The organism is Actinokineospora globicatena (genome assembly GCF_024171945.1).
In the GTDB taxonomy this organism is placed as follows: Bacteria; Actinomycetota; Actinomycetes; order Mycobacteriales; family Pseudonocardiaceae; genus Actinokineospora; species Actinokineospora globicatena.
Map to the genome: position 1 here is coordinate 746,085 of NZ_JAMTCR010000005.1, position 114,755 is coordinate 860,839.

A 114,755-nucleotide genomic window follows, 5' to 3' on the forward strand; every position below is an offset into this window, starting at 1 on the left:
CCGGATGTCGGCCCAGCGGACGCCGTCGAGCGTCGTGTCCACGCCGAGGCACGCCGAGTGCCCGGGCACCGCGGCCAGGTCGGCGGCGTGCACGAACATCTTGGTCGGGATGCAGCCGACGTTCAGGCAGGTCCCGCCGAACACCCCGCGTTCGACCATCGCCACCCGCCAGCCCGCGAAGCGGGGGTCGAGCAGGGAGTTCCCGGAGCCGGTCCCGATGATCACCAAGTCGTAGTGCGCCACGACCCCATCCAACCCCATGACCCCGGTCCCGCATTCCCGCGCGCCGGATCCGGGCGACCCCGGCGGGGCCGCCCGCGGCGGTGGTGGCTCAGTGCGCGTAGGTCGGCGTGATGATGGCCCTGGCCAGGGTGTGGAAGGCCAGGTTGAAGCTGACCACCGAGGCGCTGGAGTCCTGGTCGACGTCCAGCCGCTCGACGTCTACGGCGTGCACCACGAAGTAGTACCGGTGCACCTGGTCGCCCTGCGGCGGGGCGGCGCCGCCGTAGCCGCGGGTGCCGAAGTCGGACCGCACGTGGAACGCGGCACCGGGCAGGGCGTCGTCGTCGGCGCCCGCGCCCTCGGGGAGCCCGGTGGTGTCGGCCGGGAGGTTGACCGCGACCCAGTGCCAGAACCCGCCCGGGATGGGGGCGTCGGGGTCGAAGCAGGTGACCACGTAGCTCTTGGTGCCCTCGGGGGCACCGCTCCAGGTCAGCTGCGGGGACACGTTCTCCCCGCCCGCCGAGTCGTGCACGTGCCGCGCGGCCAGCGCCTCGCCGTCGCGCACGTCGGTGGAGGTGGCGGTGAACGAGCCGACCTGGGGCAGCAGCTCGTAGGGATCGGGTGCGACCGGGCGGTCCAGGCTCATCGGCATACCTCGCAGCCAGTGGGTGATCTTCCGGGGCCGAATCTAGTCCGGCCCGCCCACCGCCGCCTTCGCGCGACTGCGCCAAACGGACCGCGGACGGGCCTACTGTGGGGGTAGACACCCGGGGAGGAAGACCAGTGACCGACAATTCCGACGTCTCGCGCTCGACCAGCAGGGTTCGGTTCCCGCGGATCAGCCCACGCGCCTACGAGCACCCGGCCGACCGCGGCGCCATGGCGGGCCTGCGCGCGGTGCCCGGCCTGTCCGAGGTGCTCAAGTCCGTCGCGGGGCTGTTCAGCGAGCGCGGTGAGCGGCTGCTGGCCCTCGCCTCGGCCATCCGCGTCGGCGAGAAGCAGTACCCCAAGATCGACCAGCTGCGCCGCGAGACCGCTGAGGTGCTAGACCTGGACACGGTGCCCAACCTGTTCGTCCAGCGCGACCCGGTGGCCAACGCGATGGCCGTCGGCATCGACGAGCCGTTCATCGTGGTCACCACCGGCCTGGTCGAGGCGGTGGACTCCGAGAGCCTGCGCTTCGCCATCGGCCACGAGATGGGCCACATCCTGTCCGGGCACGCGGTGCTGCGCACCATCCTGCTGCGGCTGCGCACCCTGCAGCACTCGATGGCGCTGCTCCCGCCGGGCGCCCTCGCGCTGCGCGCGATCCTCGCCGCCCTCAACGAGTGGTACCGCAAGGCGGAGCTGACGGCGGACCGCGCGGGCCTGCTCGCGGGCCAGGACCCGGCCGCGGCGCTGCGCACACACCTCTACCTGGCGGGCGCCACCGACCTGACCCAGATCGACATCCCCTCGTTCCTGCAGCAGGCCAAGGAGTACGAGGAGGTCGACGACATCCGCGACTCCATCCACAAGCTGCGCAACGTCGAGGGCATGTCGCACCCGTTCGCCGTGGTCCGCGCCGCCCAGTTGCAGCGGTGGGCCGCCTCCGACGAGTACCGCGACATCCTCACCGGCCAGTACCTGCGCCGCGACGACGACGCCCCGACCAGCAACCTCGGCGACGACCTGCGCTCGGCGGCCAAGTCCTACAAGGAGTCCTTCGCCACCTCGGCCGACCCGCTGGTCAGCATCCTCAACACCGTCGGCTCCACCATCACCGACACCGCGGGCAAGGTCTTCAGCAAGTTCTCCACCCCGCGCGCGGACACCCCCAACTAGCGCTCCGGGGCGGCGGTCGGTCCCGCCGCCCCCGAGCCGCGAGTCAGGAGCGGGTGCGCCTGGGTCGGTGCTGCCACCAGCCGATCGCCGTGGCGGCCAGCACCATCAGCGTCGCGGCCCCGGTGGCCACCAGTGCGGCCACGCCCATGTGCTGCCAGGTCGGTGCCGGGTAGGGGAACCCGACCGCGAACCACAGCAGCCACACGGCGAGGAACAGCCATCGCCTGCCGGTATGCGGGGCTGTGTTCGTGCTCGTCACCACCGGTCCTCCTCCAGCGATCAGGTCGCTGTGCGTCACCATCGGTTTCGGCGTGCGGTGCCCGTCGCGACCTCGGCGCGGGGGTGGACACCGTTGGGGCGTCTGGTCGACAACCCCGCGTTCGGGTTGTGCGCGGTCCCCATCAGGGTCGCCTGTCCTGTGCGCAGCGTTACACGTCCCAGCGCTTGGTGATCACCCGCGTGGGGCCCACACGATCATCTGCGCGGCGCCGACGCGATCTTCGCCCCGGGATGGCCGCGGGGTGCAATGTGGCGACAAAGCCGGACGTGACCGGGAGCCGCGTCAGCCCCCGGTCGAGCTGAAGTGCTGTCGGTCGACCGGGGACGTCCACGTCCCGCCCCAGGTCCAGCCGATGCCCGCGAACGCGCGGACCACGGCGTCGCCCGGGTACAGCATCCCCGGTCGCTTCCGTCCTCTGTCCACATAGGACGAGGCAAGCTCGGGCAGCACCAGTTTCCCCTTGGTGTAAGGGTTGCAGAACGGGTTGACGTCGATCGCGAGGCCGTAGGCGTGGGCCGACCAGGTCGTGCCGGTGCGCACCGCGCGGCAGACGAACGCGCCGGTGTTGTTGCCGTCCCCGGTCGGCGCGAGGTCCAACTCGGGCAGCGCGGTCACCCGCATCTCCTCCAGCGGGAACCGGACGGCGAACAGCGTCGCGAACACCGTGGTCACGTCCTGCGCGACCCGGGCGTTGACGATCATCTCCCCGGTGTGCGCCTTGCCGTCGAACCCCCAGAACGACATCGTCAGGTAGCGCAGCTGCGCCCTGGTCACCGGGCACCCGGGCTGCCAGGTGCTGCGCCGCAACACCGCGTCCGGCACCTCTGACACCGTCGCGGCGTACCGGCCGTCGGTGGGCGGTGGGAGGACGTCGCGCGTCGGCAGCGACCGGTTCACCAGGACCGGGGGAGTGGGCAGCACCTTCCCGAACCCGTCCGGTCCCAGCGGCAGCGGGCTCGCGCCGACAACCCAGGTCTCCGGCGCCCGCGTCGTCGTCGGTTGGGCGGGCGGCGCGACCGGAGTGGTGGTCACCGGCGGCTCGGTCGTGGTCGGCGCGGTGCTGGTGCTGACCGAGGACTCGCTGGTCGGGGGCGTCGCCGTGGCGCTGGCCGCGCGCTGCTGTTCGGGGGTCACGCACCCGGCGGCGAGCAGCAGGCACAGGGCGGGCAGGAGGCGGCGCACGTCCCCAGCATGCCGTACCCGGAAAGTTCCACCCGTTCGAGCGACAGCGCAGAGTAACCGTTCGACCGCGATTTGACCTACCGTGTCGACCTGCCGATCCCCGCAACCCCACCCGACAGGAGACACCCATGGGGCGCTACGCCCGCCGCATCCTCGGTGCCCTGGCCGCCGTCGCGATCCTCGTCGCGCTGCTCGGCCAGATCTTCCGCGCCGACGCCAGCGAGCAGATCGTCGGCGGGCAGCGCGTCCCGATCGCCGACCACCCCTACGTCGTGTACCTGGCCACCACCAACGGGTTCCAGTTCTGCGGCGGCACCCTCACCGGCCGGGACAAGGTCGTCACCGCCGCGCACTGCGCCAAGGCCTACCCCCGCGAGCGCGTCGTCGTGGTCGCGGGCCGCGAGGACAAGCAGGGCGCCGAGGGGATGACCGTCGCGGTCAAGGACATCTGGGTGCACCCCGACTACCAGGACGTCACCCAGGGTGATGACGTGGCTGTTCTCACCCTGGCCGAGCGGGTGCCCTACCGGCCGCTGCCGCTGGCCGCCGACCGCGCGATCTACGCCCAGGACGCGCCCGCCGCGATCCTGGGCTGGGGTCGGGTGTCCGAGACCGGCCCGGCCTCGCGCTACCTGCTCGGCGCCGAGGTCCGGCTTGTCTCCGACGCCGAGTGCTCCGTCGACTACGACAGCTTCCTCGACGCCTCGATGGTCTGCGCGGGTCTTCCCGAGGGCGGTATCGACACCTGCCAGGGCGACTCCGGCGGCCCTCTAGTGGTTGACGGCCGACTCGTCGGCATCTCCTCTTGGGGCCAGGGCTGCGCGGAAGCGGGCAAGCCCGGTGTCTACACCCGCGTGGCCGCCTACGCGGACTTGATCGCCGACCACCTGTGATATCCAGGTCGGCGTGACGCTCCACGCCGTTCCCGGGCCCGAGATGACCGCGGCCGACCTCTATGCCGTGCTTGAGCTGCGGCACCTCGTGTTCGTGGTGGAACAGGTCTGCCCGTACCCCGAGTTGGACGGCCGCGACCTCCTACCCGACACGGTGCACCTGTGGTGGCAACCGGATTCGACGCCCTTGTCCTACCTGCGCGTGTTGGGCGCACCGGACTCTGAGCGCCGCGTCGGTCGCGTGTGCACGGCCGCGACCGCACGCGGCACCGGCTTGGGCAGCAAGCTCATGGCCGCCGCCATAGACCTCATCGGACCGGACGAGAGCGTCCTAGACGCGCAACTGCCCGCCCAAGCCCTCTATGCGCGTTTCGGCTACCTGCCCGAGGGTGAGCCGTTCGACGAGGACGGGATCCTGCACATCCGCATGCGCCGCCCCGGTCAGTCCCGTACGGCCACCAGCGTGTAGCTCGCCGCGAGCCGCTCCGGCGCCTCGGTGAGCCGCCACTCGCCGTCGGCGGACTCGGTCATCTGGCCGGGCAGCGCGTTCCACGGGACGCTGTCGTGCTCGTCGAGCCGCACCAGCCGCAGCCCCTCGGCCAGCAGCGCGGTCACGATCTCGCCGAGCCCGTGGTTCCAGGTGTGGCTGCCGCCGTGGGTGAACGTCGCGTCGGTGGCCACGTAGGTGTCGTACTCCTCGAACACCAGCGGCTCGGCGTGCTCGAAGTACGGGTAGCGCAGCACCGGCTCGGTGGCCTTCTCGTCGAGCGCCCACAGCAGCGGGTGCGTCTCCCGCAGGAACAGCCGCCCGCCCGGGCGCAGCAGCCCCGCCACCACCGCGGCCCACCGGGTGATCGACGGCAGCCAGCACAGCGCCCCGATGCCGGTGTAGACGAGGTCGTGGCCGCCGGGCTCCAGCACGTCGAGCGCGGCGTACACGTCGGACTCGTGGAAGTCGACGGCGTCACCGGCGAGCGCGCGGGCCTGGCGCAGCGACTCGGCGGAGAAGTCCAGGCCGCTCATCCGCGCCCCGAGCCGGGCGAGCGAGAGCGTGTCGGTGCCGATGTGGCACTGCAGGTGCACGCCGCGCAGCCCGGTCAGGTCGCCGAGCCGGGGCCGGTCGAAGCGGACCACGTCGCTCAGGTGGGTCGGGTCGGCGCGGAACCGCTCGACGCCGTAGTCGGCGGACGCGGCGTGGGCGGGGGCGCGTTCGTCCCACCTGGCCTTGTTGACCGCGATGGAGGCCAGCGGGTCCGGTGCGTTGTCCATCAGCCGCATGATCCGGCCCGCCCGGCCCGCCGTCGAGCCGGTTTACCGGGGCGCGCAGCGGGTGATCACGTCGACCGCCCGGTCGATGTCGCCCTCGGTGAGGTCCGCGCGCGCGGTGAGCCGGAGTCGGGAGATCGAGTCCGGGACCGACGGCGGCCGGAAGCAGCCCACCCACACACCAGCGGCGCGGCAGTCGTTCGACCACGCGAGTGCCGCGTCGGGGGAAGGCGCGCGCACCGAAACCACCGCGGCGGCAGGATCGCTCACCGACAACCCGGCGGCCTTAAGTCTCTCCGCGAGCGTTTGCGCTACCTCCAGCACACGGGTCGCACGGTCTGGTTCTTCCTTCAGCACGTTCAACGCGGATAGCGCTGCCGCCACGCTGCTCGGGGCCAAGCCGGTGTCGAAGATGAAGCTGCGCGCGTTCTCGACCAAGTGCTTGATGACCCGGCGCGGTCCCAGTACCGCGCCCCCTTGCGCGCCAAGGGCTTTCGACAGCGTCACCGTGGTCACCACGTCCGGCGCGCCCGCGAGCCCTGCCGCCGGTACCGCGCCGCGACCGCCCTCACCGAGCACACCGAGGCCATGCGCGTCATCGACGATCAGCGCTGCCTTGTTCTCCCGGCACAACTGCGCGAGTTCGGCCAACGGAGCCAGGTCACCGTCAACGCTGAACACGGAGTCGGTGACATAGATGGCGCGTTCGGTCCGACGCGTCGAGAGCGCGCGCCCTGCCGCGGCTGGGTCGCTGTGCCCGACCACCGCCACCTCGGCGCGCGACAACCGGCAACCGTCGATCAGCGAGGCGTGGATCGCGGAGTCCGTGACGATGGAGCAGTTCTTGCCCGATAGCGCTGTCACCGCGCCCAGGTTCGCGGCGAACCCGGAGGAGAACACCAGCGCGGACTGGGTGCCGCAGAACCGGGCGAGCTCGAACTCCAGCTCGCTGTGCAGCTCCGTCGTCCCGGTCACCAGCCGTGACCCGGTCGCCCCCGCGCCCCAGCGCAGCGTCGCCGCCGCTGCCGCCCCGGCCACCCGCTTGTCCCTGGCCAGCCCCAGGTAGTCGTTGCCCGCGAGGTCGAGCAGGTCGGAGTCGTACCCGCGCGGCCGCAGCTGCCTGCTCAACCCGGCCCTGCGGCGGTCGTCGGCGTGCGCGTCGAGCCAGTCGAAGACCTGCTCCACGGGGCTGGGTGCGTCGTTCACGCCGCGAGTCTGACACCGGCCGCCGCTCGGGGTGCCCAGGGGGCCGACCGGGCCGGACGATACGGTCGGGCCATGCGTGGCGCCGTGAGTTTCGTGGGAGCTGGACCGGGGGCGGCCGACCTCATCACCCTGCGCGGAGCGGCCAGGATCGCCGAGGCGGACCTGGTGCTCTACACCCCGAGCGCGGTCGACCCGCTGTGGCTGCGCGAGCACACCAGGGCCGACGCCGACCTCGTCGACCACGCCCGCCTCGGCGCCGACGAACTCGCCGAGCTCCTCCGCAGGCTCGCCAGCCGCCACCACCGCGCCGTCCGGCTCGTCGCCGGTGATCCCGCGCACTGCCCGGACCTGCGCGAACAGCGGGAGCTGTGCGCGCGGCTCGGCCTGGACACCGAGGTGGTGCCCGGGGTGTCGCCGGTGTCGGCAGCGGCGGCCGCGACCGGGAACGCGCTGGTCGAGACGGCGGGCGCCGACACCGTGGTGCTCACCGAGGCCGACTTCGAGCGGGTCCGCGAGCTCGCCGCCGACGGGCGCACGGTCGCCGTGCAGGCCCCGGCCGCGCGCGCCGCCGAACTCGTCGAGGCGCTGCTGTCCGCCGGGCTGGACCCGGAGGTGCCGGTGGTGGTCGCGCACAAGGTCAGCTGGGCCGACGAGACGCTGCTGCGCACGACGGTCGGCGAGCTCGTCGCGGAGGTCAAGCGCGCCAACCTGTGGCGGCACGCGCTGTTCCTCGTCGGCGACGCCCTGCGCCAGGCCAAGCCGAGGGCGGGCTACGCGCCGCGCGAGACCGAGACCGGCAAGCGGTGGACGTCGCGGTCGTGGCGCTCGACCGGCACGTGGTCGCGCCGGTCGTTCCCGGAGCCCGATCCGGTCGTCGCCGAGCCGGAGCCCGACGACGTGGACCTCGCCGCGGACGCCCCGGTCGAGCCGGTGGTGGACGCGGCCGAGCCCGTGCGGGTGGAGTCCGTGCCCGAGGTCCCGGTCGCGTCGCAGCCCGATCCGGTCGTCAAGCGGCCCGCGGTGACCAAGAAGCAGCCCGCGCGCACGGCGAGGAGTGGCGCACGGCGCGGCGCGAAGAAGTGAGTCCCGTTCACGGGCGTGGTCGAATACCGCTATGACGGTGACCGTGGTTGGCGGCCAGGCAGGACTCGAGCGCGGCGTGCTCGACGCGGCGGACCTGGTCGTCGGCCCGAGAGCGCTGCTCGGGGACTACGCGGGGTCGGCGCGGGTGATCGAGTCCGCTGGACCGCTGAGCGCCGAGGTGATCGACTCCCTCGCGGCCGCGTCCGCCGCGGTTCTCGTCGTCTCCGGCGATCCCGGGTTCTTCGGTGACCTGCGGGTGCTGCGCGAGCGCGGGATCCCGGTCGTGGTGCGGCCCGGCGTGACCGACGTGCAGCGCCTGGCCGCGCTGCTGCGCAGGCCGTGGGACGACATCACCGTCGTCAGCGCCGCAGGCCGCGACTTCCGGCACGCGGTGAACGTCTGCCGCGCCCGCAAGGCCGTCGCCGTGCTGACCGCCCCCGGTGCCGGACCCGCTGAACTGGCAAGGGAACTGCGCGGGTGGCGGCGTGCGATCGCGGTGCTCGAGGACGTCGGCGGCCCGGCGGAACAACTGTCCGTTGTGGACGTCACCGAGGCCGAGCGGCGGCGCTGGCGCGAGCCGAACCTGGTGCTGTGCCTGACCTCCATCGACGCCGTGGGCACGGCGAGGTGGATCGCCGGTGGTGAACCGGTGCCCCCGGCCGACGGGTGGGCGTTGCCCGAAAGCGCTTTCGCCACCCGTGCGGGAGTCGGCACGCCGTCGGAGGTCGCCGCGTTGGTGTTGGCCAGGCTCGCCCCGCGTCCGGGAACACTGGTGTGGGACGTGTGCGCGGGCTCCGGCGCCGTCGGCATCGAGGCGGCCCGCCTCGGCGCGGCCGTGATCGCCGTCGAGCGCGACGCGGGCCTGTGCGTGCGCATCGTCGCCAACGCCGCCGCGCACGACGTCGACATCCGGCTCGCCGACGGCGAGGCGCTGACCGACCTCCCCCGACCGGACTCGGTGTTCCTGGCCTCCTCCCGCCCGGACCTCCTGCGCACCTGCGCCGCCGTCGGCGCCGGTCGCGTCGTGGTCCTGGTGCCGGAACTCGACCGCGTCACCGAGACCCGCGACACCCTCGCGGGCGCGGGCTACGAGGTCGACGGCTGCCACCTCACCACCGCGCGCCTCACCCCCACCGCCGACGGCGCCACCTCGCTCACGCCGATCACCGCCACCACCCTCGTCTGGGCGGCCCGCTGACCCGTTGTCACGGTGTGTCTCCACTCGTACACGTTCAGTGGTCCGCTGTGCGAACTGGTCCACAGCGCGGGCACGGCGACGTGACCAGATCGATCCATTGACCGTCGGGACCCCGAGATCGGTCGCGGCGGTGGGCGGTTGGTGGATCGACGGGGCGCGTACGGACTCGTTGGCATTAGGCCGAACGCGTGAACGCCGTGCGGCGCCGCGCTGGTGGAATGCCTGTGGCGCTGGGGAAGTGCTGAGCCGGATGGCCGGGGTCGGGTGTCGGGGCGCGGGCTCATCCCAGTTGCCAGTTGGCCGTGGACGCGCAAGTGTTGCGCCGCTTGTGAAGGATCAATGACGGCTTGGGAGCGCTCTCCCGGCAACCGTTTCACTACGGGCGCCCACAGAGCGGTGGTAGACCAATAGGATCCGGCCCAGGGGTCCGTGAGGAGCGGAGAACTTGTGAACACTGCGCGAACTGTTCGGATGTCGCGGCGCTCGGTGCTGGTGGCCGGGGTCGGGCTGGGTGCCGGGCTGCTCGCCGGGTGCCAGCAGCAGCCGGGCCCGGGTGCGCAACCGGACCCCGTCGTGGGCGCCAAGACGTCCACGAGCGACATCCCGCCGGTGGTCACCGGGCGCAACCTGTCCGCGGGCCGCTACCGCGAGGTCGACATCGTCATCATCCGACCGGAGGGCGTGCCGCCGGAGCCGATCCCGGTGTGCATCGCGCTGCACGGCGGCTGGGGCGCGGCCAAGGTCTTCCTCGACTACGGGGTGCCGCAGATGCTGACCCAGATCGTGCGCGACGGGTCGCCGCCCTTCGCGGTGGTCGCGGTGGAGGGCGGCAACTGGATCGGCAACAAGGACGACGACCCGCAGCGCATGCTCAACGAGGACCTGCCCGGCTGGCTCGCCTACCACGACCTGGCCACCACGCCGTTCTCCGTCGTCGGCTTCGGCGAGGGCGGGTCGGCCGCGCTCAACCAGGGCCGCTCGCCCGGGTTCCAGGCCGTCGCCGCGATCAGCCCCACGCTGTTCCCCACCTGGGACGCCGCGCAGCGCGCCAAGATGTTCGTCGACCAAGCGCAGTGGGAGCGGGTGGAGCCGTTGCGGCACACCATGGAGCTGGGCAAGACCCCGATCGGCCTGTGGTGCGGCGCCGACGACCCCGAGCGGCTCGACCTCACCAAGCAGCTGGCGCAGCGGGCCAAGGCGGTCAAGACCGCGTTCGACCCCGGCGGCCACGACGACGCGTACTTCCGCCGGGCCATCCCCGAGGCGCTCAAGTTCGTCGCGGGCTACCTGTAGCCTGCGAGTCGGCGCGCCGTCCGCGCCGACAACGACCTGGGGACCACGCGAATGACCGATCGACCCGATCAGCCGGAGCAGCCGAGCGGACCGGAGCCGACCCCGGCGCCGCAGGCGCCGACCCGCACCGACCACACCGGTGCGATCCAGCTCGGCATCGTCCCGTTGCGGCCGTTGACGCTGCCGGACTTCGTCAGCGGCACGGTGGGGGCGCTGCGGCGCAACGCGCGCGCACTGCTCGGGGTGTCGCTGCTGGTCGCGGTGGCGGGCGAACTGCTGCGGCTGCTGGTGAGCACGCTGGTGCTCGGCGAGGTCCCCGTGCTGGAGGAGTTCAAGCCGGGTGCCACGGTCGACTGGGACGCGCTGTACCCGTACGCCACGGACCTGGCCATCAGCATGGTCAGCATCCTGCTGCTGAGCATCCCGCTCACCGCCGTGGTCAACGTCGTGGTCCCGCGCGCGGTGTTCGGCCACACCACCAGCGCCCGGCACGCGTTGCGCGAGGCCCTGCCGCACCTGGGTCGGTTGGCGCTCGTCACGCTGGTCACGGTGCTGATCTACGGCGGGCTCATCGCCCTCGCCGTGCTCGTCCTGACCGCCGGGGGCGGCGCGGGCGCGCTGATCGCGCTGCCGCTGCTCGTCGGAGCCCTCTACCTCGCCGTCGCCTTCACCTTCGTCGGATCCGTGGTCGTGGTCGAGGGCCTGGGCCCGATCGCCGCCCTGGACCGCTCGCGCACCCTCGTCCACACCACCGGCTGGTGGCGCCTGGCGGGCCTCTCCGTGCTGCTCAACGTCGTCCTCGGCCTCTTCGGCATGGTCGTCACCGCGCTGTTCACCCGCCTCAGCGGCGCCAGCCTCCTCGGCGACACCCTCGCCGTCATCCTCACCGGAACCCTCACCGGCGTCATCACCATGGTCTTCCAGTGCCTCTGGTACGTCGACTACCGCGCCAGGGCCGAGGGCATCGAGGGCCTCTGGGTGAAGGCGGGCTGAACACCGGACGACCGGCTCTCGCCCGTTCGGCCCAACCGCTTCCGCCCCGTTCCGACCTGTCCGAGGTGCACACCCGCGCGTTGACCGACTGGGGCGTGCCGAACATGCCCGACGACTTCCTCAGCCCCGCGGCGCTGACCGACCCGGCGTGGTCAACTCCTCCGTCGGCCAGTTCCTCGAGGTCGCGTGGCGGTGGTACTGGTTGACCGAGCTGCTCGACCACGAGAACTTCGACGAGTTCGTCGACGAGGACAGCGAGCTGGTGTTCTTCGACTTCCTCCGCTGCGCCGACCCGCTCTCGCTCGAGGACGAGCGGGGGACGTTGTGGGGGAACCAGCTGGAGGACGACTGAGCCGTTGGTCCCAGCGGGCGCGCCGGGCACCGGGGGACGCGCTGGCCACCGGCTGAGGCGGTCGTTCGCTCCGTCACACTGTCGGGCGGCGGTTGCGGGTTCGCGGCGGGGGAGCGGGCATGCTGTCCGGCATGGCAGTCGAGCAGCACTACCTCGCCGGGTTGGACCTGGCCGGGCGTCGCGTCGTCGTCGTCGGCGGTGGGACGGTGGCGCAACGGCGGTTGCCCCGCTTGGTGCGGTCCGGCGCGGTGATCGAGGTGGTGTCCCCGGAGGCGACGCCGTCGGTGGAGGCCATGGCCGACGCGGGTGAGGTCACCTGGCACCGGCGGGTCTACCAGGCCGGTGATCTCGCGGACTCCTGGTACGTCCTGTGCTGCACGTCCGACACCGCCGTCAACGCCGCAGTAGCCGAAGAGGCTGAGCGGACACGGGTTTTCTGCGTGCGCGCGGACGCCGGTAGCGCCGGTAGCGCTGTCACGCCCGCGACCGGTGATCACGACGGTCTGCTCGTCGGCGTACTCGCGGGTGGTGAGCACCAGAGGTCCGCTGCCATCCGCGACGGTCTGCTCGACGCGCTCCGGGAAGGCCGGATCGCGGACCAGGAACGGGAACCCGCCGGGGTGGCGTTGGTCGGTGGCGGCCCGGGTGACCCCGAGCTGATCACCGTGCGCGGCCGCCGGTTGTTGGCCCGCGCGGACGTCGTGATCGCCGACCGGCTCGGTCCCCGGGACCTGCTCGACGAACTCGCCCCCTCGGTCACGGTGATCGACGCCGCGAAGATCCCGTACGGGCGCTCCGCGAGTCAGGACGCCATCAACGATGCGTTGGTGGCGCACGCCAAGGCGGGCAAGTTCGTGGTGCGGCTCAAGGGCGGCGACCCGTACCTGTTCGGTCGTGGGTTCGAGGAGTTGATCGCGTGCGCTAAGGCAGGCGTGCCGATCACCGTGGTGCCGGGCGTGACCTCGGCGTTCGCGGTCCCGGCCGCCGCCGATGTCCCGGTGACGCACAGGGGTGTCGCGCACGAGGTCGTGGTCGTTTCAGGGCACATCGGCCCGGACGACCCGAACACGCTGACCGACTGGTCGGCGCTCGCGCGCCTCGGCGGGACCATCGTGGTGATGATGGGCGTGGACAAGCTCGCGGCCATCGCGAAGGTCCTGATCAGCGGCGGGCGCGACGCCACGACCCCGGTCGCGGTCATCCAGGAGGGCACCACCCGGTCGCAGCGCGTCCTGCGTTCCACATTGGACCGCGTGGCCGGTGACCTGGTGGAAGCGGGCATCCGGCCGCCCGCGGTGACCGTGATCGGCCCCGTCGCGGACCTACGTACCGCGCTCTCTTAGCAGAACAATCAGTACCCGTACTGCGACGACTACGGATTGTTCCGCGTATGTCCGGACGGTGATGGTGAGGGTCCGCAACTCAGAGGAGACCCTCACCGTGGCCTACGCGATCGACCCCTTCCTCAGCCCGAGCACGAGCCCGGGTGACTTCACCCTGTCCGTCGAGCCGCTGTCGATGCGCGTGGGTAGGCCCGGTAGCGCTACCGCCGTCGTCGTGACGAGGGCGGGCGCGGAGGGGCACACGCTGACGATGTCGGTCACCGGGCTGCCCTGCGGCGCGTTGGCGACCTTCGAGCCCAAGGTTGTCGAAGCGGGTGAAACGACCCACCTCACCATCGCGATATCAGAGAAGGCGAGCCCGGGCGTCTACCCCGTCACCGTGCACGCCACGGCGCCCAACGGCATGACGGCGCGCGGCTACGTGTCGCTGACCGTGGACGACGCCACGACCCACGACGGCATCCGGGTGCGGCTGGCGCCCGAGGAGTCGACGACGCAGCCGGGCTTCCTCACCCAGACGCGCGTCACCGTCTCCACGGACGAGCCCGTGGAGCTCAGCGTCGGCGGCGTCCCACCGGGGACCCGGGCCACGTTCAGCCCGGCGCGGTTGCCCGTCGGTGGTGGCGCCTGCACTCTGTGGATCTTCACCAGCCCGTCCGCCGCCCCCGGCGCCTACCCCGTCGTCGTGACGGCGACAGGAGCGCACGGGCGCGTCGGCGAGGCCATCTTCACCCTGACCATCACCGGGTGGGACCGGCCCTAGGGCCGGTCCCCCAGCGGTACTGCTAGGTCGAACTGCACTGCTGGGCCAAATCTGCACTGCTTGGTCGAACGCACGGCTGGGCCGGACTTGCTAGTCCGGCCACTCCCACCGCACGCAGAGGATCCCGGGACCGAAGTCCAGGGCCACCGCGTGCGCCTTGCCGTCCAGCGTGACGTCGAGCTTGCGCCGGTTGGTCACCTGGTCGTCCATGTCGACGGTGTACTGCTCCAGGTACGCCGGTAGCGCCCTGGGGTCGAAGCGCAGTTCGAGGACGAACTCGCGCACCGGCCCGGGGAACTTGCGGCAGTAGCTGTCGTCGCCGCGCGAGTAGGGCGGTCCCGGGTGCCGCAGCACGTAGTCGACGATCGTCGTCTCGCCGCGGTTGAGCGGCTGGTCGAGCAGGATCTCCGCGGCCACGAGGCCCGCGGTGGGGTCCTGCGCGACCCGGCCGATGCGGCAGGTGTCGCCCGCGACGATCTCGGGGAAGGGTCTGCCGGGCACCTCCAGGTCGTAGACCAGCAGCGTGCGATCGGCCCCGTCCCGCTCGGCGCGGAATACCTGGCGGATGTTGAGGGCCTTCTCGCCGCGGTCGACGGCGATCTCCATCTTGTCGTGCTGGCTGATCTTGGTCAGCGCGCTGTCTGTCGTGTAGTCGATGCGCTTGAGCAGGTGCGACACCGGTTCGCTGTTGCCCCACAACGCCTCGACGGTCAGCCGGGAGGACTCCCGGTTGACCCTGCCGCGCGGCCGCGGTGGGCCGAGCAGCGCGATCAGCGAGCCGGTGGGCACCCCGAGGACGTCCTCCAGATGGCCGAGCGCGGCCAACGACTCCGCGCGCTCGGGCCTGCGCCGACCGGACTGCCAGTAGCTCAGTGCGGTGACGCTGATCGACACGCCTCGCGCGCGCAGCCGGTACTGGATCCGGTCGAGGCTCAGACCGCTGGCCTGGATCGCCGACCGCAACGCCGTGGGGAACGCGTCGGCCGCCAGCGACTCGGGCTGCTCGGCCGTCAACGCATGGCGGACACTCCCGTTCTGGTGAAGCTCACGAACTGGCTCGCGGGTGATACCGCTACCCATGTTCACTCCCTGGGTTACCCCTTACGCCCTGACGGTCACATTACGTCTTAGGGGCCTCGCTGGGTAGCGCCAGTGTTAATTCATGGGTAACCGGATCACTCCTGGCGGTCACCGGATAGCCTGAACGGGGCCGGTGCTATACCCCTGAACGGTCCATGAGAGCCGTCCATAGGGTCCACCGGGACCGTTCCCATTCCCAGTCATCGCCGCACGTCGCGACCCCGCGGCGGGGCACGGCAAACCTGGTAGACGGGGACCCCGGCCGGTTGGCTAGCCTGACCTTCTGGCGCGGTACCGCGATGCCGGTGACCCGCGCCGTTCCCGAGATCTGGACTAGGAGAGGCACACCGTGATCCGCACGCACGAGGCCGGGACCCTCCGAGCCGAGAGCGCTGGGCAGACCGTCACCCTCACCGGGTGGGTGGCGCGCAGGCGCGACCACGGCGGCGTCATCTTCATCGATCTGCGCGATGCCTCGGGCGTGTCGCAGGTCGTCTTCCGCGAGGGCGAGATGGCCGAGCGCGCGCACCGGCTGCGCGCCGAGTTCTGCGTCAAGGTCGTCGGCGAGGTCGCCGCCCGCCCCGCGGGCAACGAGAACCCCGAGATCCCGACCGGCGCGATCGAGGTGCTGGCCGTCGAGCTGGAGGTGCTCAGCGAGTCCGCGCCGCTGCCCTTCCCGCTCGACGACCACCTGACCGTCGGCGACGAGGTCCGCCTCCGCTACCGCTACCTCGACCTGCGCCGCAGCGTCCCCGCCAAGGCCCTGCGGCTGCGCAGCGAGGTCAGCCGGGTGGCCCGCGACGTGCTCAACGCCGAGCGGTTCGTCGAGGTGGAGACCCCGACGCTGACCAGGTCGACCCCCGAGGGCGCCCGCGACTTCGTGGTGCCCGCGCGGTTGCGGCCCGGCTCCTGGTACGCGCTGCCCCAGTCCCCGCAGCTGTTCAAGCAGCTGCTCATGGTCGGCGGCCTGGAGCGGTACTACCAGATCGCCCGCTGCTACCGCGACGAGGACTTCCGCGCCGACCGGCAGCCGGAGTTCACCCAGCTCGACATCGAGATGAGCTTCGTCGACCAGGAGGACGTGATCGCGCTCGGCGAGCGCGTCATCGGCGCCATCTGGCGCGAGCTCGCCGACCACGACATCACCGCCCCGCTGCCCCGGCTGACCTACGCCGACGCGATGGCCCGCTACGGCTCCGACAAGCCCGACATCCGCTTCGCCGTCGAGCTGACCGAGCTGACCGAGTACTTCGCCGAGACCCCGTTCCGGGTGTTCCAGGCGCCCTACGTCGGCGCCGTGGTGATGCCCGGTGGCGCGTCCCAGCCGCGCAAGCAGCTCGACGCGTGGCAGGAGTTCGCCAAGCAGCGCGGCCACAAGGGCCTGGCCTACGTGCTCGTCGGCGAGGACGGCACGCTCGGCGGCCCGGTCGCCAAGAACCTGTCCGAGACCGAGCGCGAGGGCCTGGCCAAGGCCGCGGGCGCCGAGCCGGGCGACTGCGTGTTCTTCGCCGCGGGCAACCCCAACGACGCGCGCGCGCTGCTGGGCGCCGCCCGGCTGGAGATCGGCCGCCGCAGCGGCCTGATCGACGAGTCCGCGTGGGGCTTCGTGTGGGTCGTCGACGCCCCGATGTTCGAGGAGGCCGCCGCGGCCCAGTCCGCCGGTGACGTCGCCGTCGGCGGTGGTCGCTGGACCGCGCTGCACCACGCGTTCACCTCGCCGACCGCGGAGTGGATCGACCGGTTCGACCAGGACCCGGGCAACGCCCTGGCCTACGCCTACGACCTCGTGCTCAACGGCAACGAGATCGGCGGCGGCTCGATCCGTATCCACAACAAGGACGTCCAGGAGCGGGTCTTCTCGGTCATGGGGCTCGACCAGGCCGAGGCGCAGGAGAAGTTCGGCTTCCTGCTCGACGCCTTCGCCTTCGGCGCGCCCCCGCACGGCGGCATCGCCTTCGGCTGGGACCGGCTGGTCATGCTGCTGGCCGGGTTGGACTCGATCCGCGAGGTCATCGCCTTCCCGAAGACCGGCGGCGGCTTCGACCCGCTGACCGCCGCGCCCGCGCCGATCACCGCCGAGCAGCGCAAGGAGGCGGGGGTGGACTTCAAGCCCGCCAAGCCCGCCCCGCAGGCCGAGGCCGCGCCCACCCAGGCGTGACTTGCTGCACCTGAGGGTCCTGTGCCCCGCTGAGAGCACCGAGCGGGCGCTGGAGGTGCTGCGCGCGCACCCCGGCGCCACGCACCTCGTGCTGTTCCCCGGGGCCGCCGTGGACCCCGCGGGCGACGTCATCGAGGCCGACATCGCCCGCGAGGCCACCGACGAGGTCCTGGCCGCGCTGTGCGGCTTGGGCCTCGACCGCCACGGCGGCATCACCCTGGAGCAGATCGACACCGCGCTGTCGGACTCCGCCGACCGGGCCGAGGAGGCCGCGCCGGGGCAGGCCGCCGACGCGGTCGTGTGGGAGGAGCTGCTCGCCCGCACCGGCGAGGAGTCGCGGCTCAACGCGACCTTCGTGGCGTTCCTGACCATCGCCTGCCTGCTCGCCGCGGTCGGGGTGGTCACCGACTCCGCCGTGACCCTCGTCGGCGCCATGGTCGTCGGACCGGAGTTCGGGCCGCTGGCCGCGCTGGCGGTGGGACTGGTCCGCCGCCGCGCCGACCTGGCGCGCCGGGCCGCCACCGCGCTGCTGGTCGGCTTCCCGGTGGCGATCGCGGCCGCCGCGGTGCTGACCTGGCTCGGCAACCAGGCCGGGTGGCTCGACGCCCGCGCGATCAGCGGCGACCACGAGGTCGACTTCGTCTACCAGGTGGGACCCTGGTCACTGGTCGTCGCCGTCCTCGCGGGCGCCGCCGGGATGCTGTCGATGACCTCGGCGAAGTCGGCCGCCCTGGTCGGCGTGTTCATCTCGGTGACCACGGTGCCCGCCGCGGGCTACATCGGCGTCGCCGCGGTGCTCGGCCAGTGGGACAAGGTGCTCGCCTCGGCGGGGCAACTCGGGGTAAACCTGGTGGGGATCGTGATCGCGGCGGCCGTCGTGCTGCTCACCCGCAGGCGGGCGGCCGCGCGGACCAGGCCCCTGACCCGGGGGTGAACCTCCCACCCGGTGGGAACCCTGTCGTGGGGTACCCACCGGACACCGCGGGAGTGCTGTGATTTCTTGGCAGGTCGCTCGTCGCGGAGCCCGTTCGACCACTACGGTCTTCTCGGCGAGAGTGCTGACCGGGCCGCCACCGGCCCCCTACGATCGGGAGCAGGGTCAGAGGAGATGAGTGTGGAGATCGCCGCCGATCCGCCGGGCACCGGCGAACCGGACGGCCCAGGCGAATCCGAGCAACTCGCGAGCGCGGAGGTGCTGGCCACGGTCGTGGCCGCCGAGTCCGTGCTCAGCAAGCGCTTCGGCGCGCGCATCCACCTCGCCGAACCGGAGGACCTCGGCGGCAGTGAGCGCTCCATCGTGCTGCGGGTGAAGGTCGCCGCCAGCCCGTTCTCCCTCCCGCGCACCCTCGCGGTCAAGCGCTACGTCCGCCCGGCTGGCGGGGCCACCCGCGACAGCTGGGTCCGCGAGGCCGTCAGCTACCAGCTGTTCACCGCCCTGGCCGCCGAGGACCGGATGTGCCCGGAGCTGTTCGCCCACGACAGCGGCACCAACCTGCTGGTCATGGAGGACCTGGGGCGCGCGCCGACGCTGGCCGAGAAGCTGCACGGCGACGACGCCCGCGCCGCTGAGGGCGCCCTGCTGTCCTGGGCGCGGTCGCTGGGCCGGCTGCACGCGTCCACCGCGGGCCGCGAGGCCGACTTCGACGCGCTGCTGCGCAGGCTCAGCCCGCCCAAGTCCAAGGACCCGCTGACCGTCGACGGCCCGATCGCCGTGGAGGCGCTCCCGCTGCTGCTCGATGCCGAGTTCGGCGTGGCCACCCCGGCCACCGCGTGGGACGCCGCCCGGCGGACCCTGGGGCTGCTCGACACCGCGCGGCACCGGGCGTTCAGCCCGTCGGACTCCTGCCCGGACAACAACCTGATCACCAACCGCGGCGTCCGGTTCCTCGACTTCGAGGGCGGCTGCGTGCGGAACATGATGTTCGACGCGGCGTACCTGACCGTGCCGTTCCCGTCGTGCTGGTGCGCCTACGCGCTGCCACCGGGGATGACCGACGCGATGCTGGCCGCCTGGCGGGCCGAGGTGCGGGTCATGTGGCCCGACCTCGACGACGACGCCGTGCTCGGGCCCCGGCTGCTCGACGCGCAGCTGTTCTGGGTGTGGCTGACCACCTGGCAGTTCCTCACCGTGCCCGACCTCGAGCAGCTGGGCTCCGGCGGCTCGGTGCCCCGGCCGCACCAGGCCGACGTGCTGGTGGCCCGCTGGACCGGGTTGGCCGCGTCCGCGCGCCGCGCCAGGGTCGCCGCGGTCGCCGAGCACGCGGAGGCCGTCGTCGCGGGGCTGACGTCCCGGTTCGGCGAGCGTTCGCTGCCGCTCTACCCGGCGTTCGACTGACACCGAAGTCTTCGCCGGGCCGACCCCGCCAGGACACCGCGATCTCACCGCCGGTGAGCCAGCGGGTCGCATCGTTGTCCGCGTGACCGCGCTGGGGATCGAACGCAGCACACCACCGACCCTCGACCCGCCATCCCCCCTCCCGCCGACGTGGACCGCGAGAACGCTCGCCGTGCTCGGCGACTCGACCACCGTCGGCATCGGCGACCCGCTGCCCGGCGGCGGCTGGCGCGGGGTCGGCGTGCTGCTGGCCGCCGCGCTCGGCGCCGAGGTGCACAACGCGTCGGCTCCCGGTGCCCGCATCGGCGACGTGCGCGCCAAGCAGCTGCCGTTGGCGTTGGCCGCTGAGCCTGAGGCCGCGGTGGTCATCGCGGGCATGAACGACACGCTGCGGTCGGACTTCGACCCGGTCGCTATGCGCGCCGACCTCGCGCACGTCGTGACCTCGTTGCAGGCGCGCGGCGCCGTGGTGGTGCTGGTGCGCTTCCACGACCACGCCCGCGTGTTCCGGATGCCCGCCTCGCTGCGCCGGGCGCTGCGCACCCGGATCACCCGGCTCAACGCGGTGATCGACGCCGTCGTCGCCGACACCGGCGCGCCCCTGGTCGACCTGGACCTGGTGCCCGGCGCGTACGACCCGGTGACCTGGAGCGTGGACCGGCTGCACCCGTCCGAGCTCGGGCACCGCATGCTCGCCAAGGGGTTCGCCGAGCAGTTGGCCGGTCGCGGCTGCGCGGTGCCCACCCCGGTCAGCCTGGTCTGCGAGGGCGGGCTGCGCGCCGGTCCGCTCGCGCACGTCGCCTGGCTGCTGCTCAAGGGCATCCCGTGGCTGTGCAAGCGCGGCGGTGACCTGGTGCCCCACGCCCTGGGGATCATGCTGCGCGGCCGCCGCCACTCACCCTGTGGACAACTCGACGTGGACCCCCTCGCCCATCCGTAGAGTTCCGGGCATGGCACTGGTAGACCGCACCCTGCTCGGCCCGGGACCGTCCAACCCCTACCCGGAGGCGACGGCCGCGCTGGCCGCACCGCTGCTGGGGCACCTGGACCCGGAGTTCCTCCGCGTGCTCGACGAGACCTGCGACCGGCTGCGCCGCGTGTGGGGCACGCACAACGCGCGCACGCTCCCGTTGTCCGGCACGGGTTCCATCGGCATGGAGGCCGCGTTCGCGAACTTCGTCCGCCACGGTGACGTCGTCGTGGTCGCGGTGAACGGCCTGTTCGGCGAGCGGATGGTCGACGTCGCGAGCCGCTACGGCGCGAACGTGGTGCGCGTCGACCACGACTGGGGCACCCCGGTGGACGTGGAGCGGGTGCTGGCCGCGCACCCGGAGCCATCCCTGGTGGCCGCCGTCCACGCCGAGACCTCGACCGGCGTGCTCAGCGACATCCGGGCGCTGTCGCTGGCGGTCCACAAGCGCGACCAGCGCACCCTCGTCCTCGCCGACTGCGTGACCTCCCTGGCGGGCATCGAGGTCGCCATCGACGCCTGGGACGTCGACCTGGCCTACTCGGGCACCCAGAAGTGCCTCGGCGGCGCTCCCGGCCTCTCCCCGTTCACCGTCTCCCCCCGCGCCTGGGACCGCCGCGTCCAGCGACCCCCCACCTGGTACCTCGACCTCAACCTCATCGGCGCCTACGTCGACGGCTCCACCGGCGGCCGCACGTACCACCACACCGCCCCCGTCGCCATGATCGCCTCCCTGCACGCCGCCCTGGGCCGGGTGCTGGAGGAGGGCCTGGAGCAGGTGTGGGCCCGCCACCACGCCGCCGGAACCCTGCTGCAGCAAGGGTTGCAGGACCAGGGCCTAGAGCTCTTCGCCGCCGAAGGCCACCGCCTCCCCGAACTCACCACCGTCCGCGTCCCCGCGGGCGTCGACTCGGCCAAGGTCCGCCAAATCCTCCTCACCGAATACGGCATCGAGATCGGCGCGGGCGCAGGCGCCTTCGCCAGCTCCGTCTGGCGCATCGGCCTCATGGGCCACAACGCCCGCCCAGACCGCGTCGAACTGGTCCTCGGCGCCCTACGATCCGCCATCGCCAAGGTCTGACGCTCAGGGCTGGAGCGTGCGTTTGGCCGTCACGGCCGGACGTGGTTCGCGCCATCGGTCTCGCGCTGCCTCGGAACGTCAAGCGCGCCAGGGAAAGTCCAGATTTGTCTACTGTGGAGGGTTGAGTATGCGCGGGACTGTGTTGCACGGGGCTGGGGATGTGCGGTTGGCGGAGTTCCCCGATCCGGCGGTGCGGCTTCCGACTGACGCGGTGGTGCGGGTGGTCGCGTCCTGTGTGTGTGGTTCGGATCTGTGGGGGTACCGGGGGATCTCGCCGGTGGCGGAGCCGAAGCGGATGGGGCATGAGTTCGTCGGTGTGGTCGAGGAGGTCGGTGCCGAGGTCACGACGGTGCGGCCTGGTGACTTCGTCATCGCGCCGTTCGCGGTGAGTGATGGCACCTGTGTGCACTGTCGCAACGGTATCCACACCTCCTGCGAGCGCGGCGGTTACTGGGGCGGTCAAGCGCGGGTCGGGCACGACATCGACGGTGGTCAGGCCGAGTACGTGGTCTCCCCGTTCGCCGATGGCACGTTGGTCGCGACCCCGGAGGTCCCCGACGACGCCCTCGTGCCCAGCCTCCTGACCCTCTCCGACGTCATGGGCACCGGTCACCACGCCGCCGTCGCCGCCGGAGTGAGCCCCGGGGACAAGGTCGTGGTCGTCGGCGACGGTGCCGTTGGCCTCTGCGCTGTTCTCGCCGCCGCCCGGTTGGGTGCCGAGCGGGTCGTCGCCATGTCCCGGCATGCCGACCGCCAAGCCCTCGCCCGGACCTTCGGTGCCACCGACATCGTCGCGACCCGGGGTGACGAGGGTGTGGCCGAGGTCAGGGACCTGCTCGGCGGCGGCGCCGACGCGGTCCTGGAGTGCGTCGGTACCAAGGAGTCGATGGACCAGGCCCTGCACACCGTGCGCCCCGGTGGTCGTCTCGGCTACGTCGGCGTCCCCGCCGGTGGTCCCGAGTTCCCGGTCCGCCACCTGTTCAGCAACAACATCTCCGTCCGCGGCGGTGTTGCGCCTGTCCGCGCCTACCTGCCCGAACTCCTGGCCGCCGTCCTCGCGGGCGAGATCAACCCCGGCCCGGTCTTCGACGCCGAGTACGCCCTCGCCAGCGTCGCCGACGCCTACACCGACATGGACAACCGCAAGGTCATCAAGCCCCTCCTGCGCCCGTGAACCCAGGGGAGCGGCGCCCACCGAGACCGATGGGCGCCGCACCACCCCCTAGATGGCAGGCACCGGTAAGACCCGCGAGAACGTGTCGACCACCGACAGCAGCGGCGCCTCGGCGTCCGGGTGCAGCACCACGCCCGCGGAGGTGACGTCGATGTGCCGGTCCAGCACGAACCACCCCGGCACGATGTGGTGCGCCCCGAGGGACGACAGCACCGGCCGCAGCGCGTAGTCCAACGCCAGCACGTGCGCCGGGCTCCCACCGGTCAGCACCGGTAGCGCTGTCTTGCCCGCTAGCGCGAACTGCGGCAGCAGGTCCAGCAGTGTCTTGAGCAGCCCCGAGTACGCCGCCTTGTAGACCGGGGACGCGACCACCACCCCGTCCGCCGCCTCGATCGCCGCTGTGACGTCCGCGATCGCCGGGTCGGCGACGTCGGCGTGCAGCAGCGCGGCCGGTGGCAGGTCGCGCACCAGCACCAGGCGCACGTCGTGGCCGTGGGCGCGCAGGTGCTCGGCGAGGTGCGCGGTCAGCGCCGCGGTCCGGGAGGTGGCCGACGGGCTGCCGGAGAGGACGACGATCGAGGACAACGCAACCTCCAGGGTCAGGAGTACCAGGTGGGCTCGGGGATCTCGTCGCGCAGGACGAAGACCCCCACCTCGCGCCGCTTGTAGGCGACCGGGTCGTGCAGGGTGTGGGTGCGGACGTTGCGCCAGAAGCGGTCGAGGCCCTCGCGGGCGGCCGTGGCGCGGGCGCCGGTGACCTCGAAGACGCCGCTGGTGATCTCCAGCGCCACCTCGGTCGCGCGGGCCTTCACCGCCGCGACCCGCACCTCGTGCTCGCCGCGTTCGCGCTCGGTCACCACGTCCGGGTTCTGGTGGATGACCCAGCCCTCGGTGGCGACCTGGTCGGCGAACGCCTCGACCGCCCACAGCTTCGCGGTGAGGTCGCCGTACACGTCGAGCACGTAGGGCTCGTCGACCGAGCGCTCCTGCCCGCCGTGCAGCCACGCCCGCGACTTCTGCACGGTGTAGGCGCGGGCGGTCTCCAGCGCCCCGCGCGCGATGCCGAGGTAGAAGCTCACGAACACCAGTTGGATCGTGGGCACGTTGAGCGTGTTGTAGACGCGCGGCGTGAAGACCTTGTCCACGTACCCCGCCGCCGACGCCCAGTCGACCCGCACCCCGGAGATGGTGACGCTGCCCGACTCGGTCAGCCGCTGGCCGATGTTGTCCCAGTCGTCGTGGAAGGTCAGCCCCTCGGAGTCGGATGGCACGATCGCGAAGATGTGCTTGTCGGTGCCCTCGAGCACGCCCTCCAGCACCGTCAGGTCCGACACCTTGCTCCCGGTGGAGAACGACTTGCGACCGTTGTAGACGATCGTGTCGCCCTCGTCGGTGATGACGACGTCGTCGTCGCGCGGGTTGACGGCCCCGCCGAAGAACAGCCGGTTCTTGGTCGCCAACTCCTCTACCGCCAAGACCTGCTCGGGGGTGCCGACCAGCCGTGCGGCCCAGAACCACAGGTAGTGGTAACCGAGTAGTTGGCCGATAGAGCCATCGGACTTCGCGATCTCCCGCACGACCCGGTACGCGGTGGGCCAGTCCTGGCCGCCTCCGCCGTGCTCGACCGGCCCGAGCAGCGTCACCAGGCCGGATTCCTTGAGCAGCCGCACTTCCGCGTGCGGGGTCTTGCCTTCGCGGTCGCGCTGGACAGCGTCAACGGCCAGCAGCGCCGATACCTCTGCCGCGCGGGCCAGCCAGCCCGTGGCGGTGGTCGGGGTGGACTTGGCCCAGTCGGTCTCAGTGGTGGTCATGGTCCCTGCCTCTCAGCGGGTCACGGGTTCGGGGACACCGGCCCCGCGATCGGCGTCGGCCTCGAGGGCGCGCACGATCGGCAGGACGTGGGTGCCGAAGTACTGGACTTCCTCGTGGTAGTGCAGGAATCCGAGCAGGGCGAGGTCGACGCCGCGCCTGCGGTACTCGACCAGCCGGGTGGCGATCTGCTCGGGTGTGCCGATGAGCTTGGTGCGGAACCCGTCGTTGTACTGGACGAGGTCCTCGAACGACGAGTCCGCCCACATGCCTTTGCCGTCACCGGTAGAGCTACCGGCTTGCTTGACCGCGTCGCGGAACCCGGCGACGGCCTCGGGGTTGGCCTTGGCGACGATCTCGCGCAGCGTCTCGCGGGCCTCGGCCTCGGTGTCGCGGGCGATGAGGAACCCGTTGAGGCCGAAGCGCACCCGCCGCCCGTGCGCGGCTGCGGCGGCCCCGACCTCGGCGACCTGCTCGCTGACGCCGTCGAAGTCCTTGCCGTTGCTGAAGTACCAGTCCGAGACCCGCCCGGCCATCGCCCGCGCCGCGGTGGAGTTGCCGCCCTGGAAGATCTCCGGGTGTGGTCGGTCCGGCCCGGTCAGCGGCTTGGGCTTGAGGTCGAAGCCGCGCAGTCGGTAGAAGTCCCCGGCGAACTGGGCGTCGTCGGTGGTCCAGCTGGCCCGCAGCACCCGGATGAACTCCTCGGCGCGGCGGTAGCGCTCGTCGTGCTCCAGCCACGGTTCACCCAACGCGGTGAACTCGCCCTTGAACCAGCCGGAGACCACGTTCACCGCGGCCCGGCCACCGGAGATGTGGTCGGCGGTGGCGACGAGCTTGGCCAGCACGGCCGGGTGCCACAACCCGGGGTGCACCGCGGCGATGACCTTGAGCCGCTGGGTGGCCAGGAGTAACGCGAGGCTGAAGCTGGTGGACTCGTGCTGGTAGGCCGCGCCGTAGCTGGCCATGTAGCGGACCTGGGTCAGCGCGTAGTCGAAGCCGTTGTCCTCGGCGAGCACGGCGAGTCGCCGGTTGTAGTCGTACGACCAGTCGGTGCGCTGCTCGATGTCGCTGACGACGAGGCCGCCGCTGACGTTGGGCACCCAGTAGGCGAACTGGAGCGGGCTGAGCGGGGTGTCTGGCACGGTGGACTCCACGGGTCGGCCGGGCACGCTGGGCGGACCGGCCCGGCGGGCGCGGTCACGCGGGGTGAGCGGTGCCTAGCGACAGGCCTGGCTGCAGACCCGGGCGAAGTCGACGTGCCTGCGCCTGGTCAGGCGCCTGGCTGGCTTCGCGGTGGACACCCACCTATCCGAACACCGGACCCGCGCGTGGTCAACAGATGACCCTCCGCGTCCACCCGGTGGGACCGGGTGCGCTACGCGGTGGACGGCAGTAGCGCCGGGTCGGTCGCCACCGAGCGCAGCAACCGCAGGATCGCCGCGCGGGAGCGGTCGTAGACGGCCATGTCGTCGTTGAGCACGGAGCTGGCGTTGGCCGTCTCCATGAACGCGATCAGCTCGAACGCCAGCTGCCCGCCGTCGAGCTCGTCGGTCAGCTCACCGGCGGCGGCGGCCTCGGCGAGGGTGCGCTCGACCAGCTCGGCCCAGCGCCCCGACAGCCGCGCCAGGGTGTCGCGGACCCGGCCGGGCTGGGCGTCGAACTCGGCGGAGACGGCGAAGAAGAAGCAGCCGCCGGGGAAGACCCGGCCGCGCGAGTAGTCCTGCCAGCTCAGGCACAGCCGCCACACCTTGGCGACGCCGGGCGGCAGGTCGAGCACCGGCCTGATCACGGTGTCGACGTAGATCTTCAGCGCCGCGTCGATGGTCGCCAGCTGCAGCTCCTCCTTGGAGCCGAACAGGCCGAACACCCCGCTCTTGCTGATCTCCAGGTCGGTGGCCAGCCTGCCGAGCGACAGGCTCGTCAGGCCCTCGACGGAGGCGATCTCGACCGCGCGCGCGACGATCAGCCCGCGGGTGTGGTTGCCCCGCTGGACGCGACCGTCCACTCGAGCCTCGGTCATCGTTGCGCTCTCAGGGATCTAGGTCTCACAAGGGTCTAAGGGCTCTATGCGGAGCCGCTGATACCGGTGGTAGGTACCGGTATCGCACGATCTTACTCCCGTGGCTTCCCGTTCCTGTCATGGTAGCGCGCAGTTTCCGGTGCGGGCGGCGCGTGCGTCTGTCCGAAGGGGACCGCCGGTCCGCTGACGCGGTCTGGACCAGCCGGTACGCTGTACCGAAAATATCCGCACGACCGATCGCACTGTGTGTTAGGCTCGACCGGTCCGGCCGCCGGGCTGCGACGGGGGAGAGCAAGCCGAACCGGTATCCGAGGAGTGTCGTGTCCGCAGATCAAGCCACCGGCCAGTCGTTACCCGCCGAGCACCAGGAGCGCGGGGAGACCTTCGTCTTCCACGCCGCCGACATGCAGGACCCGCACGCGGTCTACGACAAGCTGCGCGCCGAGACCCCGGTGCGCGAGGTGCTGATGCCCAACGGGCTCAAGGTCTGGATGGTCACCAAGCACGCCGACGCCCGCGCGGTGATGGCCGACCGCCGCTTCTCCAGCGACCTGGTGCACGGCCGCAAGCTGGTCGAGACCGGCTCCGACGTCCGCCCCACGCAAGAGGACTACGGTTCGCAGTTCGGCAGGCACATGCTCAACGTCGACCCGCCGGACCACACCCGGCTGCGCCGGTTCATGGCCAAGGCGCTGACGCCGCGGCGGATGGAGGGCCTCAAGCCCAACGTCTCGACCCTGGTCGACGAGCTGCTCGACGCCATCGACCCGACCGGTGAGGTGGACCTGGTCGGCCAGTTCGGCAGCCCGCTGCCGCTGACGGTCATCTGCGACCTGTTCGGCGTGCCCGCCTCGGACCGCTCCGACTTCCACCGCTGGGCGCTGGCCATCGGCACCGACTCCGCCCCGGTCGCGCTGACCTCCGACAACCGCTCGGACGAGGCCAAGTCCTCCGCGGCGGCGATGGCCGGGTACCTGCTGGAGCTCATCGACCACAAGCAGCGCAACCCCGGCGACGACCTGCTGACCGCGCTGATCACCGCGCGCGACGAGGACCAGGCGCTGAGCAGCGTCGAGGTGGTCTCGATGGCCTTCCTCACCCTGTTCGCCGGGCACGAGACCGTGGTCCACCTGATCGGCAACGGGACCCTGTCGCTGCTGACCCACCCCGAGCAGTTGGCGCTGCTGCGCTCGGACCTGTCGCTGCTGCCCAACGCGGTCGAGGAGTTCCTGCGCTACGACGGCCCGGCCAACACCTCGATGATGCGCTACTCCACCGAGGACGTGGAGATCGGCGGCGCGGTCATCCCGGCAGGCTCGTTCGTGGCCACCATCCTGACCTCGGCCAACCGCGACGACGAGTTCTTCCCGCGCGCGGCGACCATGGACATCACCCGGCCGATGGGCGGGCACATGACCTTCGGCCACGGCATCCACTACTGCGTCGGCGCGCCGCTGGCCAGGATCGAGGGCAGGGTTGCCTTCGAGCGGCTGCTCACCCGCTTCCCCAAGCTGCGCCTCGCGGTGGAGCCGGAGGAGCTGGTGTGGCAGTCCAACACCCTCATCCGCGGGCTGAGCAGACTGCCCGTCCTGGTCGACTGACCGTCGACCCCACCCACACGAAGAAGCGGGTTCATGACACACGATGTGATCGTCGTCGGCGCGGGCGCGGCGGGCTCGGTCGTCGCCAGCAGGCTCTCGCAGGACCCGACCTGCTCGGTCCTGCTGCTGGAGGCCGGGCCGCACTACGCCACCGAGGCGCAGTGGCCCGCCGACCTGCTCGACGGGCTCGGCTTCCCGCGCGGCCACGACTGGGGCTTCGCCAGCGCCCCGCTGACCCACGGCGGCCACACCTTCCCCATCCCGCGGGGCAAGGTCGTCGGCGGGTCGACGGCGGTCAACTTCTGCGTCGCGCTGCGCAGCAGGCCGACGGATCACCGCGCCTGGGCGGCCAGGGGGCTGCCGCGCTGGGCGTGGGACGAGGTGCTGCCGGTGTACCAGGCGCTGGAGTCCGACCACGACACCGAGCCGCGCGCGCTGCCCGGTCGCACGCCGGTCCGCCGCTACGCGCGTGAGGAGCTGACCGACTCCCAGGAGCGCTTCCTCACCGCGTGCGAGAAGGCGGGCTTCGCCCTCGTCGACGACCACAACGCCGCCGACTCGCTCGGTGCCGGGCTCACCCCGCTCAACCAGGTCGGCGGCAGGCGCTACAACTCGGCGCTGGTCTACCTGGAGCACGCGGCCCAGCGGCCCAACCTCACCATCCGCCCGGACGCCGACGTCGACACGGTGCTGATCCGCGACGGCCGCGCGGTCGGCGTGCGGTTGGCCTCGGGGGAGGAGATCGCCGCCGAGCAGGTCGTGCTCAGCGCGGGCGCCTACGGCAGCCCGGCCATCCTGCTGCGCTCGGGCGTCGGTCCGGCCGAGCACCTGCGCGAGGTCGGGGTCGACCTCGTCGCGGACGTGCCCGGTGTGGGGTCGAACCTGCTCGAGCACCCGTCCACCCCGGCGCTGTTCGCCACCGCCGAGGAGCACCGCGAGTCCCGCCCCGCCCCGCTGCGCACCATGTTGTCGATCAAGACCAGCCGCGACGAGCCGGACGTGGACATCCACATCCACGCCATGGCGACCATGCCCACCCGCGCGCCAGCCGGTCACCCCACCGGCTTCGACCTGCTGATGACCTCCGCCCTGGTCGCCCCGCACTCCACCGGCTCGGTCCGGCTGCGCTCGCGCGACGCCGCCGACCTGCCCGTGGTGGACACCGGGATCTACCGCGACCCCCGTGACGCCGTCCGGGTCGCCGAGGGGCTGCGGGTGATCCGCAGGCTCGCCGAGCAGTCGCCGCTGGCCAGCCTGCTGGTGGGCGAGCGGGTGCCCGGCCCGGGGATCGCCGACGCCGATCTCGTGGACGCCGTGCACGCCACCGTCGGCACCTACAATCACCCGGTTGGCACCTGCCGGATGGGCCAGGCGGGTGACGCCGACTCCGTCCTCGACGAGACCTGCCGGGTGCGCGCCGTCGACGACCTGCTCGTCATCGACGCCTCCGCGTTCCCGGTGAGCCCCCGGGCGACTACGACCCTGCCGACGCTGATGCTCGCCGAGCGCGCCGTGGCGCTCAACTGGCCGAACCTGTGACTCTCCGCACCCGTGCGGTGACCGGTGGGGACGTCGAAGAGCGTCGCTAAACCGCCGCCAGCGGAGAAAAACGTACGAACGATCGGCCTTGTTGGGTACACTGACGCCCGAGGTCGATCGGCGGGACGACTCCCGGCCGGAGGGCATCGACCACCGGGCGTCAGCGGTTGGGGGACTTTCGTGGCGGAGAGTCAGGGCAACGGCGACATGCTGTCCCTGCTGGACTGGGAACGGGCCGCGCAGGCCCGATTACCCGGGCCCACCTGGGACTTCCTGCAGGGTGGCAGCGGCGCAGAGTTGACCGTCGGCGCCAACCGGACCGCCTTCGACCGCAGGGTGCTGCTCCCCAGGGTGCTCGTCGACGTCACCAAACCGGATCTGGGCACCACCCTGCTGGGTGACTCTGTCCGCGCCCCGATCGCCATCGCGCCGATGGCCTACCACCGGCTCGTCCACCCGGACGGCGAGGTCGCGACCGCTCGCGCCGCCGCCGGGTGCGGCCTGCCGTTCGTGGTCAGCATGTTCGCCAGCCGCACGCTGGCCGACATCGCCGCCGCGACCACCGCCCCGCTCTGGCTGCAGCTGTACTGGCTGCGCCGCCGCGACGCGCTCGCCGACCTCATCGGCCGTGCCGAGGCCGCCGGGGTCCGCGCGCTCGTGCTCACCGTCGACGCCCCCCGGGTGGCGACCAGGCCGCGCGACCTGCGCAGCGGGTTCACCCTCCCGCCCGGCGTCACCGCGGCCAATGTCGACCCGGCGGCCATGGCCGTAGCGCGAATGGGCGAATCCGGTTCCTCGATTCAGAGCCATTCCCGGGAGCAATTCGACGCCACCATCACGTGGGCGGATCTGGCCTGGTTGCGGGATACGACCCGATTGCCGCTTGTGCTGAAGGGAATCCTCACCGCCGCCGATGCCCGGCTCGCCGTCGACCACGGGGTCGACGGGATCGTGGTGTCCAATCACGGCGGTCGCCAACTCGATTCGGCCATACCGGCTATTGACGCGCTCGGCGAGATCGCCGCCGAGGTCGGCCGGGCGGTGCCGGTCTTTGTCGACGGTGGGGTTCGTAGGGGTACCGATGTCCTCAAGGCGCTCGCCATCGGCGCCGCCGCGGTGTTCGTCGGCAGGCCGGTCCTGCATGGACTCGCGGTGGCAGGCGACGTGGGCGTGACCGGCGTTCTGTCCACCCTGCGCGCGGAACTCGAGGAGGCGATGGTGCTCTCGGGCACCCCCGCGCTCACCGACATCGGACCGGCGCTGGTGCGTTAGCACGATCGTCCGCGGCAGACTGTCCATTTCCGACGGATACCACACGATTGGGCATTTCCGGTGTTCGGATCGTCTCATGTGTCTGCTCCGCCCGCGGGTCGGGTGGGCGTTGTACCCCTACTGTTCGCCGCCGTGTATCTACTAGTCGGTATCTGTCTCAAGAGGTCAATCGTTGCGCGTTCATCCATTCTTCCGCTGTTCATTCGATCATTGTCTGACCCTGTGACCGTGCCGACGAAAACCCGTTGCGCGAATCTCTTGCGTTCTCCGGATTGCCGGCAGTAACGTGGATCGCAAGGGGTGAGTTGCCGGGGTCGCTGCCGCGTGGGCGCCAAGGTTTTCACCGTCTGTTGTAGACGTAGCGGTTCGTCTGAGGACGTTGTGCACACCATGTCCGCTATTGGATCTTCATTCCCGATTCCGGTTCCGAATAGGGGGGAACACCATGTCGAGTGAGACCCACTTATCCCCGGTCGCGACCGGGGAGCCCTCGGCTCCGGACACCGGCGAGTGGGTCGGCGAGCTGCTGCTCGGCGGGCCGGAGCGCGAGCTGGCGCTGCACCTCGGCGCCCCGCTCGACCGGCGGGCGCTGCGCGAGCTGGTCGACCAGCGCGAACGCGAGCTGGTCGCGGCCGGGCTCGCTCCCGGTGGGAGCGTCTCGTTGCGACTCCCGCCGTCGCTGGGGTTCGTCACCGTGCTGCTCGCCGCCTGGCGGTTGGGCACCCAGGTGTCCCTCTTGGACTACCGGCTCACCCAGCACGAAGTGGACCAAGCGGTGGCCAGGCTGGCTCCGCAGCTGCTCGTGCAACCGGCGGGACCGGTGTCCGGTGCGCTGCGCGCGCTGTTCGACGTGGAGCCCGTCTACCTGCCCAACCCGGCCGGTGTCCCGGCGGCCACGCCGCACACGTTGATCCAGCTCAGCTCGGGCTCGACCGGGCCGTCGAAGATCATCGGGCGGACCGCCGCCGACGTCATCGCCGAGCTGGACCGCTACAACGCGATCGAGGGGATTCCTCAGCGCGGTGAGCGCGCGGTCGTGCTCGGCTCCATGGTCCACGTGCTCGGTCTGGTCGGTGGTCTGCTGCACGGCCTCAACGCCGGTGTCCCGATGGTCGTGCCGCCCAGGCTCACCATCGACGGCATCCTCAAGGCGCTGGCCGACGGCGACGCGCCGACCACCCTCATCGGGGTCCCGTCGCAGGCGGAGGTCCTGGCCGCCGTCGTGGACCCGCCCGCGCTGCCCGGGTTCCGCCGGATGATCACCGGGGGCGAGCTGGTGCGGCCGGAGCTGTGGCGCGCGCTGACCGAGGGCTACGGCATCACCCTGGGCAACATGTACGGGATGACCGAGCTCGGGGTCATCGCCACCGACATCGAGGGCGCGCACCGGCCCGAGCTGACCCCCGCCCCCGGCATCGCCGTGCGGGTCGTGGACGGCGAGGTCCTGCTCAGCCGCGAGCGCTCCCCCTACCTGGGTCTCGTCGACCCGACCCGCTGGGCCGACGGTTGGCTGCGCACCCGGGACGCGGGCGAGGTCGACGCGGTCACCGGCCGGGTCGTCATCAAGGGCAGGCTCGACTCCCAGGTCTCCATCGGCGGGCTCAAGGTCGACCTCACCGAGGTCGAGCAGACCCTCGCCGACGCGCCGGGCGTCGAGGCCGCGGTGGTGCTCTACGACGAGGGAATCAAGGCGTACGTGTCGGTTTCCGCCGACGCGGCCGGTGGCGCTGTCGACGCGTGGTTGCGGGAGCGGCTCGCCGCCTACAAGCGGCCACGCGCGGTGCACGTGCTCCCGGCCATGCCGCGCACGTCCAGCGGCAAGCTCCTGCGCGACCGAGCCGCGTTGCGCGCGGCCGCCCAACGGGTCGCCGACCAGAACTAGTCAGACCGGTCCCCACCAGGCGCCGCCCCACCCCGGGTCGGCGCACGGTCGGCCGCGCCCGCGTCCGGGTGCGGCCGAGTTCCGCCACGAGAGGAAGACCATGAGCACCAAGGAAGAAGTCCGCGCGTTCGTCATCGACGCGCTGGTCGGTCTGCAGTACGCGACCAAGGACGTCCCCGGCGACACCCAGCTCGGCCCGGCCGGGCTGGACCTCGAGTCGCTGTCGATGGCCGAGCTGACCGTGCAGCTGGAGGACCGGTTCGGCGTCAAGATCGACGAGGACGAGATCGAGCAGGTCTCGCTGATGACCATCGACGAGTTCGTCGCCGATGTCGCGGGCAGGCTGGAGCCGGTCGCCGAGGGCAGCGTTCGTGAGTGAGACGACCGCCGCGCCCACCCGCGAGGACGTGGTCGAGATGATCTCCGGCTACCGCGCCCAGGTGTCCAAGGGCGACACCGAGGAGCTCGACTCGCTGGAGCTCGCGTGGCTGCTGCACCAGGCCGAGCAGCGCTACGGGGTGGAGCTCGACCTCGACGACGCCGACCTGTCCCGGATGCACACCGTGGCCGGTGCCGCGCAGGTGCTCGCCGACCTGGTGGGTGGGCGCGGCGATGGCTGAGGCGCACGGGGCCGGTGGCGCGGACGTGGTGGTCACCGGGTTGGCCGCGATCGCGGGCACCGGGTGGGACCTGGCCGCGCTCGGCGAGCGGACCGCGGCGGGCGACCCCGCGTTCACGCCCGTCACCCGGTTCGACGCGGGTCGCTACCGCACCGACCTGGCCGCGCAGCTGCCCGGTGACCCGGTGCTGGCCGACGAGCTCGTCGCGATCCTCGACCGGGCCTGCGCGCAGGCCGGGTTGGGCGCCGACGAGCGCGTGGTCAGCCCGCTGCTGGTCGCCGTGCACGGTGACCCGGCGGTGGCGCGGCTGCCCGAGTCGGACCGCACCGGCCCCGGCGCCATCGCCGACGCCATCGCGCGCCGGGCCGGTCTCGGTCCCGCGCCGAGGGCGTACATGACCGCGTGCGTCGCGGCGAGCACGGCGGTCGCGGACGCGGCCACGATGATCTCGCACGGCCGCGCCCACCGGGTCGTCGTCGCGGCGGGGTACCTGGTGGAGCAGGACAACTTCGCGCTGTTCGACGCGGGCCGCTCGTTGGCCACCGACGGCCACGTCCGCCCGTTCTCCGCGGGCAGGCAGGGCATGCTGCTCGGCGACGGCGTGGCGGCGGTGGTGCTGGAGTCGGCCGAGGAGGCCGCGCGGCGCGGCGCGACCCCGGTCGCCAGGATCGCGGGGTGGGGCCGGGCGGGCGACGCCCACCACATCACCCAGCCCGACCCCGAGGGCGGCGGCATGACCAGGGCCGTCACCGCGGCGCTGCGCAAGGCGGGCCGGGTGCCCGCCGACATCGGCTACATCAACGCCCACGGCACCGGGACCGCGCAGAGCGACGCCGCCGAGGCGGCCGCGCTGCACCGCGCGCTCGGCACCGAGGCGGCCAGGATCCCGGTGAGCTCGTCGAAGTCGGTGCACGGCCACACGCTGCAGGCGGGTGGGTTGTTGGAGCTGGCGGTCACGGTGCACGCGCTGCGCACCGGGCGGCTGCCGGTCAACGCCGGGTACGCCGGTCCCGACGAGAGCCTGGGGCTGAACCTGGTGCTGGGGCGACCGTGGGAGCGCGAGGTCGACCACGCGCTCACCGTCAACTCCGCTTTCGGCGGCGCTAACACGGCATTGGTGGTGGCACGGGTATGACCACGACGACGGACACCGCACTGTCTGTTGTGGATTTGTCCACGGTGGACGGTCTGACGGTGCTCGCCGAGGCGCGTTTCCCCGGGGCGGACCCGTCCCGGCAACCGGCGCCGCTACCCGGGTTCGTCAGCTCGTCGTTCGCGCCGCTGATCGCCCAGGCCGCCGACGACTGCCTGCGCCAAGTGCACGGCGAGGCCCCCGCGCCCGCCGACCGCGGCGACCGCACCGCGGTCGTGGTGGTGAGCGTGCGGGGGGACCTGGGCACCGCGACGGCGGTGGCCGCCGCGATCGAGGCGGGCAAGCGGATGCCGCCCATCCTGTTCTTCCAGTCCGTGGCCAACTCCGCGGCGGGCCGGGTCGCGGTGACCTGGGGCCTGCGCGGGCCGGTCGTGTGCACCAGCCCGGTCGGCGACCCGCTCGCCGACGCGCTGGCCGTCGCCGACCTGCTCGTCGTCGACGAGGCCGCCGACGAGGTGCTGGTGGTGCTGGTCGAGCAGGGTGCCGAGCAGGCGACCGCGCTGCTGCTGGGACACCGCGCGCCCACCACCGAGTAAGACGCGCCCCCGAACCGACCAGAGGAGTACGCAGTGACCGTCAAGACAACCAGGGCGCAGCTGGCGGCCGATCCCGACCTGGGCATCGGCAACGTCCTGAGCACCCTCGTGCGCAGCGGCTACGGGCTCGACGAGCCGACGCTGAGCTTCGACACCGACGTCGAGGGCCACCCCGCCTGGGAGGCGCTGACCCTGCGGCAGCTGGAGTTCCTCGTCGCGGGCCGCGCCTCGGTGTTCCACGCCAAGGGGATCCGCCCGCGCGACCCGGTCGCCATCTACGTGACCGCCTCCGCGGACCTGGTGCTCAACTACCTCGCGTTGGCGCGCATCGGCGCGATCCCGGCGCTGGTCAACAAGAACCTGCCCGGCGCGACGGCGGCGGTCTACATCACCCGGGTCCGCCCGGTCGCGGTGCTCACTGACGCTGCGCACCGCAGCGCACTGGGCGACGGCGTCGAGGGCGTCGAGCTGTTCATCGACGTGACCGAGCTGGTCAACGGCGACCCCGCCGCCGCGCCCGAGCAGTACCGCCACCACGCCGACGACCCGGTGGTGATCACCCACTCCTCGGGCACCACCGGCATGCCCAAGGCGGTCGTCGCCTCGCACTCCAGCCTGTTCGCCTCGGTCCGCCACCGGCTGCGCCTGCCGCGCGCCCAGGGCGTCGACCGGATGCTGTCCGCGCTGCCCGCCAACCACGCCGCGATCGTCATCGCGACCAGCCTGGCGCTGAGCAACCGCTCGCAGCTGCTGTGCCTGTCCGAGCAGTCCGGCGCCAAGGTGCTCGCCGCGGTCGACCGCTGGAAGCCGACCTGCGTGCTCGGCTTCGCCGCGACCTGGCCCGAGCTGGTCTCCGAGGACCTGACCGCCTACGACGTGTCCTCGGTGCAGTTCTGGTGGAACACCGGTGACTGCGCGCACGAGGCGCACATCCGCAGGCTGATCTCGGTCGGCACCCGCACCGTGGTCAGCGCCCAGGGCGTGAGCCAGGTGACCGGGTCGGCGTTCATCGACGGCCTCGGCTCCACCGAGATGGGCCACTCGCAGTTCTTCATCACCCACACCCCCGACACCGACCGCTACGGCCGCTGCATCGGCAAGCCGCACGCGTTCGCCGACATCGCGGTGCTCGACGACAACGGCGACAAGCTGCCCGTCGGTGAGGTCGGTCAGCTCGGGGTGCGGTCGCCCACGCTGGCGCCGGGGTACTGGAACGACTCGGTGACCACCTACCGCAGCAGGCTCGCGGGGTACTTCCTCACCGGTGACCTCGCTTACCGCGACGCGGAAGGGTTCTACTACCACGTAGACCGCGCCGTTGACGCTATCGACCTCGGTGAGGGCAAGCGGCTCTACACCGCGCAGTCCGAGGAGCGCGTGCTCGCGACCAACCCGGACGTGCTCGACTGCACTGTCGTCGCGGTCAAGGACGACAGCGGCCAGGTGGTCTCCGCGGTGCTGCTGACCCTCAACGCGGGCGCGGACACCTCAGTCGACCGGACCGAAGCGGTGAAGGCGGCGCTACCTGAGTACGTCGCCGCGACCATCCGCGAGGTCGTCGTCGTGAACGAGGACGACATCCCGCGCGGAGCGACCGGCAAGGTCCGCAAGGTCGTCCTGCGCCAGCAGCACGTCGACAAGCTCCGCGCGGTGACCGCGTGAGCGCCCCCGGCCGCACGGCGGTCATGACCGGGATCGGCATGATCACCCCGGCGGGGCGCGGCGTCACCACCACCTTCGACGCGCAGAGCGAGGGCCGGTCCGGCATCGTCACCCCGCCGCGCGACCACGTGGTCGCGACCTGGATCGAGAACGCCGGTGTGGCACCGGACGTGGACCCGGCGACCATCTACGACCGCGCGGACCCGTGCCTGGACCGGTACGTGCTGCTCGCCTTGGCCGCCGCCGACGACGCGATCGCCGACGCGGGCATCGCGGTGGGCGACAACGCCGACCCGCACCGGATCGCGACCGTGGTCTCTAGCGGCGGCGGCGGGCTTCTCACCTACGAGGACCAGTCGGCCTCTAGGCGCGAGAAGGGCCGCACCGGGATCAGCCCGTACATGATCCCCGGCATCCTGCCCAACATGGCGGCCGCGCGGATCGCGCTGCGGTTCGGTCTACGCGGCTACAGCGCCGCTATCGCTACCGCGTGCGCCGCGGGTGCCCAGTCGATCGCGGAGGGCCTGCGGTTGATCCGCGCGGGCGAGGCGGACGTAGTGGTGTGCGGTGGCACTGACGCGCCGCTGCACCCGAGCATCGCCACCGGCTTCGTCAACGCTCGCGCTACCGCCAACGGTTGGGCTGACCCGACCCAGGCGAGCCGACCGTTCGACAAGGGCCGCAACGGCTTCGTGCTCAGTGAGGGCGCGTGCGTCGTAGTGCTGGAGAGCGTCGCCCACGCCGAGGCGCGGGGAGCGGCGGGATACGCGGACATCATCGGCTGGGGTGGCACTACCGACGCCCACCACCTCACCGCGCCGCGCGCCGACGGTGAGGGCGCGGCCGAGGCGATGCGCAAGGCCATCGCCGACGCCGGGCTCACCCCGTCCGATGTGGACTACATCAACGCGCACGGCACCAGCACCAAGCGCGGCGACGTCGCCGAGACCAAGGCCGTGCACGACGTGTTCGGCGCGGACAGCCCCGCGGTGAGCGCGACCAAGTCGGTCATCGGCCACTCGCTGGCCGCGGCGGGCGCGATCGAGGCGGCGGTGACCGCGCTGGCGATCGCCAAGGGCGCGCTGCCGCCCACGTTCAACCTGACCGACGTCGACCCGCGCTGCGACCTCGACCACGTGCTCGACAAGCCGCGGCAGGGCCCGGTCTCGGTCGCGCTGTCGAACTCGTTCGGGTTCGGCGGGCACAACATCAGCCTCGCGGTCGGCCCGACCAGCACCACGGCGAAGCGGTTCGGCTGAGCGTCGGCGCGAGCGGCGGAGGGAACGCGATGAGTGGGACGGAAATCGAGAACGGCCGGGTCGAGAGCGACACCGACGCCGATCCGGGGCCACCGCCGCTGCACGAGTTCTGGTGGCTGCACGACGCCCGGTGGTACCAGGGGGTGTTGCGCAGGTTCGGCCAGGAAGCGGCCAACGAGATCAACGCCGAGGCCATTCGGTTCGTGTTCCGCCGAATCGCCCGCTGGTACCGCCACCAACACGGTCTGGATTTCCGCACCATGTCGGTGGACGAGTTCGTGAAGTGGTTCGGCGAAATCCCCAAGATCTCCTGGAACCCGGCGATGATGGTCGCCGAACACGCGGTGACCGGGGACAACGAGTGGGAAAGCGTGATCACCAAGAACTACGCGCTGAAGATGTTGGCCGCCGCGCGGGCGCTGGAGGGGTACGACTGCCCCTGTCCGCAGATGCGCGAGGGCTGGTTCGAGGGAATGGGTGTGGCGGTCCGTGACAGCAGGGTGTCGTGCGTGCGCACCGGTGGTGAAGTGTGTCGATTCCATGCGGTAATGGACCAGGGGTCATGACGATTGTGGTAAACATGTTCTAGAGCCGGGTCGGCCTTCCCATCGACGAACACCGTGGTTGATCGCATCAACCAGGGGTGTTTCCGTCTGCCGCCCAAACCTGGTGTGGTCATCGGTAACCGAATCATTCCCGGAGGGGGATCAATGGATATCCAGGACATCGACCACGTCGAGCTCTACGTCGGTGACGTCCAGCAGTCGGCGTTCTACCTGTGCACCGCGCTCGGGTTCCGGGTGGCGGGGCAGGGCGGGCCGGAGACCAGCCTGCCCGACGACCGGTCGTTGCTGCTGCGGCACGGCCGAATACAGCTGCTGCTCACGTCGGGCCTCAACCCGCGCAGCGCCGCCGCCCAGTACGTGGCCCGCCACGGCGACGGGGTGTCCAGCCTCGCCTTCACCGTGGCCGACGCGAAGGCGGCCTTCGAGCAGGCCGTCAGCCGGGGCGCGACCGCGGTCGTCGAGCCGGTCACCCACACCGACGGCGAGACCAGCGTGACCATCGCCGAGGTCATCGGCTTCGGCGACGTGCGGCACCGGTTCATCGAGCGCCACGGCGAGCGCGACGAGTTCCTGCCCGGCGTGATCGGCATGCTGACCCAGGACGTCGAGGAGGGCGACACCCTGCTCGACATCGTCGACCACATCGCCGTCTGCCTGCCCGCGGGCACGCTGGCCAAGACCGTCCAGTTCTACCAGGACGTCTTCGAGTTCGACCAGATCTTCGAGGAGTACATCGAGATCGGCGACCAGGCGATGGACTCCAAGGTCGTGCAGAGCAAGTCGACCAAGGTGACCTTCACCCTGATCGAGCCGGACGCCAGCCGCCGCCCCGGCCAGATCGACGACTTCCTGGCCCGCCACGACGGCGCGGGCGTGCAGCACCTGGCGTTCCTCACCGACGACATCGTCGGCTCGGTGGAGACCTTCGCCGCGCGCGGCGTGCAGTTCCTGTCCACGCCCAGCGGCTACTACGACGCGCTGCAGGAGCGCCTGGGCCGGGTGGACCTCGGGGTGGAGGCGCTGCGCCGCACCAACGTGCTCGTCGACCGCGACCACTGGGGCGAGGTCTTCCAGATCTTCACCCGGTCCATCCACGCCAGGGGCACCTACTTCCTGGAGGTCATCGACCGCCACGGTGCCAAGACCTTCGGCAGCGGCAACATCCGCGCGCTCTACGAGGCCGTGCTGCGCGCCTCCGAGAGCCCCGCGACCGCGGGCTGAGCAAGCACACACAGGGGATAGAGGGGAACACCAGCGTGACCACGCAACTGCGGACGTTCGACCTTACCGACGAAGAGCTCGCGTTAGTGCCGACCGACGAAGAGGTCCAGTTCTACGCCGAGCACGGGTGGTACCTGAGCAAGAAGCTGTTCACCGACGAGGAGATCGACACCCTCGTCAGCGCGAGTGAGGCGTACTACGCCGGGCACCGCGACCGCACGCTCCCGTCGCACCCGGCGCGCCTGGCCTACTGGACGCCCGAGAAGGGCGACGTGCAGCGGCACAACGACTACGTCCACTACGAGGACGACACCCTCGGCGCGATCCTGCGCAAGCCGCTGCTCGGCGCGGTCGCCGCCCGGTTGGCCGAGGCCGAGGAGATCCGGGTCTTCCAGTCGACCCTGATCTACAAGCAGCCCAAGCCCGACGAGGTCACCAACATCGTCCCGTGGCACTTCGACAAGCACTACTGGTCGACCTCCACCTCGGAGAAGATGCTGACCGCGTTCATCCCCTTCCACGACTGCCCGGAGGAGATGGGCACGATCACCATGGTGGACGGCAGCCACCTGTGGAAGGAGATCGGCGACAACGACACCACCAACCGGCACTTCGCCGAGCGCGACCGCTCCGAGCTCGACCAGATGCTCGAGGACAACGCGGCGTTCAACAACGTCGAGGTGCGCAAGGTCCCGATGGAGATCCCCAAGGGGCACGTGAGCTTCCACCACTGCAAGACCTACCACGGCAGCGGCGCCAACGTCAGCGACCGCCCGCGCCGCGCGATCTCCCTGCACCTGCAGGACGGCGACAACGCCTACCGCGACTTCCGCACCTCGGACGGCTCGCCGGTCAACTACAACCACGACTTCCTGGTCCGCAAGACCGAGGCGGGGACGCCGGACTACGCCGACCCCGAGTACTGCCCGGTGACCTGGAAGTCCTGACCCCGTCGACCGATGGGGTGGCAGCGCCCCGGTGAGAGGAACGAGATGTCCCCGAGTGGTGACCTGTCGCGCACCGGCCGGATCGCCGTGTGCGTGGTCGGCATGGGCCCGCGCGGCCTGTCGGTGCTGGAGCGGATCTGCGCCAACGCCAGGGACGCCCCTCGGGTGGAGCTGACCGTGCACGTGGTCGACCCGCACCACCCCGGCGCGGGCGATGTGTGGCGCACCAGCCAGGACCGGCAGCTGCTGCTGAACACCGTCGCCTCCCAGGTGTCGATGTTCACCGACGAGAGCGTCGACCTGGCCGGGCGGCTGGAGGTCGGACCGAGCCTCTATGAGTGGGCGCGGTTCTTGGTCCTGATGGGCAACTCCGAGGGCTATCCCGAAGAGGTGCTGGCCCAGGCTCGTGAGCTCGGACCGGACTCTTACCCCTCTCGGTCGTTCTATGGGCACTACCTCAAGTGGGTGTTCCGTCGCGTAGTGCGGCAGGCTCCCGGCACGGTGCGGGTGGAGGTGCACCGCTCCAAGGCGGTGTCCCTCGAGGACGCCACCGGCACCGTTGACGGGCCGCAGACGGTCCTGCTGGAGGACGGCACCAGGCTCGATGACCTCGCCGCGGTCATCTTGGCGCAAGGGCACGTGCCGGTCCGGCCTAGCGCGTCGGAGCAAGCGTTGTCCGCTTACGCTGCCGAGCACGGCTTGACGTACGTCCTGCCGTCCAACCCGGCGGACGTGGACCTGTCGTCGATCCAGCCCGGTTCGGCTGTCGCGCTGCGCGGGCTCGGTTTGAACTTCTTCGACCACCTCGCCCTCTTCACTCTGGGGCGTGGGGGCCGGTTCGAGCGGGTCTATGGCCGGTTGGTCTACCGCCCGTCGGGTCGCGAACCTCGTCTGTACGCGGGTTCCCGCCGTGGTGTGCCGTACCACGCGCGGGGCGAGAACCAGAAGGGCCCGTCCGGTCGCCACGACCCGTTGGTGATCACGCCGGAGGTCATCGCGGGACTGCGGGCGCAGAACGGGATCGACTTCCGGACCCAGCTGTGGCCGTTGATCGCGAAGGAGACGGAGACGGTCTACTACGCCACGCTGCTCGCCGAGCGTGAGTGCGTGTGTGTGGCAGACCGGTTCCGTGAGCGCTACCTGAGCAAGGCGTGGGGTGACCCTGCCGAGGCTCTCTTGCTCGACGAGTTCGGGGTCCCCACCGGTGACCGTTGGGACTGGGAGCGCATCGCGACCCCTTATCGCGGTCAGGTGTTCGCCGACCACGACGCGTTCCAGCGGTGGTTGCTGAACTACCTCAGCGCCGATGCCGCCCAAGCGCAGCAGGGCAACCTCAACAACCCGCTGAAGGCCGCCTTGGATGTCATGCGCGACCTGCGCAACGAGATCCGGCTGGTCGTCGACCACAACGGCCTCAGCGGACAGTCGCACCGGGACCACCTCGACGGGCACTACACCCCGCTCAACGCGTTTCTGTCGATCGGCCCGCCCGCGGCCCGCATCGAGCAGACCGTCGCTCTTATCGAGGCGGGCGTACTGCACGTGATGGGGCCGGGCGTGCGTTTGCGCGTAGACCCTGACGATCCGGGATTCGTGCTGGAGTCCCCTGCGGTGCCTGGGTCCGTAGTGCGCGCGACCGTGCTCATCGAGGCCCGGCTGCAGGAGATCGACCTGCGGCGGACAGCGGACCCGTTGCTGGGCAAGCTCTTGGCGAGCGGTCAGTGTCGACTGCACAAGGTGGGGGAGTACGAGACCGGTGGCCTTGCCGTCACCGCTAGGCCCTACCGGATCATCGACGCCGACGACCGTCCACACCCGCGCCGGTTCGCCTTCGGTGTGCCGACCGAGTCCGTGCACTGGGTGACGGCGGCGGGCATCCGCCCGGGCGTGAACTCGGTGACCCTGGGTGACTCGGACGCGATCTCCCTGGCCTGCCTCGATCTCGCCGCCCCCGCGGTGGCCCCGGTCGTCCCGTGCGCGGCGGTGGGCGCGGGATGAAATCGGCAAACAATCCGCACGACCGTGCTAGATTAGCGCCATGACCGAGACACCGCTGCGCAGTGGTCTGTCCGCCGATGTCGAGCCCGGCACGTTCCGGCACGTCAGCCGGGTCTTCTTCGACGAGCTGGACCCGATGGGCGTGCTGCACAACGCCAGGTACGCCGTGCACGTCGAGCGCGCGACCGCCGCGTTCTTCGAGAGCAACGGCTTCACCTGGGAGGCCTCGATCGAGGACAACCCGGACAAGTTCCACGTGGTCCGCCGCTTCGAGGTCGACCTGGAACTGCCCTACCTGGGCACGGGTCCACTCAACGTGGACCTGTGGCTCGACCACCTGGGCACCACCAGCCTGCGCTACGGCTTCCGCTGCGCGGGACCCCAGGGCCAACCCCACGCGAGCGGCCTGCGGTCGGTCGTGAAGATCAACCCCAAGACGCTGCGGCCGGAGCCGTGGACCGACCGGTGGCGCGAGGCGCACCTGGCGGTCCTGGGCCCGGCCCGCGCCGCGGGCTGACCCGAGCCCAGCCGGGCTCGCCAGAACCACGGAGGACTGCCAGTGCCCGGACTGCTCGACGGCAAACGACTGCTGATCACCGGGGTCATCACCGACTCGTCGATCGCCTTCGAGGTGGCGCGCTACGCCGCCGAGCAGGGGGCCACGGTCATCCTCACCGGGTTCGGCCGGATGTCGCTGGTCGAACGGCTGGCCAAGCGGCTGGGCCCGGACGTCCCGGTCATCGAGCTCGACGTCACCGACGCCGACCAGCTCGCGGGCCTGGCCGACAAGGTCCGCGAGCACGTCGACGGCCTGGACGGGGTGCTGCACGCGATCGCGTACGCCCCGCCCACCTGCCTCGGCGGTGAGTTCAGCCAGGCGCCGTGGGACGACGTGCAGACCGCGGTGCACGTGTCGACGTACTCGTTCAACTCGCTCACGGCCGCCTGCCTGCCGCTGCTCGGCCCCGGCTCGTCGGTCGTCGGCCTCGGGTTCGACGGGCAGGTCGCCTGGCCCACCTACAACTGGATGGGTGTCGCCAAGGCCGGGCTGGAGGCCGTCACCCGGTACCTGGCGCGCGAGCTGGGACCGCGGGGCATCCGGGTCAACCTGGTCAACTCCGGTCCGCTGCGCACCAAGGCGGCGGTGTCCATCCCCGGGTTCGCCCAGCTCAAGGCCGACTGGGACAGCCACGCCCCGCTCGGCTGGGACCCGCACGACGCGCGCCCGGTCGCCACGTCCGTGTGCGCCCTATTCTCCGACCTGCTCCCCGCCACCACCGCCTCCGTGCTCATGGTCGATGGCGGCGTGCACGCCATGGGCCTGGCCATGGGCTCCTGAGAGGACCCCGACATGCCACTGGACCCGCAGGTCGCCGCGATGCGCGAGCGCAAGGTCGCGCAGGACACGCCGCCGCTCTACACGCTCTCGCTGGCCCAGGCCCGCGCCGACGACCTCGCCTCTATCCAGGCCGCCGGGGGGACGCCCGAGCAGGTGGGGTCGGTCGTCAACGACTCTTACCCCGGACCGGACGGGGAGATCCCGATCCGCGTCTACCGGCCGGATGTCGAAGGTCCGCTGCCGGTGCTGTTCTACTTCTTCGGCGGTGGTTGGACTCTTGGCACCATCGACACCTCTGACGCCATCTGCCGCCGCCTGACCAACGCCGTCGGGTGTGTGACCGTCGCCGTGGGGTACCGCTTGGCGCCGGAGCACCGATTCCCTGCCGCGCTAGAGGACTGCTACGGCGCCGTGGAGTGGTTCGCCGCCAACGGTTCCCGCTACGACGCGGACGTCAGCCGGATCGCGGTCGGCGGGGACAGCGCGGGCGGCAACCTCGCTGCGGTCGTCTCCCTGATGTCGCGCGACAGGGGCGGACCGCAGCTACGGGCCCAACTGCTCGTCTACCCGAACACGGACTACACGGCGTCTTCCGGCTCTATGGCCGAGAACGTGGACCCGGCGTTCTTCAACAACCGTTCCGTTGCGTGGTACTGGAGCCACTACCTGGCAGACCCGCCGTCGGAGGGCATGGACCCGCGCGTGTCGCCGTTGCGCGCTGCCGACCACACAGGCCTACCGCCCGCTCTTGTCATCACCGCCGAGTACGACCCGCTACGCGACCAGGGCGAGGCCTACGCGCGCAAGCTGTCCGCCGCAGGCGTTCCCGCTGAGGTGAGCCGCTACGACGGTATGGTGCACGGCTTCTTCGCGATGGCCGGTGACTTCGCGGCGGGGGAGCGGGCGCAAGAAGAGGCTGCTGCTTTTTTGCGGAAATTCCTGTAGTCAGATGCCGTAGTGGGTTGCCCGACAGCGAGGGGTGCAGGCGTGTCAGTAGAGACCATGTCGGGGGTGCTGCTGCGGGCGGCCGACCTCCACGGCAGCGTCACCGACCCGGGCATGGAGTCGATGAACTTCCTCAACGAGGTGGTCGGCCGGTTCCCGGACGCCATCTCGTTCGCCCCCGGGCGGCCGTACGAGGGGTTCTTCGAGACCAGCCAGGTGTTCGACTACCTCAAGGCGTACACGGACTACCTGGAGCGCGAGCGCGGGTTCACCCCGGCGCAGGTGCGGACGAACATCTTCCAGTACGGCCGCACCAACGGGCACATCCACGACCTCATCGCCCGCACTGTCTCGAACGACGAGGGGATCGAGGTCTCGCCCCAGTCGGTCGTGGTGACGGTCGGTTGCCAGGAGGGCATGCTGCTCACCCTGCGTGCCCTCTTCGCCGGCCCGGACGACGTGCTGCTGGTCAGTTCCCCCTGCTACGTCGGCATTACCGGCACCGCGACCGTCCTGGACATCCCGATCCACCCGGTGCCTGAAGGTCCGCACGGCGTTGACCCTGCCGCGGTAGCTGCAGCCGCGGCTGAGGTGCGTGCCCAGGGTAAGAGGCCGCGTGCGATGTACCTGGTGCCGGACTTCGCTAACCCGTCCGGTTCCAGCATGCCGGTAGAGGCACGCGAGGAGCTGCTGCGCGTCGCCGAGCAGGAAGACCTCTTGCTGCTAGAGGACAACCCGTACGGCTTCTTCCTCCGCGAAGGCAACCCGCGCCCGACACTTAAGGCCCTCGACCGCGCCAAGCGCGTCATCTACCTGGGCTCCTTCGCCAAGACCGGCTTCCCCGGCGCCCGCGTCGGCTACGTCCTGGCCGACCAACCCGTCGCCGCCCTCGACGGCACCGTGGGCGTCCTGGCCGACAGCCTCTCCAAGATCAAGAGCATGACCACCGTCAACACCGCCGCCCTGAGCCAGGCGGCCATCGGCGGCATGCTGGTCCTGGCCGACTGCAAGCTGCGCGACGCCAACGCCCAGGCGATCGACTTCTACCGCACCAACCTCCAAACGGTCCTCGACCAACTGGAACACCACTTCCCCGCCGACGTCCGCGCGTCCCTCGGCATCTCCTGGAACGCCCCAGAAGGCGGCTTCTTCCTGGTGGTCAAGGTCCCCTTCCCCGCCAACGACGCCGCCCTCCACCGAGCCGCCGGCGACTACGGCGTCCTCTGGACCCCCATGAGCTACTTCCACCACGACACCGCCGGAGACCACCAACTCCGCCTCTCCTGCAGCGCCCTGGACCCCGACACCATCGTCGAGGGCATGACCCGCCTGGCCCGCTTCATCAAGGACTCCAGCGCCGCGTGACCCCTGAACGCCCGGCCGCTCCCGGCCGGGCGTTCACCGCGGTTTCGTCCACGGTGGGTGGATCTGGTCAGCTGCTCGGCTGCATGCAGGTGGGCAACGGGATCGGTGGCTGGTGCCCACGTGGGTCGTACACCGAGGGGAGATTCTCCGGTATGTGTCCCATCCACTCGTTCTCGATGAACTTCCTGATCTTCAGGTTCAGCTCCTCGCACAGCTTGGGGCGGTTGTTGGGAATACCGATCCCATAGCGCTCCGGGCCGATCTCGAACCGGGACGGGGTGCCGTACCCCTCGATGTTGCGCGAGAGCTCCGACAGGATCGAGGCGTCGGTCGAGACTGCCTTGACGATGTCGTCGGGGTTCTTCATCCGGGTGACGCAGTCCATCAGGGACGCGCCCTCGACCGGCCGCCACCCCTTGTCGGTCAGTCGCTCGCTTGCCCGTGCCCCCTTGGTCACGCACACGGTGCCCTTGGGGATCTCGTCGAAGCTGTTCGCTTGCTCGTAGGTGAAGAAGCCCTCGGTGTCCTGGTAGTACGGTCCGGCGAAGTCGATCACCTTCTCCCGCGGCTCGGTGATGGAGAAGGTGGAGATCACCAGCTTGATGTCGTCGGGCTTGCCCAGGTACTCGGCGAGCCGGTCGACCCTGGCGTCGAGCGAGTCGAGTTCGACCAGGTCGAGTTCGAATCCGTATTCCTCGGCCAGGAACTTGATCAGTTCACGGTCGAACCCGATGCCGTGCTTGTCCTTGGTCGCGGTGTTCCACCCGGGGTACTTCTCGCTGGTGACACCGATCTTGACCCGTCCGGAGAGGTACTTGAGCGGGTCCTCCTCGCGGGAGAACCAGTACACCAACCCGGTGGTCAGCAGGATGGCGGCGGTCAACGCGGTGGCGATGGTCAGCTTGCGCCGTCGTCGGGGGTTGCGCTTGGCGACCGCGCGCGGGGTGCTCACCGTCAACAGCAGCGGGACGATCACCGCCGCGACGTTGACCGGGATGACGATGATCGCGGCGACGTCCCCGCCCCACTTGGGGTTGACCAGCAGCCATGTGGTCACCGACATCGTGGCCACCGCGATCGGCAGGATCCAGTAGAGCTGGCCGCGCATGGGCCTGCTCGCCTCGTCGTCCTCGGCCTGCGGCACTTCGGTGGTCACAGCGGAACCTCCCAGCTCTCTTGGCGCTCAGATCGTTCGCTGTACGGTTGCCGTTACCCGGCGGCGCGGGAACCTTGGAGGCGGGTGGGGCGTTGTGGTAGGGCTGTTCGACGCACTTCGGAGGTATTTGTGCCCTTCCCGCCGCTCGACAGGCAGATCCAGCGACTCGATGAGCTGGGTGTCCTCGAACTGGCCCAGCTTTCCGCGCGTGACCTTGACGTTCCCGACATCGACAACGCCCTGCTCGTGGTGCACCCCGATCGGCTCAAGACCTCGGTGTTGGCGCCGCACCTGCGGCACAAGGACAAGCCGGGGTTCGTGGTGTTGGACATGCCGGACCTGGACGACTTCACCCCAACGGTGGAACTTCCGGACAAGCCGGTCTACGTCATCACCGACATCGACCGGGGGGACGGCATGGCCAACTGGACTCCTGAGGACGCGCTGCCCGAGATCACCGGCGCCGGTCGCACGCCGTTGACGGTGGGGGAGGGCGTGCAGTGGCTCTTGCACCAGCCGGAGGCTCTAGAGCGAACGCGCTGCTTTATGACCATCGCGTCGCGGTTGCGCAAGCCGGATGGCAAGTACGACACCAGGACCCCGGCGATCTGGATCAGCAACGGCATGGGGCGTGACGGCAGGGGGCACAAGGACGCGCCCAAGGTCGGCTGGTGCTGGTGGGGTAACCGGCACACCTGGCTCGGGTTCGCGTCCGCCGCCAAGCGCACCGCCTGAGTTGTTGGACATCCGTACACGTACGCTCGTACATGTACGGATGTCCAATACCGGGGAGTGGTCATGCTCGCGTGGGTGTACCTGGGTTTCGCGATCCTGTTCGAAGTGGTCGCGACCAGCCTGATGAAGTCGACCCAGGGCTTCACCCAGCTGTGGCCGACGGTCGCGGTGGTCAGCGGCTACCTCATCGCGTTCTTCATGCTCGCGAAGTCGTTGCAGCAGGGCATGTCCATCGGCGTCGGCTACGCGATCTGGTCGGCGCTGGGCACGACGGTGATCGTGGTCGTCGGCGCCCTGTTCCTCAACGAGGCGCTCACCCCGGTGAAGATCATCGGTGTCGCCCTGGTCGTCGCGGGCGTGATCACCCTCAACCTCGGCGGTGCGCACTGAACCGCCGCCGCGATCCCCAGGCCCGGCGCCAGGAGATCGTCGACGCCGCCTGCGCGCTCATCCCGACCCTCGGTGTCGCGGGCCTGACCCACCGGGCCGTCGCCGCGCGCGCCGGTGTCCCCGTCGGCTCGACCACCTACTACTTCGCCACCCTGGACGATCTGACCACGGCGGCGCTCGAACAGGTCACCCAGTCCTGGACCGCCGACCTCGCCGAGCTCGAAGCCGAGATCAAGACCGCCGACGACCCGATCGCCGCGCTCGTCGCCCTGTCCCTGTCGTACCAGGGCGGCGAGCGCGCGGTGGTCGAAGCCGAGCTGTACCTCGCCGCGACCCGTAGACCCGAACTGCGCCCCCTCGCCGACTGCTGGCGCACCGCGCTGGTCGACGTGCTGACCCTCCGGTTCCCGCAGGACCGCTCGCGCGCCGCCGCGGTGTTCCTGGACGGCGTGCTGCTCGACGTCCTGAGCAACGCCACCCCGCTGGAGCCCGCTGCCGTCACCGCCGCCCTCCGCGCACTGCTGGGCACGCCGGTGACGGCTCACCCCGCGGCGGGGGCGAAGGGCCGGATTTCCTCCATTCCGTCATAAGTGGTCAGGTACGTCGACTCGGGTACCTCCCGCCAGGCTCCGCGCAGGCCGCCCAAGGGCTCGGAGACCACAAGACGCGCGTCGTCGGACAGCGAGTGCAGGTCCGGGTGGTCCGGGTGCTGCTCGCGCAGCGTCGAGATGTCGGTGCTGTGGAACAGAGAGCGGGAACGGCCTTCGCTGGAGTGGCGGAACGCCCAGGTCGTATCGCCGTTAGTGGTCGCGACCGTGAGCTGGATCGGGTAGGTGATGCCGTGGCGTTGCCCCACCCGCTCCACGAAACCGACCGCCCGGGCGACGGCGGCGGGCGGGTCGTGTTCCAGGCCCATGGTCAGCGCGAGGTGGAACAGCACCTCGGAGTCGGTCGACCCCTCGATGGCGGGGTAGAGCTCGGGGTCGACGGCGAGCACCAGGTCGCGCTTGATCGACTGGAAGCCCGCGATCGCCCCGTTGTGCATCCACAGCCAGCGACCGTGGCGGAAGGGGTGGCAGTTGGTCTGTTGTACCGCCGTGCCGGTGGTGGCGCGGACGTGGGCGAACACCCGGCGGGAGGTGGCGTGGGCGGCCAGCTCGCGCAGGTTGTCGTCCTGCCAGGCGGGTTGGGTGACTCGGTAGACCCCGGGTGCCGCCCGGTCCCCGTACCAGCCGATGCCGAAGCCGTCGCCGTTCGTGGTCTCCACGCCGAGCCGGGCCTGTTTGCTCTGCACGATGAGGGAGTTCTCGGGCTTGTAGAGCAGGTCCGCCAGCCGCACTGGCGAGCCGGAGTACGCGATCCACCGACACATGTCGACCTCCTTGCGCCCAAGCCCACCACCGCGATCGTGCCGGGGGCATCGCACGCGCTGGATGAGTCCACCCGGGGTTCCCGTCACCCCATCCGGCGGTTGCTGATAGTTTCCGCGTCAGCTCGCCGCCATCTCGGTCAGCGCCCGGGTCGCCAGCTCGACGAACTGGGTCAGGTTCGCCTGGCTCATCGTCATCGTGTACTCGCCGGACTGCCCGAACTGCAGGGTGGCCTGCCCGCCCTCCACCGAGTCCAGGGTGATCGGGACGTCGTGCGCGAGGTCGACCCAGGCCTCGACAGAGACGCCCGGTTGGGTGAAAAGTGCCATGGAGTGCCGCCTTCGGCTCTAGGGTGGATCTGGGCTCTAAGCCCGACTGTCGTGCTGAACGATAGGGCGACTGTCGGGCCGACAACAAGACCCACAATCGGGTGAACCGAAGGGACCGCCATGGGCCACGCTCGGCCTACATTCGAACGCAGGCAACTGGGCCTGGTGCTTCGCCGGTTGCGGGAACGCTCCGGCATGACACAGCAGGCAGGCGCCGAGGCGGTGGGCAAGGTCCGCTCCCGCATCGTGCAACTGGAGGACGGAACCGCCACGGCCAGCGAGGAAGACCTCCGAACCCTCCTCGATTGCTACACCGTCACCGGCGACGAACGCACCACCGTCCTCGAACTGGGCGCCCAAGCCCGCCGCCGCCAACAGCGGCGAGTGCATGTAGACAATTTGCCTGATGCGTATCGCCGTTTCGCCGACCTCGAGGCCAGCGCGTCCGAAATCAACGTCTACGACACGGGTGTCATCCCGGGGCTGCTTCAGTCGACCGGGTACCTCCAAGCTCTGTTCGCTGAGGCAGAGGGCGTGTGGTGGGCTGCGGACGACACTCAAGCTGAAGACCGCTGGGCCTATCGGATGGATCGCCAGGCGACGATGCTTCGCGAGGGTGATCTCCGCATCATGCGATTCGTCGTCACCGAGGATGCCTTGCGGGCCAACATGGGTGCCCCGGAGATCATGCGCGAGCAGCTGAACCACCTGCTTGGCCTGCTCGACAAGCTGCCTGACCTCAACATTCGGGTTCTTCGAGCGGATGCCTACGGCAATCCGTTGCGGGGCTACGGAATGACGATCCTCGGCTTCGGTGAGCGTGGGGCATCGATCGGCTACTCCTCACCCGTTCTTGGCCCGTCAACTTATTACGACGGCGAACCTGAGACGACGGCTATGATTCGAGCGTTCTACCGGGTGTGGGAAGCGGCTTTGAGTCGCGAAGAGTCCCGCCGGTTGATTCAGCACATCGCGAAGGAGTAACTCCCATGGTCTCCCAGGTCCGGGACACAGGTTGGTTCAAGAGCAGCTACAGCGGCGCCGCCAACGAGACCTGTGTCGAGGTGCGCCTGACCGACACCGCCGTGCGGGTTCGGGACACGAAGAACCGCACCGCTGGCACCCTCGCCATCACCCCGGCAACCTGGACCGCGTTGGTCACCGGCCTCAAGAACGCCTAGGAGGTCCCGTGGACACCGGTTGGTTCAAGAGCAGTCGCAGTGCCGCCGCCGAGGCCAACTGTGTGGAGGTCCGCCTAACCCCCACCACCATCGCCATCCGCGACACCAAGAACCGCACCGCGGGCACCCTCTCCCTCCACCCCACCACCTGGGCCGCCTTCCTCACCACCACCAAGAACGCCTAGGCCCGGTCCAGCCGCCAGCGGACGTAGTCCCGGGCCAGTCGCGCCCGCCGAGCCGATCCCTGGCCGTTGCTGACAGCGATGTGGGTCCAGAGCCCAGCCACATAGCCCGCCCACGCGGTGAGTCCCCGCTCATCAACACCGGCGAACGTGGAGCGGGCTCTGGCCCACCCCTCAGCCTCACTGGGCGTGTGCCCGGCTTCGATCAGTCGCAGCACCATGAACGCGGTGTCGACCCATCGGGCACCCGCACCGGGAACCCGCAGTCGACGACGCGGACGTCCTCGCCGGGCTCGATGCGGAACTGGTCCCCATGCAGGTCGGTGTGCGACAACCGATCCCCGTCGACCAACTCGGGCACCCGCTCGCCGAGCCGGTCCATCGCCCCCACGTCCACCTCCGCCACGACATCAGGCGCCAGCTCGGCGACCTTCGCCCACCAGTCCGTAGGCGCCCACCGCTCTCGCAGCGGCCGCACCCCACCCGCCTCGACCCGGGCGATCCGCTCCACCGCCTCCGCCACCAACGGCAGATCCGGTGACCCCGGAGCCAGGCTCGCCGCCCGTCCCGGCACGAACTCGAACCCCACGACCAGCCAGTCCGCCCCCACCTCAGCGGCCCCGAGGTCGGCGTGGAACAGCACCCCCGGCGCGATCCCCGCCGCCACCCGATTCCCCACGATCTCGTTGCGCAGCCACCGCATCCGCCGGCTGACTCCCGCGACCGCCTTCACAAACGCCCGCTTCCCACCCTCCGCTCGCACCACAACGGCAACGTCACTGGCGCTGCCCCCATCAGCCGGGCGAGCCTCGACCACCACGCCAACGTGCTGCTCAACGACTGCGCGCACCTGTTGTGGCAAGTCCTCCCACTTCAACCGGAGGCTCCTCTCAGTCGGCTCCTACAGAATCCACCCCGGCCAACACTCGGTGGCGGTTCGGCGACCTCCCGCACAGCCAGTGGACGCTCACCGCTTCCATGCCGACCGCACCCCACCTGGACGATCAGCTTCACCACCCCTCCAGATCCGGTGACCCCGGATCCGGAATGGCCGCCCGTCACTGCGCCTTCCTCACCACCACCAAGGACGACCGCAGCACCAGGTAGCGTCGACTCCTGTGGAACAGGAGTTCGACCTCTTCGGCGCCCCCGCCTCCGCTGATGCTGTCCGGAAAGCGCAGGCGAACACGCCTCTAGCGGTCAGGATGCGGCCCGCGACCCTTGACGAGGTCCTAGGCCAAGACCATCTCCTCGGCCCCGGCGCCCCCTTGCGTCGCCTCGTCGAGGGGGCAGCGCCCGCGTCGATCCTTCTCTATGGCCCACCTGGCACCGGTAAAACAACCCTCGCCACCCTGGTCTCCTCCGCCATCGGCCGACGCTTTGTTGCTCTGTCAGCTCTATCCGCGGGCGTTAAGGAAGTCCGAGCCGTCATCGATGAGGCTCGCAAGCGCCTGACGCACTCCGGTGAGTCCACCGTCCTGTTCATCGACGAGGTCCACCGCTTCTCGCGCACCCAGCAGGACGCCCTCCTCGGCGCCGTCGAAGACCGCATCGTCCTGCTCGTTGCCGCTACCACCGAGAACCCGTTCTTCTCCGTGGTCTCCCCCCTCCTGTCCCGCTCGCTGGTACTCCAACTCCAGCCTCTTACCGACACGGACGTCCAGAAGCTCGTCCGTCGCGCGGTCGCTGACGAGCGCGGCCTCAACGCCACCGTCACCCTCGATGACGACGCAGAGGCCCACATCGTCCGTCTAGCCGGTGGTGACGCGCGCAGGGCTCTTACCGCCCTCGAAGCCGCCGCCGACTCAGCTCTAGCTGCCAACGACGGCTCTATCGACCTCGCCACGGTTGAGGCCACCGTGGACAAAGCCGCGGTCCGGTACGACCGACAGGGCGACCAGCACTACGACGTCACCTCCGCGTTCATCAAGTCGATCCGCGGTTCCGACGTCGACGCCGCCTTGCACTACCTGGCCCGCATGGTCGAGGCAGGCGAAGACCCCCGGTTCATCGCCCGCCGCCTCGTCGTGCACGCCAGCGAGGACGTCGGTATGGCCGACCCGACCGCGCTCCAGGTCTGCGTCGCCGCCTCCCAGGCCGTCCAGCTCATCGGCATGCCCGAGGCCAGGCTCGCGCTGGCCCAGGCCACGATCCACCTGGCCACCGCGCCCAAGTCCAACGCCGTCATGGTCGCCTTCGACTCCGCGCTCGCCGACGTCCGCTCTGGCGCTACCGGGCAGATCCCGACCCACCTGCGCGACGGCCACTACGCGGGCGCCAAGAAGCTCGGCAACGCCACCGGCTACCGCTACCCCCACGACGTGCCGGAGGGGGTCCTCACCCAGCAGTACCCGCCGGACGACCTCCGCGGGCGCGACTACTACGAACCCACCCAGCGCGGCGCCGAGCGGCACCTCGCCGACCGGGTGCCCAAACTGCGCCGGGTCATCCGCGGTGAGTAACCGGTTCGCCCGACACCGCCACGCCCGCGCACACTGGTATGGCAACCGGCACGGTAGCCTGGCGCCGATCAAATCCGGGGTCAGGCCAATGAGGAGGGCTCGTGACAGCAGGGCAGATCGCCGCGCTGGTGGCCGCAGGCGCGTTCGTGCTGCTGGTTGTGCTGCTGGGCATCGTGCTGGCCAAGCTCGGCCGCACGCTCGACGAGGCCACCATCGCGATCCGCAAGGCGCACGAGAACAGCGACCCGCTGTTCCTCGGCGCCAACACCACGCTCAACCACGTCAACACCCAGCTCGAGCGGGTCGACGGGATCACCGCCAACGCCCAGGCCGTCACCGGCAACGTCTCGGCGCTGACCTCGGTGTTCACCGCCACGCTCGGCGGTCCGCTGGTCAAGGCCGCCGCGCTGTCCTACGGCGTCAGCAAGGCCATCCGCGCGCGCCGCAAGGCCAAGGGCGAGATCGAGGGCAAGCACTCCCGTTCCGGCCGCCGCCGCTCCGGGCGCAGGGGAGCCAGGTCATGATCCGGCGCGTCTTCTGGCTCGGCGTCGGTATCGCCGCTGGAGTCGCTCTCAACCGCAAGGTGAAGCAGACCGCGCACGCGGTCACCCCCGCGGGCATCGCGAACAACGTCGGCGACGCCATGCGTGAGCTCGCTGGCGCTATCGGCGCGTTCGGCGCCGACGTGCGCGCGGGCATGGTCGAGCGCGAGGATGAACTCGCCGACGCCGTCGAGCGCCGCTCTGGCGTCACCCCCGGCGCGCGAGCGCGTAGGGCGAACGGCTGACTCTTAGGCCGTTCGCCGCGCACCCGACCGCCGAACCCTGACAGCTAGAGGACACAGCCAGTGCAGACCCACGAGATCTCCAACCGCTTCCTGGACCACTTCAAGCGCAACGGCCACACCCAGGTGCCGAGCGCGTCGCTGATCTTCGAAGACCCCAACCTGCTGTTCGTCAACGCGGGCATGGTCCAGTTCAAGCCGTACTTCCTCGGGCAGGCCCCGGCGCCGTGGCCGCGCGCCACCAGTGTGCAGAAGTGCGTGCGCACCGGCGATATCGACGAGGTCGGCAAGACCACCCGGCACAACACGTTCTTCCAGATGGCGGGCAACTTCTCCTTCGGCGACTACTTCAAGGCCGGGGCCATCGAGCTCGCGTGGGAGCTGATCACCAAGAGCGTCGGCGACGGCGGCTACGGACTCGACCCGGACCGTCTCTGGGCGACTGTCTACAACGACGACGACGAGGCCCTCGAGCTCTGGCGCAAGATCGCCGGGCTGCCCGAGGAGCGCATCCAGCGCCGTGACGGCCTGGACAACTACTGGGACATGGGCGTGCCCGGTCCCGGTGGCCCCTGCTCGGAGATCTACTACGACCGCGGCCCCGAGCACGGCCGCGACGGTGGCCCCGTCGCCGACGAGGACCGCTACCTGGAGATCTGGAACCTCGTCTTCATGCAGGACGAGCGCGGCGAGCAGAGCCCCAAGCAGGGCCACAAGCCGATCGGGTCGCTGCCGACCAAGAACATCGACACCGGCATGGGCATCGAGCGCGTCGCGACCCTGCTGCAGGGCGTCGAGAACGTGTACGAGACCGACCTGGTGCGCCCGGTCATCGGTAAGGCCGAAGAGATGTCGGGCCGCCGCTACGGCGCCGGTAACGCTGTCGACGACGTTCGCTTCCGCGTCATCGCCGACCACGCGCGCAGCGGCATGATGCTCATCGCCGACGGCGTCACCCCCGGCAACGAGGCTCGCGGCTACGTCTTGCGCCGCCTGCTCCGCCGCATCGTTAGGTCTGTCCGCCTGCTCGGCGTGAACGAGCCTGTCTTGGGTGAGTTCGCGGCCGTCGTGCGCGACACCATGTCGCCCTCTTACCCCGATCTGGCCAACGACTTCCCGCGCATCGAGTCCGTGATGCGCAAGGAGGAAGAGGCCTTCCTGGCCACCCTCGTCAGCGGGTCGAAGATCTTCGACCTCGCCGCCGACCAGGTCAAGGCGGACGGTCGCGCGCAGCTGCCCGGCGACAAGGCCTTCCAGCTGCACGACACCTACGGCTTCCCGATCGACCTGACCCTGGAGATGGCCGCCGAGAAGGGCCTGTCGGTCGACGAGACGGGCTTCCGGGAGCTCATGGCCGAGCAGCGCGCCCGCGCCAAGGCCGACGCCGCGTCCCGCAAGACCGGCCACGGCAACCAGACCGTGTACCGCGACCTCTTGGCGCAGGGGCCGACCGAGTTCCTCGGATACGAGACCCTGTCCGCTGAGGCCACTGTGCGCGGCCTGGTCCGCGAGGGCGCCCGGGTTCGTAGTGCGTCCGAGGGCGAGATCGTCGAGGTAGTGCTCGACCGGACTCCCCTGTACGCCGAGTCCGGTGGCCAGGAGAGCGACGCGGGCACCATCACCGCTCCCGGGGTGGAGCTAGAGGTTCTCGACGTCCAGAAGGTCGCCCGCAAGCTCTGGGTGCACCAGGTGCGCGTGCGTAGCGGCGAGATCGTCGAGGGGCAGAACGTAGAGGCCCTCGTCGACGCTGAGTGGCGTATCGGCGCGCGGCAGGGCCACTCCGGCACGCACGTCGTGCACGCGGCCCTGCGTGAGGTCCTAGGCCCGACAGCGCTGCAGAGCGGCTCTTACAACAAGCCGGGCTACCTGCGTCTCGACTTCGCTTGGGGCAACGCCCTTTCGCCGGAGACCCGCAGCGAGATCGAAGAGGTCTCGAACCTCGCCGTGCGCAAGGACCTGCCCGTCCGCGTGGTCTACACCGACATGGGGGGCGCGCAGGACTTGGGCGCGGTCGCCCTCTTCGGTGAGACCTACGACGAGACCGTGCGCGTCATCGAGATCGGTGGCCCGTGGTCGCGCGAGCTGTGCGGTGGTACCCACGTCGAGCACTCGTCGCAGATCGGTCCGATCACCCTGCTCGGCGAGTCCTCGGTCGGCTCCGGTAGCCGCCGCCTTGAGGCCTACGTCGGCATGGACGCGATGCGCTTCCTGGCCAAGGAACGCGCTCTTGTGCAGAACCTCGCCTCGATGCTCAAGGTGCCCGACGCCGAGGTGCCCGGTCGCGTAGAGGCCCTGCTCGACCGCCTCCGCAACGCCGAGAAGGAGCTGGAGAAGCTCCGCGCTGGCCAGCTGCTGTCCTCCGCGGGCGACTTGGCCGACAAGGCCGAAGACATCAACGGGACCGCTCTTGTCGCGTTGAAGGCCCCCAACGGCGTTAGCGGTAACGACCTCCGCACGCTGGCGACCGAGGTGCGCAACCGGCTCGGTACGCGGCCTGGCGTCGTTGCCCTGTTCTCCGTCGATGGGGACAAGGTGAGCTTCGTCGTCGCCACCACCTCCACCGCGCGTGACGCGGGGATCGCTGCGGGCAAGCTCGTTCCGTCGTTCTCGTCGGCCATCGAGGCGCGCGGCGGCGGCAAGCCCGACATGGCGCAGGGTGGCGGGACCAACGCGAACGGTGTCGACGAGGCGGTGAACGCCCTGCGCAGGGCGTTGGGCGGCTCGTGAAACCCAAGCCGGACCGGCCCGGAGCCGACGACCCGGGGCGTGGCCGCAGGCTCGCCGTGGACGTCGGCTCCGTCCGCGTCGGCGTCGCCGTGAGCGATCCGACTCCCATTCTGGCCACTCCGCTCGTTACGCTGTCCCGCGACGAGCGGTCGGGCAGTGACCTCGACCGGCTCACCGAGCTCGTCGCCGAGCACGAGGTGGTCGAAGTGGTGGTCGGGTTGCCAAGGACGCTCGCCGCGCGGCACGGCGTTGCCGCGGAGGCCGCGCACGCCTACGCGGTCGCCCTCGCGGCCAAGGTCGCCCCGGTGCCCGTCCGGCTCGCGGACGAGCGGTTGACCACGGTCGCCGCCACCAGGATGCTCAGCGACCGCGGCGTCAAGGGCAAGCGGCAGCGCGCGGTGGTCGACCAGGCGGCCGCCGTGGAGATCCTGCAGTCGTGGCTCGACGCCCGCTCGACGGCGCTCGCACGATCTGCGGAGGCGGAATCATGACCGACGAACTCGGCTTCTTCGAGGAAGACGAGGAGCAGCCCGCCAAGCGCAAGCCGCGCCGCGACCGCAGGCGCGTCAAGCTCGCGGTGTTCGGCCTGGTCCTGCTCGCCATCATCGGCGGCGGCGTCTGGTACGGCATCCGCACCCTCTCCGGCATCGGCGGCTACGACGACTTCTCCGGCGCGGGCGAGTCCGACGTGGTCGTCGAGGTCAAGGGCGGCGACAGCACCGGCGTCATCGCCAACCGGCTCAAGGAGGAGGGCGTCGTCGCCAGCGCGCGCGCCTTCACCGAGGCCGCCGAGTCCGAGTCGAAGGTCCGCGCGATCCAGCCGGGCTTCTACGTCATGCGCACCAAGGTCTCCGGGACCGACGCGGTCGCCAAGATCGTCAACCCGGCCTCCCGGGTGGGGAACCTGCAGATCAAGGCCGGTACCCAGTTCGACGACGTGACCAGCGGCGCCACTGTGACACCGGGCGTGTACACACTGTTGTCCAAGGCTTCATGCGCCGAGCTCAACGGCAAGAGCACCTGCGTTCCCGTCGAGGAGTTGCGCAAGGTAGTGGAATCGGCCGATCTGACCACGCTCGGTGTTCCCGACTGGGCCGTGCCGGACGCGTCGAAGTCGCCCGAGCCCAAGCGCAAGCTCGAGGGCCTGATCATGCCGGACGTGTACGAGGTCCGGCCGGGGTCGACCGCCGAGGAGCTGTGGAAGAAGCTCATCGCCGACTCCTCCGCGCTGCTGCAGAGCGTCGGCATGCCCGCGCTGGCCGACGCCACCGGGTTCACCCCGTACCAGATGCTCGTCATGGGCTCCCTCATCCAGCGCGAGGCCATCGCGGGCGACTTCTCCAAGGTCTCCCGCGTCACCTACAACCGCCTCGCGAAGACGATGAAGCTCGAGTACGACTCCACGGTCAACTACGTCCTGGACCGCCCCGCGATCCGCACACGCCCCGAGGACCGCGCGAAGTCCGGCCCGTACAACACCTACGCGAACACCGGGTTGCCTCCTACCCCCATCGCAGCGGTGAGCCGAGAGGCCTTAGAGGCGGCGGCTAAGCCTGCCGAGGGGACCTGGGTGTTCTTCGTGCGCTGCCAGAAGGACGGCACGTCGTGCTTCGCGAACACGCTCGACGAGCACAACGCGAACATCGCCCTAGCGCAGCGCAATGAGGCCTACTGACGTTCGACGGGCAGCCGTCCTCGGCTCGCCTGTCGCACACTCGCTGTCGCCAGTCCTGCATGGGGCGGCTTTCGAGGCCTTGGGCCTGCCGTGGACCTACGACCGCGTCGAATGCGATGAGGCAGGTCTGCCTGCTCTGGTTTCCTCTTTGGGTGACGACTGGGTAGGGCTATCGGTCACCATGCCCGGTAAGCGTGCCGCGTTGTCTTACGCCTCAACGGCGACGCCGCGCGCGGTCGCTGTGGGTGCCGCCAACACTCTTGTCCGTGCCGACGGAGGTTGGCTTGCCGACTGCACGGATGTGGATGGGGTTACCGGCGCCCTTCGTGCCGCCGACTTCTCTGGCGGTTCGCTGGGTGTGGTTCTTGGGGCAGGCGGAACTGCCTGTGCGGCACTGGCGGCCTTTGCGGACTTGGGGATTACCTCGGCTGTTGTTGTCGTCCGCGAACCTTCTCGCGCTGGCGAGGCCGTTGACTGCGCTGCCCGCCTCGGGTTGCCGCTAGAGGTGTTTCGTTGGTCCGACACGGACTTCTCCGCTCTAGCAGCCTCTTGCGCTGTCTTGGTGAACACGGTCCCGCCTGCCGCCACTGAGCCCTTGGTCGCGTCGCTGGCTTCTACCCGCCACCTGCTGGACGTCATCTACCACCCGTGGCCGACTCCTCTCGCCACCGCGGTCTCTGAGGCGGGCGGAACTGTCACTACAGGCCTGGACATGTTGCTGCACCAGGCATTCGGGCAGGTCGTCCACTTCACCGGCCAGTCCGCGCCGCGCGCTGCAATGCGTTCTGCTCTGGTCGCGGCCACCGGTGGGGTCCACGCCCTGCCGATCTAGCTTTCGCTGGCATATCGGGGAAAGCCTGTCAACCGGTTGTCCCCACCGTATTGAGTGACTGCGGCCCGGACTTCTTTCTCGCTACCGTGGAACGAGAAAGGAGTTCACCCATGCCGATCCAGTCGTCATTCCCGTTTGTCGCCGCACCGTCGGGTTCCCCGCCAACACGCGTCCCCGCGCTGGCGGCCTTGCTCGCCATCACCGCGCTGTGCCTTCCGCTTCCCGCGCTGCTCCACGGAATCGCCCTGTCCACAGTGGCCTTCCCCGCTGGCTACGCCGCCGGTGCCGCAGTCCGCCTGCTCGTCCCCAGGTACCCGGCCCCCGCCCGGTGGTTCGAGCTACCCACCGCCGCCCTCTGGACCACCCTCGCCGCCACCTGGTTCGCGGACCTCATCCCCACGGCGTGGCTCCCCGCAATCGCTTTCCTCGCAACCCTCGCCGTCCCCCTGACCGTCCTGGACCTACTCCACCAACGCCTCCCCAACCGCCTAACCCTTCCCGCCTTCCCCCTCACCTTCGCCCTACTCATCCCACCCGCCCTATCCACCCCCGCCCCCCTACTCCAAGACGCCCTAACCGGCGCCGCAGCCCTATCCGCCTTCTTCCTCCTCACCAAAACAATCGCCCCCCACTCCCTAGGTGCGGGCGACGTAAAACTGGCCCCCACCCTAGGCCTCTACCTAGGCCCCGGCGGCCCCCTGCCGCTCCTCTTGGCCCCACTCCTAGCGTCCCTCCTAACCCTCTCCCTCCACCTCCTCCGCCACCCCACCTGGCGCACCCACATCCCTTACGCCCCAGCCCTCCTAGCCTCAACCTTCGCCCTCTCCCTCCCCACCACCCTCTTACCCACTCCTTGACTCTCGGTCGCCAAAGCTGTCGTTGCCGCCATGGGACCTCTGCCACCGCACTCGCGCTTCCCCTGGTTCCGCTTGCCTACTGCCCACCAGCCCTACGAGTACGTCCGCCGCCGAACCCAGTGATCCTGCGGCCACTGTGCTTGCCGGTCGGCCCCCATGCTCTTTCCGGCGTGGGCCCGACTCTGGTGTGCTAGCTGTGCCGCCACACCGATCCATTGGTCGGCGGCGGTCGTTGTTCGTGGGCGTGCGGGATGTACCCGGGCAGTGAAACTCGGGCAACTCGACGTCGCTGTCACTCGGCGAGCGAACTCCCGGCCCGTTCGACTTCCCACTCACCCACAGCCGCCCGATCAGTAACACCACTCGAACCATTCAGCCGCCACGCTGTTTCACAGCCCACACCAACGAAGCCGGGTGCAGACACGCCGCAGATAACGGAACCTGAGTGCCGTCGGGCCGCTCACCAAGGAAGGCGGGGTGTAAACACGCCGCAGTCCACCGACGCCGAATGCAGACACGCCGCGTGCCACTGGGAGTTGGGTTCTGCCGAACGGGTAGCTGGCCCCGGCGAAGAGTGCCGAGGCCAGCCAGGTTGATCACCGGACGGGTTGGGGGATTTCCGTCAGGCCTGCCAGGGCCTGGGGGAGTGGGCCCTGGTGCAGCACACCGAGGCGTTGGGTGGCGCGGGTGAGTGCTACGTACAGTTCGGCCGCGCCGCGGGGGCCGTCGGCCAGGATTTGGGTTGGTTCGACGACTAGGACCGCGTCGAACTCCAGGCCCTTGGTCTCGGAGGCGGGTACCACCCCGGGGATACCGGGGGGTCCGATCACGACGCTGGTGCCCTCTCGGCCTGCCTCGTCGCGGACGAACTCGGCGATGGCGTCGGCGACCTCGTCCGAGGTGACCTGGCGTGACCACGGTTGGACGCCGCAGGCGCGGACGGATTCCGGGGGGAGGACGTCCGGGGCGAACTCGGCGAGGACGGCGGCGGCGACGGCCATGATCTCGGCCGGGGTGCGGTAGTTGACCGTCAGCGACCGGTACTTCCAGCGGCCAGGGACGTACGGCTCCAGCATCGTCGCCCACGAGCGGGCGCCTGACTCGGTGCGGCGTTGTGCCAGGTCGCCGACGACGGTGAAGGAGCGGCCCGGGCAGCGGCGCATCAGCACCCGCCAGTCCATTTCGGACAGTTCCTGGGCCTCGTCGACCACCACGTGCCGGTAGGTCCAGTCGCGGTCGGCGGCGGCGCGCTCAGCCAGGTCGCGGGTGTCGCGCTCCTCGAAGCGCTCCGCGAGGTCCTCGGCGTAGAGGAGGTCCGTGGCGAACAGGTGGTCCTCGTCGTCCATCGAGTCCTGGCGGCCGTGCAGGCTGTCCAGGACGGCGGCGGCGTACTGGGCCTGGGCGGCGCGTTCCCGCTCGGCGGCCTCGTCCACCCGCGTGTCCCGGCCGACCAGGTCCACCAGCTCGTCGAGCAGCGGCACGTCCGACACCGTCCACGCCGAACCATCGGCGCGGGCCAGCACCGGGTCGCCGCCCGACGCGCGCAGCCGGTCCGGTGAGGAGTACAGCTCGGCCAGCACGTCCTCCGGGGTCAGCACCGGCCACAGGTCGTCGAGGGTGGCGGCGAACTTGTCGTCCTCCGCGAGTTCCTTGAGCAGCTCGGACCGCAGCTTCTCCCAGCCGTCCTTGTCCGCGCGGGTCAGCCAGCCCTTGCCGATCCGGCCGATCGCCCGCTCGGTGAGCACGTAGGTGATGATCTCGGTGAACACCGCTCGGGCCTCGTTGTGCGAGCGGTCGCTGGCCCTGGCCTCGTCGCGCGCCCACTCCGCCGTCGCGGCGTCGATGGTCAGCGTGACGCCGCCGAGTTCGATCGGCACCGGGGTCTCCGGCAGCCGCTGGCGCTCGGCGACCGTGGCGGCCAGCACGTCCAGGATCTTCAGCGACCCCTTGACCCGCGCGACCTCCGGCGCGTCCTCCGCGGTGACCCGCAGCCCCGGCACCAGGTCACCGGCGGTCATGAACACCACGTCGGACTCGCCGAGCGAGGGCAGCACCCGGCTGATGTGGCTGAGGAACGCCGGGTTCGGCCCGACCACCAGCACGCCGTGCCGCTCCATCCGCTCCCGCTGCGTGTAGAGCAGGTACGCCACGCGGTGCAGCGCCACCACCGTCTTCCCGGTGCCCGGCCCGCCCTCGATCACCAGCACGCCCGGGTGGTCGAGCCGGATGATCTCGTCCTGCTCGGCCTGGATGGTGGCGACGATGTCGCGCATCCCGGCCCCGCGCGGCGCGTTGACCGCCGCCAGCAGCGCCGCGTCCCCCCGCGCGTCGCTGTCCGGGCGCCCGAGTACCTCGTCGGTGAAGTCGACCACGACCCGCCCGCGCGAGTGGAACTGCCTGCGGCGCCGCATGTTCTCCGGTGTCGCCGCGGTCGCCACGTAGAACGCCCGCGACGCCGGTGCCCGCCAGTCCAGCAGCACCGGCTCGTAGTCGTTCTCCTCGTCGAAGAGCCCGATCCGGCCGATGTACGAGTGCTCACCCGAGAGCGTGTCCAGCCGCCCGAAGCACAGCCCGTTGTCGGCCACGTCGAGCCGCCGCATCTCCCTGGCCGCCGCCCGCACGTGGTCGTCGCGCTCCAGGTGCGTCCCACCGGTCCCGGCCAGCGCCGCGGTGTACCCCCGCCGCACCCGCGCCCGCTCGGCGTCCAGCCGCGCGTAGAGCCCGGCCACGTAGCCCTGTTCGGACCGCAATTCCTGTTCGTACCCCTGAGTTGACACAGGCCCCTCACAGTGCTTAAGCTGAGTGCAGATCCAGCGTGTTCTCCTTCTCAATCGGAGAACGCGCTAATTTTTTATTGTCCCCCAGGTGTCAAGCCAGGCCGCGGTTTCCCGTACCCGCCACCCAGTCTCCACGGCGCCGACGACCCGCGCCCCACCGGACGCCGCGCCACCGGGACCACTCGGCCTGGTAGGGCCGCAGGTCGCGAGAGTCGACGGCACTCAGTTGTTGCCCAGTTCCAGGTGGACGTCCCCGGTGCGCGCGGCCTGCTCGGAGAACTTGATCTTGCCCCGGTCCGACACCTCCACCTGCACGCTGCCGACACCGACCCGGATGCCCTTCGCGGTGAAGGCGAACTCGCATTCGCCGGTGCCGCGGTGGCCCTTGCCCAGGACGCTGGTGGCCAGCACCTTGGCCGCGTTGTCGTAGACCACGACCCGGGTCCCCGCGGCGATGTCGTCGTAGCCGCCATTGCCGACGCAGCCGCCGTCGCGGGCGTCGAAGTCGGTGTCGTACAGGGTGAAGGTGCCGCGCAGGTCGAACTGCTTGGGCGCGGGCGGTGTGTCGGCCACCGAGGTCGCCCAGGCGAGGCCGCCGCCGAGGGCCGCGCAGAGCAGGACGCTGACCGTCGCGATTACCCCGCGTCGCGACCAGCGCGGCCCGCCCGCCGTGGGATACGCCGCGGCGTTCACCAGAACGGGTGGCTGTTCCACCGACTGGGGGACGACCGGAGCGTCACCAGGCAGCCGCGCCACCTGGGTCGCGTCGAGGACGAAGCCCGGCCCGACCGCGGTGGGGTCGTGCGGTGCCGGGTGGTCGGGCATCGTCATGCCCGGGGCGTCGTGTCGACATTCCACCGTGTTACCGCGAATCCGGCAGGAATGGTTTCCCGCCCGTGCGGAAATCTCGACGGCCGCGCGATCGTTTCCGACAACCACCTGCCGGACACCGTGTTCCGATGAGCGAACGCCCAGGCCCGGCAGTGGTGGGACTCACGTGCCGGTTGGGCAATTGGCCGGACGCGGGGAAGTGGGGGAGCCATGACAGGATCTGCGTCGTGCTGCGTTGGATAACCGCTGGAGAGTCACACGGGCCCGCGCTGGTCGCCGTGCTGGAAGGCATGGTGGCGGGCGTCGAGGTCACCACGGCCGACCTCAACGGGCAGCTGGCCCGCCGCAGGTTGGGGTTCGGGCGGAGCCCCCGGATGGGCTTCGAGACCGACGACGTCGAGTTCCTCGGCGGGGTCCGGCACGGCCTGACCCAGGGCGGCCCGATCGCGGTGAAGATCGATAACGCCGAGTGGCCGAAGTGGGAGCAGGTCATGTCCGCCGACCCGGTGGACCCGGCCGAGCTGGCCGCCCTCGGCCGCAACGAGCCGCTGACCCGCCCCCGGCCCGGTCACGCCGACCTGCCCGGCATGCAGAAGTACGACTTCGACGAGGCCCGCCCGGTCCTGGAGCGCGCCAGCGCCCGCGAGACCGCCGGTCGCACCGCCCTGGGCACCGTGGCGCGCGCGTTCCTGCGCCAGCTGCTCGGTGTCGAGGTGGTCAGCCACGTCGTGTCCATCGGCAAGGCCGTCGCCCCCGACGGCCCCGCGCCCGGCCCCGGCGACCTCGACGCGGTCGACGAGAGCCCGGTGCGCGCGTTCAGCCAGGCCGGGACCGACGCGATGGTCGCCGAGGTGGAGGCCGTCAAGAAGGCGGGCGACACCGTCGGCGGCGTCATCGAGGTCATCGCCTACGGCCTGCCGCCGGGCCTGGGCTCGCACGTGCACTGGGACCGCAGGCTCGACTCGCGGCTGGCGGGCGCGCTGATGGGCGTGCAGGCCATGAAGGGCGTCGAGATCGGCGACGGCTTCACCACCGCCCAGCGCTGGGGCAGCGAGGCGCACGACGAGATCGACCGCGCCGAGGGCACCGTCGCCGGGGTCACCCGGCGCAGCAACCGCGCGGGCGGCCTGGAGGGCGGCATCACCAACGGCGAGCCGCTGCGCGCCAGGGTCGCCATGAAGCCGATCTCCACCGTGCCCCGCGCGCTGTCCACAGTGGACGTCGTGACCGGCGAGCCCGCCGTCGCCATCCACCAGCGCTCCGACGTCTGCGCGGTGCCCAGGGCGGGCGTCGTGCTGGAGTCCGTGGTGGCCCTGGTGCTGGCCGAGGCGGCGCTGGAGAAGTTCGGCGGCGACTCGCTCGGCGAGACCAAGCGCAATGTCGAGGGGTACCTCGAGGCGCTGCGCGGTCGCTGGTGAGCCCGGTCGCGGTCATCGTCGGTCCGCCGGGCGCGGGCAAGACGACGATCGGTGAGGGCCTGGCCGCCGCGCTCGGGGTCGCCTTCCGCGACACCGACGTCGACGTCGAGGCCGCCGCGGGCAAGTCGATCGCCGACATCTTCACCCAGGACGGCGAGCCCGTGTTCCGCGCCGCCGAGGCGAGTGCTGTGGCGACCGCGCTGGTCGAGCACGACGGCGTCCTCGCCCTCGGTGGTGGCGCGGTCCTGGCCGAGGGCACCCGCGCCCTGCTGGCCGGGCACACCGTGGTGTTCCTCAACGTCGGCATGGCCGAGGGCGTGCGCCGCACCGGGCTGTCCGCCGCGCGGCCGCTGCTGGCCGGGGTGAACCCGCGGGCGAAGTTCAAGGAGCTGCTCGACCAGCGCCTCCCGATCTACCGCGAGGTCGCCACCATCGAGGTGGCCACCGACGACGCGGAACCCGAGCAGATCATCGACGGCCTGGTGGCGAACCTGGCCGGCGCGGCACAAGACTGAGCACCAACGGAGGACTTCGGTGAGCGAGACCGGTGTGGGCGAGCAGCCGTGGCGGATCAGGGTGGCCACCAGCGCGCCCTACGACGTGGTCGTCGGCACCGGCCTGCTCGGTGACCTGGTGGAGTCGGTGCGCGGCGCGTCGAAGGTCGCGATCATCCACACCGCCACCCTCGCCGCGACGGCCACCGCGACCCGCGACGAGCTGACCTCGGCCGGGATCGACGCGCACACCGTCGAGATCCCCGACGCCGAGGACGGCAAGGCGCTCTCGGTCGCCGCGTTCTGCTGGGAGGTCCTCGGCCGGATGGGCATGGACCGCCAGGGCGCGGTCGTGGCCATCGGCGGCGGCGCGGTCACCGACCTCGCGGGCTTCGTCGCCGCGACCTGGATGCGCGGCATCCGCCTGGTCAACGTGCCCACCACCCTGCTCGGCATGGTCGACGCCGCGGTCGGCGGCAAGACCGGCATCAACACCGACGCGGGCAAGAACCTGGTCGGCGCCATCCACGAGCCCTCCGCCGTGCTGGTCGACCTGGCCACCCTCACCACCCTGCCGCGCAACGAACTGGTGGCGGGCATGGCCGAGGTCATCAAGGGCGGCTTCATCGCCGACCCGGTGATCCTCGACCTGATCGAGGCCGACCCGGCCGCCGCGCTCGACCCGACCGGCCCCGTGCTGCCCGAGCTGGTCCGCCGCAAGATCCAGGTCAAGGCCGACATCGTCGCGTCCGACCTGCGCGAGGCGAGCCTGCGCGAGGTGCTCAACTACGGCCACACCCTCGCCCACGCCATCGAGCGCCGCGAGCGGTACCGGTGGCGCCACGGCGCGGCGGTCAGCGTCGGCCTGGTCTTCGTCGCCGAGCTCGCCCGGCTGGCGGGCAGGCTCGACGACGCCACCGCCGACCGGCACCGCGCGATCCTGGCCTCGGTCGGCCTGCCGGTCAGCTACGAGGCCGACGCGTTGCCGCAGCTCATCGAGGGCATGCTCAGCGACAAGAAGACCAAGTCCGGCATCCTGCGCTTCGTGGTGCTCGACGGCCTGGCCAAGCCCGCGCGGCTGGAGGGACCGGACCCGGCCCTGCTCGCCGCCGCCTACTCCGCGGTCGCCACCGACGGCGGCAAGCGCACGGGGGTGCTGCTGTGAAGGTCCTGGTCCTCAACGGCCCCAACCTGGGCAGGCTCGGCCTGCGCGAGCCCGAGGTCTACGGCAGCACCACGCACGCCCAGCTCGCCGACCGCTGCCGGGTCACCGGCACCGAGCTCGGCCTGGACGTGGAGGTCCGCCAGACCGACCACGAGGGCGAGATGATCGGCTGGCTGCACGAGGCCGCCGACGCCGGGCACCCGGTGGTCCTCAACGGCGCCGCGTGGACCCACTACTCCATCGCCATCCGCGACGCGGTCGCCCAGCTCACCGCGCCGCTGGTCGAGGTGCACATCTCCAACGTGCACAAGCGCGAGGACTTCCGGGCGCACAGCTACATCTCCGCGCTGGCTTCCGGCGTCATCGTCGGTCTCGGCATCGACGGCTACCTCCTCGCGCTGCGCTGGATCGCCGACAACGCCACCCGCTCGGCCTGACCCAAGGGCTCTAGTCCGCCTTGGTGCGCGGGCGGGGTGACGGCCGGGGCCGCTCGGTGGGCTCCTGCCCCTTGTGCTGGTCCAGCCGCGGTCCGACGACCAAGCCGACGCCCGCCGGGACCAGCACCAGCAGCGCCGTGAACGCGGCACCGCCGGTGAGCGCCTGACCGAGCGCGCTGACCCCGGTCTGGTCGACGAACGCGCCGCGCCCGATCACGGAGAGCACGGCCGCGCCCCAGCCCGCCACCAAGGACGCCAGTACCCACACCCGACCCCGGTCCGGCAGGCCCCGCCAAGCGTCGACCGCGGCCCACACCGCGGCGGCCGCGACCAGCGCGCCGAGCGCCAGCGCCTCCACCGTCGTCCACCCCGTGGGGTCCGCCGCCTTGAGCGCCGCGATGGTCACGGCGACCGCCGCGTGCACGACGGCAAGGACCCCGCCTCGGGTCAGCCAGGTTCGCATTACCCAAGGGTAGGCGGGGGCGCTCTAAGCTCAAGGTCATGTCCGACCCGCACGAGCGGCGTCGCGCCGCGTTGCGCAGCACCTTGCGCGACCGAGGCCTAGACGCCCTACTCATCGGTGACCTGCGCAACCTGCGCTACCTCACCGGGTTCACCGGCTCCAACGGAGCCCTCCTCGTCCACGCCGACGGCGACGACCGCACGGTCTTCTGCACCGACGGCCGCTACCAGGAGCAGTCCGCCGACCAGGTCCCCGGCCTGGAGCGGGTCATCGACCGCGCCAGCGCCCGCGCGCTGGCCGCCAGGGCGGCCGCCGACCGGCTGGCCGCGATCGGCTTCGAGAGCCAGCACGTCACCGTCGACGGGCTGACCGCGCTGACCAAGGCCGCCGAGGGGGTCGAGCTCGTCCGCGCGCCCCAACTCGTCGAGGCGCTGCGGCTGGTCAAGGACGACACCGAGGTGGAGGCACTGCGCCAGGCCTGCGCCATCGCCGACACCGCGCTGGCCGACCTGATCGCCGAGGGCGGCATCCGACCCGGCCGCACCGAGCGCGACGTCGCCAGGGAGCTCGACGACCGGATGCGCGACCACGGCGCCGCCGCCCCCGCCTTCGACACCATCGTCGCCACCGGCGCGAACTCGGCCATCCCGCACCACCGGCCCACCGACGCCGTCCTGCGCACGGGCGACTTCGTCAAGCTCGACTTCGGCGCCCTGCTGCACGGCTACCACTCCGACATGACCCGCACCCTGGTCCTCGGCGAGCCGTCGGACTGGCAGCACGAGATCTACGACCTGGTCGCCGCCGCCCAGGCCGCGGGCACCGCCGCGCTGGCCCCCGGGGTCGCGGTGTCGGCCGTCGACGCCGCCGCGCGGCAGGTCATCGAGGCCGCAGGCCGGGGTGATCAGTTCCTGCACGGCCTCGGGCACGGCGTCGGCCTGCAGATCCACGAGGCACCGAGCCTGGCCAAAACCGGCGAAGGTACACTTTCGGCCGGAATGGCGGTCACCGTGGAGCCGGGCGTGTACCTGTCCGGGCTCGGCGGGGTCCGCATCGAGGACACGCTCGTCGTGCGGGACGCCCATCCCGAACTCCTCACGCAGACCACCAAGCAACTCATGGTCGTCTAGACCTCTCGGACGGCCACGCGCGGACAACAGGAGATCCATCCAGTGGCGTCGACCAACGACCTGAAGAACGGCCTGGTGCTCAACATCGAGGGCCAGTTGTGGACCGTGGTGGAGTTCCAGCACGTCAAGCCCGGCAAGGGGCCTGCGTTCGTGCGGACCAAGCTCAAGCACGTGCTCACCGGCAAGGTCGTCGACAAGACGTTCAACGCGGGTGTCAAGGTCGAGACCGCGACCGTGGACCGCCGCGAGATGACCTACCTCTACAACGACGGCGCCGAGTACTACTTCATGGACGGCGACACCTTCGAGCAGATCCCGGTCTCCGCGGAGACCGTCGCCGAGCAGGCCAGGTTCCTGCTGGAGAACGGCACCGCCGTGGTCTCCTCGCACGAGGGCGTGCCGCTGTTCATCGAGCTGCCGACCTCGGTCGAGCTGGTCATCGAGCACACCGACCCCGGCCTGCAGGGCGACCGCTCCACCGGCGGCACCAAGCCCGCGCGGCTGGAGACCGGCGCCGAGATCCAGGTGCCGCTGTTCGTCACCACCGGCGAGAAGGTCAAGGTCGACACCCGCGACGGTCGCTACCTCGGCCGAGTCAACAGCTGACGTGGGCGCCCGCAGCAAAGCACGCAAGCGGGCGGTGGACCTGCTCTTCGAGGCCGCCGTGCGCGGCGAGGACCCGGTCAGCCTGCTGGCCGACCGGGTCGGCTCGCCGGACGTCCCCCCGGTCAACGACTACACGGTGACGCTCGTCGAGGGCGTCACCACCCACCGCGCCCGCATCGACGAGCTGCTCACCGAGCACTCCGAGGGCTGGTCGCTCACCCGCATGCCCGCCGTCGACCTGGCCGTCCTGCGGCTGGGCCTCTACGAGCTGCTCTGGGCGACCGACGTCCCTGACGCGGTCGCCATCGACGAGGCCGTCCAGCTCGCCAAGACGCTGTCCACCGACGACTCCCCGCGCTTCGTCAACGGGGTCCTCGGCCGCATCGGCGGCATCGCCGAACGCCTCCGCGCCACCCTGTAGGACCCTGCGGCGCGGCCCGGTTCGGCCCCCTGGCCGCACCCCCGCGCCGACCCAGGCCGATCCCACCGCTGGTCAACACCGGCGCACCACCCCTGGCTCGACCGGCGGGCCGCTCCCGGCCCAGGCCGCTTACCACCGGCGGCCACCCAGGACTCGGCCAGCTCGACCCCTGGCAAGCCCCCAGGTCCCAGCCCGCTCACCCCCAGCGCGGCCTCCCGGAACCAGCCGAGGGCGCCCCACTCAAGATCACCGCCCGGCCGCGACCGCCCGGACCCCAGCCCCCACCCTGTCCCGGGGGGCGTCCCCTGGCCCAGTCTACCGGCTCCCGGGGCGCGCGGAAGGGGGCCGCGAGACCTGTGGACAACTCCGGCCGTTGTGGACAACCGCCACCTGGGTGAGGCCCGGTCCGCACCGACCCCGGGCATGAAAAACACCCGACCGGGCAGCATCCCCGTCTGCGCGGTCGGGTGTCGGGCGGTGGCGAATCTAGTCCTCCTTGGACGGGCGCGCCTCGGGGGGCAGCACGCCCCAGTCGATGAGCTGCTCGGTGAGCTCGCCCGGGGTCATGTCGTAGATGATCGCCAGGGAGCGCAGGTCCTCGGTGCGGATGGACAGCACCTTGCCGTTGTAGTCACCGCGCTGGCTCTGGATGGTGGCGGCGTAGCGGGCCAGCGGGCCGACCTTCTCCGCGGGCAACTGCTGCAGCCGCTCCAGGTTGATCACGATCTTGGTGGCGGGCTCGGCGCCGGAGGGGACGCGGCCCTCGGGGAGGAGTTCCACCACCGGCACGCCGTAGAAGTCCGCCAGCTCGGCGAGCTTCTGGACGGTGACGGCGCGGTCACCCCGTTCGTATGAGCCGACCACGACGGCCTTCCAGCGGCCACCGGACTTCTGCTCGACGCCGTGCAGCGACAGCCCCTGCTGCTGACGGATGGCGCGGAGCTTGGCCCCTAGCGCCTTGGCGTAGTCGCCCATGCGGCGGTTCTCCATTCATTCGCCCCGTCGGCGCTAAGGACTGCCGCGGGTAGCTTCAAATCAACACGCAGAGTAATGGTTACCCAGAGTTGTCACCAGGTCAAGCTGGTTCGTCAAGGACATCGCCGCGAGTGGCCCCCGACCACCCGGTCAGTGGCGCGCCTCACCCTGGTACGGTCGACGCGATCCCAGGTCAGAGGGGTCGCTAGACACCTTTAACGACCCGTCCCGTGAGGCGGGGAAGGAGTCCTCCGTGCCGCCACGGCCCCGTGGCGCGCCGGAACCGGCCGAGCGGCGCGAGCTGCTCTCCGCCGGTGACGTCGCGCGCACCATCGCCCGAATGGCCCATCAGGTCATCGAGAAGACCTCGCTCGGCGCGTCCGGCGCCAGCCCGGTCGTGTTGCTGGGCATCCCCACCAGGGGGGCGCCGCTGGCCGCCCGGCTGGCCCAGCGGGTCGCCGACTTCAGCGACATCCAGGTCCCGGTCGGCACCCTCGACGTGACCCTCTACCGCGACGACCTGCGCCGCAAGCCGACCCGCCCGCTCGGGCAGACCGCGCTGCCGCCGGGTGGCATCGAGGACGCCCTGGTCATCCTGGTCGACGACGTGCTGTTCTCCGGCCGCACCATCCGCGCCGCGCTCGACGCGCTGCGCGACGTCGGCCGCCCGCGCGCGGTCCAGCTGGCCGTCCTGGTCGACCGGGGCCACCGCGAGCTGCCCATCCGCGCCGACTACGTGGGCAAGAACGTGCCCACCGCGCGCACCGAGGAGGTCCACGTCCTGTTCACCGAGACCGATGGCCGCGACGCCGTCCTGCTCAACCGGGCGGGGGAGCGGTCGTGAGGCACCTGCTGGGCACCGACGGGCTCAGCCCCGAGACCGCGCTGGCCATCCTGGACACCGCCGACGGTCTCAAGCGCACGCTGCTGGGCCGCGAGGTCAAGAAGCTGCCCACGCTGCGCGGCCGGACGGTCATCACCTGCTTCTACGAGGACTCCACCCGCACCAGGGTGTCCTTCGAGATCGCCGGGAAGTGGATGAGCGCGGACGTGGTGAACGTCTCCGCCGGTAGTTCTTCGGTGAAGAAGGGCGAGTCCCTGCGCGACACCGCGCTCACCCTGGCCGCCGCGGGCGCCGACTGCGTCGTGGTCCGCCACCCCGCTTCCGGTGCCGCGCACCGGTTGGCGTCCTGGCTGTCGCACACCAACACCAGCGTGGTCAACGCGGGCGACGGCACCCACGAGCACCCGACGCAGGCGCTGCTGGACATGGCGACCCTGCGCGAGCGGCTCGGTGGTGTCGAGGGCCGTCGGATCGCGATCGTCGGCGACGTCCTGCACAGCCGGGTCGCCCGGTCCAATGTGCACCTGCTCACCTCGTTCGGCGCCGATGTCGTGCTGGTCGCCCCACCGACCCTGTTGCCGACCCGGGTCGGCGACTGGCCGGTGGGCGCCGCGGGCTCGCTGCGCGTCTCGCACCACCTGGACGCCGAGCTGCCCACGGCAGACGCGGTGATGATGCTGCGCGTGCAGGCCGAGCGCATGCACGGCGGGTTCTTCCCGTCGGCGCGCGAGTACTCCATCGCCTACGGCCTCAGCGAGGCCCGCGCGGCGATGCTGCCCGACCACGCGGTGGTGCTGCACCCCGGTCCGATGCTGCGCGGGATGGAGATCGCGCCCGCGGTGGCCGACTCGCCGCGCGCCGCGATCACCGAGCAGGTCGCCAACGGCGTGCACGTGCGCATGGCGGTCCTGTACCACCTGCTGGCCGGAGAGGAGGACGCCGCGTGAGCACGGTCGTCATCAGGGGCGCGCGCCCCTACGGCGAGGACGCCGTCGACATCGAGGTCACCGACGGCGTGATCACCGCCATCGGCAAGGGTCTCGCGATCAAGGACTCCACCGAGACCGTCGACGCCGAGGGCTTGGTCGCCCTGCCCGGGTTCGTCGACCTGCACACCCACCTGCGCGAGCCGGGCCGGGAGGACACCGAGACCATCGAGACCGGCTCCCGCGCCGCGGCGCTGGGCGGGTACACGGCGGTCTTCGCCATGGCCAACACCGACCCGGTCGCCGACAACGCGGTGGTCGTCGAACACGTGTGGCGCCGGGGCCAGGAGATCGGCCTGGTCGACGTGCACCCCGTCGGCGCGGTCACCGTCGGCCTCAAGGGCGAGCGGCTGGCCGAGCTGGGCACCATGGCCCGCTCGGTGGCCAAGGTCCGGCTGTTCTCCGACGACGGCCTGTGCGTGGCCGACCCGCTGATCATGCGCCGGGCGCTGGAGTACACCAAGGCGCTGGACGCCGTCATCGCCCAGCACGCCGAGGAGCCGAGGCTGACCGTCGGCGCCCAGGCGCACGAGGGCGAGTTGGCCGCGCGGCTCGGCCTGGCCGGGTGGCCGTCGGTCGCCGAGGAGGCCATCGTGGCCCGCGACTGCCTGCTCGCCAGGCACGTCGGCGCCCGCTTGCACGTCTGCCACGTCTCCACCGAGGGCACCGCCGAGGTGCTGCGCTGGGCGAAGGCGCGCGGCACCCGGGTCTCCGCCGAGGTCACCCCGCACCACCTGCTGCTCGACGACGAGCGGCTGAACACCTACGACCCGGTCAACAAGGTCAACCCGCCGCTGCGCACCGCCCCCGACGCGAAGGCGCTGCGCGCGGCGCTGGCCGACGGCACGGTCGACTGCGTCGCCACCGACCACGCGCCGCACGCGTCCCAGGACAAGGACTGCGAGTGGTCCGCCGCGCGGCCCGGCATGCTCGGGTTGCAGACAGCGCTGTCGATCGTGGTCGCGACCATGGTCGAGCCGGGCCTGTTGGACTGGCGCGGCGTGGCACGGGTGATGAGCGAGCGCCCCGCCGAGATCGCGGGCCTTCCCGACCAGGGCCGTCCGATCGCGGTGGGGGAACCGGCCACGATCACCCTGGTCGACCCGGCCGCGCGCTGGACGGTGCGCGGCGCCGAGTTGGCCAGCATCGCCGCGAACACGCCCTATGAGGGCATGGAGCTACCGGGTGCGGTCGTCGCGACCTACCTGCGTGGCCGTTTGACCGCACGGGACGGGAAGGCGACAGCGTGAACCGGCTGACTCTGACCCTGCTGTTCCTCGCGGTCCTTGCCCTCTTGGTCCTACTGATGTGGTGGGGCTACCGCAACAAGGCCCGCCGTCAGGCGAAGGTCCTCCCGCCGTTCCCCGACGTGCCCGCTGCCCTCTTGGCGGCGGTGCGCGACGGCTCCGCGGTGACCCTCTTGCCGCCCAGCACCGGCGTCTACGCCAGCACGGTCACGGCCAAGAGCTGGCAGGACCGAGTGGCGATCGGCGACCTCGGGTTCCGCGCCGAGGCCACCGCCTACCTGGTCGCGGACGGCCTGCTGCTCGACCGGGTCGGCGCGGGCGCCGTGTGGATCCCCGCGGGCGCGGTCCGCGAGGCCCGTACCGAGGCCGGGATCGCCGGGAAGGTCATGGGCGGCGACGGGCTGCTCGTGGTCCGCTGGGCGGTCGACGAGCACGAGTTCGACACCGGCTTCCGCGCCGACGACAAGGACGACTACGACCGGTGGGTGCCCGCTCTGCGCGCGTTGCGCCCGGCCCCCACCGACCCGGCAGCCCCCACTGACACACCGGTGCTGGCACCGGCACCGACACCGGAGGTACGACACGGTGAGTGAGACGAGCACACGGACCGCCGCGGCGCTGGTCCTCGAGGACGGCCGGGTGTTCCGCGGCGAGGCGTTCGGCGCCGCCGGGACCACCTTCGGCGAGATCGTCTTCTGCACGGCCATGACCGGCTACCAGGAGACGCTGACCGACCCCTCCTACCACCGCCAGATCGTGGTGGCGACCGCCCCGCAGATCGGCAACACCGGCTGGAACGACGAGGACGACGAGTCCGACCGGATCTGGGTCAGCGGCTACGTCGTGCGCGACCCGGCCCGCGTTCCCTCCAACTGGCGCGCCACCCGCTCGCTCGACGACGCGCTCGTCGAGCAGGGCGTGGTCGGCATCAGCGGTATCGACACCCGGTCGCTGACCCGGCACCTGCGCGAGCGCGGCGCCATGCGCGCGGGCGTGTTCTCCGGCGCGGAGGTCACCGACGCCGAGACGATGCTGTCGCGGGTCAAGGAAAGCCCCCAGATGCTGGGCGCCGAGCTGGCCAGCCAGGTCAGCACCGCCCAGTCGTACGTGGTGCCCGCCGTCGGCGAGCGCCGGTTCCGGGTGGCCGCGCTGGACCTGGGCATCAAGTCCAACACCCCGCGCATGCTCGCCGCGCGTGGCATCGAGACCCACGTCTTGCCCGCGACCAGCTCGCTCGACGACCTGCTCGCGGTAGGCGCTGACGGCGTGTTCCTGTCCAATGGCCCAGGTGACCCTGCCACAGCTGACCACGCGGTAGCGCTGACGCAGGGCGTCTTGGAGCGTCGGATCCCGTTGTTCGGCATCTGCTTCGGCAACCAGATCCTCGGGCGCGCGCTCGGCCTGGGCACCTACAAGCTGCGCTACGGCCACCGGGGCATCAACATCCCGGTGATCGACGTGGCCACCCGCGCCGTCGCCATAACCGCGCAGAACCACGGGTTCGCGCTCGAGGGCGAGCCGGGCAAGGACTTCGACACCCCGTACGGCAAGGCCACCGTGAGCCACTACTGCCCCAACGACGGTTGCGTCGAGGGCGTGAAGGCGCTCGAGGTCCCCGCCTTCTCCGTGCAGTACCACCCCGAGGCCGCGGCCGGTCCCCACGACGCGGCCAGCCTCTTCGACCAGTTCGTGACCCTGATGGAGGGCGGCAAGTAATGCCCAAGCGCGACGACATCAAGCACGTGCTGGTGATCGGCTCCGGCCCGATCGTCATCGGCCAGGCCTGCGAGTTCGACTACTCCGGCACCCAGGCCTGCCGGGTGCTGCGCGAGGAGGGCCTGCGGGTCAGCCTGGTCAACTCCAACCCGGCCACGATCATGACCGACCCGGAGTTCGCCGACGCCACCTACATCGAGCCGATCACCCCCGACTTCGTCGAGAAGGTCATCGCCGCCGAGCGCCCGGACGCGATCCTGGCGACCCTCGGTGGCCAGACCGCCCTCAACACCGCCGTCGCGCTGCACGAGCGCGGCGTGCTGGAGAAGTACAACGTCGAGCTGATCGGCGCCGACATCGACGCCATCCAGCGCGGCGAGGACCGGCAGAAGTTCAAGGACATCGTCGCCCAGATCGGGGGCGAGACCCCGCGCAGCCGGGTCTGCCACTCGATGGACGAGGTCCGCGCCACCGTCGACGAGCTCGGCCTGCCGGTCGTCATCCGGCCCTCGTTCACCATGGGCGGCCTCGGCTCCGGCATGGCGCACACGCCCGCGGAGCTCGAGCGGCTCGCCTCCACCGGCCTCACCGAGAGCCCGGTCACCGAGGTGCTCATCGAGGAGAGCGTGCTCGGCTGGAAGGAGTACGAGCTCGAGCTGATGCGCGACAAGCGCGACAACGTCGTCGTCATCTGCTCGATCGAGAACATCGACCCGATGGGCGTGCACACCGGCGACTCGGTGACCGTCGCGCCCGCGATGACGCTGACTGACCGCGAGTTCCAGAACATGCGCAACGTCGGGATCGACGTGCTGCGCGCGGTCGGCGTCGACACCGGTGGCTGCAACATCCAGTTCGCGATCAACCCGGCCGACGGCCGCATGGTCGTCATCGAGATGAACCCCCGGGTGTCGCGCTCCAGCGCGCTGGCGTCCAAGGCCACCGGCTTCCCGATCGCCAAGATCGCCGCCAAGCTGGCCATCGGCTACACCCTCGACGAGATCCGCAACGACATCACCGGCGAGACCCCGGCCAGCTTCGAGCCGACCCTGGACTACGTCGTGGTGAAGGTGCCGAGGTTCGCCTTCGAGAAGTTCCCCGGCGCCGACCCGACGCTGACCACCACCATGAAGTCCGTCGGCGAGGCCATGTCCATCGGCCGCAACTTCGTCGAGGCGCTGGGCAAGGCGCTGCGGTCCATGGAGACCAAGGCGGTCGGCTTCTGGACCACGCCCGACCCCGAGGGCGAGTCCCTGGAGTCGGTGCTCGACGCGCTGCGCGTCGCCCACGACGGCAGGCTCTACACGCTGGAGCGCGCGCTGCGCCTCGGCGCCACCGTCGAGCAGGTGCACGAGGCCTCCGGCATCGACCCGTGGTTCGTCGACCAGGTGCTGTCGCTGGTCGGGCTGCGCACCGAGCTGGAGACCGCGCCGGTGCTCGACGAGCCGCTGCTGCGCCGCGCCAAGCGCTCCGGCCTGTCCGACCGGCAGGTCGCCGCGCTGCGCCCGGAGCTGGCGGGCGAGGACGGCGTGCGCAGCCTGCGCCACCGCCTCGGTGTCCGGCCGGTGTTCAAGACGGTCGACACCTGCGCCGCGGAGTTCGCCGCGCTCACCCCGTACCACTACTCGGCCTACGAGCTCGACCCCGACGCCGAGACCGAGGTGCTGCCGCAGACCGAGAAGCCGAAGGTGCTCATCCTCGGCTCCGGTCCCAACCGCATCGGCCAGGGCATCGAGTTCGACTACTCGTGCGTGCACGCGGCGATGTCGCTGCGCGCGGCCGGGTACGAGACCGTGATGGTCAACTGCAACCCCGAGACCGTCTCCACCGACTACGACACCTCCGACCGGCTCTACTTCGAGCCGCTCACCTTCGAGGACGTGCTGGAGGTCGTGCACTCCGAGCAGGCCTCGGGCACCGTCGCGGGCGTGATCGTGCAGCTGGGCGGGCAGACGCCGCTCGGCCTGGCGCAGCGGCTGGCGGACGTGGGCGTGCCGATCGTGGGCACCCCGCCCAGCGCCATCCACCTCGCCGAGGACCGGGGCGCCTTCGGCGAGGTCCTGACCACCGCAGGCCTGCCCGCGCCGAAGTTCGGCACCGCCACCTCCTTCGCCGGTGCCAAGCGCATCGCCGACGAGATCGGCTACCCGGTGCTGGTCCGCCCGTCCTACGTGCTCGGCGGGCGCGGCATGGAGATCGTCTACGACGAGACGACCCTCGCAGGCTACATCCAGCGCGCCACCGAGGTCAGCCCGGAGCACCCGGTGCTGGTCGACCGGTTCCTCGACGACGCCATCGAGATCGACGTCGACGCGCTCTGCGACGGCACCGAGGTGTACCTGGGCGGGGTCATGGAGCACATCGAGGAGGCCGGGATCCACTCCGGTGACTCCTCGTGCGTGCTGCCGCCGATCACCCTGGGCCGCACCGACATGGACGCCGTGCGCCGCTCCACCGAGGCCATCGCGCTCGGCGTCGGCGTGCGCGGCCTGCTCAACGTGCAGTACGCGCTCAAGGACGACGTGCTCTACGTGCTGGAGGCCAACCCGCGCGCCAGCCGCACCGTGCCGTTCGTGTCCAAGGCGACCGCGGCGCCGCTGGCCAAGGCGGCCGCGCGGATCATGCTCGGCGCCACCATCGCCGACCTGCGCGCCGAGGGCATGCTCCCGGCCACCGGCGACGGCGCGGTGCTGCCCGCCGCCGCGGCGGTCGCGGTCAAGGAGGCGGTGCTGCCCTTCCACCGGTTCCGCACCCCCGAGGGCCAGGGCGTCGACTCGCTGCTGGGCCCGGAGATGAAGTCCACCGGCGAGGTCATGGGCATCGACGCCTCGTTCGGCAAGGCGTTCGCCAAGTCGCAGACCGCCTCCTACGGCTCGCTGCCCACCTCGGGCCGGGTGTTCGTGTCGGTGGCCAACCGCGACAAGCGGGCCATGGTGTTCCCGGTCAAGCGCCTCGCCGACCTCGGCTTCGAGGTGCTGGCCACCTCGGGCACCGCGGAGGTGCTGCGCCGCAACGGGATCCCGTGCACCGTGGTGCGCAAGCACTTCGAGGGCGAGGACAACATCGTCGACCTCATCCGCGACGGCGGGGTCGAGATGGTCATCAACACCCCGTACGGCAACCACGGCCCGAGGGTGGACGGCTACGAGATCCGCACCGCGGCCGTCTCCCGCGACATCCCCTGCATCACCACGATCCAGGGCGCCGCGGCGGCCGTGCACGGCATCGAGGCGCTGATCCGCGACGACATCGGGGTGCGGCCGCTGCAGGCGCTGCAGGCCGCACTGCTCGCCGACTGGGGCAAGTGATGGGCAGGGCGCCGTTCGGGGCCAGGCTCGTCGACGCCGTCGCCGCGCGCGGGTCGCTGTGCGTGGGCATCGACCCGCACCCCGGGCTGCTCGACCAGTGGGGCCTGCCCCGCGACGCGAGCGGCCTGGAGCGGTTCGCGCTGACCTGCGTCGAGGCGTTCGCGGGCGACATCTCGGTGCTCAAGCCGCAGTCGGCGTTCTTCGAGGCGTACGGCTCGCGGGGCGTCGCGGTGCTGGAGCGGGTCATCGCCGAGACCCAGGCGGCGGGCGCGCTGGTCCTGCTCGACGTCAAGCGGGGTGACATCGGCTCGACGATGGCCGCTTACGCCCAGGCGTACCTGTCGGACTCCTCGCCGTTGGCCGCCGACGCGGTCACCGTCTCGCCCTACCTCGGGTTCGGTTCGCTGGACCCGGCCATCGAGGAGGCCGCGCGCACCGGTCGCGGCCTCTTCGTGCTCGCCCGCACCTCCAACCCGGAGGGCGGGACCGTGCAGCGCGCCACGGTCGACGGTGTGACCGTGGCGCAGTCGATCGTCGACCAGGCCGCCGCGCGCAACGCGGGCGCGGCCCCGCTGGGCTCTGTGGGGCTCGTGGTGGGTGCGACCGTGGGTCGTACGGATCTGGACTTCTCGGCGCTCAACGGGCCGCTGCTCGCCCCCGGGCTCGGTGCCCAGGGCGCGGGCCCGGCCGACCTCGCCGCCGTGTTCGGCGCGGCCCTGCCCGCGGTGCTGCCCGCCAGTTCCCGCGACGTCCTGCGGCACGGCCCCGATGTCGCCGCGCTGCGCTCCGCCGCGCTGCGCGTTCGCGACGAACTGGCGGCCGCCGCGCGCTGAGCTGAACCCAGCACGAGGACCCCCTCGGTGGCCCGTTTCGGGCCCCGCGGGGGCTTTCGTGCTGCCCGCGTCGTGTTCGCCCAGGTAGACGGCTATGGGCTGACCGGGTGTGTTCAGGGGGCTCCCAGGAGTGGCGGAGGCGACACTTTCGCCAACCGCCGGTGTCCCGATCGCGCTGCGTGACCGCTGCTGTGACGGTCGGCACGGCGGTGAATTCCCAGGTCAGCCCCGCGAAGATCACGCGTTGTTGATCAACTTCTGGCCCGGGGTCACGCACCGCACATGCTGGACCCGCGTTGTCCCCGCAGGCCAGGGGTCGGTAACGTCGCGGCACCGATCCGGAAGAAATCCCACCCCCACGGAGGAAATCGTGGCCCTTCCCCAGCTGACCGAGGAGCAGCGGGCCGCAGCGCTGGAGAAGGCGGCTGCCGCCCGTCGCGCCCGAGCCGAGCTCAAGGAGCGCCTGAAGCGAGGCGGAACCACCCTCAAGGACGTGCTGGCCCAGTCTGACAACGACGAGGTCCTGGGCAAGATGAAGGTCACCGCGCTGCTGGAGGCCCTGCCGGGCGTCGGCAAGGTGCGTGCCCAGCAGATCATCGAGCGCCTGGAGATCGCGCCGAGCAGGCGCCTGCGCGGCCTTGGTGACCGCCAGCGCAAGGCGTTGCTGGCCGAGTTCAGCGGCGAGTGACCGAGCAATCGCCTGGCCGTGGGCCGGGACCGGGCGTAGCGCCCCGGTCCCGGCTCACTGTCGTCTCCGGCCCGTCGGGGGTCGGCAAGTCGAGCGTGGTCGCCGAACTGCGCAGGCTGCACCCCGACGTCTACTTCAGCGTCTCGGCCACCACCCGGGCCCCGCGCCCCGGTGAGGTCGACGGCGCGCACTACCACTTCGTCGACCGCGCGGAGTTCGCGCGGATGCACGCCGAGGGCGAACTGCTCGAGCACGCGGAATACGCGGGCAACTGCTACGGCACCCCGCGCGGCCCGGTGCGCGCCGCGCTCGCCGAGGGCAGGCCCGCCGTGCTGGAGATCGAGCTGCAGGGGGCCCGCCAGGTGCGCCTGGCCATGCCGGACGCCCTGCTGGTCATGCTGGTGCCCCCGTCGTGGGACGCCCTGGTGTCCCGGCTGACCGGCCGCGGCACCGAGGATCCCGAGGTGGTGGCGCACCGGCTGGCGGTGGCCAAGCAGGAACTGGCCGCCGAGTCGGAGTTCGACGCGGTCGTGGTGAACGCCGATGTGCCGACCGCCGCGCGGGAGTTGCTAACCTTGGTGCTTCCGGACCCCTCGAACCAGGAGTGCACCGAGTGATCACCCCTACCGAGCTTGGCGCTCTCGGCGAGCCGACGACGCAGCTCGAAGGCATCACCAACCCCCCGATCGACGACCTGCTCGACAAGGTCAGCTCGAAGTACGCGCTGGTCATCTACGCGGCCAAGCGCGCGCGGCAGATCAACGACTACTACGCGCAGCTCGGCGAGGGCCTGCTGGAGTACGTCGGCCCGCTGGTGGAGCCCGGTCCCCGGGAGAAGCCGCTGTCCATCGCCCTGCGCGAGATCCACTCCGGCCTGCTTGAGCACACCGAGGGCGAGTGACCGAGCGGCCACGGGTCGTCCTGGGCGTCGGTGGCGGCATCGCCGCCTACAAGGCCTGTGAGGTGCTGCGCCGGTTGACCGAGTCCGGTCACGAGGTGCGCGTGGTGCCCACCGAGGCCGCGCTGCGCTTCGTCGGCGCGGCCACGTTCGAGGCCCTTTCGGGCAACAAGGTCCACACCGGCGTGTTCTCCGACGTGCCGGAGGTGCCGCACGTCCGGCTCGGCCAGCGGGCTGACCTGGTCGTGGTGGTCCCGGCGACCGCCGACCTGCTGGCCAAGGCCGCCAACGGCCTCGCCGACGACCTGCTCACCGGCACCCTGCTCACCGCGCGGTGCCCGGTGCTGATGGTCCCGGCCATGCACACCGAGATGTGGGAGCACCCGGCCACCCAGGCCAACGTCGCCACCCTGCGCACGCGCGGGACCGTGGTGACCGAGCCCGCCAGCGGCAGGCTCACCGGCGCCGACACGGGCAAGGGACGGCTGGCGGACCCCGCCGAGATCGTCGACCTCGCCCGGCTGCTGCTGCACCGGCCGGACGCGCTGCCCCGCGACCTCGAGGGGGTTCGGGTCGTCGTCTCCGCCGGTGGGACCCGTGAGCCGCTCGACCCGGTCCGCTACCTGGGCAACCGCTCCTCCGGCAAGCAGGGCTACGCGCTGGCCCGCACCGCCGCCCAGCGCGGCGCCCGGGTGACGCTGGTCTCGGCGCACACCGTCGCGCTGCCGGAACCGGCGGGCGTCGAGGTGGTGCGCGTGGGGACCGCCGCGCAGCTGCGCGACGCGGTGCACGCGGCCGCCGACGGCGCCGACGTGGTGGTGATGGCCGCCGCCGTCGCCGACTTCCGGCCGGTGACGACGGCCACGTACAAGATCAAGAAGACCGGCCGCGACCCGGACCCGGTCGCGCTCACCCGCAACGCCGACGTGCTGGCCGAGCTGGTCGACGCCCGCACCTCGGGCGCGCTGCCGCCCGAGCAGGTCATCGTGGGGTTCGCGGCCGAGACCGGCGACTCGGGCGCCGACGTGCTCGACCACGCGCGCGCCAAGCTCAAGCGCAAGGGCTGTGATCTCCTGGTGGTCAACGCGGTCGGCGAGGGCAAGGCGTTCGAGACCGAGGACAACGCGGGCTGGTTGTTGTCGTCGTCGGGCGCCGAACGCCCGATCGCGTTGGGCTCGAAGGCGCAACTCGCCACCGAAGTCTGGGACTCCGTTGTGGGACTGCTCAAACGGTGAGCCGCCCCAGGGCCCGTTTCAGTACAGTTGCCCGGACACAGGGCGGACGATGTGGGGTAACTCGTGAGCGAGAACGGCAGCCGTAGGCTCTTTACTTCCGAGTCGGTCACCGAAGGCCACCCGGACAAGATCTGCGACGCGATCAGCGATGCGGTGCTCGACGCGCTGCTGGCCAAGGACCCGCGATCACGCGTCGCGGTGGAGACCCTGGTCACCACCGGCCAGGTGCACGTCGCCGGTGAGGTGACGACCGAGGCGTACGCCGACATCCCGAGCATCGTGCGCGACGTCATCCTGCGCATCGGCTACGACTCCTCGGCCAAGGGGTTCGACGGCAACTCGTGCGGCGTGAACGTGGCCATCGGCGCGCAGTCCGCGGACATCGCCCAGGGCGTCGACACCGCGCACGAGACCCGGGTGGAGAACGCGCTCGACGAGATCGACCGCCAGGGCGCCGGTGACCAGGGCCTGATGTTCGGCTACGCCTGCACCGACACCCCCGAGCTGATGCCGCTGCCGATCGCGCTGGCGCACCGCCTCTCCAAGCGGCTGACCAAGGTCCGCAAGGACGGCGTGCTGCCCTACCTGCGCCCGGACGGCAAGACCCAGGTCACCATCGAGTACGACGGCGACCGCGCGGTCCGGCTCGACACCGTCGTGGTGTCCTCCCAGCACGCCGAGGGCGTCGACCTGGACAAGCTGCTCGGCGTGGACGTGCGCGAGCAGGTGGTGCTCCCCGAGATCGGCGAGCTCGACCTCGACTCCAGCGACGTCCGCCTGCTGGTCAACCCGACCGGTCGGTTCGTCATCGGCGGCCCGATGGGTGACGCCGGCCTGACCGGCCGCAAGATCATCGTCGACACCTACGGCGGCATGGCCCGCCACGGCGGTGGCGCGTTCTCCGGCAAGGACCCGTCGAAGGTGGACCGCTCGGCGGCCTACGCGATGCGCTGGGTGGCCAAGAACGCGGTCGCCGCCGGGCTCGCGGACCGCATCGAGGTGCAGGTCGCCTACGCGATCGGCAAGGCGGCCCCGGTCGGCCTGTTCGTGGAGACCTTCGGCACCGAGAAGGTCGACCCGGCCAAGATCCAGACCGCCGTGCGCGAGGTGTTCGACCTGCGCCCGGCCGCGATCATCCGGGACCTGGACCTGCTGCGCCCCATCTACGCCCAGACCGCCGCGTACGGCCACTTCGGCCGCCCGGAGCTGGACCTGCCGTGGGAGCGCACCGACCGCGTCGACGACCTGCGCACGGCCGCGGGCGCGTAAGAGCTTTCGTCAGCATCACCTCTTCCCCATTGGGTACCCGTGGGGGAGAGGTGATGTTCTTATGTGGGCACCTACGATTCGTGGAGTGCACTTCCAGCGACCGAACCCCCTGCGATGGCTGTGGTACGCGGTCGGTGGCAGCCTCCCGGACCGGTACCGCTCCTGGGTGCTGTGGGACCTGACCGCGAGCACCTGGGTTCTCCGGCACTTCGCGCGGGTGCTGGTGTTGTTCACGCCGCTGTGGTTGCTGTTGCTGGTTCCGGGACCGCTGTCCCTGCGGTTCTCCATGGTGGCCGCCGGGTACGCCACCGGGCTGTACTTCTCGTTGTCGTTCATGGAGGACGCGTGCGAGCGGCGCCTCATCAAGCACGGCTACCCCGTAGGCCTCAACCGCCGCATCCGCGAAGAGGCCGAGACCGGCGACCGAGCCGAGATCGTCACCCTCTACGCGTCCTACCACCAGGACCGTTCGGACTGAGCGTCTGGTAGACCAGCCCCTATGTCCGAACCCGACCCCGACGCACTCTTCGACGTCGCGGTGTCGAAACCACCACCACCGGCCCCGGCCAAGGGGCGGCAAGCCGCCGCGCCTGAACTGCCCGTGGCGAAGGTGTGGGTGGACGCCCCCTTGGCCCACTTGGACCGCACGTTCGACTACCTCGTGCCCGAGAAGCTCGACGCCGAGGTCGTCGTGGGGTGCCGTGTGCGCGTGCGGTTCAACCGACAGCTGACCGACGGGTTCGTTGCCGAGAGGGTTGCCGAATCGGACCTAGAGACCAGCCGGTTGTTGTTCCTGGACAAGGTTGTCTCGCCGGAGCCGGTTCTCTCACCCGAGGTCGCTGGCCTCTGCCGTGCTGTGGCAGACCGGTACGGCGGCACGATGATCGACGTCCTGCGGCTGGCAGTCCCACCTCGCCACGCGCGCGTAGAGGCCGAGGAACCCGTTGAGCCTGCCGCGGCTCCCGCGCCACCAGACCCCGCAGGATGGTCGCGCTACCCGCGAGGAGCGGCGTTCCTGGACGCGTTGCACGCCGGACGCCAGGCGCACGCTGTGTGGCAGGCGCTACCGGGGGAGGACTGGCCCGCACGCTTGGCAGAGGTAGCCGCTACTGCCGCCTCCGCTGACCGTGGCGCTGTCATCGTCGTACCCGACCACCGGGACGTCACGCGTGTGCGCGCCGCGTGCGCCGCCTTGGTGGGGGAGGACGGCGTCGTCGCGCTCTCGGCCGACCTAGGACCGGCTAAGCGCTACCGGGGTTGGTTGTCCGTCCGTCGCGGGGTGGCCCGGATCGTCGTAGGCACACGGGCGACCGCCTACGCACCCGTGGCCAATCCCGGGGTTCTTATCGTGTGGGACGACGGGGACGACCAGCACTCAGACCCGCGTTCGCCCTACCCGCACGTGCGGGATGTGTTGATCCAGCGAGCCACTCGCACCGGCGCGGCCATGCTCGTGGCCGGGTTCGCGCGGACCGCCGAGGCGCAACTGCTCGTGGAAACCGGGTGGGCGCCGGAGATCGTCGCCGGCCGCACCGAACTGCGTGCCGCCGCCCCCAGGGTGACCGCCATCGGCGAGCACGACTCGCAGCTGGCTCGCGACCCCGCCGCACGCACTGCCCGTGTTCCGTCGGTCGCCTTCGACGCGGCGCGGGCGGCGTTGTCGGCCGGGCACCCGGTGCTGGTCCAGGTGCCGCGCCGGGGGTACGTGCCCGCGTTGACCTGCCAGGAGTGCCGGGCCCCCGCCCGCTGCCGCCGGTGCGCGGGACCGCTGGGCATTCCGCCGTCTGCAGGCGAGGCCCGCCCACCCGCGTGCCGGTGGTGCGCGGCTACCGAGGCCAACTTCCGGTGCCAGAACTGCGGTTCGCGACGTCTGCGGGCCGCTGTCATCGGCGCGAAGCGGACCGCGGAGGAACTCGGGCGCGCCTTCACCGGGTTCCCCGTCCGCACCTCCGGTGCCAAGGAGGTCCTCGCGACCGTCGACGCCAAACCGGCGCTGGTGGTGGCCACGCCGGGTGCCGAACCGGTCGCCGAGGGCGGGTACGGCGCGGCGCTGCTGCTCGACGGCTGGGCGTTGCTCAGCCGCGTCGACCTGCGGGCCGCCGAGGAGGCCCTGCGCCGCTGGATGACCGCCGCCGCCCTGGTCCGGCCCGGCACCGACGGCGGTCGGGTCGTCGTCCTCGCCGACTCCACGCTCGCCCCGGTCCAGGCCCTCGTCCGCTGGGACCCAGCGTGGCACGCGGGCGTCGAACTGGCCGCCCGCACGGAACTCGGCTTCCCGCCCGCCGTGCGCATGGCGTCGGTCGAGGGTCCGCCCAACGCTGTCGCGAAGCTCTTGGCGGAGCTTCCCCTACCGTCCACAGGCGAGATCCTCGGTCCCGTACCGCTAGGTGACCCTGAGTCCCCGGATACCCGCGAACGCGCTCTTATCCGCGTCGCCCGTCCGGAGGGCCGTGAGTTGGCCGCCGTTCTCGCCAAGGCGCAGGCCGTCCGCACCGCCCGCAAGGACCCGGACCCGCTGCGGGTCCAACTCGACCCGCTGGACCTCATCTGACTCACCCGACGCCGTCGGCGGGTGCGCACGCGGGGTGAATAGACTGGTCCGACCGAAGGTGGTTGTCGAGGGGAGACGTGTGACCGTCCAGCAGATCCGGCTATTCGGCGACCCCGTGCTGCGCACCCCGGCCGCCGAGGTCGTCGACTTCGACCGGGAGTTGCGCAACCTGGTGCGCGACCTGTGGGACACCATGCGGGACGAGGGCGGCGCCGGTCTGGCCGCGCCCCAGCTGGGCGTCGGGCTGCGGGTGTTCACCTACGCCTGCGACGGCGCCGAGGGTCACCTGGTCAACCCGGTCTGGACCGCGCTCGACGAAGAGGTCCAGGTAGGACCGGAGGGCTGCCTGTCCATCCCCGGCTTCTCCTGGGACTGCCAGCGGCTGCGCAACGTTGTGGCGCGCGGCTTCAACATGCACGGCGAGCCCATCGAGGTCGAGGGCAGCGACCTGCTGGCCCGCTGCATCCAGCACGAGACCGACCACCTGGATGGCGTGCTGTTCCTCGACCGGCTCGACGACGAGACCCGCAAGCGGGCGATGGGCGAGATCCGGCAGGCCGAGTGGTTCGACGGCGCCGTGCCCACGCTCAAGCAGAGCCCGCACCCGCTGTTCGGGGCCCGCTGATGCGCCTGGTGTTCGCCGGGACACCTGAGGTGGCGCTGCCGTCGCTGCGGGCGCTGATCGCGTCCCGGCACGAGGTCGCCGCCGTCGTCACCCGCCCCGACGCCCCCGCCGGGCGCGGGCAGCGCACCTCGCGCTCCCCGGTCGGGGCGCTCGCCGACGAGCACGGCATCGAGGTGCTCACCCCGCACAAGGCGTCCGACCCCGAGTTCCTGCGGCGGCTGCGCGAGATCGGCCCCGACCTGTGCCCGGTCGTCGCCTACGGCGCGCTGCTGCGCCAGGCCGCGCTGGACATCCCGCCGCACGGGTGGGTGAACCTGCACTTCTCCGTCCTGCCCGCGTGGCGCGGTGCCGCCCCGGTGCAGGCCGCGATCCGGCACGGTGACGAGATCACCGGTGCCAGCACGTTCCGCATCGTCCGCGAGTTGGACGCGGGTCCGGTCTTCGGTGTCGTCACCGAGCCGATCCGCCCCGACGACACCGCGGGCGTGCTGCTCGACCGGCTCGCCGACTCCGGCGCCGGGCTCCTCGCGTCCACTGTGGACGGGATCGCGGACGGCGTGCTGTCCGCTGTCGACCAGTCGGCCGACGGCGTCAGCCACGCTGCCAAGATCACCGTCGACGACGCCAGGGTGGACTTCGGCCACCCCGGGCTCGCCGTCGACCGGTTGATCCGCGCGGTCACCCCCGATCCGGGCGCCTGGACCGACTTCCGGGGCGAACGCCTCAAGCTCGGTCCGGTCACCCGGGCCGAGTCCGACACCGCCCTGGCCCCCGGCGAGCTGCTCGTCGAGCGCAAGCGGGTCCTCGTCGGCACCGCCAGTTGGCCGGTGCGCCTCGGCGAGGTCCAGGCCCAGGGCAAGAAACGCATGCAGGCCACCGACTGGGCCCGCGGCACCAGGATCGAGCCCGGGGAGCGAGTGGGATGACCCAGCCAGGCAAGCGAGCGCACCGACCGTCACGACCGAGCCGCGCGCACCCGCCGCGCAGGCCCGCGACGCCGGAGCGCCCACCGATCGACGACCCGGCCCGCCGCGCGGCGCTCGACGTCCTGCGCGCGGTGCGCAACGACGACGCTTACGCGAACCTCGTGCTGCCGAAGCTCCTGCGCCAACGCAAGATCACGGGCCGCGACGCCGCGTTGGCCACCGAACTCGCCTACGGCACCTGCCGCGCGTGGGGTCTGCTCGACGAGGTCCTCGCCGAGTGCGTCGACCGCCCGCTGAACAAGGTCGAGCCGGTGCTGCTCGACGCGCTGCGGCTGGGCACCTACCAGTTGCTGCGCACCAGGATCCCCGCGCACGCCGCCGTCGCGTCCACTGTGGACCTGGTGCGGGCCGACCTCGGCCCCCGGGTCACCGGGTTCGCCAACGCGGTGCTGCGCAAGGTCACCGACCGCGACGAGGCGGGCTGGCTCGAGGTCATCGCCCCCGCGCGCGACGAGGACCCGATCGGGCACCTCGCCGCGCACACCAGCCACCCGCGCTGGATCGCCCGCGCCTTCGCCGACGCGCTCGGCTCCACCGGCGACGAACTCGCCGACGCGCTCGCGGCCGACGACCAGCGTCCCGAGGTGCACCTGGCCGCGCGGCCGGGCGAGGTCACCGCCGAGGAACTGGCCGCCATGACCGGCGGCGACCCGGCCCCGTACTCGCCCTACGGCGTCCGGCTCGAAGCGGGCTCCGGCGACCCGGGCGATCTCGACGCGATCCGCGAACGCCTCGCGGGCGTGCAGGACGAGGGCAGCCAGCTGTGCGCGCTCGCCCTGACCCGCGCCCCGGTCGAGGGCGCCGACAGCCGCTGGCTCGACCTGTGCGCGGGCCCCGGCGGCAAGGCCGCGATGCTCGGCGCGCTGGCCGTGATCAACGGCGGCACCCTGGACGCGGTCGAGGTCGCGCCGCACCGGGCCAAGCTCGTCGAGCAGATCACCCAGGGCCTGCCGGTCACCGTGCACGTCGCCGACGGCCGCGAACCCGGCCTGGAGGGCACCTTCGACCGCGTCCTGGTCGACGCCCCGTGCACCGGTCTCGGCGCGCTGCGCCGCAGGCCCGAGGCCCGCTGGCGCCGCATGCCCGAGGACGTCGGCGACCTCACCAAGATCCAGCGCGAACTGCTCACCAGCGCGCTCGACCTGGTCCGCCCGGGCGGCGTCGTCGCCTACGTCGTCTGCTCACCGCACCTGTCAGAGACCGAGGGCGTCGTCTCGTCGGTCGCCCGCGCCACCGGGGCGACCGTCCTCGACGCGCGGACCTGCTTCCCCGAGGACATGCCAGGCCTCGGCGACGGCCCGCACGTCCAGCTGTGGCCGCACCGCCACGGCACCGACGCCATGTTCTGCGCCCTGCTCCGCCGGTGATCCTGGGTCTGGTCGCGGCCGCGGGCGGTGGTCTGGAGCAGCGCCTGCGCCGCGAACTGGCCGAGCCCGCCGCGGCCAGGGGCTGGGACCTGGCGATCACCTTCACCCCCACGGCGGGCCGGTGGATGGCCGAGGCAGGGGAGACCGCGCGTCTGCAGGCCCTTACCCCGCTGCCGGTCCGCACCCACGCGCGGCTGCCCAGCGAACCCAAGCCCTACCCAGTACCGGACGCGTTCCTGTTCGTCCCGGCGACCGCGAACTCCCTGGCCAAACTCGCGCTCGGCATCCAGGACAACCAGGCCCTCACCGCCCTGGCCGAGGCCATGGGCACCCCGGGCCTGCTCGTCGTCATCCGCCCCCAGGCCAACCCCGCCCAACGCGCCCACCCGATGTTCACCCCACACCTCAACACCCTCCGCTCCGCAGGCTGCGTCATCGCCGACGACAAACCCACCGCGCCCTGGGAGCTGATGCTCGACCTGCTGGGCTGATCGTGACGCACACAACCGTGGAAAAGACCGCGTTGGGTGCGACCATCACCATGGCCTGCGCGCAGACGCTCGGGTCTGCCGCCCAGTGAGCTTGGTGGAGGGTCCGTGACGCGGGTAGCGGTGATCGGCATGGGTGGCACCATCGCCATGGCTCCTGGCGCGGGCGGTGGGGTGGTTCCGGCGTTGGACGCCAGTGACCTCGTCGCGGCGGTGCCGGGGTTGGCGGAGTTGGGTCTGGAGATCACCGCGTGTGGGTTGCGGTCGTTGCCGAGTCCGTCGATCGGGTTCGGGGACCTGGTGGCGCTCGCGGGCACCGTTCAGGCGGAGATCGACGCGGGTGCCGCTGGTGTCGTGGTCACGCACGGGACCGACACCATCGAGGAGACCGCCCTCTTCCTGGACCTCACCATCGACTCCGACGTCCCCGTCGTGGTCACCGGCGCGATGCGCCACCCCACTTCCGCCGGTGCCGACGGGCCCGCGAACCTCTTCGCCGCGATCCGGGTCGCGGTGTCCGACGCCGCCCGGGGGCTCGGTGCGCTGGTGGTCATGTCCGACGAGGTGCACGGCGCGCGGTTCGTCCGCAAGGGGCACACCAGCAGCACCGCCGCGTTCGTCTCGCCCGGGTTCGGCCCGCTGGGGCTGGTCGTCGAGGGTGAGCCCCGGCTGCGCGGCACACCCCGGGTCCCGCTGCACCTGCCCGCCGCGCCCGGCGTGTCCGACCTCCGGGTCGCGCTGGTGACGGTCGCGCTCGGCGATGACGGTGAGCTGCTTCGCCTAGGTGGCCCTGCCTTCGACGGCATCGTTCTAGCCGGGCTCGGCGCGGGGCACGTGCCCGCCACGATGGTGCCGGTGGTCTCCGAGGTCGCCGCGCGCGTGCCGGTGGTGCTCGCTTCGCGTACCGGGTCGGGGCCGGTACTACGGCACACCTACGGCTACCCGGGCTCGGAGCGCGACCTGCTCGACCGGGGTCTGGTGCACGCGGGCTTCCTCGACCCGGCCAAGGCGCGGGTGCTGCTGCAGCTGCTCCTGGCCAACGGCGCCGACCGTGCCGCGATCGTGAGTGCCTTCGACCACTATCGGTGACCTCGCGAGCGCGTTCGGCTTAGATGGCGGCCATGGACATCGTTTCCCCGGCCCTGAGCGACTACCTGCTGGCCCACTCCACCCAGCCCGATGACCTGCTGCGCGAGCTGGCCGCCGAGACCGCCGCCGAGTTCCCCGACGCCGCCCGCATGCAGATCAGCCACGACGAGGGCGAGCTGCTCACCACCCTGGTCCGGCTGGTCGGCGCCCGCTACGCCGTCGAGGTCGGGGTGTTCACCGGCTACTCGTCGCTGTGCATCGCCAGGGGCCTGCCCACCGACGGCCGGTTGCTGGCCTGCGACGTCAGCGAGGAGTGGACCAAGATCGCCCGCCGCTACTGGGACCGGGCCGGGGTCGCCGACCGCGTCGACCTGCGCATCGCCCCCGCCGTCGAGACCCTGCGCGCGTTGCCCACCGACCCGGTCGTCGACTTCGCCTTCATCGACGCGGACAAGAAGGGCTACGTGTCGTACTACGAGGAGCTCGTCCCGCGCGTGCGCCCCGGCGGCCTGATCGTTCTAGACAACGTCCTCCAGGGGGGCCGCGTAGCCGACCCCGCCGCTACTGACGAGATCACCGCCGCCATCCGCGAGGTGAACACCCATGTAGCCGCTGACCCGCGCGTGGCCGTCACCATGCTGCCTGTCCGCGATGGCGTCACCTTGGCCAGGAAGCTCTAACGCGTCGTCAACTGCTCGCGCAGTCTCGGCCGTAGCAACACAGCCAGCACCTCGGGTTGGTCGGAGAAGATCTCCTCCGCGCCCGGCCGGGTGCTGTAGCGGACCATCGCCTGGACGACGTCGGCGAACGGCTGCTCGCGGACCGTGCGGATGACCCGCCGCATCGTCTCGCCGTCGTCGACGCGCTCCGCGGTCTCCCAGCGCTCGAACAGGAACCCGAGGGTGATGCGGGCTTGTTGCCGACCGCGGGTCAGGATGTCCCGGTTGAGCCCGCACACCTGTTCCGTCACCTCGCCGCGCTCGGTAAGAGGCCGGTATCGACCTAACGTCAGCGACAGGGCTAAGTGCTCGAACGGGTCGTCGACGGTCGGGTCCAACAGCAGCGGCTTGCCCCGGGCGTCGCGGGGGAACTGGTCGCGCTTGTGGTGGCTGTTGCAGACCGAGCACGCCAACAGGTGGTTATGCCACGCGAAGGCCAGCAGGGGAGTTAGCGCTACCGGGGAGAAGTGGTCGATGTCGGTGCCCTGGTTGTCGCCGCAGTACATGCAGCGTTCGCGACCGGGGGCGAACTCGCGTAATCGGGCACCGAGCGACTGGCGCAACTGCGCTCGTGCGCGCCAGAGGGTCCGCGCCTTCCCGGACTGCTCCTTGCGCGGGACGGCTCTTACCCCGTCTGTGGCGCGCTGCAACGACTCCGCCAGCTCCTCGGGCAGCGGCGGCCGCTCCAAGCGGATCATCGCTGCTCGTCACCGGCGATCAGCCGCGCGGCCACCTCTGTCACCCTGGCCGACGGCGAGCTCGTCAAGGTCTGCTTCAGCGCCCGGTAGCGGTCCCGCTCGGCCTCGTCGGCCACCCCGTCGAGCACCTTGAGCTCCAGCTCCACCAGCAGGTGCCGCAGCGTGATCGCCCGCTTCGAGTACGCGGTGTCCAACCCGAACAGGTCCGAGAGCACCGCGTCGTCGCCGGTTCCGTAGACGATCCGCTCCCACAGGTCGCCGTCGACGGTCTGCGGGCTGACGTCCTCGTCCGGGCCGGGCAACCGGATCAACCCGGCCGGGTCGGCGGACTGGCAGATGTAGGGGCTGTGCGTGGTGACGATGAACTGGATCTGCGGGAAGTGCGCCTTGAGCCACTCGCCGATCCGCTTCTGCCAGGACACGTGCAGGTGCGCGTCGATCTCGTCGATGATCACCACGCCGGGCACCCCGACGACCGTGCCGTCGCTGTCGAGCCGCAGGTCGCCGTAGCTCTCGTAGAGCTGCTTGAGCAGGTCGACCACCAGCGCGACCACGGTCCGGTAGCCGTCGCTCATCTCCCGCAGCGGGAACCGGTGCCCGCCGTCGGAGATCCACAGGCCCTCGGAGTCGACCTCGCTGATCCGGTAGTCGTCGGGCAGCAGGCCGTCGCCGAGGATGCGCAGCGCGGACTCCTTGAGGTAGCGGGCACCCTCGCGCCGCTCCAGCGCCCGCAGGTGCTGCTCGATCAGCCACGCGACGCCCTCGGCCAGCGAGGCGTCCTCGTGGAACAGGCTGGCCATCCGCGCCACGCTGCCCGCGCCCAGCATCAGCCGCTGCACGTCGCCGGTGCCGCCGACCAACCGCCGGAACGGCCCGTAGGCCGCGCAGAACCACCCGGACGGGTTGTCGTGCCACGGCCCGTTGCGCGGCGCGGTCTTGGCCCGCCCGTCCTCGCTGTGCTCCTCCAACGACGGCTGCACCGGCCGCCTGGCCCACGCGGTGTCCTCCGCGTCCGCCGCCGTCCACCGCAACCCCGCCCAGAACGGCCGCTCGGGCGGCCGCCCCTTCTTGAACCGCTCGAAGTTCAGGTCGAACGTCAGCTGCACGGCCGCCGTCGCGTGGGTCTCGCCGACGGAGATCCAGTTGTCGAAGTCCGCCACCAGCGTCCGCGCCGCCGCCGGTCCGCCCACCGCCAACGCGATGCCGCGCAGCAACGACGTCTTCCCGGACCCGTTGCGCCCGGCCAACACCGTCCACCCGGCGTAGGTGTTGTCGGGCCTGCGCAAGTCCAGGTCGACCGTCCGGCCACCGTGGAACCCCCGGACGTTCACCAACCGGACCCGCGACACGTACATACCCGAACACTATCGCCTCCCACCGACAACGACCCCCGGTGAGCAGGGCTTTCAGAGCGCGAACCGGGCCGCCGGGCGCTTGCCGGTGGTGGCCAGGTCGGCCAGGACCTCGCCCACCGCGGGCAGGAACTTGAAGCCGTGCCCGGAGAACCCGGCACCCACCACCACGGGGCCTACCCGATCGAGGATGAAGTCCGAGTTCGTTGTGCTCGTGTACGTGCAACTGATCGGGGTGAAGGTGTCGGGATCGACGCCAGGTAGCCATGTCCGCGCGTAGTCCTGCAACGCCGCTAACTGCCCGGGTTCGGGTAAGAAGTCGCGGTTGTCAGGGTCGACGACAGGGCCAACGCCGTGGAACCCCGCCTTGATCCCGTGTCCCGGTGTGGCCAACCCGTACACGCCGCTGGGATACGGGTCCTCTATGTGGTGCACGAACGAGGGCCAACCCGTTGTCGCGCCAGCGAAGTACGCGGGCTGCTCCTGCGTGACCCGCAGCGGTGGGAGGGTGAGCACTGCGTCCAAGAGCTTCGCTGACCACGCGCCAACCGTCACGACCGCCGCCCGCGCGACCACCGTCCCGTCGTCGGTGTCCACCTCCACCAGGTCATTGCGCACCCGCAAGCGTTTGACCGGTGACTCGTGGCGGATCTGCGCGCCCGCCGAGGCCGCGGCCGACTGCAACGCCGCCACGGCGGCGTCCGCGTCGAGCGTCCCGCTGACCGGGTGGAAGAACACGGTGCCGTCGAACCTGATCCCCGGCCACCGCTCGGTCGCTTCCCCGACCGGCACGAACGACCCGGGGCTCCCCGCTCGGGCGACCGCGTCGGCCAACGCCGTCAGCGGCACCTGACCGTGATCGATCCCGCCGGTGATCTCCAACAGTTCTTTGCCGGTGAGCGATTCGAGTTCAAGCCAGAGCCGGTGCGCGCGCCGCGCCAACTCGACGTAATCGGGTTCGGAGTACGTCACCCGGAAAATGCGCGAGGCACCGTGCGAGGCCCCGAACACGTGACCAGCGGTGAACCGTTCCAGGAGCACCACATCCGTTCCGCGCGCCGCCAACCGCCACGCCGCAGCGGAACCGACACCGCCGCCACCGATGACGACGACATCGGCGGTGCGCCGCGGGGAAACGGTCACGACTGCTCACCTCTCGTTCCCGGTGGCGCATTTCCTCCACTATGGACCACGCCCACGTTTCCAGTCAGTTTCCGGATTCCCGCCGGGGTTGTCCACGAGACGATCATGGCTCTCACATGCTGAACACCGCTTCCCGACGGCCCAGGTCGTCCTAGCATCTGCCGCGTCCACCACGCACCAATCCGTGGAGCCCCCGTGACCTCCTCCTCCCCGCCGAAGCCCGCAAGGGAATCCGAGTTACCGAAACCGGTGGAAGAAACCACCGATGACCTCATCGACAAACTGCAGTCGCGCAAGGTCGTGCCGTTGCGCCATCCGTGGCGGTGGGCGGCGAGCCTGGTCGTCGTGGTGCTGCTCGCGCAGGCCGCGCACGCGCTGACCACCAACGATGCCTTCCAGTGGGACGCTTTCGGCTACTGGTTCACCCGTCCGGTGGTTGTCGAGGGGCTCTTGCTGACCCTGCAGTTGACCGGCTTGTCAGCGGTTTTCGGACTTCTCGGCGGGATCTTGCTCGCGCTGATGCGGCTCTCGCGCAACCCGGTGCTGCAATCGGTGGCGTGGGCCTACATCTGGCTGTTCCGGTCGATCCCGCTGATCGTGCTGCTGCTGTTCCTGGCGAACATCACCGCCCTCTACGCGACCCTCAGCCTCGGAATCCCGTTCGGTCCGTCGTTTGTGGAGTTCAGCGCCAACGACCTGCTCAGCTTCTACATGGTGGCCGTGCTCGGTCTCAGCCTCAACGAAGCCGCTTACGCCGCGGAGATCGTGCGTTCCGGCATCATCTCCGTCGACCAGAGCCAACTGGAAGCGGCGTCCGCGCTGGGCCTTCCGAAGGGTCGGCAATACCGCAGGATCATCCTGCCACAAGCCACTAGGGCGATCATTCCCGCTTACGCCAACCAGCTCATCGGGTTGCTCAAGGGAACCTCGGTCGTTTACATCACCTCGCTGCTGGAGCTGTTCGGCGTCGTGCAGAGCCAGGCCAGCATCAACAGCGGTCAGATCATCCCGCTGCTCATGGTCGGCACCATCTGGTACATCGTCCTCACCAGCCTCCTGTCGGTCGTCCAGTACTACCTGGAGCGGTATTTCTCCCGCGGCGCACTGCGGACCGTGCCGCCCACCCCGTTCCAGCGCTTGAGGTCCCGTCTGCGCACTACGGGGGTGGCACGATGACTGTGGCAGTCAAGGTAAGAGGCGCGGTCAAGACCTACGGCACCAACAGGGTCTTAGACGAAGTCGACTTCACCGCCCAGGCGGGCCAGGTCACCGCGATCATCGGGCCGTCCGGCTCCGGTAAGTCCACCCTGCTCCGGGCGATCAACCACCTGGAGCCGTTGGACAGCGGTTACGTGACCGTCCGAGGTGAACTCATCGGCGTCCGGTTGCACAAGGGCAGGCTGCGCGAGTTGAGCGAACGCGCCATCTTGCGGCAACGGTCCCGGATCGGGTTCGTGTTCCAGAGCCTCAACCTGTTCCCGCACCTGTCGGTGGTGGAGAACATCATCGAGGCGCCCGTGGTCACCCAGCGCGTGCCCAAGCAGCAGGCCATCAAGCAGGCCAAGGAGTTGCTGGCCAAGGTGGGGCTGGCCGACAAGTTCGACGCCTACCCCCGGCAGCTCTCCGGCGGCCAGCAGCAGCGGGTCGCCATCGCGCGGGCGCTGGCGCTCGAGCCGGAGCTGATCCTGTTCGACGAGCCGACCTCCGCGCTCGACCCCGAGCTGGTGGGTGAGGTGCTCACCGTCATCCGGGACCTCGCGGCGGCGGGCACCACGATGATCGTGGTCACCCACGAGATCGGCTTCGCCCGCGAGGTCGCCGACCACGTCGTGTTCATCGACGCGGGCCGCATCGTCGAACAGGGCCCACCCAGCCAGGTCCTCGTCGCGCCCGAGCACGACCGCACCCGGGAGTTCCTCGGCAAGCTCGTCTGACCCTGTCGTGCCGGACAGGTTTTCCACCACGGTGAAAGAAACGAAGAGAAGGACAGCCATGCGCTCTTACCCGAGATCCGTCCGCTTATCGCTGACCGCGGCTACCGCCGTTGTCGCCCTGGCGAGCCTGAGCGCCTGCGGCTCGTCGTCCACCCCGCCCGCCAACGCCGCCGTCGACGCCAGCGGCAACACCGTCGTCACCGTCGCGGGCAACACCGACTTCACCACGCCGATCCAGCTCACCGTGCCGAAGGTGGAGGCGATCCGGGCGAAGCTGCCCAAGGCGATCGTCGACCGCGGCACCCTCATCATCGGCGTCGGCGGCCTGCCCAACAGCACCCCGCCGCTCGACCTCATCGGCTCGGACCAGAAGACCCTCACCGGCAGCGAGCCCGACCTCGGCCGCCTCGTCGCCGCGGTGTTCGGCCTGACCCCGGACGTGCAGAACGCGTCGTGGCAGAACCTGTTCGTGCGGCTCAAGTCCGGCCAGTTCGACGCGGGCTTCTCCAACATCACCGTCACCGAGGAGCGCAAGACCCAGGGGCTGGAGTTCGCCTCTTACCGCAAGGACGACCTCGGGTTCGAGGTGAACAAGGACGACCCGTGGAACTTCGACGGCAACTACCAGAGCCTGGCCGGTAAGACCGTCGCGGTGAACACCGGCACCAACCAGGAGAAGATCCTGCTGGAGTGGCGCAACAAGCTGCAGGCCGAGGGCAAGACGCTGGAGGTCCGCAACTTCGCCGACACCAACAGCACCTACCTGGCCCTGTCGTCCAAGCGCATCGACGCCTACTTCTACCCGAACCCCACGGTCGCCTACCACGTCGCCAAGACCGCGTCGACGCCCACGCCGACCCGCAGCGCGGGCAGCTACTCGGGCGCGGGCGCCACGCTCCAGGGGCTGATCGCGGCCACCACCAAGAAGGACAGCGGTCTCGCCGTGCCGCTCGCCGAGGCGATCAACTACCTCATCGAGAACGGCCAGTACGAGAAGCTCCTCGCCGCCTACGGCCTGCAGAACGAGGCGCTCAAGAAGTCCGAGGTGAACCCGCCAGGGCTGCCGATCAACAACAGCTGACGACACGCGGAGGCCCTGGTTCCCAGAGGAGCCAGGGCCTTTTCGCGTTACGCCGGTTGCACTGCGTTACGCCGGCTGCGTTACCGGCACGCGCACCGCGGTAAACCTGACGTGGCGCCGCAACCGGAACCCGAGCGTCTCGTAGAGCCGGATCGCGTTGGTGTTCGCCGCGCCGGTGTGGAGGAAGGGCGTCTCACCCCGCGCGCGGATCCCCGCCGCGACAGTTAGCACCAACCGCGTCGCCAGCCCCTGCCCTCGGAAGGCGGGATCGGTGCACACCGCGCTGATCTCCGTCCACCCCGGCGGGTGCAGCCGTTCACCGGCCATCGCCACCAACGCGCCCTCGTGGCGGAAACCGACGTAGTTGCCCAACAGAATTGTCCTGGGCAGGAACGGTCCGGGCTGCGTGCGCGTCACCAGGTCGATCATCTCCGGCACGTCCGCCTGGGTCAGCTGGATCGCCTCCGGGTCCACGCGCGGCCGAAGGTGGTCGTCGACGAGCTGCACCCCCGCGATGTCCAGCGTGGTCTCCCACGCCTCCTGCGGCTGCGGCAACCCCGGCGACACCAGCACCTCGTTGCCCGCCCCGGCCAACCCGGCGATGTCCGCCCACACCCCGGGACCGGCCGTCGCGTCGGCGCCGAGGAACGGGGCCACGTCCACGGGGTACCGCGCGGCACCGCCCCGCCGCTCGGCCAGGTGCGCGTGGCCCCCGGTCAGCGACGCCCACACGGCGTTGTCCAGCAAAGACTCGTCAGCGCTCACACCCGCTCCTCGCACACTCGACCGGCCGGGAAATCCAAACACAGCAGGTGTTCAAGACACGCTCTTATTCCCGTCAGCGCGCGACGTCTCACATGCTGGGTGGCCCTGACCGCGCCTTCTAGCCTCGGTTTTGAGCACTGGGAGGGAACATGTCGTTGTTCTTGGCGGTCGAACTCGATGGCGCGGGCGCACATCCGGCCGCGTGGCGCGCGAGCGGGGCAGCACCCGGCTCTGTGCTTAGCCCCAACGTGTTGCGTGAGGCGGTAGCCCTAGCTGACGAAGGCGGGTTCACCCTCGCGACGTTCGCGGACTCCCCGGTTCCGCCCAGCACCGGTGTTGACGTGGCAGGCCGTCTGGAGGCGGTAGGTCGGGCCGCGTTCGTGAGCACCACGACCCGGTACATCGGTCTGGCGCCGTCGGTGCCGACCGCGACGACCGAGCCGTTCCACCTGGCCGCGCAGATCGCCAGCCTCGACCACGCCACCCGCGGCCGCGCGGCCTGGGTCGTCGAGGGCTCCGGTCCCGCCGAACTCGCCACCGTCGGCACGGACGGGCCGCCGGGGGAGACCGCCGAGGTCGTGGCCGCCGTGCGCGCGCTGTGGGACTCGTGGGAGGACGACGCGGTCATCAAGGACGTCGCCACCGGCCGCTACCTCGACCCCGACAAGGTCCACCACGTCGACTTCACCGGCTCGTCGTTCACCGTCAAGGGCCCGCTGATCACGCCCCGCCCGCCGCAGGGCCAACCGGTCGTCCTCGCCGCGGGCGGTCTCGACGTCGGCGCCGACATCACGCTGCTCGACGCCAAGGCCGACGTCGCAGCCGCCCGAGCCGCGGGTGCCCGGCTGGTGTTCGCGGAACTGGAGGTCGTGCTCGACGCGCACAAGCCCGCCGCGGCCCGGCTCGCGGACCTGAACCGCGCCACGCCGTGGAACTCCCGCCGCACCCGCTTCACCGGTTCCGTGGACGGCCTGGTGGCCCTGCTCGCGGACCTGGCCGGGACCTTCGACGGCGTCCGCTTGCACCCGGCCGTGCTGGCGGTCGACCTCCCGGTCCTCGTCGACCGGGTGCTCCCGTCGCTCGACGTCCCCGCGCGCGGGGACACGCTGCGGTCGAGCCTCGGGCTGGCCAGGCCAGCCAACCAGTTCGAGACCCACTAGCCGGTCCAGCCCGATGCGAGGGAGTGCCCCAGTGAGCCAGCCGCGTTTGCACCTCGGCGTCTTCTACACCGGCGTCGGCCAGCAGTACGTGTGGCAGGACCCCGGCAACGCCGACCACACCACCATCGACACCTTCGTCGAGATCGCCCGCACCCTGGAGCGCGGCCTGTTCGACGCGTTCTTCCTGGGGGAGGGGCTGCGGGTGCGGGAGAACCGGGGCCGGGTCCTGGCCACCGACGTCGCCGGTCGGCCGGACGCGCTGACCCAGCTCGCCGCCCTCGCCGGGGCCACCACCCACATCGGCCTGGTGGCCACCCAGAACACCACCTACAACTTCCCCGCCGACCTGGCCCGCAGGCTGTCCACACTGGACCTGCTCTCCGACGGCCGCGCGGGCTGGAACATCGTCACCACGGACAACGCCTGGACGGGCGCCAACTTCCGCCGCGGCGGCTGGCTCGAGCACGACCGCCGCTACGAGCGCGCGACCGAGTTCGTCGAGGCGGCCAAGGCCATCTGGTCCTCGTGGTCCGACGACGCGATCGCCCCGGACCCGACCGCGGCGGCGTGGTCCGCACCCGGCTCGATCCGCGCCGTGGAACGCCACACCGACCTGGTGGACCTCACCGTCGTGCCCACGTTGCCCCGCAGCAGGCAGAGCCGCCCGGTCCTGTTCCAGGCAGGCGACTCACCCGGCGGCCGCGACCTCGCCGCCCGCCACGCCGACGTCGTGTTCTCGGCCAACACCGAGTACGAGAAGGCTGTCGCCTACGCCACCGACCTGCGCCGCCGCCTCGCCGCCCACGGCCGTTCCCCCGACTCGCTGCGCATCCTGCCCGGCGCCACCGTCGTCCTGGGCGCCACCGCCGCCGAGGCCGCCGACCGCGCCGACTGGCTCCGCCGCGAGCAGATCAACCCCCAACGCGCCATCGGCTACCTGGAGCAGTACTGGGGCAAAGACCTCTCCGCCTACGACCCCGACGGCCCCCTCCCCGACATCGACCCCGCCGAGGGCGAGCTGGACCCGTCCCGAGGCACCCTCTCCATCGCCCACCGCACCGGCAAACACGACCGCATCCGCGAATGGCGCCAACTGGCCGCCGACAAGAACCTCTCCATCCGCGAACTGGTCCTCGCCGTCCACCCCCGAGAACACACCTTCATCGGCACCCCCACCCAAATCGCCGACCAATGGACCCACTACATCACCACCCGCGCCGTAGACGGCTTCAACATCTCCCCCTACAACGTCCCCGCCACCATCACCGACGTCGTCGACCTCTTAGTCCCCCAACTCCAAGACCGAGGCATCTACCGAACCCACTACGAAACCCACACCCTCCGCGACCACTTGGACCTCCCACCCCTCTAACCCCGGCACCTCCACCGATCTCACGCTCTACCCGCCAGCGGCAGCCCTCGGTACCCGCGACCTCTGCCGCCCTAGCCCCCGCTCCGCGTGGGTCTCACTGCCCACTCCCGCGCCACTCCGTGGTTCCCCACCCGCGCCCTTGACCCCACAACCCGCGCCGCCATCCAGTCCTGCCGACGTATCGCAGCGCCGTTGACCCCACAGCCCGCGCCGCTGTCTGGTCGCGGGTGTTGACCCCCGACCTCCCGCTCGCCACCCGGCCCCGCCGGCGGCCTCACGCCCCCAACCCCCACACAGTCATCCAGTCCAGCCACCCCGCGGGAGCCCTACCTCGCCCGTAACCCCCACACTCCGCACCTAGCCCTACCGCCCCGCGGCACCCCCACCGCGGCTCGTTTCCCCTACCGCGACCAGGTCCCCCCACCGCCACCGGTCTCGCGCGCGCAGGCAACCACCAGCCCGGCCCCCACCCTCTCCGGGGGGCGGCCCCGGTGCCATTCTACCAGGTCAGGGCCGCGCGCGATCTTCCACAAGCACCCGGGGACCGTCTCCTGTGGATAACTCCGTCACCGGTTCGAGTGATTTCCGGAGCGCGTCCCAGTCGGCGCCACCATCGACCCCGAACCGCGTCAAGAGCCCTGTGGTGCCGTTCACGATCGGGGAAACGGCGTTGAGTGGTTTTGCACGGGCGTGCATACTCATCCACATGACGGTGCGGGTGGCGGTGGCGGGGGCGAGTGGGTACGCCGGGGGCGAGGTCCTCCGGTTGCTGCTCAGCCACCCCGGGGTCGAGATCGGGGCGCTCACCGCGGGCGGCAACGCGGGTGCTCGGCTGGGGCAGCTCCAGCCGCACCTGTTGCCGTTGGCCGACCGGGTGCTCGCTGAGACGTCCGCGGAGACGCTCGCCGGGCACGATGTCGTGTTCCTCGCTCTCCCGCACGGTCACTCGGCTGCCGTCGCCGCGCAACTCGGGCCGGACACCGTGGTGATCGACTGCGGGGCGGACCACCGGCTGACCGACGCGGCGGACTGGGAGCGCTGGTACGGCTCGCCGCATGCCGGGCACTGGCCGTACGGGTTGCCCGAGCTCCCCAACGGTCGCGAGAAGCTCAAGGGGACCAAGCGCGTTGCCGTCCCCGGGTGCTATCCCACGGTCAGTTCGCTCGCGCTGGCCCCCGCCGTCGAGCACGGTCTTATCGCCGACGAGGTCGTAGTCGTCGCGGTCTCCGGTACCTCCGGCGCGGGTAAGAGCCTCAAGACGAACCTCTTGGGCTCCGAAGTCATGGGCTCGCTTAGCGCCTACGGCGTAGGTGGCACCCACCGGCACACGCCCGAGATCATCCAGAACCTCAGCGCCATCGCCGGACGCAGGATCAACGTCTCGTTCACCCCGGTCCTGGCGCCGCTCCCGCGAGGCATCCTCGCGACCTGCACCGCACCGATCGTCGGAGAAGGCAACGTAAGAGAGATCTACGAGCGCGCCTACGCCAACGAGCCGTTCGTGCACCTCTTGCCGCAAGACCAGTGGCCCACGACGGCCGCCGTTCTCGGCTCTAACGCTGTCCAGCTCCAGGTCACCGTTGACGAAGACCTGCGGCGGCTCGTCGTGGTCGCCGCTATCGACAACCTGACCAAGGGCACGGCGGGCGCCGCCGTGCAGTCCATGAACATCGCACTCGGCCTCCCGGAGACGGCGGGCCTGTCCACCGTGGGGGTCGCACCGTGAGCGGGAACATCAACCGGGAGCACGGAGTCGCCACCGCCGCGGGCTTCCGGGCGGCCGGGGTCGTCGCCGGGATCAAGTCCAACGGCAAGCCCGACCTGACCCTCGTGGTCAACGACGGCCCGTCCACCGCTGCCGCCGGCGTGTTCACCCGCAACAAGGTCAAGGCCGCGCCCGTGCTGTGGTCGAGCCAGGTCCTCACCTCCGGCTCCCTCAAGGCCGTCGTCCTCAACTCCGGTGGCGCCAACGCCTGCACCGGCCCCGAGGGCTTCCAGGACACCCACGCCACCGCCGAGAAGGTCGCCGACGTGCTCGGGGTCGGCGCCATCGACGTGGCCGTGTGCTCCACCGGCCTCATCGGCGAGCGCCTGCCGATGGACGCCGTGCGCTCCGGTGTCGACCTCGCCGCCAAGGAACTCGGCACCGGCGCGCAGGCGGGTCTCGCCGCCGCCACGGGCGTCATGACCACCGACACCGTCGCGAAGCAGACCGCGCTGACCCACCCCGACGGCTGGACGGTCGGCGGGTTCGCCAAGGGCGCCGGGATGTGCGCGCCGAACATGGCCACGATGCTCAGCGTCATCACCAGCGACGCCGTGCTCGACGCCGCGGCCGTCGACGCCGCCCTGCACGCCGCCGTGGACACGACCTTCAACCGCCTCGACGTCGACGGCGGCACGTCCACCAACGACACGGTGCTCCTGCTGGTCTCCGGCGCTTCCGGCGTCGAGGTCGCCCCGGCCGCGTTCACCGAGGCGCTCACCGCCGTCTGCGCGGACCTGGTCGCCCAGCTGCAGGCCGACGCCGAGGGCGTGACCAAGCACGTGACCATCACCGTGCGCGGCGCCGCGTCCGACGCCGAGGCGGTCGCCGCCGCGCGCGCCGTCGCGGTCGACAACCTGTGCAAGACCGCGTTCTTCGCCAGCGACCCCAACTGGGGCCGCATCGCGATGGCCGTCGGCAACGCGCCCACCGCGTTCGACTCGACCAACCTCGACATCGTGCTCAACGGCGTATCGGTCTGCCGCGCGGGCAGGCGCGACCGGGAACGCCACGAGGCCGACCTGTCCGGCCGCGACATCCTCGTCGAGATCGACCTGCACGCGGGCGACGGCACCGGCACCGTCCTCACCACCGACCTCTCGCACGCCTACGTCGAAGAGAACAGCGCCTACTCGTCATGACCACCACCCCGGCCGACAAAGCGGGCGTCCTCATCGAGGCGCTGCCCTGGCTGCGCCGCCTGCACGGCGCGCTGGTCGTGGTCAAGTACGGCGGCAACGCCATGGTCGACGACGACCTCAAGCGCGCGTTCGCCGAGGACATGGTGTTCCTGCGGCTCGCGGGCCTGCGACCGGTCGTGGTGCACGGCGGCGGACCGCAGATCGGCGCCATGCTCACCGCGATGGGCATCCCCAGCGAGTTCCGCGCGGGCCTGCGGGTCACCACCCCGGCCGCGATGGACGTCGTCCGCATGGTCCTCACCGGGCAGGTCAGCCGGGAACTGGTGAGCCTGCTCAACCAGCACGGCCCTTACGCCGTCGGCATCTCCGGTGAGGACGCCCGGTTGTTCACCGCCGAGCGCCGCACCGCGTTCATAGATGGCGAAGAGGTCGACCTCGGACTGGTCGGCGATGTTGTCGCCGTTGACCCCGCCGCCGTGCTCGACATCGTTGGCGCTGGCCGCATCCCGGTAGTGTCCACAGTGGCTGCCGACCGCGATGGGGTTACCCACAACGTCAACGCTGACACCGCTGCCGCCGCGCTAGCGATCGCGTTGCGCGCGGAGAAGCTGGTAGTCCTGACGGACGTCGAAGGCCTCTACGCGAACTGGCCGGACCGCTCGTCCCTGCTGCACGAGATCCGCGCGGGCGAGCTGGCCACGCTGCTGCCGGACCTGGAAAGCGGCATGGTGCCCAAGATGGAGGCCTGCCTGCGCGCGGTCACCGGCGGCGTCCCGCGCGCGCACGTCATCGACGGCAGGCTCGCGCACTCGGTTCTGCTCGAAGTGTTCACCAGCGGTGGCGTCGGCACGATGGTGCTGCCGGACGAGGGGGAGTAGTCATGGTCGGGTCCAACCTGGACGGTCAGACGCGGTGGAAGTCCGCGCTGATGGACAACTACGGCACGCCCGGGATCGCGCTCGTGCGCGGTGAGGGGTCCCACGTGTGGGACGCCGACGGCAACCGCTACCTCGACCTCGTCGGCGGTATCGCCACCAACGTGCTCGGCCACGCCCACCCGGCCGTCGTCGCCGCGGTCACCGCGCAGGTCGCCACCATCGCGCACACCTCCAACCTCTACGTGAACCCGGTCGCGGTCGAGCTCGCCGAGGCGCTGCTCGACGTCGCGGGCCTCACCGGCGGCGCCAAGGTCCTGTTCTGCAACTCCGGCGCCGAGGCCAACGAGACCGCGTTCAAGCTGACCCGGCTCACCGGCAGGCCCAAGGTCATCGCCACCACCGGCGCCTTCCACGGCCGCACGATGGGCTCGCTGACCCTCACCGGCCAGCCTGCCAAGCGCGACCCGTTCCAGCCGCTGGTCCCCGGGGTCGAGCACATCCCCTTCGGTGACGTCGCCGCCCTGCGCGCCGCCGTCGACGCCGACACCGCCGCCGTGATCCTGGAGCCGGTCCTGGGCGAGGGCGGCGTGGTCCCGGCCCCCGACGGCTACCTCCAGGCGGCCAGGGAGATCACCAGCGCCGCGGGCGCCCTGCTCATCCTCGACGAGGTGCAGACCGGCATCGGTCGCCTCGGCAGCTGGTTCGCGTTCCAGCAGGCGGGCATCACCCCGGACATCTTCACCCTGGCCAAGGGCCTCGGTGGCGGTCTGCCCCTCGGCGCGTGCGTCGCCGTCGGCCCCGCTGCGGACTTGTTCGCCGCCGGTCACCACGGCACCACCTTCGGCGGTAACGCTGTCTGCGCCGCAGCTGGTCTCGCGGTCCTACGCACCATCGCCGCAGACGGGATCCTGGAGCACGTTTCCGCTCTAGGTAAGGACCTCGCCGCGGGCATCGAGCAGCTCGACCACCCTCTAGTCGCGGCCGTGCGCGGTAGCGGCCTCCTGCTCGGGGTAGCGCTGACGGCTCCGATCTCCGGCGCGGTCGCGACCGCCGCGGCGGCCAAGGGCTTCCTGGTCAACAACGTCCAGCCCGACACCGTCAGACTCGCCCCGCCGCTGATCCTCACCGAGGAGGAAGCGGGCGAGTTCGTCGCCGCCCTCCCCGGCATCCTGGACACCGCCGCCGCCAAGACCCCGGTGGAGGCCTGAGATGGTCCGGCACTTCCTGCGCGACGACGACCTGACCCCGGCCGAGCAGAACGACATCCTCGACCTCGCCCTGCGGCTCAAGGCCGACCCGCTGACCCACCGCCCGCTCGCGGGCAAGGCGGTCGCCGCGATCTTCGAGAAGAACTCCACCCGCACCAGGGTGTCCTTCGAGGTCGGCGTCGCCCAGCTCGGCGGCACCTCGGTCATCGTCGACGGCCGCACCATGCAGCTGGGCCGCGAGGAGACCATCGAGGACACCTCCCGGGTGCTCTCGCGCTACGTCGACGTCGTCGTCTGGCGCACCTACGCCCAGAAGCGCATCGAGGCCATGGCCTCGGCCTCCCGCATCCCCGTGGTCAACGCGCTCACCGACGAGTTCCACCCCTGCCAGGTCCTCGCCGACCTGATGACCATCCGCGAGCGGCACGGCGCGCTCGCGGGCGTCACCGCCACCTACCTCGGCGACGGCGCCAACAACATGGCGCACTCCCTGCTGCTCGGCGGCGCCACCGCGGGCATGCACGTGCGCGTCGTCGCCCCGGTGGGCTTCGAGCCCCGCCCCGACATCCTCGTCGACGCCACCAAGCGCGCCGAGGAGACCGGCGGCTCGATCACCGTCCTCGACGACCCGCGCGCCGCCGTCGACGGCTCCGACGTGCTGGTCACCGACACCTGGACCTCCATGGGCCAGGAGAACGACGGCCGCGACCGGGTCAGCTCGTTCCGCAAGCTGCGCGTCGACGCGGACCTGCTCGGCCACGCCGCCCCCGGCGCCATCGTGCTGCACTGCCTGCCCGCGCACCGCGGCTGGGAGATCACCGACGAGGTGCTCGACGGCCCGGCCAGCGCCGTCTGGGACGAGGCGGAGAACCGGCTGCACGCGCAGAAGGCCCTGCTCAGCTGGCTGGTGACGCACCCGTGACCACCTCGGCCGCGACCAGGGCCGCCCGCCAGGCCCGCATCGTCGAACTCGTCAGCGACCGGGCCATCCGCAGCCAGACCGAGCTGGCCACGCTGCTGCACGCCGAGGGCATCGAGGCCACCCAGGCCACCCTCTCGCGCGACCTCGACGAGCTCGGCGCGGTCAAGCTGCGCGGCCACGACGGCGGCGCCCCGGTCTACGTGATCCCCGAGGACGGCAACCCGGTGCGCGGCGTGCAGGGCGGCACCTCGCGGCTGACCAGGCTGCTCGCCGAGCTGCTCGTCTCCGCCGACGGCTCGGCCAACCTGACCGTGCTGCGCACCCCGCCCGGTGCCGCGCAGTTCTTGGCCAGCGCGATCGACCGGGCCGCACTGCACGAGGTCGTCGGCACCATCGCGGGCGACGACACCCTCATGGTCATCTGCCGCGAACCGGTGACCGGCCTCGACCTGGCCGACCGGTTCACCGCGATGGCCGCCCGCACGCCCGCGAGCACCCAAGACCTGGCAAAACGAGGAGAGAACAATGAGTGACAGGGTGGTCCTGGCCTACTCCGGTGGGCTTGACACGTCGGTGGCGATCGGCTGGATCGCCGAGGAGACCGGCGCCGAGGTCGTCGCGGTGGCGGTCGACGTCGGCCAGGGTGGCGAGGACCTGGACACCATCCGCAAGCGGGCACTGGAGTGCGGCGCGGTGGAGGCCGTGGTCGCCGACGCGCGCGACGAGTTCGCCGAGCAGTACTGCCTGCCCGCGCTGCAGGCCAACGCCCTCTACCAGGACCGCTACCCGCTGGTCTCCGCGCTGTCGCGGCCGGTGATCGTCAAGCACCTGGTCGAGGCCGCGAAGTACCACGGCGCGGGCACCGTCTCGCACGGCTGCACCGGCAAGGGCAACGACCAGGTCCGCTTCGAGGTCGGCATCGGCGCCCTCGCCCCCGACCTCAAGGTCATCGCCCCGGTCCGCGACTTCGCCTGGACCCGGGAGAAGGCCATCGCCTGGGCCGAGGACCGCAACCTGCCCATCGACGTGTCGAAGAAGTCGCCGTTCTCCATCGACCAGAACGTCTGGGGCCGCGCGGTCGAGACCGGCTTCCTCGAGGACATCTGGAACGCCCCCACCGAGGACGTCTACGACTACACCGCGAACCCGGCCGAGCCGCGCGACGCCGACGAGGTCGTCATCACCTTCGACAAGGGCGTCCCGGTCGCCATCGACGGTGAGACCGTGACCGTGCTGCAGGCCATCCAGGAGCTCAACCGGCGCGCGGGCGCCCAGGGCGTCGGTCGGCTCGACATCGTCGAGGACCGCCTGGTCGGCATCAAGAGCCGCGAGGTCTACGAGGCGCCGGGCGCGATCGCGCTGATCACCGCCCACCAGGAGCTGGAGAACGTCACCGTCGAGCGCGACCTGGCCCGCTTCAAGCGCGGCGTCGAGCAGCGCTGGGCCGAGCTGGTCTACGACGGCCTGTGGTTCTCCCCGCTCAAGGAGGCGCTGGACACCTTCATCGCCCGCAGCCAGGAGTACGTCACCGGCGACGTCCGGCTCGTGCTGCACGGTGGCCGCGCCGTGGTCAACGGCCGCCGCTCCGAGCAGGCGCTCTACGACTTCAACCTCGCCACCTACGACGAGGGCGACACCTTCGACCAGTCGCTGGCCAAGGGCTTCATCCAGCTCTGGGGCCTGCCGTCGAAGATCGCCGCCAAGCGCTCCCTGCACCACTGACCAGTTGACTGCCCGGGCGCGGTAGACCTACCCACCGCGCCCGGGTCTCTTAGTTCTAGGAAGGACAGTTCGTTGTCTGAGCAGGAACCCCGGCTGCAGGAACCCACCTCGTTGTGGGGTAGTCGGTTCAGCTCCGGTCCCGCCGAGGCCATGGCCGCGTTGAGCCTGTCGCTGCACTTCGACTGGCGACTGGCCCGCTACGACATCGCGGGTTCCCGAGCGCACGCGCGCGTCCTGCACCGCGCGGGACTGCTCACCGACACCGAGCTGACCGGCATGCTCGACGCCCTCGACACCCTCGAGCGCGACGTCGTCGACGGCACCTTCACCTCCGTGCCCGCCGACGAGGACGTGCACACCGCGCTCGAACGCGGCCTCATCGACCGCGCGGGCCCGGCGCTGGGCGGCAAGCTCCGCGCGGGCCGCTCCCGCAACGACCAGATCGCCACCCTGGGCCGCATGTACCTGCGCGACGCCGCCCGGCTCATCGCGGGCGGTGTCCTCGACGTCGTCACGGCCCTGCTCAGCCAGGCCGACCGGCACCCGAACGCGCCCATGCCCGGCCGCACCCACCTGCAGCACGCCCAGCCCGTGCTGCTGGCGCACCACCTGCTCGCGCACACCCAGGCCCTGCTGCGCAACGTCGACCGCCTCCAGGACTGGGACCGCCGCACCGCCGTCTCGCCCTACGGCTCCGGCGCGCTCGCGGGCTCCTCGCTCGGGCTCGACCCGGCCGCCGTCGCCGAGGAACTGGGCTTCGACGCCCCCGTCGAGAACTCCATCGACGGCACCGCCTCGCGCGACTTCGCCGCCGAGTTCGCCTTCGTGGTCGCCATGATCGGCGTCGAGCTGTCCAAGGTCGCCGAGGAGGTGATCATCTGGACGACCGCCGAGTTCGGCTACGCCACCCTCGACGACGCCTGGTCCACCGGCAGCTCGATCATGCCGCAGAAGAAGAACCCCGACGTCGCCGAGCTGGCCAGGGGCAAGTCCGGCCGGATGATCGGCAACCTCGCTGGCCTGCTGGCCACCCTCAAGGCCCAGCCGCTGGCCTACAACCGGGACCTGCAGGAGGACAAGGAGCCGGTCTTCGACTCCATCGCCCAGCTCGAGCTGCTGCTGCCCGCGATGGCCGGGATGCTCGGCACGCTGACCTTCGACACCGACCGGCTCGCCGCGCTGGCCCCCGCGGGCTTCAGCCTGGCCACCGACGTCGCCGAGTGGCTCGTCCGCGCGGGGGTGCCCTTCCGCGACGCGCACGAGGCCGCCGGGGCGTGCGTGCGCGCGGCCGAGGCCCGGGGCGTCGGCCTCGAGGACCTCACCGACGCCGAGTTCGCGTCGATCAGCCCGGCGCTGACTCCCGAGGTGCGGGACGTGCTGACCGTGGCAGGCTCGATCGCCTCGCGCGACGCGTACGGTGGGACCGCGCCGCGGCGGGTCGCGGAGCAGCGGGACCGGGTCGTACGACGAGTCGAGGAGTACCGGGCGTGGTCGGAGCAGGTCATCCGGAAGTAACCCGGGTTCTGTTCGTCGGCAACAGCTTCACCTACTTCCACAACCTCCCCGAGCTGGTGGTCGCCCTCGCGCGACCCGACCGCGCCGTGTCGGTGGCGATGTTCGCCGAACCCGGCGCGGTCCTCGGGGAGACGTGGGCGAGCGGAGCGCCGTCGAACGCCTTGCGCGAGGGCGGCCACTACGTCGTCCTGCAGGAGCAGAGCACTCTAGGCGGCGACCTGGTGGTCGACGGCATACCGCGACCGCAGGACCCCGCCAAGTTCCACGCCTCTGTGCGCACTGCCGTAGCGGACATCGTCAGCGCCAACGCCACCCCAGCGCTCTACATGACCTGGGCCAGGCAGGACGACCCTGGCGCTCAGCAAGCACTCACCGACGCCTACGCCTCTATCGGCAAGGAGTTGGGCGTCGCTGTCTCGCCGGTGGGCATCGCGTGGCAGACAGCGCTAACGGAACGGCCGGACTTGGTCCTCCACGACGAGGACGCCAGCCACCCCGCCCCAGCGGGCTCTTACCTTGCCGCGTGCGTTCTGACGGCGACCCTCTTCGGCCTAGACCCCCGAGGGCGCGTCCATCGCGTTACCGGCCAGGCCATCGACTCCGAAGGTGTCTGGGGCGAGCCCGACAGCACGCTGATCGACCTGCCGGAAGCCGACGCCGCCTACCTCCAGGACGTCGCGTGGCGAACCGCCTGTTGACTCGCGAAGAGCTCGCGATCGACCCCGTGGAGGCCGCCAAGCTCATCCTCGGCGCTGTCCTCGAAGCGGATAGCCCTGACGGCACCGTCCGTGTCCGTGTCGTCGAGGTAGAGGCCTACCGAGGTGGGGACGACCCCGCGTCCCACTGCTACCGCGGTAAGACCCCGCGCAACGAGGTCATGTTCGGCCCGGCCGGCTACCTCTACGTGTACTTCGTCTACGGGATGCACTTCTGCGCCAACGTGGTCTCCCTGACCGACGGCGTACCCGGTGCCGTCCTCCTCCGAGCCGGTGAGGTCATCGACGGCGTGGACATCGCACGCGCGCGACGACCCGCATCCCGCTCGGACGCCGAACTCGCCAAGGGGCCCGCGCGGCTCACCTCCGTGCTCGGCCTCAACGCCGCGCACAACGGGATAGACCTGACGGACCCGAACTCACCGGTTCGCCTCCACGAGGGCGAGCGCGTCGCACCAGAGGACGTCCGGGTAGGACCGCGTGTAGGCGTGGCCGTCGCCATCGACGTCCCGTGGCGGTTCTGGGTCAACGGCTCGAAGGCGGTCAGCGCATACCGCCGTGGCGGCAAGAGGGGCGTCGTGCGGGTCGTACCTGGCCCTTAGCGCAAACCCGGTGGTTGGCGGCGAGCGCCGCGAGGGAAGATAGCCGCCGTGAGTGAACACATCCTCGACGAGTTGACCTGGCGCGGCCTGATCGCGCAGTCCACCGACCTCGACGCCCTGCGCAAGGACCTCGACGCGGGCCCACTCACCCTCTATGCGGGCTTCGACCCCACGGCACCCAGCCTGCACGCGGGCAACCTCGTCCCGCTGCTCATGCTGCGCCGCTTCCAGCGCGCCGGTCACCGTCCGATCGTGCTCGCCGGTGGCGCTACCGGCATGATCGGCGACCCGCGCGACACCGGTGAGCGGACGCTCAACACGCTCGACGTGGTCGCGGAGTGGGCCGAGCGCATCCGCGGTCAGCTGGAGCGGTTCGTGGACTTCGACGACTCGCCGACCGGCGCGGTGGTGACCAACAACCTCGACTGGACCCGCGACGTGTCCGTCCTGGACTTCCTGCGCGACGTCGGCAAGCACTTCTCGGTCAACGTCATGCTCGCCAGGGAGACCGTCAAGCGCAGGCTCGAGTCCGATGGCATGTCCTACACCGAGTTCAGCTACCTGCTCCTGCAGTCGCACGACTACCTGCGGTTGCACCAGAGCCACGGCTGCAAGCTCCAGGTGGGCGGCTCGGACCAGTGGGGCAACATCATCGGCGGGGTAGAGCTAACGCGCCGCATGGCCGGAGCCTCCGTGCACGCGCTCACCGCGCCGCTCGTGACCGACGCCGAGGGACGCAAGTTCGGCAAGTCCACCGGCGGCGGCAACATCTGGCTCGACCCGGCGCTGACCTCCCCGTACGCCTGGTACCAGTACTTCGTGAACGTGGGCGACGCCGACGTCTTGCGTTACCTGCGCCTGTTCACCTTCTTGAGCCAAGAGGAGATCGAGGCCCTGGCCCAGGACACCGCTGAACGCCCTCACCTGCGGTCCGCGCAGAAGCGCCTGGCCGAGGAGTTCACGACCCTCGTGCACGGCGAGCGGGAGACCAACCAGGTGAAGGCCGCGAGCCATGCCCTCTTCGGCAGGGGGGAGCTGGCGGAGCTGGACCTGTCGACGCTGGACGCCGCCATGGCCGAGGCCCCGACCGGCACCGCCCGGCTGTCGGAGGCACCGACGATCGTGGACCTGCTGGTCGCGTCCGGTCTCGCGGACAGCAGGGGAGTGGCGCGCCGGACGGTCAACGAGGGTGGCGCCTACGTGAACAACGCCAAGGTCACCGACGAGGCGTGGACCCCGGCGCAGGCGGACCTGCTGCACGACAAGTGGCTGGTGCTGCGCCGTGGCAAGCGGAATACGGCGGGGGTCCAGGTCCAGGCCTGAGCCCATCCGAGTGGTCCTCCCGTGGCCGTCGACCTGCCAAGGTCGGCGGCCACGAGCGTTTCCGCAGGTCAGAGCGCGCTTGGCGGTCCTCACCGCACCGGATGAGAGAAAGTTGACGTGACGGCGGTCACATACACACGGCTCTGGGGGTGGGTTACGGTGGTTTTGCGGCCCGACACAGGGGTGGTGACCTGCGGTTTCACCCTGTGGTGGGTTCCTGTGGGTGCGATTTGACCCTGGGTTTGTGGCCGTGTAACTTTCTCTCTGTCAGCGCGACACGGGCCGGGAAAACCGGAACGAGCGCCAGACGGAGCAAGGCCTCGAATCAGACTTCCGAGGGGCGCGAACCAAGCTCCCACCGCAGGGTGGTAGAGTGGGTGCACTCGAAGGTTTCGAGACACAAGCCAAGAAGTGCCCAGCCTCTAGTGGCACCGCTCGAACGCGGTTGATCTGGATGTGCGTGTGTTGTTTGAGAACTCAACAGTGTGCCGATTTAAGCCAGTAGAGCTTGAATGATTGAACCCCATTTGTGGGTTCCTTTGAGATGAATATGATGCCAGTTTGGTGTCTGTTTGTCAGGTATTACTCTTAAAGCATCTTTGGAGAGTTTGATCCTGGCTCAGGACGAACGCTGGCGGCGTGCTTAACACATGCAAGTCGAGCGGTAAGGCCCTTCGGGGTACACGAGCGGCGAACGGGTGAGTAACACGTGGGTAATCTGCCCCATACTCTGGGATAAGCCCGGGAAACTGGGTCTAATACCGGATATGACCCTGCACCG

The 114,755-nt window shown here is 71.0% G+C and carries 115 protein-coding genes and 1 rRNA gene (1 of these 116 only partly in view); 92 read left to right on the top strand and 24 right to left on the bottom strand.

The window, feature by feature from the left end:
- Both LV79_RS27160 and LV79_RS27165 read right to left on the bottom strand, forming a co-directional pair.
- On the bottom strand, positions 1-243 hold the 5' portion of the coding sequence (locus LV79_RS27160) for a mycothione reductase (RefSeq protein ID WP_253841224.1). Its footprint begins 1,155 nt before the window's first position; the window shows 243 of its 1,398 coding nt (coding positions 1-243); the start codon lies at positions 241-243; its stop codon lies off the left edge, out of view.
- Positions 244-331: 88 nt separating this feature from the next.
- Complete coding sequence (locus LV79_RS27165) at positions 332-868, bottom strand: YbhB/YbcL family Raf kinase inhibitor-like protein (RefSeq protein WP_253841058.1); 537 nt, start codon at positions 866-868, stop codon at positions 332-334.
- Positions 869-1,005: 137 nt separating this feature from the next.
- On the opposite strand from LV79_RS27165, the gene LV79_RS27170 reads away from it, so the two are divergent.
- Entirely contained in the window at positions 1,006-2,046 is a 1,041-nt protein-coding gene (locus LV79_RS27170) for a M48 family metallopeptidase (RefSeq protein WP_253841059.1), read from the top strand.
- Positions 2,047-2,089: 43 nt separating this feature from the next.
- On the opposite strand, the gene LV79_RS27175 is transcribed toward LV79_RS27170, so the two are convergent.
- Positions 2,090-2,305, bottom strand: a complete 216-nt coding sequence (locus LV79_RS27175) for a hypothetical protein (RefSeq protein ID WP_253841060.1) — start codon at positions 2,303-2,305, stop codon at positions 2,090-2,092.
- Positions 2,306-2,608: 303 nt separating this feature from the next.
- Positions 2,609-3,508 carry a M15 family metallopeptidase gene (locus tag LV79_RS27180; protein ID WP_253841061.1) on the bottom strand — a complete coding sequence of 300 codons (900 nt, stop codon included), beginning with the start codon at positions 3,506-3,508 and terminating at the stop codon, positions 2,609-2,611.
- 128 nt (positions 3,509-3,636) lie between these two features.
- Here LV79_RS27180 and LV79_RS27185 point away from each other — a divergent pair, with 128 nt between their 5' ends.
- On the top strand, positions 3,637-4,401 hold the full coding sequence (locus LV79_RS27185; protein ID WP_253841062.1) for a S1 family peptidase: 765 nt from the start codon (positions 3,637-3,639) through the stop codon (positions 4,399-4,401).
- 43 nt (positions 4,402-4,444) lie between these two features.
- Positions 4,445-4,870 carry a GNAT family N-acetyltransferase gene (locus LV79_RS27190; RefSeq protein WP_253841225.1) on the top strand — a complete coding sequence of 142 codons (426 nt, stop codon included), beginning with the start codon at positions 4,445-4,447 and terminating at the stop codon, positions 4,868-4,870.
- On the opposite strand, the gene LV79_RS27195 is transcribed toward LV79_RS27190, so the two are convergent.
- Positions 4,843-5,670, bottom strand: a complete 828-nt coding sequence (locus tag LV79_RS27195) for a class I SAM-dependent methyltransferase (RefSeq protein WP_253841063.1) — start codon at positions 5,668-5,670, stop codon at positions 4,843-4,845. The genes LV79_RS27190 and LV79_RS27195 overlap by 28 nt on opposite strands.
- A gap of 42 nt (positions 5,671-5,712) precedes the next feature.
- The gene (locus tag LV79_RS27200) at positions 5,713-6,873 is read right to left on the bottom strand and encodes an 8-amino-7-oxononanoate synthase (RefSeq protein ID WP_253841064.1); all 1,161 of its coding nucleotides are present in this window, start codon (positions 6,871-6,873) and stop codon (positions 5,713-5,715) included.
- Between the two features lie 72 nt (positions 6,874-6,945).
- On the opposite strand from LV79_RS27200, the gene LV79_RS27205 reads away from it, so the two are divergent.
- The 7 genes from LV79_RS27205 to LV79_RS27235 all read left to right on the top strand — a co-directional run bounded on the left by LV79_RS27205 (position 6,946) and on the right by LV79_RS27235 (position 13,898).
- Positions 6,946-7,956, top strand: a complete 1,011-nt coding sequence (locus LV79_RS27205) for a cobalt-precorrin-4/precorrin-4 C(11)-methyltransferase (protein ID WP_253841065.1) — start codon at positions 6,946-6,948, stop codon at positions 7,954-7,956.
- Between the two features lie 31 nt (positions 7,957-7,987).
- The gene (locus LV79_RS27210) at positions 7,988-9,154 is read left to right on the top strand and encodes a bifunctional cobalt-precorrin-7 (C(5))-methyltransferase/cobalt-precorrin-6B (C(15))-methyltransferase (RefSeq protein WP_253841067.1); all 1,167 of its coding nucleotides are present in this window, start codon (positions 7,988-7,990) and stop codon (positions 9,152-9,154) included.
- A gap of 447 nt (positions 9,155-9,601) precedes the next feature.
- Positions 9,602-10,447 (top strand): alpha/beta hydrolase, encoded by an 846-nt coding sequence (locus LV79_RS27215; protein ID WP_253841068.1) that lies wholly within the window; start codon positions 9,602-9,604, stop codon positions 10,445-10,447.
- A gap of 51 nt (positions 10,448-10,498) precedes the next feature.
- A complete protein-coding gene (locus tag LV79_RS27220; protein WP_253841069.1) occupies positions 10,499-11,440 on the top strand; it encodes a DUF7847 domain-containing protein in 942 nt (313 codons plus the stop codon).
- 148 nt (positions 11,441-11,588) lie between these two features.
- On the top strand, positions 11,589-11,792 hold the full coding sequence (locus LV79_RS27225) for an SUKH-4 family immunity protein (RefSeq protein ID WP_253841070.1): 204 nt from the start codon (positions 11,589-11,591) through the stop codon (positions 11,790-11,792).
- Between the two features lie 131 nt (positions 11,793-11,923).
- A complete protein-coding gene (cobA, locus tag LV79_RS27230; RefSeq protein WP_253841071.1) occupies positions 11,924-13,135 on the top strand; it encodes a uroporphyrinogen-III C-methyltransferase in 1,212 nt (403 codons plus the stop codon).
- Positions 13,136-13,232: 97 nt separating this feature from the next.
- Entirely contained in the window at positions 13,233-13,898 is a 666-nt protein-coding gene (locus tag LV79_RS27235) for a hypothetical protein (RefSeq protein ID WP_253841072.1), read from the top strand.
- Between the two features lie 90 nt (positions 13,899-13,988).
- Here LV79_RS27235 and LV79_RS27240 read toward each other — a convergent pair whose 3' ends face one another.
- Complete coding sequence (locus LV79_RS27240; RefSeq protein WP_245782288.1) at positions 13,989-14,978, bottom strand: helix-turn-helix domain-containing protein; 990 nt, start codon at positions 14,976-14,978, stop codon at positions 13,989-13,991.
- A gap of 349 nt (positions 14,979-15,327) precedes the next feature.
- Here LV79_RS27240 and aspS point away from each other — a divergent pair, with 349 nt between their 5' ends.
- The 6 genes from aspS to LV79_RS27270 all read left to right on the top strand — a co-directional run bounded on the left by aspS (position 15,328) and on the right by LV79_RS27270 (position 22,696).
- Positions 15,328-17,136, top strand: coding sequence for an aspartate--tRNA ligase (gene aspS / locus LV79_RS27245; RefSeq protein ID WP_253841073.1), 1,809 nt, complete (start codon positions 15,328-15,330; stop codon positions 17,134-17,136).
- Position 17,137: 1 nt separating this feature from the next.
- On the top strand, positions 17,138-18,070 hold the full coding sequence (locus LV79_RS27250) for a DUF389 domain-containing protein (protein WP_253841074.1): 933 nt from the start codon (positions 17,138-17,140) through the stop codon (positions 18,068-18,070).
- Between the two features lie 174 nt (positions 18,071-18,244).
- On the top strand, positions 18,245-19,471 hold the full coding sequence (locus LV79_RS27255) for a hypothetical protein (protein WP_301321667.1): 1,227 nt from the start codon (positions 18,245-18,247) through the stop codon (positions 19,469-19,471).
- 82 nt (positions 19,472-19,553) lie between these two features.
- Positions 19,554-20,411 carry an SGNH/GDSL hydrolase family protein gene (locus LV79_RS27260; protein WP_253841076.1) on the top strand — a complete coding sequence of 286 codons (858 nt, stop codon included), beginning with the start codon at positions 19,554-19,556 and terminating at the stop codon, positions 20,409-20,411.
- Between the two features lie 10 nt (positions 20,412-20,421).
- Positions 20,422-21,522 (top strand): pyridoxal-phosphate-dependent aminotransferase family protein, encoded by a 1,101-nt coding sequence (locus tag LV79_RS27265; protein ID WP_253841077.1) that lies wholly within the window; start codon positions 20,422-20,424, stop codon positions 21,520-21,522.
- A gap of 127 nt (positions 21,523-21,649) precedes the next feature.
- Positions 21,650-22,696, top strand: coding sequence for a zinc-dependent alcohol dehydrogenase family protein (locus LV79_RS27270; RefSeq protein ID WP_253841079.1), 1,047 nt, complete (start codon positions 21,650-21,652; stop codon positions 22,694-22,696).
- 48 nt (positions 22,697-22,744) lie between these two features.
- Here the strand turns inward: LV79_RS27270 and ssuE are convergent, their stop codons facing one another.
- The 4 genes from ssuE to LV79_RS27290 all read right to left on the bottom strand — a co-directional run bounded on the left by ssuE (position 22,745) and on the right by LV79_RS27290 (position 26,525).
- On the bottom strand, positions 22,745-23,281 hold the full coding sequence (ssuE, locus tag LV79_RS27275) for an NADPH-dependent FMN reductase (protein WP_253841080.1): 537 nt from the start codon (positions 23,279-23,281) through the stop codon (positions 22,745-22,747).
- Positions 23,282-23,295: 14 nt separating this feature from the next.
- Positions 23,296-24,507: an acyl-CoA dehydrogenase family protein gene (locus LV79_RS27280; RefSeq protein WP_253841081.1), complete on the bottom strand. Its 1,212-nt coding sequence runs from the start codon at positions 24,505-24,507 to the stop codon at positions 23,296-23,298.
- A gap of 12 nt (positions 24,508-24,519) precedes the next feature.
- Positions 24,520-25,647, bottom strand: a complete 1,128-nt coding sequence (gene sfnG, locus LV79_RS27285) for a dimethylsulfone monooxygenase SfnG (protein WP_253841082.1) — start codon at positions 25,645-25,647, stop codon at positions 24,520-24,522.
- A 233-nt stretch (positions 25,648-25,880) separates the two neighbouring features.
- Positions 25,881-26,525, bottom strand: a complete 645-nt coding sequence (locus tag LV79_RS27290; RefSeq protein ID WP_253841083.1) for a TetR/AcrR family transcriptional regulator — start codon at positions 26,523-26,525, stop codon at positions 25,881-25,883.
- Positions 26,526-26,845: 320 nt separating this feature from the next.
- Here LV79_RS27290 and LV79_RS27295 point away from each other — a divergent pair, with 320 nt between their 5' ends.
- From LV79_RS27295 to LV79_RS27380, 18 genes are all read left to right on the top strand, one after another.
- The gene (locus tag LV79_RS27295; protein WP_253841084.1) at positions 26,846-28,126 is read left to right on the top strand and encodes a cytochrome P450 family protein; all 1,281 of its coding nucleotides are present in this window, start codon (positions 26,846-26,848) and stop codon (positions 28,124-28,126) included.
- Positions 28,127-28,159: 33 nt separating this feature from the next.
- A complete protein-coding gene (locus LV79_RS27300; RefSeq protein ID WP_253841085.1) occupies positions 28,160-29,665 on the top strand; it encodes a GMC family oxidoreductase in 1,506 nt (501 codons plus the stop codon).
- A 180-nt stretch (positions 29,666-29,845) separates the two neighbouring features.
- Entirely contained in the window at positions 29,846-30,937 is a 1,092-nt protein-coding gene (locus LV79_RS27305; protein WP_253841086.1) for an alpha-hydroxy acid oxidase, read from the top strand.
- A 445-nt stretch (positions 30,938-31,382) separates the two neighbouring features.
- On the top strand, positions 31,383-32,819 hold the full coding sequence (locus LV79_RS27310; protein ID WP_253841087.1) for a class I adenylate-forming enzyme family protein: 1,437 nt from the start codon (positions 31,383-31,385) through the stop codon (positions 32,817-32,819).
- Positions 32,820-32,919: 100 nt separating this feature from the next.
- Complete coding sequence (locus LV79_RS27315; protein ID WP_253841088.1) at positions 32,920-33,198, top strand: acyl carrier protein; 279 nt, start codon at positions 32,920-32,922, stop codon at positions 33,196-33,198.
- A complete protein-coding gene (locus LV79_RS27320; RefSeq protein ID WP_253841089.1) occupies positions 33,191-33,439 on the top strand; it encodes a hypothetical protein in 249 nt (82 codons plus the stop codon). The genes LV79_RS27315 and LV79_RS27320 overlap by 8 nt, the downstream gene beginning before the upstream one ends.
- The gene (locus tag LV79_RS27325) at positions 33,432-34,574 is read left to right on the top strand and encodes a beta-ketoacyl-[acyl-carrier-protein] synthase family protein (RefSeq protein WP_253841090.1); all 1,143 of its coding nucleotides are present in this window, start codon (positions 33,432-33,434) and stop codon (positions 34,572-34,574) included. Before LV79_RS27320 ends, LV79_RS27325 begins: the two co-directional genes overlap by 8 nt.
- Positions 34,571-35,128, top strand: a complete 558-nt coding sequence (locus tag LV79_RS27330) for a beta-ketoacyl synthase chain length factor (protein ID WP_253841091.1) — start codon at positions 34,571-34,573, stop codon at positions 35,126-35,128. The genes LV79_RS27325 and LV79_RS27330 overlap by 4 nt, the downstream gene beginning before the upstream one ends.
- 33 nt (positions 35,129-35,161) lie before the next feature.
- Entirely contained in the window at positions 35,162-36,790 is a 1,629-nt protein-coding gene (locus LV79_RS27335) for a class I adenylate-forming enzyme family protein (protein ID WP_253841092.1), read from the top strand.
- On the top strand, positions 36,787-38,049 hold the full coding sequence (locus tag LV79_RS27340) for a beta-ketoacyl-[acyl-carrier-protein] synthase family protein (protein WP_253841093.1): 1,263 nt from the start codon (positions 36,787-36,789) through the stop codon (positions 38,047-38,049). Before LV79_RS27335 ends, LV79_RS27340 begins: the two co-directional genes overlap by 4 nt.
- A 29-nt stretch (positions 38,050-38,078) precedes the next feature.
- On the top strand, positions 38,079-38,615 hold the full coding sequence (locus tag LV79_RS27345) for an L-2-amino-thiazoline-4-carboxylic acid hydrolase (RefSeq protein ID WP_253841094.1): 537 nt from the start codon (positions 38,079-38,081) through the stop codon (positions 38,613-38,615).
- Positions 38,616-38,759: 144 nt separating this feature from the next.
- Positions 38,760-39,836: a 4-hydroxyphenylpyruvate dioxygenase gene (gene hppD / locus LV79_RS27350; protein ID WP_253841095.1), complete on the top strand. Its 1,077-nt coding sequence runs from the start codon at positions 38,760-38,762 to the stop codon at positions 39,834-39,836.
- A 35-nt stretch (positions 39,837-39,871) separates the two neighbouring features.
- On the top strand, positions 39,872-40,783 hold the full coding sequence (locus LV79_RS27355) for a phytanoyl-CoA dioxygenase family protein (protein ID WP_253841096.1): 912 nt from the start codon (positions 39,872-39,874) through the stop codon (positions 40,781-40,783).
- 45 nt (positions 40,784-40,828) lie between these two features.
- Entirely contained in the window at positions 40,829-42,781 is a 1,953-nt protein-coding gene (locus LV79_RS27360) for an FAD/NAD(P)-binding protein (protein WP_253841097.1), read from the top strand.
- Positions 42,782-42,821: 40 nt separating this feature from the next.
- A complete protein-coding gene (locus LV79_RS27365) occupies positions 42,822-43,298 on the top strand; it encodes an acyl-CoA thioesterase (protein ID WP_253841098.1) in 477 nt (158 codons plus the stop codon).
- A gap of 42 nt (positions 43,299-43,340) precedes the next feature.
- Positions 43,341-44,120 (top strand): enoyl-ACP reductase FabI, encoded by a 780-nt coding sequence (gene fabI / locus LV79_RS27370; RefSeq protein ID WP_253841099.1) that lies wholly within the window; start codon positions 43,341-43,343, stop codon positions 44,118-44,120.
- Between the two features lie 12 nt (positions 44,121-44,132).
- Positions 44,133-45,065 carry a LipP1 family hormone-sensitive lipase gene (lipP1, locus tag LV79_RS27375; protein ID WP_253841100.1) on the top strand — a complete coding sequence of 311 codons (933 nt, stop codon included), beginning with the start codon at positions 44,133-44,135 and terminating at the stop codon, positions 45,063-45,065.
- A gap of 42 nt (positions 45,066-45,107) precedes the next feature.
- Positions 45,108-46,430: an aminotransferase-like domain-containing protein gene (locus LV79_RS27380; RefSeq protein ID WP_253841101.1), complete on the top strand. Its 1,323-nt coding sequence runs from the start codon at positions 45,108-45,110 to the stop codon at positions 46,428-46,430.
- Positions 46,431-46,497: 67 nt separating this feature from the next.
- Here the strand turns inward: LV79_RS27380 and LV79_RS27385 are convergent, their stop codons facing one another.
- Positions 46,498-47,586 (bottom strand): substrate-binding periplasmic protein, encoded by a 1,089-nt coding sequence (locus LV79_RS27385; protein ID WP_253841103.1) that lies wholly within the window; start codon positions 47,584-47,586, stop codon positions 46,498-46,500.
- A gap of 129 nt (positions 47,587-47,715) precedes the next feature.
- Between LV79_RS27385 and LV79_RS27390 the strand changes: the two genes are divergently transcribed.
- From LV79_RS27390 to LV79_RS34660, 3 genes are all read left to right on the top strand, one after another.
- Positions 47,716-48,321 (top strand): DUF5701 family protein, encoded by a 606-nt coding sequence (locus tag LV79_RS27390; protein WP_253841104.1) that lies wholly within the window; start codon positions 47,716-47,718, stop codon positions 48,319-48,321.
- 63 nt (positions 48,322-48,384) lie between these two features.
- Complete coding sequence (locus LV79_RS27395) at positions 48,385-48,711, top strand: DMT family transporter (RefSeq protein ID WP_253841105.1); 327 nt, start codon at positions 48,385-48,387, stop codon at positions 48,709-48,711.
- Between the two features lie 251 nt (positions 48,712-48,962).
- Positions 48,963-49,301, top strand: a complete 339-nt coding sequence (locus tag LV79_RS34660) for a TetR/AcrR family transcriptional regulator (protein WP_344761054.1) — start codon at positions 48,963-48,965, stop codon at positions 49,299-49,301.
- Here the strand turns inward: LV79_RS34660 and LV79_RS27405 are convergent.
- Positions 49,253-50,083: a class II glutamine amidotransferase gene (locus LV79_RS27405; RefSeq protein WP_253841106.1), complete on the bottom strand. Its 831-nt coding sequence runs from the start codon at positions 50,081-50,083 to the stop codon at positions 49,253-49,255. The two genes, LV79_RS34660 and LV79_RS27405, sit on opposite strands and share 49 nt — an antisense overlap.
- A 117-nt stretch (positions 50,084-50,200) precedes the next feature.
- Positions 50,201-50,410, bottom strand: a complete 210-nt coding sequence (locus tag LV79_RS27410; protein ID WP_253841107.1) for a hypothetical protein — start codon at positions 50,408-50,410, stop codon at positions 50,201-50,203.
- Between the two features lie 120 nt (positions 50,411-50,530).
- Here LV79_RS27410 and LV79_RS27415 point away from each other — a divergent pair, with 120 nt between their 5' ends.
- From LV79_RS27415 to LV79_RS27425, 3 genes are read left to right on the top strand one after another with little or no spacing between them, the layout of a single operon-like run.
- Positions 50,531-51,394, top strand: coding sequence for a helix-turn-helix domain-containing protein (locus LV79_RS27415; protein WP_285470680.1), 864 nt, complete (start codon positions 50,531-50,533; stop codon positions 51,392-51,394).
- A 5-nt stretch (positions 51,395-51,399) separates the two neighbouring features.
- Positions 51,400-51,591: a DUF397 domain-containing protein gene (locus tag LV79_RS27420; RefSeq protein WP_253841109.1), complete on the top strand. Its 192-nt coding sequence runs from the start codon at positions 51,400-51,402 to the stop codon at positions 51,589-51,591.
- Between the two features lie 8 nt (positions 51,592-51,599).
- A complete protein-coding gene (locus LV79_RS27425; RefSeq protein WP_253841111.1) occupies positions 51,600-51,776 on the top strand; it encodes a DUF397 domain-containing protein in 177 nt (58 codons plus the stop codon).
- Here the strand turns inward: LV79_RS27425 and LV79_RS27430 are convergent.
- On the bottom strand, positions 51,773-51,994 hold the full coding sequence (locus LV79_RS27430; RefSeq protein WP_253841112.1) for a hypothetical protein: 222 nt from the start codon (positions 51,992-51,994) through the stop codon (positions 51,773-51,775). The genes LV79_RS27425 and LV79_RS27430 overlap by 4 nt on opposite strands.
- A complete protein-coding gene (locus LV79_RS27435; RefSeq protein ID WP_253841113.1) occupies positions 51,979-52,476 on the bottom strand; it encodes a hypothetical protein in 498 nt (165 codons plus the stop codon). Before LV79_RS27435 ends, LV79_RS27430 begins: the two co-directional genes overlap by 16 nt.
- 415 nt (positions 52,477-52,891) lie before the next feature.
- Between LV79_RS27435 and LV79_RS27440 the strand changes: the two genes are divergently transcribed.
- The 8 genes from LV79_RS27440 to LV79_RS27475 all read left to right on the top strand — a co-directional run bounded on the left by LV79_RS27440 (position 52,892) and on the right by LV79_RS27475 (position 61,110).
- Positions 52,892-54,235, top strand: coding sequence for a replication-associated recombination protein A (locus tag LV79_RS27440; protein WP_253841114.1), 1,344 nt, complete (start codon positions 52,892-52,894; stop codon positions 54,233-54,235).
- A gap of 101 nt (positions 54,236-54,336) precedes the next feature.
- Positions 54,337-54,759, top strand: a complete 423-nt coding sequence (locus tag LV79_RS27445; protein WP_253841115.1) for a DUF948 domain-containing protein — start codon at positions 54,337-54,339, stop codon at positions 54,757-54,759.
- Positions 54,756-55,022 (top strand): hypothetical protein, encoded by a 267-nt coding sequence (locus LV79_RS27450; RefSeq protein WP_301321668.1) that lies wholly within the window; start codon positions 54,756-54,758, stop codon positions 55,020-55,022. Before LV79_RS27445 ends, LV79_RS27450 begins: the two co-directional genes overlap by 4 nt.
- 60 nt (positions 55,023-55,082) lie before the next feature.
- Positions 55,083-57,746 carry an alanine--tRNA ligase gene (alaS, locus tag LV79_RS27455; RefSeq protein ID WP_253841116.1) on the top strand — a complete coding sequence of 888 codons (2,664 nt, stop codon included), beginning with the start codon at positions 55,083-55,085 and terminating at the stop codon, positions 57,744-57,746.
- Complete coding sequence (gene ruvX / locus LV79_RS27460) at positions 57,743-58,237, top strand: Holliday junction resolvase RuvX (RefSeq protein ID WP_253841117.1); 495 nt, start codon at positions 57,743-57,745, stop codon at positions 58,235-58,237. Before alaS ends, ruvX begins: the two co-directional genes overlap by 4 nt.
- Positions 58,234-59,421 (top strand): endolytic transglycosylase MltG, encoded by a 1,188-nt coding sequence (gene mltG / locus LV79_RS27465; RefSeq protein WP_253841118.1) that lies wholly within the window; start codon positions 58,234-58,236, stop codon positions 59,419-59,421. Before ruvX ends, mltG begins: the two co-directional genes overlap by 4 nt.
- A complete protein-coding gene (locus LV79_RS27470) occupies positions 59,408-60,253 on the top strand; it encodes a shikimate dehydrogenase (RefSeq protein ID WP_253841119.1) in 846 nt (281 codons plus the stop codon). The genes mltG and LV79_RS27470 overlap by 14 nt, the downstream gene beginning before the upstream one ends.
- 110 nt (positions 60,254-60,363) lie before the next feature.
- Positions 60,364-61,110, top strand: a complete 747-nt coding sequence (locus tag LV79_RS27475) for a prepilin peptidase (protein WP_253841120.1) — start codon at positions 60,364-60,366, stop codon at positions 61,108-61,110.
- 596 nt (positions 61,111-61,706) lie between these two features.
- On the opposite strand, the gene helR is transcribed toward LV79_RS27475, so the two are convergent.
- Together helR and LV79_RS27485 are read right to left on the bottom strand one after the other, a co-directional pair.
- Positions 61,707-63,887: an RNA polymerase recycling motor ATPase HelR gene (gene helR / locus LV79_RS27480; RefSeq protein ID WP_253841121.1), complete on the bottom strand. Its 2,181-nt coding sequence runs from the start codon at positions 63,885-63,887 to the stop codon at positions 61,707-61,709.
- Positions 63,888-64,109: 222 nt separating this feature from the next.
- Positions 64,110-64,718, bottom strand: coding sequence for a hypothetical protein (locus LV79_RS27485; protein WP_253841122.1), 609 nt, complete (start codon positions 64,716-64,718; stop codon positions 64,110-64,112).
- A gap of 227 nt (positions 64,719-64,945) precedes the next feature.
- Between LV79_RS27485 and aroC the strand changes: the two genes are divergently transcribed.
- From aroC to aroQ, 4 genes are read left to right on the top strand one after another with little or no spacing between them, the layout of a single operon-like run.
- Positions 64,946-66,136 (top strand): chorismate synthase, encoded by a 1,191-nt coding sequence (gene aroC, locus LV79_RS27490; protein ID WP_253841123.1) that lies wholly within the window; start codon positions 64,946-64,948, stop codon positions 66,134-66,136.
- Positions 66,133-66,651 carry a shikimate kinase gene (locus tag LV79_RS27495; protein WP_253841124.1) on the top strand — a complete coding sequence of 173 codons (519 nt, stop codon included), beginning with the start codon at positions 66,133-66,135 and terminating at the stop codon, positions 66,649-66,651. Before aroC ends, LV79_RS27495 begins: the two co-directional genes overlap by 4 nt.
- Before the next feature lie 34 nt (positions 66,652-66,685).
- Positions 66,686-67,795 (top strand): 3-dehydroquinate synthase, encoded by a 1,110-nt coding sequence (gene aroB / locus LV79_RS27500; protein WP_372495488.1) that lies wholly within the window; start codon positions 66,686-66,688, stop codon positions 67,793-67,795.
- Positions 67,792-68,232, top strand: coding sequence for a type II 3-dehydroquinate dehydratase (aroQ, locus tag LV79_RS27505; RefSeq protein WP_253841126.1), 441 nt, complete (start codon positions 67,792-67,794; stop codon positions 68,230-68,232). The genes aroB and aroQ overlap by 4 nt, the downstream gene beginning before the upstream one ends.
- Positions 68,233-68,242: 10 nt before the next feature.
- Here aroQ and LV79_RS27510 read toward each other — a convergent pair whose 3' ends face one another.
- Entirely contained in the window at positions 68,243-68,695 is a 453-nt protein-coding gene (locus LV79_RS27510; protein WP_253841127.1) for a B-4DMT family transporter, read from the bottom strand.
- A gap of 38 nt (positions 68,696-68,733) precedes the next feature.
- Between LV79_RS27510 and LV79_RS27515 the strand changes: the two genes are divergently transcribed.
- The 3 genes from LV79_RS27515 to nusB are packed head-to-tail and all read left to right on the top strand — an operon-like array spanning position 68,734 to position 70,852.
- A complete protein-coding gene (locus LV79_RS27515) occupies positions 68,734-69,825 on the top strand; it encodes a M24 family metallopeptidase (protein ID WP_253841128.1) in 1,092 nt (363 codons plus the stop codon).
- 42 nt (positions 69,826-69,867) lie between these two features.
- Positions 69,868-70,431: an elongation factor P gene (gene efp / locus LV79_RS27520; RefSeq protein WP_253841129.1), complete on the top strand. Its 564-nt coding sequence runs from the start codon at positions 69,868-69,870 to the stop codon at positions 70,429-70,431.
- Position 70,432: 1 nt separating this feature from the next.
- Positions 70,433-70,852, top strand: a complete 420-nt coding sequence (gene nusB / locus LV79_RS27525) for a transcription antitermination factor NusB (protein ID WP_253841131.1) — start codon at positions 70,433-70,435, stop codon at positions 70,850-70,852.
- Between the two features lie 486 nt (positions 70,853-71,338).
- Here nusB and bldD read toward each other — a convergent pair whose 3' ends face one another.
- Positions 71,339-71,827: a transcriptional regulator BldD gene (bldD, locus tag LV79_RS27530; protein ID WP_018686187.1), complete on the bottom strand. Its 489-nt coding sequence runs from the start codon at positions 71,825-71,827 to the stop codon at positions 71,339-71,341.
- Between the two features lie 253 nt (positions 71,828-72,080).
- Between bldD and pyrR the strand changes: the two genes are divergently transcribed.
- The 20 genes from pyrR to LV79_RS27630 all read left to right on the top strand — a co-directional run bounded on the left by pyrR (position 72,081) and on the right by LV79_RS27630 (position 92,637).
- Positions 72,081-72,671 (top strand): bifunctional pyr operon transcriptional regulator/uracil phosphoribosyltransferase PyrR, encoded by a 591-nt coding sequence (gene pyrR, locus LV79_RS27535; protein WP_285470686.1) that lies wholly within the window; start codon positions 72,081-72,083, stop codon positions 72,669-72,671.
- Positions 72,668-73,618 carry an aspartate carbamoyltransferase catalytic subunit gene (locus tag LV79_RS27540; RefSeq protein ID WP_253841133.1) on the top strand — a complete coding sequence of 317 codons (951 nt, stop codon included), beginning with the start codon at positions 72,668-72,670 and terminating at the stop codon, positions 73,616-73,618. Before pyrR ends, LV79_RS27540 begins: the two co-directional genes overlap by 4 nt.
- A complete protein-coding gene (locus LV79_RS27545; protein WP_253841134.1) occupies positions 73,615-74,907 on the top strand; it encodes a dihydroorotase in 1,293 nt (430 codons plus the stop codon). The genes LV79_RS27540 and LV79_RS27545 overlap by 4 nt, the downstream gene beginning before the upstream one ends.
- Positions 74,904-75,497: a PH-like domain-containing protein gene (locus LV79_RS27550; protein ID WP_253841136.1), complete on the top strand. Its 594-nt coding sequence runs from the start codon at positions 74,904-74,906 to the stop codon at positions 75,495-75,497. Before LV79_RS27545 ends, LV79_RS27550 begins: the two co-directional genes overlap by 4 nt.
- A complete protein-coding gene (carA, locus tag LV79_RS27555) occupies positions 75,490-76,620 on the top strand; it encodes a glutamine-hydrolyzing carbamoyl-phosphate synthase small subunit (protein ID WP_253841138.1) in 1,131 nt (376 codons plus the stop codon). Before LV79_RS27550 ends, carA begins: the two co-directional genes overlap by 8 nt.
- A complete protein-coding gene (gene carB, locus LV79_RS27560) occupies positions 76,620-79,928 on the top strand; it encodes a carbamoyl-phosphate synthase large subunit (RefSeq protein ID WP_253841140.1) in 3,309 nt (1,102 codons plus the stop codon). The genes carA and carB overlap by 1 nt, the downstream gene beginning before the upstream one ends.
- Positions 79,928-80,761: an orotidine-5'-phosphate decarboxylase gene (gene pyrF, locus LV79_RS27565; protein ID WP_253841141.1), complete on the top strand. Its 834-nt coding sequence runs from the start codon at positions 79,928-79,930 to the stop codon at positions 80,759-80,761. The genes carB and pyrF overlap by 1 nt, the downstream gene beginning before the upstream one ends.
- A 370-nt stretch (positions 80,762-81,131) precedes the next feature.
- The gene (gene mihF, locus LV79_RS27570; RefSeq protein ID WP_018686179.1) at positions 81,132-81,449 is read left to right on the top strand and encodes an integration host factor, actinobacterial type; all 318 of its coding nucleotides are present in this window, start codon (positions 81,132-81,134) and stop codon (positions 81,447-81,449) included.
- Positions 81,446-82,066, top strand: coding sequence for a guanylate kinase (gene gmk / locus LV79_RS27575; RefSeq protein ID WP_253841142.1), 621 nt, complete (start codon positions 81,446-81,448; stop codon positions 82,064-82,066). Before mihF ends, gmk begins: the two co-directional genes overlap by 4 nt.
- Positions 82,063-82,350, top strand: coding sequence for a DNA-directed RNA polymerase subunit omega (gene rpoZ / locus LV79_RS27580; RefSeq protein ID WP_092776269.1), 288 nt, complete (start codon positions 82,063-82,065; stop codon positions 82,348-82,350). The genes gmk and rpoZ overlap by 4 nt, the downstream gene beginning before the upstream one ends.
- The gene (gene coaBC / locus LV79_RS27585; RefSeq protein ID WP_253841143.1) at positions 82,347-83,582 is read left to right on the top strand and encodes a bifunctional phosphopantothenoylcysteine decarboxylase/phosphopantothenate--cysteine ligase CoaBC; all 1,236 of its coding nucleotides are present in this window, start codon (positions 82,347-82,349) and stop codon (positions 83,580-83,582) included. The genes rpoZ and coaBC overlap by 4 nt, the downstream gene beginning before the upstream one ends.
- A gap of 63 nt (positions 83,583-83,645) precedes the next feature.
- Positions 83,646-84,851, top strand: a complete 1,206-nt coding sequence (gene metK / locus LV79_RS27590) for a methionine adenosyltransferase (protein WP_253841144.1) — start codon at positions 83,646-83,648, stop codon at positions 84,849-84,851.
- 85 nt (positions 84,852-84,936) lie between these two features.
- The gene (locus LV79_RS27595) at positions 84,937-85,329 is read left to right on the top strand and encodes a DUF5313 family protein (protein WP_253841145.1); all 393 of its coding nucleotides are present in this window, start codon (positions 84,937-84,939) and stop codon (positions 85,327-85,329) included.
- Between the two features lie 21 nt (positions 85,330-85,350).
- On the top strand, positions 85,351-87,402 hold the full coding sequence (locus LV79_RS27600; protein ID WP_253841146.1) for a primosomal protein N': 2,052 nt from the start codon (positions 85,351-85,353) through the stop codon (positions 87,400-87,402).
- A 79-nt stretch (positions 87,403-87,481) separates the two neighbouring features.
- Positions 87,482-88,027: a peptide deformylase gene (def, locus tag LV79_RS27605; protein ID WP_253841147.1), complete on the top strand. Its 546-nt coding sequence runs from the start codon at positions 87,482-87,484 to the stop codon at positions 88,025-88,027.
- On the top strand, positions 88,027-88,953 hold the full coding sequence (gene fmt / locus LV79_RS27610) for a methionyl-tRNA formyltransferase (RefSeq protein WP_253841148.1): 927 nt from the start codon (positions 88,027-88,029) through the stop codon (positions 88,951-88,953). The genes def and fmt overlap by 1 nt, the downstream gene beginning before the upstream one ends.
- A complete protein-coding gene (locus LV79_RS27615) occupies positions 88,950-90,380 on the top strand; it encodes an RsmB/NOP family class I SAM-dependent RNA methyltransferase (RefSeq protein ID WP_253841149.1) in 1,431 nt (476 codons plus the stop codon). Before fmt ends, LV79_RS27615 begins: the two co-directional genes overlap by 4 nt.
- Positions 90,377-90,871, top strand: a complete 495-nt coding sequence (locus LV79_RS27620) for a flavoprotein (protein ID WP_253841150.1) — start codon at positions 90,377-90,379, stop codon at positions 90,869-90,871. Before LV79_RS27615 ends, LV79_RS27620 begins: the two co-directional genes overlap by 4 nt.
- Before the next feature lie 105 nt (positions 90,872-90,976).
- Positions 90,977-91,957 (top strand): asparaginase, encoded by a 981-nt coding sequence (locus LV79_RS27625; protein WP_253841151.1) that lies wholly within the window; start codon positions 90,977-90,979, stop codon positions 91,955-91,957.
- Positions 91,958-91,989: 32 nt separating this feature from the next.
- Positions 91,990-92,637 carry an O-methyltransferase gene (locus tag LV79_RS27630; RefSeq protein WP_253841152.1) on the top strand — a complete coding sequence of 216 codons (648 nt, stop codon included), beginning with the start codon at positions 91,990-91,992 and terminating at the stop codon, positions 92,635-92,637.
- Here the strand turns inward: LV79_RS27630 and LV79_RS27635 are convergent.
- Genes LV79_RS27635 through LV79_RS27645 form a run of 3 tightly spaced genes read right to left on the bottom strand, consistent with a single transcriptional unit; the run spans position 92,634 to position 95,869 of the window.
- Positions 92,634-93,374 carry an HNH endonuclease family protein gene (locus tag LV79_RS27635; protein ID WP_253841153.1) on the bottom strand — a complete coding sequence of 247 codons (741 nt, stop codon included), beginning with the start codon at positions 93,372-93,374 and terminating at the stop codon, positions 92,634-92,636. The genes LV79_RS27630 and LV79_RS27635 overlap by 4 nt on opposite strands.
- On the bottom strand, positions 93,371-94,729 hold the full coding sequence (locus LV79_RS27640; RefSeq protein ID WP_253841154.1) for an AAA family ATPase: 1,359 nt from the start codon (positions 94,727-94,729) through the stop codon (positions 93,371-93,373). Before LV79_RS27640 ends, LV79_RS27635 begins: the two co-directional genes overlap by 4 nt.
- A 51-nt stretch (positions 94,730-94,780) precedes the next feature.
- The gene (locus tag LV79_RS27645; RefSeq protein ID WP_253841155.1) at positions 94,781-95,869 is read right to left on the bottom strand and encodes an FAD-dependent oxidoreductase; all 1,089 of its coding nucleotides are present in this window, start codon (positions 95,867-95,869) and stop codon (positions 94,781-94,783) included.
- 195 nt (positions 95,870-96,064) lie between these two features.
- Here LV79_RS27645 and LV79_RS27650 point away from each other — a divergent pair, with 195 nt between their 5' ends.
- Genes LV79_RS27650 through LV79_RS27660 form a run of 3 tightly spaced genes read left to right on the top strand, consistent with a single transcriptional unit; the run spans position 96,065 to position 98,884 of the window.
- A complete protein-coding gene (locus LV79_RS27650; RefSeq protein WP_372495478.1) occupies positions 96,065-97,045 on the top strand; it encodes an amino acid ABC transporter permease in 981 nt (326 codons plus the stop codon).
- Entirely contained in the window at positions 97,042-97,803 is a 762-nt protein-coding gene (locus LV79_RS27655; protein WP_253841156.1) for an amino acid ABC transporter ATP-binding protein, read from the top strand. Before LV79_RS27650 ends, LV79_RS27655 begins: the two co-directional genes overlap by 4 nt.
- Before the next feature lie 58 nt (positions 97,804-97,861).
- Positions 97,862-98,884 carry a transporter substrate-binding domain-containing protein gene (locus tag LV79_RS27660; protein ID WP_253841157.1) on the top strand — a complete coding sequence of 341 codons (1,023 nt, stop codon included), beginning with the start codon at positions 97,862-97,864 and terminating at the stop codon, positions 98,882-98,884.
- Positions 98,885-98,950: 66 nt separating this feature from the next.
- On the opposite strand, the gene LV79_RS27665 is transcribed toward LV79_RS27660, so the two are convergent.
- Positions 98,951-99,649, bottom strand: coding sequence for a GNAT family N-acetyltransferase (locus tag LV79_RS27665; RefSeq protein ID WP_253841158.1), 699 nt, complete (start codon positions 99,647-99,649; stop codon positions 98,951-98,953).
- 149 nt (positions 99,650-99,798) lie between these two features.
- Between LV79_RS27665 and LV79_RS27670 the strand changes: the two genes are divergently transcribed.
- The 14 genes from LV79_RS27670 to LV79_RS27735 form a co-directional block, all read left to right on the top strand.
- A complete protein-coding gene (locus tag LV79_RS27670) occupies positions 99,799-100,809 on the top strand; it encodes an LLM class flavin-dependent oxidoreductase (RefSeq protein ID WP_253841159.1) in 1,011 nt (336 codons plus the stop codon).
- Positions 100,810-100,840: 31 nt separating this feature from the next.
- Positions 100,841-102,181, top strand: a complete 1,341-nt coding sequence (locus tag LV79_RS27675; protein ID WP_253841160.1) for an NtaA/DmoA family FMN-dependent monooxygenase — start codon at positions 100,841-100,843, stop codon at positions 102,179-102,181.
- A 706-nt stretch (positions 102,182-102,887) separates the two neighbouring features.
- Positions 102,888-103,907, top strand: a complete 1,020-nt coding sequence (gene argC / locus LV79_RS27680; protein ID WP_253841161.1) for an N-acetyl-gamma-glutamyl-phosphate reductase — start codon at positions 102,888-102,890, stop codon at positions 103,905-103,907.
- The gene (gene argJ, locus LV79_RS27685; RefSeq protein ID WP_253841162.1) at positions 103,904-105,088 is read left to right on the top strand and encodes a bifunctional glutamate N-acetyltransferase/amino-acid acetyltransferase ArgJ; all 1,185 of its coding nucleotides are present in this window, start codon (positions 103,904-103,906) and stop codon (positions 105,086-105,088) included. Before argC ends, argJ begins: the two co-directional genes overlap by 4 nt.
- Positions 105,085-105,966 (top strand): acetylglutamate kinase, encoded by an 882-nt coding sequence (gene argB / locus LV79_RS27690; RefSeq protein ID WP_253841163.1) that lies wholly within the window; start codon positions 105,085-105,087, stop codon positions 105,964-105,966. Before argJ ends, argB begins: the two co-directional genes overlap by 4 nt.
- Before the next feature lie 2 nt (positions 105,967-105,968).
- Positions 105,969-107,174, top strand: a complete 1,206-nt coding sequence (locus LV79_RS27695) for an acetylornithine transaminase (RefSeq protein ID WP_253841164.1) — start codon at positions 105,969-105,971, stop codon at positions 107,172-107,174.
- A 1-nt stretch (position 107,175) separates the two neighbouring features.
- A complete protein-coding gene (gene argF / locus LV79_RS27700) occupies positions 107,176-108,096 on the top strand; it encodes an ornithine carbamoyltransferase (protein ID WP_253841165.1) in 921 nt (306 codons plus the stop codon).
- The gene (locus LV79_RS27705; protein WP_253841166.1) at positions 108,093-108,629 is read left to right on the top strand and encodes an arginine repressor; all 537 of its coding nucleotides are present in this window, start codon (positions 108,093-108,095) and stop codon (positions 108,627-108,629) included. Before argF ends, LV79_RS27705 begins: the two co-directional genes overlap by 4 nt.
- A complete protein-coding gene (locus tag LV79_RS27710) occupies positions 108,622-109,818 on the top strand; it encodes an argininosuccinate synthase (RefSeq protein ID WP_253841167.1) in 1,197 nt (398 codons plus the stop codon). The genes LV79_RS27705 and LV79_RS27710 overlap by 8 nt, the downstream gene beginning before the upstream one ends.
- Before the next feature lie 72 nt (positions 109,819-109,890).
- Positions 109,891-111,333, top strand: coding sequence for an argininosuccinate lyase (gene argH, locus LV79_RS27715; RefSeq protein ID WP_285470687.1), 1,443 nt, complete (start codon positions 109,891-109,893; stop codon positions 111,331-111,333).
- Positions 111,306-112,031 (top strand): hypothetical protein, encoded by a 726-nt coding sequence (locus LV79_RS27720; RefSeq protein WP_253841168.1) that lies wholly within the window; start codon positions 111,306-111,308, stop codon positions 112,029-112,031. Before argH ends, LV79_RS27720 begins: the two co-directional genes overlap by 28 nt.
- Positions 112,013-112,651 (top strand): DNA-3-methyladenine glycosylase, encoded by a 639-nt coding sequence (locus LV79_RS27725; RefSeq protein ID WP_253841169.1) that lies wholly within the window; start codon positions 112,013-112,015, stop codon positions 112,649-112,651. Before LV79_RS27720 ends, LV79_RS27725 begins: the two co-directional genes overlap by 19 nt.
- 48 nt (positions 112,652-112,699) lie before the next feature.
- Positions 112,700-113,974 carry a tyrosine--tRNA ligase gene (tyrS, locus tag LV79_RS27730; RefSeq protein ID WP_253841170.1) on the top strand — a complete coding sequence of 425 codons (1,275 nt, stop codon included), beginning with the start codon at positions 112,700-112,702 and terminating at the stop codon, positions 113,972-113,974.
- A 596-nt stretch (positions 113,975-114,570) separates the two neighbouring features.
- Positions 114,571-114,755 (top strand): 16S ribosomal RNA (locus LV79_RS27735); the annotation flags it as partial.

Excerpts from the sequence above, each read along its gene's own strand:
- LV79_RS27710 (WP_253841167.1), top strand. The coding sequence starts at position 108,622 with ATGAGTGACAGGGTGGTCCTGGCCTACTCCGGTGGGCTTGACACGTCG.
- LV79_RS27300 (WP_253841085.1), top strand. The coding sequence starts at position 28,160 with ATGACACACGATGTGATCGTCGTCGGCGCGGGCGCGGCGGGCTCGGTC.
- LV79_RS27635 (WP_253841153.1), bottom strand. The coding sequence starts at position 93,374 with ATGATCCGCTTGGAGCGGCCGCCGCTGCCCGAGGAGCTGGCGGAGTCG.
- argF (WP_253841165.1), top strand. The coding sequence starts at position 107,176 with ATGGTCCGGCACTTCCTGCGCGACGACGACCTGACCCCGGCCGAGCAG.
- LV79_RS27515 (WP_253841128.1), top strand. The coding sequence starts at position 68,734 with ATGTCCGACCCGCACGAGCGGCGTCGCGCCGCGTTGCGCAGCACCTTG.
- LV79_RS27630 (WP_253841152.1), top strand. The coding sequence starts at position 91,990 with ATGGACATCGTTTCCCCGGCCCTGAGCGACTACCTGCTGGCCCACTCC.
- LV79_RS27470 (WP_253841119.1), top strand. The coding sequence starts at position 59,408 with ATGAGGCCTACTGACGTTCGACGGGCAGCCGTCCTCGGCTCGCCTGTC.
- LV79_RS27310 (WP_253841087.1), top strand. The coding sequence starts at position 31,383 with ATGTCGAGTGAGACCCACTTATCCCCGGTCGCGACCGGGGAGCCCTCG.
- LV79_RS27360 (WP_253841097.1), top strand. The coding sequence starts at position 40,829 with ATGTCCCCGAGTGGTGACCTGTCGCGCACCGGCCGGATCGCCGTGTGC.
- LV79_RS27190 (WP_253841225.1), top strand. The coding sequence starts at position 4,445 with ATGACCGCGGCCGACCTCTATGCCGTGCTTGAGCTGCGGCACCTCGTG.
- LV79_RS27330 (WP_253841091.1), top strand. The coding sequence starts at position 34,571 with ATGACCACGACGACGGACACCGCACTGTCTGTTGTGGATTTGTCCACG.
- LV79_RS27395 (WP_253841105.1), top strand. The coding sequence starts at position 48,385 with ATGCTCGCGTGGGTGTACCTGGGTTTCGCGATCCTGTTCGAAGTGGTC.
- LV79_RS27220 (WP_253841069.1), top strand. The coding sequence starts at position 10,499 with ATGACCGATCGACCCGATCAGCCGGAGCAGCCGAGCGGACCGGAGCCG.
- LV79_RS27280 (WP_253841081.1), bottom strand. The coding sequence starts at position 24,507 with ATGACCACCACTGAGACCGACTGGGCCAAGTCCACCCCGACCACCGCC.
- LV79_RS27615 (WP_253841149.1), top strand. The coding sequence starts at position 88,950 with ATGACCCAGCCAGGCAAGCGAGCGCACCGACCGTCACGACCGAGCCGC.
- fmt (WP_253841148.1), top strand. The coding sequence starts at position 88,027 with ATGCGCCTGGTGTTCGCCGGGACACCTGAGGTGGCGCTGCCGTCGCTG.
- bldD (WP_018686187.1), bottom strand. The coding sequence starts at position 71,827 with ATGGGCGACTACGCCAAGGCGCTAGGGGCCAAGCTCCGCGCCATCCGT.
- LV79_RS27600 (WP_253841146.1), top strand. The coding sequence starts at position 85,351 with ATGTCCGAACCCGACCCCGACGCACTCTTCGACGTCGCGGTGTCGAAA.
- LV79_RS27410 (WP_253841107.1), bottom strand. The coding sequence starts at position 50,410 with ATGGCACTTTTCACCCAACCGGGCGTCTCTGTCGAGGCCTGGGTCGAC.
- argC (WP_253841161.1), top strand. The coding sequence starts at position 102,888 with ATGACGGTGCGGGTGGCGGTGGCGGGGGCGAGTGGGTACGCCGGGGGC.
- LV79_RS27255 (WP_301321667.1), top strand. The coding sequence starts at position 18,245 with ATGAGTGTGGAGATCGCCGCCGATCCGCCGGGCACCGGCGAACCGGAC.
- LV79_RS27510 (WP_253841127.1), bottom strand. The coding sequence starts at position 68,695 with ATGCGAACCTGGCTGACCCGAGGCGGGGTCCTTGCCGTCGTGCACGCG.
- cobA (WP_253841071.1), top strand. The coding sequence starts at position 11,924 with ATGGCAGTCGAGCAGCACTACCTCGCCGGGTTGGACCTGGCCGGGCGT.
- LV79_RS27345 (WP_253841094.1), top strand. The coding sequence starts at position 38,079 with ATGAGTGGGACGGAAATCGAGAACGGCCGGGTCGAGAGCGACACCGAC.
- LV79_RS27265 (WP_253841077.1), top strand. The coding sequence starts at position 20,422 with ATGGCACTGGTAGACCGCACCCTGCTCGGCCCGGGACCGTCCAACCCC.
- mltG (WP_253841118.1), top strand. The coding sequence starts at position 58,234 with ATGACCGACGAACTCGGCTTCTTCGAGGAAGACGAGGAGCAGCCCGCC.
- pyrF (WP_253841141.1), top strand. The coding sequence starts at position 79,928 with ATGGGCAGGGCGCCGTTCGGGGCCAGGCTCGTCGACGCCGTCGCCGCG.
- LV79_RS27485 (WP_253841122.1), bottom strand. The coding sequence starts at position 64,718 with ATGACGATGCCCGACCACCCGGCACCGCACGACCCCACCGCGGTCGGG.
- LV79_RS27430 (WP_253841112.1), bottom strand. The coding sequence starts at position 51,994 with ATGGTGCTGCGACTGATCGAAGCCGGGCACACGCCCAGTGAGGCTGAG.
- carB (WP_253841140.1), top strand. The coding sequence starts at position 76,620 with ATGCCCAAGCGCGACGACATCAAGCACGTGCTGGTGATCGGCTCCGGC.
- LV79_RS27185 (WP_253841062.1), top strand. The coding sequence starts at position 3,637 with ATGGGGCGCTACGCCCGCCGCATCCTCGGTGCCCTGGCCGCCGTCGCG.
- LV79_RS27420 (WP_253841109.1), top strand. The coding sequence starts at position 51,400 with ATGGTCTCCCAGGTCCGGGACACAGGTTGGTTCAAGAGCAGCTACAGC.
- LV79_RS27205 (WP_253841065.1), top strand. The coding sequence starts at position 6,946 with ATGCGTGGCGCCGTGAGTTTCGTGGGAGCTGGACCGGGGGCGGCCGAC.
- LV79_RS27670 (WP_253841159.1), top strand. The coding sequence starts at position 99,799 with ATGTCGTTGTTCTTGGCGGTCGAACTCGATGGCGCGGGCGCACATCCG.
- LV79_RS27315 (WP_253841088.1), top strand. The coding sequence starts at position 32,920 with ATGAGCACCAAGGAAGAAGTCCGCGCGTTCGTCATCGACGCGCTGGTC.
- LV79_RS27450 (WP_301321668.1), top strand. The coding sequence starts at position 54,756 with ATGATCCGGCGCGTCTTCTGGCTCGGCGTCGGTATCGCCGCTGGAGTC.
- LV79_RS27640 (WP_253841154.1), bottom strand. The coding sequence starts at position 94,729 with ATGTACGTGTCGCGGGTCCGGTTGGTGAACGTCCGGGGGTTCCACGGT.
- LV79_RS27435 (WP_253841113.1), bottom strand. The coding sequence starts at position 52,476 with ATGCGGTGGCTGCGCAACGAGATCGTGGGGAATCGGGTGGCGGCGGGG.
- lipP1 (WP_253841100.1), top strand. The coding sequence starts at position 44,133 with ATGCCACTGGACCCGCAGGTCGCCGCGATGCGCGAGCGCAAGGTCGCG.
- LV79_RS27415 (WP_285470680.1), top strand. The coding sequence starts at position 50,531 with ATGGGCCACGCTCGGCCTACATTCGAACGCAGGCAACTGGGCCTGGTG.
- hppD (WP_253841095.1), top strand. The coding sequence starts at position 38,760 with ATGGATATCCAGGACATCGACCACGTCGAGCTCTACGTCGGTGACGTC.
- LV79_RS27195 (WP_253841063.1), bottom strand. The coding sequence starts at position 5,670 with ATGGACAACGCACCGGACCCGCTGGCCTCCATCGCGGTCAACAAGGCC.
- LV79_RS27365 (WP_253841098.1), top strand. The coding sequence starts at position 42,822 with ATGACCGAGACACCGCTGCGCAGTGGTCTGTCCGCCGATGTCGAGCCC.
- LV79_RS27475 (WP_253841120.1), top strand. The coding sequence starts at position 60,364 with ATGCCGATCCAGTCGTCATTCCCGTTTGTCGCCGCACCGTCGGGTTCC.
- LV79_RS27325 (WP_253841090.1), top strand. The coding sequence starts at position 33,432 with ATGGCTGAGGCGCACGGGGCCGGTGGCGCGGACGTGGTGGTCACCGGG.
- LV79_RS27240 (WP_245782288.1), bottom strand. The coding sequence starts at position 14,978 with ATGGGTAGCGGTATCACCCGCGAGCCAGTTCGTGAGCTTCACCAGAAC.
- LV79_RS27165 (WP_253841058.1), bottom strand. The coding sequence starts at position 868 with ATGAGCCTGGACCGCCCGGTCGCACCCGATCCCTACGAGCTGCTGCCC.
- LV79_RS27290 (WP_253841083.1), bottom strand. The coding sequence starts at position 26,525 with ATGACCGAGGCTCGAGTGGACGGTCGCGTCCAGCGGGGCAACCACACC.
- LV79_RS27270 (WP_253841079.1), top strand. The coding sequence starts at position 21,650 with ATGCGCGGGACTGTGTTGCACGGGGCTGGGGATGTGCGGTTGGCGGAG.
- LV79_RS27655 (WP_253841156.1), top strand. The coding sequence starts at position 97,042 with ATGACTGTGGCAGTCAAGGTAAGAGGCGCGGTCAAGACCTACGGCACC.
- LV79_RS27405 (WP_253841106.1), bottom strand. The coding sequence starts at position 50,083 with ATGTGTCGGTGGATCGCGTACTCCGGCTCGCCAGTGCGGCTGGCGGAC.
- LV79_RS27210 (WP_253841067.1), top strand. The coding sequence starts at position 7,988 with ATGACGGTGACCGTGGTTGGCGGCCAGGCAGGACTCGAGCGCGGCGTG.
- LV79_RS27695 (WP_253841164.1), top strand. The coding sequence starts at position 105,969 with ATGGTCGGGTCCAACCTGGACGGTCAGACGCGGTGGAAGTCCGCGCTG.
- LV79_RS27660 (WP_253841157.1), top strand. The coding sequence starts at position 97,862 with ATGCGCTCTTACCCGAGATCCGTCCGCTTATCGCTGACCGCGGCTACC.
- argB (WP_253841163.1), top strand. The coding sequence starts at position 105,085 with ATGACCACCACCCCGGCCGACAAAGCGGGCGTCCTCATCGAGGCGCTG.